Source organism: Roseateles sp. So40a, from assembly GCF_048081605.1.
In the GTDB taxonomy this organism is placed as follows: Bacteria; Pseudomonadota; Gammaproteobacteria; order Burkholderiales; family Burkholderiaceae_C; genus Roseateles.
Genome location: NZ_CP182288.1, coordinates 5,022,978 through 5,132,727 on the forward strand (window position 1 = coordinate 5,022,978; position 109,750 = coordinate 5,132,727).

A 109,750-nucleotide genomic window follows, 5' to 3' on the forward strand; every position below is an offset into this window, starting at 1 on the left:
CCTCCGCGACGAACTCCGCGAAGGCCTTGAAGTCGCGCTTGGCCATGGTGGCGGCGAAGGCGATTTCGGCCTCACGAACCGCGGACGCCGCGTCTGCGGGCACGGGTCTGGTGGCGGTCGATGCGGCCATTGAAGACCCCACCCACGCGCCAGCAGTCAGCGCGAGAGCGGATCGAAGCGTCGAGCGGCGGTTGGGCATGTGCTCCCCTTTTCAGATGGACCGGAGTCTATCCATGCGCGCTCTGCCGACACGGAGCCAGCTGGCGAGCGGACAGGTTGTTGTCGAAGAGCACTTTCACGCCGCGACCTTGCGCTCGAAATGCACGGCGGCCAGCACCTCTTGCGGGGTCGATCGCCACAACCTGGAAACGAAGTCGAGATCGCCCTTCTCGGCGACAAATGAGTCGTAGATGGTGTCGGTGGGAACGCCGGTCCGACGGATGATCGACTGCCCGAACTGCCGATTGGGGTCGACCACGATCAGCCGCTTCTTCGGCACCGGGAACCATCGCAACGAATCGCCATTCGCATCGAACTCGACATCGTCGAAGAGCGACGGCCGGATCACGCTGCCGAAGACGAACTGGCGGCCCCGCACATCCAGCAGCTTGCCGCGCTGGCCCGAGCCCTCGATCGCATCCATGAAGATGCGCTTCCCATCGCTGAGAAAGCGCTTCGACTGCAACGGATAGCGGCCGAGCGTCTCCGTCGCGATCGCGATCGCGATCGTCGCCCGCACCGTTTGCAATGGCACACCCTGCTTGATGAAGCGCGTCACCACGCGCAACTCCATCAGGTCCTTGAATCCCAGCACGTGGTCGTCACCGATCTCCTCATCGTCCCAGTACTGCAGCAGCCAGAGCGGCGCGGACGTCGTCGTTCCATTCCTGGTCTTGCGCGAATAGCCCTTCAGCCAGCGGCGCGCGCTGCGCAGGTCCGCGCCCACCAGTTGGGCGGCGCGACCAATGCTGTAAAGACCGGTACCGATGAGGGAATGACGTTGGCTCATGACGAAGCAGTTTAGGAACGCTTCGCCCGCTCGCCGAAGAGCCGCGGCGGGGATGTTGCCGCGACCACACGCCCCTTTCGGGCGCCCCCTTCAGCAGGAGATCAATCGTCCAGCGACTTCAGGAACTGCTTCAGTTCCGGCGTCCGCGGCGACCCGAACAGATCCGCCGGCGGGCCGATCTCGTGCACGCGTCCCTGATGCATGAAGATCACCCTGTCCGCCACCTTGCGCGCGAAGTTCATCTCGTGCGTGACCATCAGCAGCGTCATGCCCTCTTCCGCCAGCGACTCCACCACCCGCAGCACCTCACCCACCAGCTCGGGATCCAGCGCCGACGTGATCTCGTCGCACAACAGCACCTGCGGCTCCATCGCCAGCGCCCGCGCGATCGCCACGCGCTGCTGTTGACCGCCCGACAGCTGATCGGGCATCGCATCAAACTTCTCCGCCAGCCCAACGCGCGCCAGCAGCGCCCGCGCCTGCTCCGCGGCCTCCCGGTCCGAGCGCCGCTTCACCAGCGTCGGCGCCAGCATCACGTTGCGGCCCACGCTCAAGTGCGGGAACAGGTTGAAGCTCTGGAAGATCATGCCGACCTGCTGCCGAAGCGCGCGCATCGCCATCGCGCTGTCGTGCAGCAGTGGCTTGTCGGCCACGCGCAGCGATCCCTCCTGGAATCGCTCCAGCCCGTTGATGCATCGCAGCAGCGTGCTCTTGCCCGAGCCGCTCTTGCCGATCAGCGCGATCACCTCGCCGCGCATCACGTCCAGGTCGATGCCCTTGAGCACCTCGTTCGTCCCATAGGACTTGCGCAGCGCGGTGATGCGCACGATCGGCACACCGGGCGCGGCCACGGTGCGGGCCGTCGGTGCATCGACGGCGACAGGCTCAGGCAGCACGGCCATGCTGTTTCCTTTCCAGATGTTGGGCGGCCAGGCTCACGGGGAAGCACAGCGCGAAATAGAACAGGGCCACGCAGCCGAAGACCAGGAAAGGCTTGAAGCTCGCGTTGGCGATCATGCCGCCCGCCTTGGTCAGCTCCACGAAGCCGATCACCGAGGCCAGCGCGGTGCCCTTGATCACCTGGACCAGGAAACCCACCGTCGGCGCGATCGCCAGGCGCGCGGCCTGCGGCAGGATCACGTGCCGCAGCTGCTCGCCGAAACTCATCGCCAGGCTGCGCGCGGCCTCCCACTGCCCACGCGGCACCGCCTCGACGCAGCCCCGCCAGATCTCCACCAAATAGGCGCTCGTGTAGAGCGTCAGCGCCAGCGACGCCGCCGTCCAGGCCGACACCTCGATGCCCAGCAGCGCCAGGCCGAAGTACGCGAGGAAGAGCTGCATCAGCAGCGGCGTGCCCTGGAACAGCGCGATGTAGGCGCCGATCAGGCGCTGCGTCTTGCGGCCCAGCCCCAACCGCAGGCACAGCAGCAGGCCGCCGACCAACCCGCCGCCGACGAAGGCGATCAGCGACAGCGCGACCGTCCAGCGGGCCGCCAGCCCGAGATTGCGCACGATGTCCCAGAGGGTGAACTCAATCATGCGAGGCTCCCGCGCCGGCACCGGCACTGGTCATGCGGCGCCACAGCGGTGGACGCACCGGCAGGCTCGCGCCGCCGAAGAACCAGCGCGGGCCGGCCCACAGCAACGCGCGTCGCGCCAGCATCGACAGCGCGAGGTAGATCAGCGTCGCGATGATGAAGGCCTCGAAGGCGCGGAAGTTGCGGCTCTGGATCAGGTTGGCGGCGTAGCTGAGCTCCTCGGTGGAGATCTGCCCGCACACCGCCGAGCCCAGCATCACGATCACGATCTGGCTGGTCATCGCGGGCCACACGCGCTTGAAGGCCGGCGGCAGGATCACGCGGGTGAAGACCTGCGTCGGCCCGAGCGCCAGGCTCTGCGCCGCTTCCCACTGGCCCTTGGGCGCGGCCTGGATGCCGGCGCGCAGGATCTCGGTGCCGTAGGCGCCCAGGTTCAGCGTCATCGCGATCAGCGAGGCGGCCTCGGGCGACAGCTTCACGCCCAGCGACGGCAGGCCGAAGAACACGAAGAACAGCTGCACGATGAACGGCGTGTTGCGCAGCAGCTCGACGTACGCGCCGACCAGCCGGCGCAACCACGCCGGACCGCAGGCACGCGACCACGCCCCCAGCGTAGCGATGCCCAGCCCGATGGGCACGGCCACCAGCGTCAGGCCCACCGTCCAGGCCACACCGCGCAACAGCAGCGGCCATTCGGCGAGGACGGCTCCGAAGTCGAAGTCGATCATGGGCGGCTCCAGGAGCGCGGCAGGGTCGGCAAGGGCCGGGATGGCCGGGATGGCCGATGGACAGCGGTAACGGCGATCAGAGCGGCAGCTCGCCCGCGCCGCGTCCCAGCCACTTCTTCGACAGCGCCTCGAGCTCGCCCGCCTGCTTGGCCGCCGCGATGATCGCGTTGACCTTGGCCAGCAGCGCGTCCTCGCCCTTGGCCACACCGACGAAGCACGGGCTGTCCTTGAGCAGCAGCTTGTATTCGATGTTCAGGCCGGGCTGACGCTGCATCAGGTTGCCGGCGACGGCGGCGCTGGTGGCGAGCACCTGCGTCTGTCCGGCGGCGAACGCGGCGATGGTGGCGTTGTTGTCCTCGAAGCGCTTGAACTCCAGCGACGACGGCGCGACCTTCGCGAGCTCCTGGTCCTCCATCGCGCCGCGCGTCACGGCGACGGTCTTGCCGGCGAGGTCCGCGAAGCTCTTGATCGGCAGCGCCTTGGGTGCGAAGACGGCCTGATAGAACGGCGCGTAGGCCGAGCTGAACGCGATCACCTTCTCGCGTTCCGGGTTCTTGCCGAGCGTGGAGATGACGAGGTCCGCCTTCTTCGTCTGCAGGTAGGGGATGCGGTTGGCGCTGGTGACCGGCACCAGCTCGACCTTCACGCCGAGCTTGGCCGCGATGAGCTCGGCCATCGCGACGTCCAGGCCTTGGGGCTTCATGTCGGGACCGACGAAGCCGTAGGGCGGGTAGTCGGTCGGAATCGCGATCTTGATGGTCTTGGTCTTCGTGATCGTGTCCAGCGCGGTCTGCGCCTGGGCACCCAGCGCGAGCAGGCCCAGGCCGGCGGCCAGCAGCAGACGGCGCGGCAGCGCGCGGACGGAGGAACGGACGGCGTGGCTCATAACAAGGCTCCTAGGTAGGCGGGGGCGGGATCCGGGGTGTCCGACAGGGCCGCGGCGCGAGCGGTGCGCGCGCGCGTCGATTTCGGCGCGGTGGAAACGGAGGCCGCGGCGGTCGGCAGCGGGGTGAGCGCCTGCCGCAATTGATGCAGCGGGTCGTCGGTCGGGGTCTGGAGCTGCAGCCCGGCCTGCACGCTGGCGAGGTGCTCGGCCATCAGCGCCTCGGCGCGGGCGGCATCGCCGGCCTCGAGCGCGGCCACGATGGCGACGTGCTCCTGGCAGGACTGTGCTGCGTCGTGCGAGGACTGGTAGAGCATCGCGATCAAGGTGGTGCGGGCGGTGTAGTCGCGCAGCGTGTCGGCGAGCAGGCTGTTGCCGAGGCATTCAGCGAGGCAGACGTGGAAGTCGCCGAGCAGGAAGCTGCGCGCGCCGACGTCATCGCCGCGCAGCGCGGCCTTCTCCTGCGCGAGGTGTTTCCTGAGGCGCGTGAGCGCGGGTTTATCGAGCGGTCGACGGCCGCGGATGAGGCCGAGCTCGATGACGCGGCGGGCCTCGAAGGCCTCGCGGGCCTCGTCGCGGGAGGGCGCGATCAGGTACCAGCCGCGGCGCGCGCTGACGGTGACGATGCCGCGAGCGGCCAATCGGGTGAGGGCCTCGCGGACGATGGTCCTGCTGCAATCGAAGAGCAGCGCGAGCTGCTGCTCTCCCAGACGCGTGCCGGGTGCCAGCTTCTGCGCGAGCACGGCGTCGATGATGCGCTGGCTGATGTCGGTGGCGGTGGTGCCCATGCATGGGGCTTTGCAGCTTCCGTGCCAGCGCCCGTGTCGCCGGTGATCACAGGCTCATCTGTCTTGTATGCAAGTCTTGGCGACGATCGTGCACCGTCCTTGCGCACAAGCTTGGTGTGGCGGGCACTGGGGCGGTGCCCGCCGATCAGCGCATGTGGCTCAGCCGATGCTCTGCCGCATCCAGCATCATGTGGATGTATCGCGGCTGGACCGAGGTATGCCCCCCGTACTGCGAGCTTTCGTGTTCATAGGGCTCGAAGAGGTGGCTCAAGATGAAGCCCGTGACGCGCGCGTCCTCCCTGATGCGCCCTTTCAGGCGGAGGTGCTTGGCGCATTGCCAGATCATCGAGTGCTCCTGGTGGCCGGAGCAGGAATCGAATGGCGGAATCGCCACGATCACCAGTTGCGAGACCCCGTAGTCGCTGTCATACGGATTGGACCGCCTCAAGGCACGGAAGTCGACACAGACCTGCGACCACGTCGAAGATTCAGTCAGCCGCTGCGGAGGGGGCGAGAAGCAACTGGAGCCCTCGACAGTGATCCGCTCATCAGACTTGAATGGGCGGGCGTCGAAGTCCGGCCCGAAGAGCCAGAGGTTGCACCCGATGGCATCCAGGATTGCTGGCCGCTCGTGATCTTGTTCGTCAAGGAAGCGCTCCCTCAGATCCCTGACGAGTGCAAGCCGTCGACCAATGAAGTCGGTCGGAAATGAAGTCTCACTCGCTGACATTGCTGATTCCTTCGTTGAGAAGACATGCAGTGTCAGAAAGAAGTTCGGCGCCATAAATGGCGCCGATCAGTGTGGGAGGCTGGTTTTCCTACCGAGCTCAGTCGTCCACTCGCATGGAGTAATCAACCGCCTTGGCGTCCTTGGTCAGGCGGCCGACCGAGATGCGGTCGACGCCCGTCGCGGCGATCCAGCGCAGCTGGTCGATCGCCACCCCGCCCGACACCTCCAGCAGCGCTCGCCCTCCGGCAATCGCCACCGCCTCGCGCATCATCGGCTCGCTGAAGTTGTCCAGCAGCACGCTCACCGCGCCCGCCGCCAGCGCCTCGCGCAGTTGCTCGATCGTCTCCACCTCGACCTGGATCGTGACACCCGCATTCAAGGCCTGCGCCTGCTGCAAGGCCTGCGTCACACCACCGGCCGCGGCGATGTGGTTCTCCTTGATCAGGATCCCGTCGTACAGCGCCAGGCGCTGATTCGCGCCGCCGCCCACGCGCACCGCGTACTTCTGCGCCAGCCGCAATCCGGGCAGCGTCTTGCGCGTGTCCAGCACCGCGCAGCCGCGCGGGTTGGGGCTCGCGCCCTCGATCGCGCGCGCATGGGCCCGCGTCGTCGTCGCCGTGCCCGACAGCAGCTGCAGGAAGTTCAGCGCCGGACGCTCCGCCGACAGCAGCGAGCGCCCGTCCGCCTCGATCCGGCACACGATCGTGTCGGCGGCCATGTCGGCGCCCTCGTCGTACAGCCACTCGATCCGCGACGACCCGTCCAGCGCCAGGAACACGCCCTCGAACCAGTCCCGGCCGCACAGCACCGCCGCTTCGCGCACGCGCACATGCGCCTTCACGCGCCGGTCCGCCGGCACCAGCCGCGCGGTCCAGTCGCTGATGCCGATGTCCTCGAACAGCGCATCGCGGATGTTGCGCGCGCGGGCCTCGTCCAGGGTCTCGTTGTGGTCGAACATCGTCGCGGTCTTGCAGTTACTCGGCGTCGCCGATCGTGATCGACAACTCGCCGAAGCCCTCGATGACCCCGGTGATCACATCGCCCGGCTTGACCGGACCCACGCCCTCGGGCGTGCCCGTGTAGATCAGGTCGCCCGGCTCCAGGTGATAGAACTGCGACAGGTTGGCCACCAGCTCCGGAATGCTCCAGATCATGTCCGACAGGTCGCCGCGCTGCTTCTCGACACCGTTCACGGCCAGCGTGATCGCGCCCTGGCTCAGATCGCCCTGCTCCGAACGCGGCACCAACGGCGTGATGACGGCCGAATGCTCGAAGCCCTTGCCCAGGTCCCAAGGACGGCCGATGGCCTTGGCCTCGTTCTGCAGGTCGCGACGGGTCATGTCCAACCCGGCGCCGTAGCCCCAGACCGCGTCAGCAGCCTGCTCGGGCGTGGCCTTGAAGACCGGCTTGCCGATCGCCACGACCAGCTCCATCTCGTAATGCAGGTTCTTCGTGCCCGGCGCGTAGGGGATCGTGCCGCCCGAGGGCGCCAGCGCGCTGGCCGGCTTGGTGAAGTAGAACGGCGGCTCGCGGTCCGGATCGCTGCCCATCTCGCGGGCGTGGGCGGCGTAGTTGCGGCCCACGCAGAAGATGCGGCTGACGGCATACAGCGCGTCGGTGCCGCGCACGGCCACCGCGGCCTGGGGCGCTGGGGGGAAGAGGTAGGTGCTCATGACGGTGCGGACGTAACGATCGAAACGATCGTGAAAGGGAAGAAGCGATCGCGGAGCATAACCTTGGCAAATCGGCGCCGCATTGCTAGGGTTGCGCCCATGTTTGAAGCCCGCCCCGCCGGCCAGCGCCTGGCCGTCCTGACGTGTGCCCTGATCCTGGCCGCCTGTGCCAGCCGTGGTCCCACCCCCAGCCGCCCCTCGCCGGGCGGTCCCAAAGTGTCCTCCTGGCCCGACCGCGACGGCCCCGAGGCCGTCGTCCCGTCCGACCTGCAGAAGGTGCCCGACGCCGCCCCGAAGCTGGAATCCATCCGCAAGGGCGGTCCCAACAAGCCCTACGAGGTGCTGGGCGAGCGCTACGAGCCCATCGCCGACGACAAGCCGCTGGTGCAGAAGGGGCTGGCGTCCTGGTACGGCCGCAAGTTCCACGGCAAGCCGACCTCCAGCGGCGAGATCTACAACATGTACGCGATGACCGCGGCGCACGCGACCATCCCGATCCCGAGCTACGCCCGCGTGCGCAACCCGAAGAACGGCCGCGAGATCATCGTGCGCATCAACGACCGGGGTCCGTTCCACAAGGGCCGCATCATCGACCTGAGCTACACCGCCGCGCTCAAGCTGGACGTGCTCAACGGCGTGGCGCCGGTCGAGATCGAACGCATCACCTACGAGGACATCCGCACCGGTGCCTGGACGCGCGACCGCGACACGCTCTCGCCCGATCCCAAGGTCGCCCCCGACACCCCCGTCTTCGCGGCCGCCACGCCCAGCGGCGCCCCCGACCTGACGACCACCGCGCAGCTCCGTCCGCCGGTCACCCCGGTCGCGGCGCAGGTGCCGCTGCCCGCGCCGGTGAGCGTACCCGCGACGACCGCGACGACAGCGGCGGCGCGCATGACGCCCATCCCCATCACCGCCCTGCCCCCGGGGAGCGACCTGCCGCCACCCGGCCAGTCCAAGGCCGACGCGATGGCCACGGCCACGGCGGGCGCCATCGCCGCGGCGGACCCGCAGGCCCCGGTGCCCACCATCAAGCTCGCCGCCGCGCAGGGCTTCTGGCTGCAGTTCGGCGCGTTCTCGCGGCTGGAAGGCGCCGAGCAGCTGCGCGAGCAGTTCACACGCGGCATGGAGGAGCTCGCGCCCATGCTCACCATCTTCAAGGACAAGAACCTGCACCGGCTGCAGGCCGGTCCCTTCGCCTCGCGCGAGGACGCCCGCGCCGCGGCCGACCGCGTCCGCACAGCCATGTCGCTCACGCCGGTGCTGGTCGAGCGCCGCTGAGGCGCACCGCCGCCGCGCGCGTCGGACCAAGACCCGACCGGTCAATCTGACCGACCTCGACCCGCACGCCGATTGCCCCTGCCGGCCGGGGCGTCGGCCGGCGTCCTTTCCCCGATGAAAGGAAGCCGGGGCCGGTGACGGGGCGCGATTGTGTGCCCGTCATCGCCCTGCGATGATGACCCGCATGCCGCCGCTGGACGCCGCCACGCTGCTGATGGTGATCGCCGTGATCGATGTCGTCGCGTGCGTCGTCTGGCTCGCGCTGGGCGAGGGTCTGCGCATCGCGCCGCGCGCGGCCCGGCGCCTGTCGGCCTACCACGGCCTGTGCGCGCTGGCCTGGTGGCCCGCCCTGCCCGAATCGATGGAGCGCCTGGTCGCGCTGCCGCTGGACGTGATCTCCGCGGGACTGCTCACCGCCGGCGTGCGCGGCCTGACCCGCGTGCGCTACGAGGCCTGGGACATCGTCGCCATCGTCGCCTTCGGGCTCGTCGCGACGGCCTTCACCGCCGGCGACCCGGACCTGTCCACGGCGCGCGCCGTCTCCAACATCGCGGGAGGCGCGCTCGCGCTGATGGCGGCGTGGGACGTCGCCGTCGGCGCGGGTTTCCGCGGGCGGCTCACGACCGTGCTCGTGCTGCCCTACGGCGTGCTCGCCGCGGGCTGCTTCTGGCGCACCGCCGGGCTGCTGGGCTGGGTGCCACCGGGCTTCAACCTCGCGGGCCTGGGCGCGAACGCGCCGCTGGCCATGCTGCGGCTGATCGTGGACCTGGCGATCGCGACCGGACTGGTCGCGCTGGTGATGCAGCGGCTGATCGCCCGCGTGCGCCACCTCACCCGGCGCGACGCGCTCACCGGCCTGCTCAACCGCCGCGCGCTGGAGGAGCACCTCGCCCGGCTCCAGGCCAAGACCGAGCGCGGCCGGCCCAATGCCGTGCTGGTGCTGGACGTCGACCATTTCAAGCGCATCAACGACGAGCTCGGCCATGCGGGCGGCGATGCCGCGCTCCAGCACCTCTCGCGGGTCCTGGGCGAGACCCTGCGCGACACCGACTGCTTCGGGCGCCTGGGCGGCGAGGAATTCGCCGTGCTGTTGCCCGACACCGACCTCGATGGCGCGATGCTCGTGGCCGAGCGCCTGCGCGATCTGCTTCAGAAGCAACCGCTGGCCTGGGGCGACAAGCTCTGGCCGATCAGCGCGAGCTTCGGCGTGGCCACGATGCGCGCCGGCGACAGCAAGGGGCAGGACGCGCTGACCCGCGCCGACGCGGCCATGTACGCGGCCAAGGCGCGCGGCCGCAATCGCGTGCTGCGCGCCGCGGGCGAGGCGGAGTTCGCATGAACCTGCCGCCCACCGATCCCGTCACGCTGATCGCCTCCCTCGTGGTGTTGTTCAGCATCGCCGCGGTGGTCTGGCTCATGATCGCCGGCGGGCTGCGCGAGTCGCCGTGGGCGTGCGCGAGCCTGGCCGGCGCGAACGCGGCGCTGGGCGCCTCGTTCCTCGTGCATGAGGCGCTCGGGCTGGTGTCCTCGACGCACGCCTGGTGGTCAGACCTGTTGTCGCTGCTCGCGTTCGGCCTGGTGCGGCTGGCGGTGCCGCTGATCGGCGAGCGGCCCGCGCCGTGGCGCTCCGTGTTCGTGGCGGTCGTCGTCGTCGGGGTGGTGATCTCGACGCTGACCGGCGGGCCGGAGTCGCTGCCGCACAAGCTGCTGCTGTACGGCGGCATGGGCGCGTTGGCGCTGCTGTCGGCGCTCGACGCGTGGCGGCTGATGCGCGCGCGCGGGCTGAATGCGCGAGCGGCGCTGGTGCTGGCCTCGCCGCTGGTCATCGTGGGGCTGCTGCTGCTGGCGCGGCCGGCGGAGGCGCTGCTCGCGCCCGGACGCACCGACGACATCGACGCGGCCAACGCGTTCAACATCGCGTGGTTGTGGGCCTCGCTGGTGCTGGCGCTGCTGATCAACGGGTGGATCGCCTTCCTGCTGCTGATGAAGCTGGTGCTGGAGATCCGCCGGCTGACCGAGCGCGACCCGCTGACCGACGCGCTCAACCGGCGCGCGCTGTCCGAGGCGGTGGACCTGGAGCATTCACGGCAGATGCGCGGCCTGGGGTATGCGCTGGTGCTGCTGGACATGGACCGCTTCAAGCAGCTCAACGACACGCTCGGTCACGCGGCCGGCGACGCGGCGCTGAAGGCGCTGGTGGCCGTGGTGCGCCCGTGCCTGCGCGAGGTGGATCAGCTCGCGCGGCTGGGCGGGGAGGAGTTCTGCGTGCTGCTGCCCCACACCGGCATCGCCGGCGCGGCGCTGGTGGCCGAGCGCATGCGGGCGCTGCTCGCGGCGCATCCGTTCGCGTGGGAAGGCCAGGCCTGGGGCCTGACCGCGAGCTTCGGCATCGCCGAGTCGGCCTCGGTGGACGACTCGGCGGCCGAGGTGCTCAAACGCGCCGATCAGGCGCTGTACCGCGCCAAGGCGCAGGGACGCAACGTGGTGCAGGCGGTGGAGCTGGAGCCGGCGACGCGCCCGTGAGGCCTAGCGCCACACCGGCGCGTTCAAGGGCAGCAGCATCACCGACGCGGCGCCGACGGCGACCGCGGCGGCGGGCAGGCGCCGGGGCCACCAGGTCGCGAGGGCCACGACCGCGAAGCCGCCCGCTGTCAGCTGGAAGGTCCACATCGTCCAAGCGATGCCGTAGTCGACGCGCGGCAGCACCGTCCACCACGACGCCAGGAAGGCCAGCCCGGCCACCACGCGCAGGCGCCGCACGCGCCGCGCGCTGGGCGCATGCGCCAGCGCGTCCTCATGGTGGCGCTCCATTGCCAGGCACAAGGCCGCGAAGGCGGTGAACGAGCACAGCATCGGATGCAGCAGCTCCATCACGCGCCCTCCGTCCGCGCCACGCCCACGGGGCTCGGCGGTTTCTTCCTCAACGACAGCGGCGCCGCGCCCGGCTTGCAGCGCCACGCCAGCACGGCCTGCAGCGTGGCCACGACGACGAACCCGCCGTTGACCGCCTGCACCGTCGCGCCTGCCTGCCAGAACGGCCAGCCGCCGACGATGTCCATCACCGGCAGCGCCGCCCACGCGAGCGCGCCCGCGGTGAACAGATGCCGCCAGCGCGCACCGAGCGCCGCGGCCAGGAAGCCCAGCGCCAGCACACCGTAGAACACCTTGATCTCCGCGTCGGGCCGCTCCGCCATCTCCAGCGGCAGCCAGCGCGTCGCGTGGCAGAAGGCCGCCATCGCGATCGGCAGGCCGGCGATCGCGCCGATGTTCATCGCATCGACGAGCTTGTGTCCGACACCGATCGCGACCTTCTTGCGCTCCGCGTCCGCGCGTCGTTTCACGCTCCAGAGCACCAGCCCCGTGGCGATCATCGCGGTGCCCAGCAGGCCCAGGCCCACCATCACGAAGCGCAGCGGCAGATCAGCGAAACGCGCGACATGCAACCCGTAGAGCACGCCATAGGTCTTGGCCGCGGGCCGGTCGTTGTCGGCCTGGCGAATCAGCGCGAGCGTCGAGGCGTCGTAGAACAGCCGCGGGCCGCGGTACTGCAGGCGGTCGCCGTCGTTGGGCAGCACCTCGATCACGGTGCGCGCGCCCTCGCGCTGCAGGCCGATGCCTTCGATGCGGCCATCGGGCATGCGCTGGCGGACGTCGCGCAGCAGCGTGGCCCAACCGGCCTCGCCAATCGTCGGCAAGGGCGTCTGCGCCTCGCCGTCGCGCATGCGCGCCCGGGGCACGCCGTCGCCGCTGAGCTCGCCGAAGTACGCCGCGGCCTGCGCGCCGTACGCCGCCGCGATGCCCGCGGGCAGGTACTGGCTGTGCATCGTCATCAAGCCGCTGAAGGTGATGACCAGGTAGAAGGGCAACGCGAGCACGCCGCACACGTTGTGCGCGTCCAGCCACGAGCGCTGCGCCGCCTTGGCCTTGGGCCGGAAGGTGAAGAAGTCCTTGAAGATCCGCCGATGCGTGACGACCCCGGTCAGCAGCGCCACCAGCATCAGCAGCGTCGCCAGGCCCACGGCCCAGCGGCCCTCCAGGATCCACTTGCTCTGCTGCGCCGAGCGCAGTTCGAAGTGGAAGCGATAGAAGTACTCCCCGGCGCCGAAGGTCGTGCGGGTGCTGACCGCCTCACCAGTCGCGGGATCAAACCAGCGCTGCACGAAACGCGCGCGCTCGCCGGGCTTGGCCGGCGCCTCGCGATAGAACACCGAGGCCTGCGGGCGGCGCTCGTCCTGCGCGGTGATGCGCCAGCTCGTCGCCTTCGGCGCGATCGTCTGCATCGTGTGCTCGGCGCGCGCCAGCTGCGACGCGCTCAGCGGGCCGGCCGGCGGCAGCGCGTGCAGCTCGGGCCGGCTCCACAGGTTGAGCTCCTGCTTGAAGAACGCGAAGGTCCCCGCCAGGAAGATCGCGAACAGCAACCAGCCCAGCACCAGACCGGTCCAGGTGTGCAACCAGGCCATCGCCTGGCGGAAGCCCTCGCGTGCGCCGTCGGGTCTCATCGGTGTTCCTTTCCGGAAAACGTGTCGTGCGCGCCGCTCAGCCCAGCCAGCGCGGCACGAGCACGGTGGCGCCGAGCGCCAGCGCGGGTCCGAGCACCCCGGCCCAGGCACGCCAGGCGTTGCGCGTGGCGAAGGCGGTCATGAACGCGATCGCATAGGCGACGAAGCCCAGCATCACGCCGGCCACGGCGGCCTCGGAGCGGCTGTCGGAGAGCAGCGGCTGCAGGTGCGCGCCGACCGCGGCGGCAAGCGCCGAGGCCAGCAGATAGCCGCCCCCCAGCGCCGCGAGCGCGCGCGAGGCCACGGCCCAGCGATAACGCCAGGTGAGCGCGGCCATGCTCAGAAGCGGCCGCGCACGCTCAGCATCACGCTGCGCGGGTCGGCGTAGTTGGGGTAGTCCAGGTTGGCCCAGTAGGTCTTGTCCAGCGCGTTGCGCACCGACAGGCCCAGGCTGAAGCGCTCGTTGAGCTGGTAGTTGGCGTTCAGGTTCAGCAGCACGTAGGCACCCTGCGTCACGGTGACCGTGCCCAGCGTCGGATGCGGGATGCCGAATCCCGAGACCGAGCTCTGCGCGTTCAGGCCCGCGCCGACGGTGAGCCGCTCCCAGCCGCCGCGCAGCCGGTAGCTGGTGTTGATCTGCAGCGTGTGGCGCGGCAGGTTCGCGTAGATCAGGTCCAGCGCGTTGCGCGTGATGCGCGTGTTGGCGTAACCCGCGTTGATCGTCCAGCCGGGGGCGAGCTGCCCGCCGATGTCGACTTCAAAGCCCTTGGTCTTCGTGCCGTTCACACCGATGTAGGCGGAGCTGCCGTCGGGCAGCGTGCCCTCGCCCACCGACGAGTCGCGCACCGCGAAGTTGTCCTGCTTGGCCTCGAAGATCGCGGCCGACACGGCGAGCCGCTTGTCCAGGAACTCTCCCTTGATGCCGACCTCGGTGTTGCTGCCGCGGATCGGCGCGAGCAGCTGGTCGTTCTTGTCCTTGTAGTTCTGCGGCTTGAAGAGATCGGTGTAGCTCGCGTAGAGCGACACCGCGTCCGTCACGTCATAGACCACGCCCACATATGGCGAGACCTCGTCCGTGACCTTGAAGTTGCCGCTGCGGCCGGTGAAGGCGCCGGTCGTGTTGTACGCGTCGGTGCCGGTCTTCCATTGGCTCAGCCGCGCGCCGGTCACCAGCGCGAGCGGCTCCAGCAGCTTCCAGCGGCCCATCGCGAAGATCCCGCTCTGCTCGGTCTCGGCCACGCGCTTGGCGCCGGTGGCGGTGTAGGTCGGCGCGGGCGCGGAGCCATCCCAGGTGCGGATGTCGGGGATCGCGTAGCTCCAGTTGGCGACACCGGTCAGCGTCGGCGTGACGGTCGTGGTCTTCACGCCGTTGGCGCCGATCACGAGATCGTGCTTGCGGCCGAAGAGCTCGACCGTGCCCGAGGCGTAGAGATCGAGGCTGTCGCGGCGGTCCCAGCTCTTGCCCACCGCGGCCAGCAGGCGCAGGCCCGCGCCGGTCGTCGGACTCGCGTAGCCGCTGGCGTAGGTGGTCAGGCGGAAGGTGTTGCCCTCGCTGTGATTGGCGATGGCCTTGAGCGTCCAGTCGTCGCCGAGCTTCTGCTCGAGCTGCGCGTAGAACGTGCCGTTCTGGCGCGACCAGCGCGCCCACGCGGGCGAGAAGCTCGTCTCACGCGGCAGTCCGGCCAGCGAGCCGTCTGACGCGAAGCGCGGGATCGTGCCCCAGATCGCGCCCTTGGGCACGTTGTTCTGGTCCTGATAACCCAGCGTCAGCGTGGTGCTCGAGGTGAGGTCGGCCTCGACGGTGGCCATGAACGCGGTCTTGGTCTCGCTGTGGCGATCGCGGAAGCCGTCGCGTTCCTGGGCCGACGCGATGAAGCGCGCGCGCACGCGGCCGTCGCGCGTCAGCGGCGTGTTGACGTCGGTCTCCACGCGGTGGAAGGCGTCGCTGCCCATCACCAGGCCGCCGTAGGCGGAGAAGGTCTTCTCGGGGCGCTTGCGCACCATGTTCACCGTCGCCGACGGGATGCCCGCGCCGGTCGTCAGGCCGTTGGCGCCGCGCACGACGTCGATGCGCGAGTAGAAGACGGTGTCGTACTCCTGCTGCGTGCTGCTGCTGTAGGTCGGCACGCCGTCGATCTGGAAGTCGGTGATCTGGAAACCGCGCGCGAAGTACAGCGGGCGCTGCGTGTCGTAGAAGGACACGTTGACGCCGGTGATGGTCTGCATCACGTCATTGATGCTGATCAGCGTCTCGCTCTCGATCCGGCTCGCGTCGAGGCTGCTCATCGACTGCGGCGTCTCGCGCGCGGTCAGCGGCAGGCGCGTGCTCGCGCCCTCGAGCTTCTTGCGCGCGGCGCTGATGGTGACGCGGTCCAGCTCGGACACGGCGCGCGCATCGGACGGGGAATCGGATTGCGCGACGGCGACGGTGGACAACAGAAACGCGACAGCGGCCGCGACGGGGGAACGGACTGAACGGAACATGTGAAAGAGCAGCAACGCGCGGGCCGCCCGTGGGGACGGGCCCGCGTACCGGCGAGCGCAAGCGCACCGGCCCCGGTGGGGAGATGGATGGGAGGCTCGCGGGTCCGGGGGCTCCGGCATCGCGCGACGCGCGCAACAGGCGTTGCGGGGCGCGGAGGAGCGTGGGATCAGGCTGGCACGTGGGCGGCGGTCACGCGCGGATCTTCTGGATCGCGACGCGGCGCTGCCGGCGGAACGCTCATCGGCGGTGATTTACCCGCCAGATGAGAACTGTTCTCATTGTAGAAACAGACGGTGTGGGGTTTCAGGCAAAACCTGCCACCCCGTGCGGTCTTCGATGCGACCACGTCGCCGCGCTTCGGCGTTCAGGCCAGCGCGACGCGGTTGCGGCCCAGGTGTTTGGCGCGCTCGACGGCCGCGTTGGCCCGCGCGACCAGCAGGTCCGTCGCGTACGGCGGGGCGCTGGCCAGGCCCATGCTGAGCGTCACGTCCAGGCCCGGCGCCAGCTCGCTCCATGGATGCACGGAGACGCTGGCGCGGATGCGTTCGCAGACCTCGAAGCCGCGATCGGCGACGGTGTCGGGGAACACGACGAGGAACTCCTCGCCGCTCCAGCGCAGCAGCAGGTCCGAGCCGCGCGTGTTCTCGCGCAGCAGCTGGGCGAGCTCCTGCAGCACGCGATCCCCGATCTCATGGCCGTGGCGCTCGTTGATGTTGCGCAGACCGTCGGCGTCGATCAGCGCGACGGTCAGCGGTCGGCCTTCCTGCTCCGCCGCGCGGAGCATCGGCGGCAGCCGAGCTTCCATGCAGCGGCGATTGCCCAGGCCGGTCAGCGGGTCCTTGAACTCGGCCGCGTCGCGCGCGGCGGCCCCGGCGGGATCCGCGGCGAATTCGGCTTCCATGCGCGAGACGAAGTACTGCGACTGGGCCGTCAGCTGCGACACCGCGCGGCGGCGCTCCAGCGTGCGGGCCTGCTCCAGGTGGAACAGCGCCGGGCCGAGCAGGGCCAGCGCCTTGGCCGCGCGGTAGCTCGCGTGGTGCAGGCGCAGACGCAGGAACAGCGGCACCTCGTGCGGATGCGGCGCGTCGGCATCGGGCGCGGACGCGGCGCCCAGCGCGGTGGCGCGCTCGGTCTCCTCGCGCAGGTCCTGCAGCTGCTGCCAGGCCGCGGTCGACTGACCTCGCGCCAGATGCAGCTCCGCGAGCATGCAGCGCAGCCGCCAGTCCAGCAGCCGGAAACCGGCGCGCTCGCTTTCGGCGCGCGCCTCGAGCAGCAGCGGCTCGGCCTCGTCCAGGCGGCCCATCAGCAGCAAGGTCTCGCCGAAGTTGGACGCGGTCAGCGCGATGCCGTAGCGGTCGCCCAGTTGCAGCGAGAACGGCCGGGCCTCGCGCGCGAGCTCCAGCGCGCGCTCCAGCGTGCGGTTGGCTTCTTGCGGGGCGGCGCCGTCGCGTTGCAGGTGATGCGCGCCCAGCGCGACCGTGCACAGGTTGGTGAGCGTCACCACGCGCTCGTAGGGCGTGGGGTTGGCGCGCAGCAGCCCGGCGGCCTCGCTCATCAGGCGTTCGGCCTGCCAGGGGTCGCCCATGCGCTCGAAACACGCGCCCAGTCCGTTGAGCGCGACCGCGTGCAGCCGCGGGTCGTTGAGCTCTCCGGCCAGCTTGAGGGCCTCGTGCGCGCAGGCCAGGCCCTGCTCGTAGGCGCCGAGCTCGCAGGCGGCGAGGCTCATCCAGCGCAACAGCTCGCAGGTGGCGGGGCTGGTGCCCAGCGAGCGCATCAGGCGCAGCGCGCGTTCGCCCGCGTCGAGCATGCCGGGCAGGTCGCCCATGCGCAGCCGGAAGAAGCTGCGCAGCTTGCCGGCCTCGGCCTGCTCGTTGATGAAGCCCTCGGCATCGGCGCGATCCCAGACGGCATCGGCCAGCGCGAGCCCGTCCTCGAGCCGCGCCTGCTGTTGCGCGAGGCGGGCGCGATCCAGCAGCTCGCTCAACGGCACGCCGTCGAGCGCTGCGGGGGAGATCGGGTCGGAAGGGGCATCACCACTCGGAAACATCCGGCAAGCGTAGCCGATCGGGCGACCCGATCGCGCGCGCGCGATCACTGGCTCGTCGGCATCACGAACTCGGCGCCCTTGGCGATGCTGGCCGGCCAGCGCTGCATGACGCTCTTCTGCTTCGTATAGAAGCGCACGCCCTCCTCGCCGTAGGCATGCGTGTCGCCGAAGAGGCTCTTCTTCCAGCCGCCGAAGCCGTGCCACGCCATCGGCACCGGGATTGGCACGTTGATGCCCACCATCCCGACCTGCACACGACGCGCGAATTCCCGCGCGATGTTCCCGTCGCTGGTGAAGCAGGCCACGCCATTGCCGAATTCATGGCCGTTGACCAGATCCAGCGCCTCGCCGAAGTCCCTGGCGCGGACGCAGGCCAGCACCGGGCCGAAGATCTCTTCCTTGTAGAGCCGCATCGACGGCCGCACGTGATCGAACAGCGTGCCGCCGGTGAAGAAGCCGCCGGGCAGCCCCTCGACCTGATGCCCACGGCCATCGACGACCAGCGTCGCGCCTTCCTCGACGCCCTGCGCGATGCAGCCCTCGATGCGGTCGCGCGCCTCGCGCGTGACGATCGGGCCCATCTCGGCATCCAGCGCCATGCCGTTCTTGATCTTCAGCGCGCGGGCGCGCTCGGCGAGCTTGGGCACGATCTTGTCGGCCACGTCGCCGACCAGCACCGCCACCGAGATCGCCATGCAGCGCTCGCCCGCGGAGCCATAGGCCGCGCCGATCAACGCATCGACGGCCTGGTCGATGTCGGCGTCGGGCATGACGACCATGTGGTTCTTCGCGCCGCCCAGCGCCTGCACGCGCTTGCCGTGGCGGGCGCCGGTCTCGTAGATGTACTGCGCGATCGGCGTCGATCCGACGAAGCTCAGCGCGCGGACATCGGGGTGATGCAGCAAGGCATCCACGACCTGCTTGTCGCCCTGCACGACCTGGAAGATGCCGTCCGGCAGACCCGCCTGCTTGAACAGCTCGGCGATGAGCAGGCTGGGCGACGGATCGCGCTCGCTGGGCTTGAGGATGAAGGCGTTGCCCGTGGCCACGGCAATCGGCGCCATCCACATCGGGACCATGAAGGGGAAGTTGAACGGCGTGATGCCGGCTACCACGCCCAGCGGCTGGCGGGTGGTCCAGTTGTCGATGCCGGTGGAGACCTGCTCGGTGTAGTCGCCCTTGAGCAGCTGCGGCACGCCGCACGCGAACTCGACGATGTCGATGCCGCGGGTGACCTCGCCCTGCGCGTCGGTGAAGACCTTGCCGTGCTCGGCGGTGATCATCGCGGCGAGCCGGTCGCGGTTCTGGTTGAGCAGGTCGAGGAACTTGAACATCACGCGGGCGCGGCGCAGCGGCGGCGCATCCGCCCAGGCGGGGAACGCGGCCTGGGCGGCGGCCACGGCGGTCTGGACGTCCTCGGCGTTGCCCAGCTGCAGCTGGCGCGCGACCTGACCCGAGGCCGGGTTGTAGACCGCCTGGCTGCGCCCCGAGCTGGCCGGGCGACGTTCACCGGCGATGAAATGCGTGATGTCGGCGGTGTCGGTGAACGCGGCAGTCGCGTTGATGGGGGTGCTGGCCATGGCGGGTCTTTCTCGGGATGCGAGCCAGTCTAGGCATCCCCCATTGGACTGCCTAGCCCAGATGGGCGATCACATTGTTCGATAGACTGAACAATCATGGCCTCGCGAACCCCCGCCCCTTCACCTCACCTCCCCGATACGGCTGCCGCCGTTGGGGGGCTTGCCCCGCGCGCGGAAGCACGCGATGAGCTGCTCTGGTCGCAGCTGCAGGCGCTGATCGCCGTGGCGCGGCTGGGCAGCTTCACGACAGCGGCGCAGCGGCTGGGCTTGTCGAAAGCGGCGATCAGCCAGCGCGTGTCCGACCTGGAGCGTCATCTCGACCAGCAACTGGTGCAGCGCACGACGCGCTCGGTGCGGCTCAGCGACGCGGGGTCCCGGCTGGTCGAGCAGGCTGAACCCGGCCTGGCGCTGCTGAACCGCAGCCTGAGCGAGGCCCGCGAGGCGGCGGGCGCGCCGCGCGGCGTGCTGCGGGTGACGGCGCCGGTGGCACTGGGGCGTCAGCATGTCGCGCCGGCTCTGCCGGCCTTCTTCGAGCGGTATCCGGAACTGCGCATCGAGCTGGACCTGTCGGATCGGCTGGTGCCGCTGGCGCAGGAGGGCTTCGACCTGGCGATCCGGCACACGAGCGCGCCGCCCGAGACGCATGTGGCGTTCAAGCTCTGCGCCTCGCGCGCGCTGTTGACGGCAAGCCCGGCGTATCTCGCGCGCGCCGGAAAGCCGCAGCATCCGGCGGAACTGGCGGAGCATCGTTGCCTGCCCTACCTGCGGCCGGGCCCGGCGCAATGGTTCTTTGAACGCGTCGCGGACGCCCGTGATCGCCGTGAGCGCGGCCCCGAGCGCATCCGCGTGCCGGTGCAAGGGCACTTCCGGGCGAGCAACAGCGAGGTGCTGCGGGATGCGGCGTTGTCGGGCCTGGGCATCGCGCTGCTGCCGGACTTCAGCGCGCGGGACGCGCTGCGCGACGGGCGGCTGGTCGAGGTGCTGCCCGACTGGCGCGCGGTCGGTTTCTTCGGCGACGCGATCTACGCCATCCATCCCTGGAGCGGACACACCCCGCAGGGGGTGAGGCTGCTGGTGGAGCACCTCAAGGGGGTGATGGGCGGGGGATACTGATCCGATGCCTCGCGCCACCCGTTTCATGCCTGCCACGCGCTTCACGCGCGTCCGTCGTTTCACTCGTGCCGGCCTGCTGGCCGTGATGACCGTTTCCGCGGTCACCGCCTGGGGCCAGGCCTTGCCGGAGGACTGGGAAACCGCTTGTCCGGGCGCGGCCGCTTTCGAGGCCAGTCACCCGGAACGGCACTACCGCGCGATGCAGGCACGCGATGCGGGGCGGGCGTTGACGCGGCCCGAGCTGGTCACCGAGTTGCAGCGCCGCTTCGACGCGGACCAGAAGGCTCGGCGCGACTACCTGAACGGCCGGAATGCCCGGGATCTCGCGGTCGTTCAGCGCGTGGACGACGACAACTTCGGCTGGATGACGGACGAGGTTCGTCAGCACGGCTTCCCGACGGTGGCGTCGGTGGGCGAGTACGGCCTGCATCTGCTGTGGCTGCTGGTGCATCACGCCGACAGCCATCCGCGCGTGCAACGCGCGTTCCTGAGCGAGTTCGAAACCCGCTTCCAGGCGGGCGAGTTCTCACCGGAAGACCTGTCGCAGTTCACCGACCGCGTCCATGTGCGCGAGGGCAAGCCGCAGCTTTTCGGCACGCAGAACGACTGGGCCCGCGCCGACCTGAGCGGCCAGCGCATCGGCAACCTCGAGGAGATCGAGCGCAACCGGGCGACGCTGGGGTTGATGTCGCTCGCCGACTACGGCTGCAAGATGCACGCGGCGCGCAAGCGCCGGGATTGAACGGGTCAGCCCATCCGGCGCAGGTGGTGGTGCTCCACCGAGCCGCTCATGGCGTCGGCGCCTGCACCCGTCGGAGGGACACGATCACATCGCCCACATGGGTGATCGTCACCGGTTGCCCCTCCTTCAGGGTGACGAGTTTCCCCAGCGGGACGAGCGTCCCGCAGTCAGTGTCCAGGCCCATGGTGGCGGTGGTGAAGGTCTCGCCGCCCACGGAGAAGGTGAGCTTCGCCCTGCCGGGTTTGTAGAAGCGGTCCTCGATGACGACCGGGCCGGACACCGTCTTCAGCTCGGGCGAGGCGGCGAGATCGCGGCAGGCGTAGGTGTTGCGCGTGCCGTTGACCAGTGCGCCGAACGCGACGCCGAAGAAGAGCACGCCGAAGACCAGCTGCAGCGCCATCGCGAGCGTGCCGTTGAGCTGTCGGAGCAGCACCCTCTTGCGAGCGGTCGCCCACAGGACATAGGCGCCACCCAGCAGGTGCGGCAGCAGGAACAGCACGCCGGCCCAGGCGATCGGTGCTTCGGCGATCGCGTACAGCAAGCCGTCGTTCGCGCCGAGCGTCCCCACGCCGCCGAACGACACGGACTCAGCGGAACCAGGCATCGGCTTGAGTGATCGCGTCGGTGTCGGATTCGACGGCGGCGGGCGGTCCGCCCTTGCCCCACAGCGGGGCTTGCCACTGCATGGCCATGAACTCGGCGCACAGCCGGACCGTATCGATCATCGGCTGCGCCTTGGCGCGGTCGCCGCTGGTCGTGACCAGCCACAGGCGCCGGCCGGCCATGCGTGCCTTGAAGTCCAGGCCCGGCACGCGCATCCACGCGCTGTAGTGATCGAGGTAGAGCTTCAGATGGGCCGGCACCGTGTACCAGTAGACGGGCGCGACGAACACGAGGTCGGTGGCGGCCAGCGTCGCGTCGAGCAGCGTGCGCTCATGGCCCTCGGGCATCGGATAGGTGCCGCGGCCATGGCGATGGTCCTCGAACGGCGACATCGGCAGATCGGCCATGCGCAGCCACTGCTGCTCGACGCCGGTCGGCAGCGCCCGCGCGGCGCGCTTCGCCAGCCATTCGGTGTTGCCGATCACGCCCGGCAGGCGGGCGCTGGCGTTGAGGAATAGAAAGCGGCGCTCACCAGTGATGGCATTGAGCGGATCGAATGTGGCTTCTTCGGTCATCCCGGCATCGTAGAAGCAACGGCCGCTCTTGGCCCTGGCGGGGTCGATTGAAGCGTCAGAACGACATTCGGAAAGTCGAGCTGTGCTTCCTCGCGACGCGTTCGAAGCTCGCTGGCCAGGGGAGAACGCCAGAGCCAGATGGCGAGCACCACGCCGGCGAGCATCACCAGCAACGCGGCCAGCGGCGAAGGCCACGCGAGCATGGCGATCGCCAGACCCGCCGCCGTCAGGAGGGCGAAGCTGGGAGCGCGGCTGATCCAGCGCTCCGCCGCTGTGCGCTCCACCTTCATCGCCGCTCGCACCACCGCCTCGGGAAAGTCGGTGCGAAAAGCGCGGTAGTCGTAGCGACCCGCAGGGATCGTCGCATCGGATCGGACGTTCGGGTTCGACTCGAACGCCGCATGCGCCGACTCGAGTCCACCAAAGGCCACGTGACCGCGCACCGCCACGAACACACCGGCCTTGGCGTCACTGGTGGCGCAATAGCGCTGGATGTTGGCCGGGATCGTCTCGTCGACGTAGAGGTGCAGCAGGTAGCTCCCGTCAGACCCCGTGGGCAAGCTGATGAGCCGCTGCGCAGCCTCCAGTGCCTCGATCACCTCACGATCGACCGTTGTTGGCATCGGGAGATCGTCGGTGTCGAAGAAGGCCATCTCGGCCACATCGGTTCCGGCAGGCAAGACGTGCAGTGACATGGCCGGCGATCCTAAGGGTGCAGGCTCACCGCCAATCCAACCCCGCAAAAAAGGACGCCCGACCAGCGAGGCTGACCGGGCGTTGCAAGTCCTAGAAAGGACGTCGTTGGGATCGGTGCGCTCCTTCGGGGCCTGTCGGCCTCGCCGTCGGAGGGCGTGAGGTGGACTCTAGGGCGAACCCTGACCACGCGGCATCCCCTCAAGGTGGGAGAGGCCCGGAAAATGGTCAGCAGGTGTAAGCGCGACTCCGCATTACGGGAAAACACGACGGACGTCACGCTCCGCCCCATGACTTCCGTTCGCTACCGAACAGAGGACACGCGCCTCACCTCGTCGCCAGCCGACCCGGATAATCGCGCCCCATGACCGCGTCCAAGCCTCCTCAGAAGTCCGGGCCCCGCTCGCCCGCCGCCAAGTCCTCGGGCTCGCCCGCCCGGACGCCCGGCGCGCCCGCGCGCGGTCCGCGTCCTGCCGGCGGCGGCGCGCCTCAGCGTCCGCCCGTGCACGTGGCGCCGTCCGCGCCCCCCGAAGGCTGGAGCGACGACGACCTCGAGGAACTGCAATCGCTGCTCGACGAAGTCCCCGCGCCGCTGGAACCGCTGGATGTCTCGATGCTCGACGGCTTCCTCGCCGCGGTGATCCTGCAACCCAAGCCGGTGCCGATGTCGGACTGGTGGCGCTGGGTGCTCGACTCCGAGGAAGGCCGGCCCGCGCCCGCGCGCTATGACGCCCGCCCGTTGCTGCAGCTGGTCCAGCGCCGCGAGCACGAGCTGCGCCTCGCGATCAACGACCGCCAGTGGTTCGACCCCTGGGTCTTCGAGCTCGACGAGGAGGCCTCGCCGTCCGAGACCGTGCTGCCGTGGGTGGCCGGCTTCGCGCTCGCCGCCGACCTCTTCCCCGCGCTGATGAACCTGGACGAGACTGAGCTCACCGAGCCGCTCGCCCAGCTCTACATGCACCTGGACCCCGAGGACCTCGAGGACGCGGACGCGTTGCTCGAGGAGATCGAGAGCCTGGAACCGCCCGAGGAGCTCGACGAGGCCGTCGAATGTCTGGTGCGCGCCACGCTGCTGCTGGCCGATGTGTCGCGGCCGCGGCCCGCCGCCCGCCCGCCTCAGCGCGGGGGCCCGGGCGGCCACGGCGGACCGCGCCGCGGCGGTCCGCCGCAGCGTCGGCCGCGTTAGTTACCGGCGCCGGTCGTCGCGGGAATCGCCGCGCCGGGACCGGTCTGGCGCTTCATCCACTCGCTCATTTCCCACAGCGTGTGACCGATGGACTCGCGCGCCGAGTAGCCGTGCGACTCGAACGGCAGCGTGACGTAGCGCACCGAGCCGCCCGTGCCCGCCAGCGCCTGGTACAGCCGCGCGCTCTGGAGCGGGAAGGTGCCGGAGTTGTTGTCCGCCTCGCCGTGGATCAGCAGCAGCGGTTCCTTGAGCTTGTCGGCGTAGTTGAACGGCGACAGCTTCTGATACACGTCCTGCGCCTCCCAGTAGGTGCGGCGCTCGCTCTGGAAACCGAACGGGGTCAGGCTGCGGTTGTAGGCACCGCTGCGCGCGATGCCCGCCTTGAACAGGTGGGTGTGCGCGAGCAGATTGGCCGTCATGAACGCGCCGTAGCTGTGGCCGCCGACCACCATGTGCTCGCGATCGCTGACGCCCAGCTCCACGGCCTTGTCGATGATCGCCTGCGCGTTGGACGTGATCTGCGCGATGAAGCTGTCGTTCACCGTCTTGGGATCGCCCACCACCGGCATCGTCGCGTCCATCAGCACCACATAGCCGTCCAGCAGCAGCATCAACGGGCTCGAGGAGCCGAAGGTGTTGAAGCGGTTGCTGGAACCGCTGACCTGACCCGCCGTCGACGCGTCCGTGTACTCCAGCGGGTAGGCCCAGACGAAGGTCGGGCGGCGCTCGCCGGCCTTGTAGCCGGGCGGCTTGTACAGCCAGAACGACAGCTCCACGCCGTCCGCGCGCTTGAAGCGCACGAACTCGCGCTGGATGTCGCGCAGCTGCGGCGAGGGATCCTTCACGTCCGTCAGCGCCTGCATGGTGCCCAGTGCCGCGCCGCTGCGCTGCATCACGTTGCCGGGTTCGTTGAGGCTCTCGCGCACGGTCAGCACGCGCGTGCCCTCGCCATCGAGCACCGCCAGCGGGCGCTCGTAATGCGCCTTGTCGTCGATGACGCCGTTGGCGCCGGACTGGAACACCCGCGACTTCTTGTTGTCCGCCAGCACCAGGCGATCGATGAAGGGCTTGTCGCCCTCGGGGCTCGCGCCCGCGCCGAAGTACCAGATCGCGCCGCCATCCACGCGCACCACCGAGCGGCCCGTGGGCTGCATGCGCGGCAGCGCCTGGCCCGGATCGCGATAGCGGTCACGCAGCGAGCGCTCGATCAGGCGCTGTGCGGGCGTCGTGCCGTCCAGCGTGACCAGCTCGGTAGAGGTCCGCATCTTGGCGAGCTCGAAGTCCTGCACCAGCGCCTGCTTGCCGCCCTCGAGGAATTCCATCCGCGCCAGGCGCTGCGTCACGCGATGCACCTCGCGGGCCTCGCCGGTGTAGGGCGCGTCCAGGCGCATCACGCGGTCGCGATGCGTGGCCGGGGCGCGCGTGTCGCCGCCATCCAGCGCCTCGACCCAATACACCGCGGCGTCCGCGCCCGGCGACGCGAAGAAGTGGCGCGGGCCGGTGATCACGCCTTCGACGGGCACGCCTTCCTTGAGCTTGACGCGGCCCACGCTCACGGCCTTGCCGTCCAGGCTCCGCACCTCGGCCTGCGCCGCGAAATCGTCCCAGCCGACCTGGTAGCTGAACGGGGGCAGCAGCCGCATCGTCAGCACCTGACCCGACGTGCCCAGCGCTTCCAGGTGGCTGAACAGCCCCGGCTCGCCGACCGGGCGGACCGCGCCGGTCGTCAGGTCGATGCGCGCGAGCTGCGAGGTCGCGTGATGCGCGAAGACCGCTGCTTCCTGCGCGTTGGTCAGCAGGTCCTGCTGCGTGCGCTCCGGCGAGTTGCGGCCGATGGATTCCTGGATAGCCGGACCCGACGGCGCGCTGAAGGTCGGCGCCGCGCCGCGTTTGGCCGGCACCGTCAGCGTGAGCAGCTCATGGTCGTTGAGCCACACGACGTCGTTCTCGAGCATCGTGTGCAGCTTGAGCTTGGGCACCGCCTTGAGCTTGCCCGTCGCGACATCGCCGACCCACAGCTCCACCGCGGTGTCGGTGCGGCGGTTCAGCAGGAAGCGCTTCCCGTCGGGCGAGAAGCGCAGGTGATGGAAGGCGCCACCCGGCGGCAGCGCGACCGGACGCGCGGTGCCCTCGACGCCGCCGGTCAGCGGGCGCAGCGAGAGCGACTCGATCGCGACGATCAGCTGCGGGCTGTCGGTAGCGGGGTCGAAGCGGATGCCGGCTTGGCGCAGCACCGGGCGCGCGAGCTCTGCGATCTCCCGATGCTTGCGGTTCACCACGATGGCCAGCGTGCGCTGGTCCGGTGAGACCTGGTAGACCGGCAGCCCCGGGGCATCGAGCACCGCGCGCATCGCGGGCGAGGGCTGCTGGTAGATCTGCGCCAGCGTCGCCGGCGCGGACAGCGCCGTCGTGGACGCGCCGTCCTGCGTGGACTGGGCCGCCGGGTCCGCGCTCGCGGCGGAACCGCCGAACGCGGCGGACAGGGACAGGGCCAGCGGAATCAAGGACGAGGCGCGCGGCTTGGGCATGGATCGACACCGTTCAGAAAGCAAAGGCGGCAATCTAGCAGCGCCCTCTGTCGATGTCGTCCGTCAGCCCCCCGGGTGATCCCCAGGTTCGGGCCTCGCGGCCTCACGCGTGAATCACGCAGCGAACAGACGCGCCGCGTGCAGGCCCAGGCCGGTCGCCACCGAGGCGAAGCGATCGCCGCGCACCGGGCGCGCATCGGGATAGTCCGCGGCGATGCGGTCGGCCAGCACCGTCAGGCCGGTGGAGCCGCCGGTGAAGTACAGCGCGTCGATGTCCGACGGCTTCAGTCCGGCGCGCTCGACCGTCTCGCGGCCCGCCTGCGCGATGCGCTCGATGTCGCCGCGCAGCGCGTCGATCGCCGCCGTGTCCGACAGCGCCACCGACAGGCCCGATTCGATCAGCCCCAGGTCGATCGTGCAGCTGCCGCCGCCGGCGACCTCGATCTTGGCCTCCTCGGCGCGGTTCGCGAGCTCATGGCCCAGGCGTTCCTCCAGGACCGTCATGAGCCGCTGGTGATGACGCGCGTCGCCATAGAAGCTCTTCATGTTGCGCAGCTCCATCACGCGCTGCGGGCTGTAGCAGGTGTTGATCAGGTGCCAGGTCGCCAGGTCGAAGTAGACGCCGCTGGGCACCTCGCGCGGCGTCTGGCCCGGCTTGGCCGGCCCCAGCGCGCGATAGCCGAATTCACGCAGGATGCCGGTCAGCTCGATGTGGCGGTCGAAGTCCGTGCCGGCGATGTGCACGCCGTGGTTGGACAGGATGTCGTCGCGGCGGTCCAGCCGCTGCACGCGATCCGGGCCGACCCGCACGACCGAGAAGTCCGAAGTGCCGCCGCCGATGTCGGCCACCAGCACCAGCTGCTCGCGATCGGCGTGCTGCTCGAAGTCGAAGGCCGCGGCGATCGGCTCGAACTGGAATTGGACGTCGTCGAAACCGACCGCGCGCGCCGCCGCCGTCAGCGAGGCCTGGGCCGCGGCGTCGCGTTCGGGTTCGCCGTCGACGAAATACACCGGCCGGCCGAGCACCACCCGACGCGGCTCATGGCCCTGCTGCGCGGCCTGCTTGCGCAGGCGCTTCAGGTAGCCGGACAGCATGTCGATGTACTTCACGCCGCGGCCGCCGCCGACGTCCGTCACCTGGTCGATCAGGCTCGAGCCCAGGATGCTCTTCATCGAGCGCATCAGCCGGCCGTCGGCGCCTTCGACGTAGGCGGACATCGCCGCGCGGCCGAACGCTCTGGGCGGACCGTCGGCGTCGTGCCGGCCTTCGGCGAAATAGAACACCGCCGTGGGCATCGTGACCTTGTCGCCCTCCAGCGGCACCAGGCGCATCGCGCCCGGACGCGCCTCGTCAGGCACGGCCACGGCGGAGTTGGACGTGCCGAAGTCGATGGCGCAGAAGTCACGCGGCAGGTCGGTGGGCAAGGAAGACATGGCGCGTCGCTCGGAAATGCAAAAAGGGCGCGGATTCTAGCCGCGCCCTCGTTTTTGGGGCTTTGCCCCGTTGGTCAGCGCTGGTCAGGCCGGTTGCAGATTGCGGATCTGCTTGTCCGGAAGCGCGTCGCCATAGAAGGCGAAATCGAGATCCGGACGCTTGCCGCTCATCAGCTCGGCCAGCGCGCGGCCCGATCCCGCGCCATGCGTCCAGCCCAGCGTGCCGTGCCCGGCGTTGATCCACAGGTTGGACGCCTTCTGGCTGCGGCCGATGTAGGGCACGTTGGTCGGCGTGCTCGGGCGCAGGCCGGTCCAGTAGTTGGGCTCGGTCAGATCGGCCACGCCGGGGAAGAGCTCCTCGTAGCGGCGGATCAGCGACTCGCAGCGGACCTTGGACGTCGGCGTGTCCAGGCTGGTGTCCAGGCCCACGAGTTCCGCCGTGCCGGCGATGCGCACGAAATCGCCCAGGCGGGAGATCGCGATCTTGCGGGCGTCGTCCAGCAGGCTGACCGTGCTGGCCAGCTCGGGTTTCTTCAGGCGCAGCGTGGCCGAGTAGCCCTTGGCCGGATAGATGTTGAGGTGCTCGCCCAGCGGCTTGGTCAGGCCCGGCGCGTACGAGGCCAGCGCCACGACGTAGGCGTCGCCCTTGAGCCATTGCGTCTGGCCGGTCTCGCGCGACTGGACCTGCACGCCGGCGATCTGCTCGCCCTGCGGCTGCAGCGTCACGATGTCGTGGTTCCACAGGAACTGCGCGCCGCGCTTCTCGGCCAGCTTGGCCAGCGCCTGCGTGAACACGCGCGCGTCGCCCGATTCATCGCTGGGCGTGTAGGTGCCGCCGAACACCGCCTGCTGCGCGCTGCGCAGCGCGGGCTCAATGGCCAGCACTTCCTCGCGGCTCAGCACGCGGCGGTCGACGCCGTGGCGGCGCATGATTTCCGCGCCCTGTGCGCCGGCCTCGAAGTCGGCCTCGCTGCCGAAGAAGTGGAGGATGCCCTTCTGCAGGCGGTTGTACTGGATGCCGGTCTCCGCGACGAGCGACTGCAGCGACTCGTGGCTGTAGCGGCCCAGGCGCACGAGCTGCTCGACGTTGCGCTCGAAGGCCGCCGTCGTGCACTGGCCCAGGAAGGACAGGCCCCAGCGCCACTGCGCCGGGTCCAGACGGGGGCGGAACAGCAGCGGCGCGTCGTCCTTGAGCAGCCACTTGGCGACCTTGAACGGCGCCCCGGCGTTGGCCCAGGGTTCGCAGAAGCAGACCGAGATCTGCGCGCCGTTGGCGAAGCTGGTCTCCAGCGCCGCGTCGGGCTGGCGGTCGACGACGACGACATCGTGACCCTGGTCCAGCAGGTACCAGGCGGTGTGGATGCCGATGATGCCGGCGCCGAGAACGATGACCTTCATGGGGGAGCTCCAGGTGAACTTGTGGTTCCGCTTGCGTGCAGCGTGACGGGCTTCAGGCCAGCGGGCGCAGGATCAGCTGCAGTCCCAGGATGGCCATCACGAGGGCGATCAAGGCATCGATGCTGCGCCAGACCGCCGGGCGGCGCAACGGCACCGCCACCGCCGCGGCGCCGAAGCCCAGCAGCGAGAACCACATCCAGGACGCCACCGAGGCGCCCGCCGCGAACGGCAGCTGCAGGCCCGGGCTCTGCTGCGCGCCCACGGTGCCCAGCAGCACGACCGTGTCCAGATAGACGTGGGGATTCAGATAGGTCATCGCCAGCGTGCTGCCCAGCACCGCCGACAACGAGCCGCTGCCCGCCTGCGCCTGCAGGCCGGCCTTGGGCGAGATCGCCCGCAACGCCGCCTTGGCGCCATAGGCGAGCAGGAACGCGGCACCGCCCCAGCGGAAGACTTCCATCAGCAGCGGGCTCGCGTCGATCAGGCGGCCCAGCCCGAACACGCCCAGCCAGATCAGCAACATGTCCGACAACGCGCACACGAACACCACCGGCGCCACGTGCTGCCGCATCAGGCCCTGGCGCAGCACCAGCGCGTTCTGCGCGCCGATGGCGACGATCAGTCCGGCTCCGGTGAGCCAGCCTTGCAACAGGGCCGCGCTGGGGGACGACATCGGGGGGATGGACGAATGGGGGTCGAAAGGGCCGGATTGTGGGCAGACGCCGTCAATCCATGAAGCGGGATTAATATCTCAGCGAATACATTAGGTCTGCTAATAATTGAATGGGGCGCGGCAGCGCCGGGAGACAAGCGATGAAGGATCTGGACGCCGCCGGCCTGGACTGTCTGGCCGCGCTGGCCGACGAGCGCAGCTTCGAGCGCGCCGCCGAGACCCTGGCCATCACGCAGAGCGCGGTGTCGCAGCGCCTGCGCAGCCTGGAGGCGCAGGTCGGGCAGCTGCTGGTGGTGCGCTCGCGCCCGCTGCGGCTGACGGAGCCCGGCAAGCGGCTGCTCCGTTACGCCCGCCAGCTGGCGGCGCTGCGCGCGGACGTGGTGCGCGAGCTGGGCGTGCAGGCCGCGCAGACCGAACGGCTGCCGATCGCCGTCAATGCCGACAGCCTGGCGACCTGGGTCCTCCCGGCGCTGGATCCGCTGGTCCAGCGCGGGCTGCGGGAGGGGTTCGGGCTGGAACTGGTCGTCGACGACCAGGATTTCACCCATGACTGGCTGCGCCAGGGCGAGGTGCTCGGCTGCGTGACCACGGTGCCGCAGGCGCTGCGCGGTTGCATCGCGCAGCCGCTGGGCGTGATGCGCTACATCGCGGTGGCCAGCCCGGACTTCGTCGCGCGGATGCTCCCCGACGGGCTGGGGGCCGCGAACTTCGCGCAGGTGCCTTTTCTCGTCTTCAACCGCAAGGACGACGCCCAGCAGCAGTGGGTCCGTCAGGCGATGGGGCTGCGCTCGGCCCGGCTGAACGCGCGTTACGTGCCGTCGAGCGAGGGCTACGTCAACGCGGTCCGCATGGGCTGGGGCGTGGGCGTGGCACCGGAGCTGCAGGTCCGGCCGCTGCTGGCCAGCGGCGAACTGGTGGCGCTGAGGCCCGACGTTCAGGTCGAGGTCGCCCTGTACTGGCACCAGTGGAAGCTGGGCGGCGACGCCGCCGCGTCCGACACGCCGCGTCCGAAAACGGCAACGCCGGAGGGCGGAGCGCCTCCGGCGTTGCTGGATCAGATCGGGGAAGCGCTGGCCCGGGGTGCCCGGGCGGCGCTCGGCGCCAACTTCAGCGCTTGAGCGAGGCCACCTGCACCTTGGCTTGCGCGTGGACGGCTGCCGGAGCCGTCGCGGGGAGCTCAGGTGCGGACACCGCGGTCTGGGCCGCGAGACGCATCCTGAAACCACCGCGTTCGTGTTTGTCTTGAACCGAGCTGGCCAACCAGGCAGAAATCAGCACCACGCTGGCAACAATGGCCCAGGTCATCGACTTGTGGATCAACGGAGACATGAGGAAACAACCGAATCCGTGAATTAGGGAAGGTGCGGAGCATAGTCACCCCACGTTTCGGGGGGCATCACACCTAAGTGGGGTGCGTGGTTATTCCGCCAAAGATGTGGTGGGCATGCACCAGTCTGTGTGGATTTGTGAACACGATTCCGAGGCACCCGCGATCTGGGGATTCTCCCGAAGACGAAGACGCGCAAACTGTGGCTCAACGCGCGGTGCGGCATCGGCATCGCGCGGCGGACAACCCGTGCTTTCCGACGAGGTCCATCATGCGCATCGCTTCCGCCCTGAGCCTTTTCCGCCGCAACACTCCCAGCGCCCATGAGCCCGAACCGGCCGATATGGGGACCGCGTTCGGGATGGAAGCCAGCTTCGGCGACGAAAGCGAGTACGAGGACTTCCGGCGCAGCGATTACGGGCTGGAGTCCCAGGCCGAGCCCCGGCCCACGGTGGCCTCGCCGCTGTCCTGGATGGCCCGCCGCAGCTGATGTGACGAGGCGCCCCGCGGGGCGCCTTGCTGTTGGCGAAGCGCGGTCAGCGCATCAGCCCGATCAGCCCAATCCGCCGCATCAGCCGAATCAGGGATTCAGCGAATCAGCAGCACCGGCACATCGGTGTGGGCCATGACCTTCGTGGCGACCGATCCCAGCACCAGCTTGCCCAGCGCCGTGTGGCCGTGCGAGCCCATCATGATCAGGTCGAAACGGCCCTTCTCGGCCACGGCCGAGATCGCGTCCGACGCGTGGCCAGTCTTGACCACGTATTGCGCCTTGATGCCGCGCTTGTCCATGAAGGTGCGGATCGGCTTGAGCACCTTCTCGGCTTCTTCCTGGTAATACTCGGCCAGCACGGCCTTCTCGAGCACGGCGGCGGCGCGGGGCGGCACCGCCGCGACGACGTGCACGACCGTGTAGTCATGCGCGCCTCCGAGCCACTCGTCGTGGGCGGAGAGGTAGGCCAGCATGCGCTTGGAATACACGCTGCCGTCGACGGCGACCAGGATCTTCATCGTTCACTCCCTCAAGCAAGTGCGGCCGACGACCGGCCGCGGGCCAGTGTGTCACAAGGCGCCTTCCGGAAAGCCGCATCGGCGCCGCAGGCCGCGCCTGCCTTGACGTTGGACAATGCGCCCTTTCCCAGTCCCCGCGGTGCCTGTCGCGCCGTCACGCCGTGCGTCTGCAACTGATCTCTGATCTACACCTCGAACGCCAGACCGATTTCCAGACCGTCGCCGCGCCGGACGTCGACCTGCTGGTGCTGGCGGGCGACGTCGGCTCCTATCAGGCCGGTTCGCGGCTGGTGACGGACGATTTCGGGCTGGGCCGCTTCTCCCCGACGCGCGAAGGCGCTCCCTGGCGGCGCGTGCTGTACGTGCCGGGCAACCACGAGTACGACGGCATCGACTTCGCCACCGCGCAGGCGCGGCTGCGCCAGACCTGCGCCGAGCTCGGCATCGAGTGGCTGGACCGCGAGGAGATCGTCATCGGCGACGTGCGCTTCGTCGGCACGACGCTCTGGGCGGACTTCGACGCGCTGGCCGCGCGCGAGACGACCATGACCCAGCAGCTCGCCGCGCGCGAGAAGGCCTTCCGGGCGGCCAATTTCTACTTGCGGCGCTACTCGACGCTGGTCGACGGGCAGCACATGCTGGCCGATCAGCAGCGCGAGCTCGCCCTCGAGTGCCAGGCCTGGCTGCGCGAGGCGCTCGCCCGGCCCTTTGAAGGCAAGACGGTGGCGGTGACGCATTACGCGCCCAGCCTGCGCAGCGCCGATCCGCGTTATGGCGAGACGCCGGGCACGGCCGGCTTCTGCAACGCGCTGGACGAGCTGCTGCCCTACGCCGACCTGTGGCTGCACGGCCACCTGCACTGCGCCCACGATTACGTCGTCGAGACCCCCACCGGCCCGCGCGGCGAGTTCCCGCATCGTTGCCGCGTGGTCGCCAATCCGCTGGGCTACGCCAACAAGGGCGAGCAGGCCGATTACCGGCCCGATCTGGTCATCGAGGTCTGACCGGCGGAGGGCCGTCGTAGGTCCACAGGTACTCGCGCGGCATCGGCCCCTTGTTGCGGCCGCCCTGCTGCGTCTGCTCCCAGGCATGCGCCAGGATGCCCACCGAGCGCGAGAGGCAGAACAACCCGCGCGCCAGCGGCGCCGGGAAGCCCAGCTCCGCGTAGATCACCGCGGTCGCGCCATCGATGTTCATCGGGATGCGCCGCCCGTCCTTGCGCCGCTGCAGCTCGGCCTCCACCGCGCGGCCGATCCCGGCGAACCGGCCGGACACGACGCCCAGCCCGGCCGCCTCGTCGACCAGGTCCAGCAAACGCGGCGCGCGCGGATCCACCGGATGGAAGCGATGCCCGAAGCCCGACACGAACTTGCCCCGCTGCGCGATCGCCTCGTCCAGGCCCGCGCCCACCGCGTCGGCGAGCGCCGCGCCCGCGTCGATCCGCGTCGCGATCGCCTGCAGCATCTCCACGCACTGCTCGCCGGCGCCGCCGTGCACATCGCCCAGCACGTTCATCGCCGAGGCCATCGCGTTGTTCAGCCCCACGCCGCAGGTCGCGGCCATGCGCGCGATCGCGATGCTCGGGGCCTGTGGCCCGTGATCGACCGCCGCCATCAACGCGCAGTCCAGCAGCTTGGCCTGCTCCGCGCCGGGCAGCTCGCCCCGCGTCATCAGCCAGATCATTTGCGCGAAGCTCACCTGACCGATCAGGTCCTGGATCGCATGCCCGCGGTAGCGGATCACGCCCGGGGACATCTCGATGATGGACGTGCGCCACCAGTCCGACACGCGGGGATCGTGCCGGACGTCGCTCAGCAGGTCGTTGCTCAGCGGGTCGTCGCTCATACCGCCTTCTCCTCTTTCAGCGCGGCGCGTTCGTCAGCGCCATAACCCAGCTCGGCCAGGATCTCGTCGGTGTGCTGCCCCAGCCGTGGCGGCGGCGTCGCCACGCGCGGCGCCTGGCCGTCGAGCTTGAATCCGGTGCGCAGCACGCGGATATCGCGGCCCACGCCAGGCACGTCCTCGAAGCTGCCGATCAGGCCGCGCCCGGCGATCTGCGGCTGCGCGAGCGCCTCCTTCACCGACAGCACCGGCCCGGCGGGCACGCCCGCGTCGATGAAGCGCGGCCACCAGTCGACCGCCGGCCGCTCGCTCAGCGCCGCCTCCAGCAGGTGCGTCAGCGCGGCCCGGTGCTTCAGCCGCGCGTGCCGATCGGCGAAGCGGGCGTCGGTCGTCCACTCGGGATGACCCACGACTTCGCAGACGGCCTCGAACTGCTCCTGCTTGTTGGCGGCGATGTTGAGCAGGCCCTCGCCCGTGCGGAAGGTCCCCGACGGGCTGGCCGTCACGTTGTCATTGCCCAGGGGCTGGGGCTCGCGCCCGGCCACCAGCAGGTTGGACACGGCCCAGCCCATCGTCGCCATCGCCGCCTCGAGCATCGAGACATCGATGAAGGTCGCGTCCTGACGGTCGCGATCGGCCAGGGCCGCGGCGATCGCCATCGCGGCGGTGAGCCCGCCGATCGTGTCGGCCACCGGATACCCGACGCGCAAGGGCGCGGTGGCGGCGTCGCCGGTGAGGCTCATCATCCCGGACATGCCCTGGATGATCTGGTCGTACGCGGGCAGGTCGCGCAAGGGACCGTCCTGGCCGAAGCCCGAGATCGCGCAATAGACCAGCCGCGGATGCTCGCGGCGGAGCTCGTCGAAGCCCACGCCCAGGCGCTGCATCACGCCGGGCCGGAAGTTCTCGACGACCACGTCGGCGCTGGCCACCAGCCGGCGGAACACCGCCTTGCCCGCGTCGCGCTTGAGGTCCACCGTGATCGAGCGCTTGCCCGGGTTCTGCGCCAGGAAGGACGCGCCCATGTGCGCCTGGTTGAGCGCGGTGTCGGCGCCGAGCTGGCGGGCGAGGTCGCCGCTCTCGCGGGCCTCGACCTTGATGACGTCGGCGCCCAGGTGCGCGAGCTGATGGCAGGCGAAGGGGCCGGCCAGCACGTTGGTGAGATCTAGCACGCGGATGCCGCGCAGCGGAGCAAGATTCATTGTTCTATCTGGCGGAACGACGAGTTGTCTGATAGAACTATAGGCCGAGCCGGCCGCGCTGACCAGCTCTGGAGACCTGCCCATGCCCACTTCCGAACGCCCACCTGCCCAGGACGCTGCCAACGACACCGCCCGCCAAAGCGCCCAGGACGGCAGCCCCGAGTCCAGCGGCGTGGCGGTGCTGGACCGTGCATTCGCCCTGTTGGGGGCCTTCGGTCAGGATGACGACAGCCTGTCGTTGGCCGAGCTGTCGCGGCGCACCGATCTCTACAAGAGCACCGTGCTGCGGCTGCTCGGCGCGCTGGAGCATGGCGGCTTCGTGCGCCGGCTTCCGGACGGCCAGTACGCGATCGGACCGGCGCCGCTGCGGCTGGCGACGATCTATCAGCGCTCCTTCCAGGTGGGCCCGGTGGTGGAGCCGCTGCTCAAGCAGCTCAGCGCGGACACCAGCGAGACCGCCTCCTTCTACGTCCGCCATGGCGACGCGCGCGTCGCGCTCTATCGCTGGGAACCGGCGCGGTCGGTGCGCGCGGCGGTCGCCGTGGGCCAGCAGTACACGCTGCGGCAAGGCGCTTCGGGCAAGGTGCTGTGCGCGTTCTCGGACGACGGCCGCGAGGGCCTCGAGACGGTTCACGCGCGCGGCTGGGCCGCGTCGTACGGCGAGCGCGAGCCGGACACGGCCTCGGTCGCCGCGCCGGTCATCGGCGTGAACGGCCAGGTACATGGCGCGATCGCGGTGTCGGGGCCCCGGGTGAGGCTGTCGCCGCCGGAGACGATGGCCGCGGCCTGCCGCGCGGTGCTCGGCGCCGCGCGCGAGGCCAGCCGGTTGCTCGGCGGCGGTGCCGCGCAACTCGCCCGCTTCGATGAGGCGCTGCGCACGCTGTCGATCGACGATGTCACGCCCGAGGATTGAGCGCATGAGGGTCGAGCGCCGAAGGGTCGAGCGCCGCCCATGAAAAACGCCGGCTCGAGGCCGGCGTTCATCGCGAGGCGATGGCCTGGGATCAGGCCGCGCCGTGGCAGTTCTTGAACTTCTTGCCCGAGCCGCAGTGGCACGGGTCGTTGCGGCCCAGCTTGGGCACGTCGCGACGCACCTGCTCGACGTGATAACGCTGGGATTCGGTCGCTTCCTGCAGGTCGACGACGGTGAGGATCAGGTCCTCGATCGCCTCGTCGAGGTTCTTGAGCGGATGCTCGCGATCCATCAGCTCGACGATCTCCTTCTCCTCCGGCGTCTCGGCCGGCAGGTGGCGATACAGGCGGGCCAGCAGCGCGTTGACGTTGTCGTCGGCCTGCTCGTGCAGGTCGGGGAAGGTGACCGCGGCGTACTCGAAGCCACCCACCCACGGCAGCAGCGAGCGGGTGATCGGATCGGTCGGCAGGTCGGCGCCGTCCGCGCTCTCCACGCCTTCCGCGCTCTCAGCGGCCTCGGCAGGCGCATCGGCGGTGGCGGCCGTCTCGGCGTCAGCGCCCTGACCGGCCTCCGCGTTCTCGTCGCCTTCCGCCTCCTCGGCGTCCAGGTCCAGCACCACCGGGTAGAACCAGCCCTGCTCCAGCATGCTGTGGTTGAGCGAGGCGAAGCGGCGCTCGACCAGGCCGCGGATGCGGGCCAGCCAGGCGGGATCGATGTCGTCGGGCAGCGGGCGGCCTTCGTAATCGAAGACCGGGGGCAGCCATTCCTCGATCGGGATCAGGCGGGGCTGCACCAGCACGCCGGCCAGGTAGCCGTCCAGCATCGAGGCGTCCAGCGGCTCGAGCGGCGCCGGCGTGGCGGCGAGAAGGTCGTCGAGTTCGTCGAACTCGGCGTCGGAAAGGTCGTGGGCAATGCTCATGGGGCGCGATTGTCGCCGCTCGCGCCCGATTCGATCAGCCGCTCCCGCATCCAGCGCTGGGCGCTGCGGTCGTCGTTGCGCAGATGCCAGAGCACGTCCACGTGGACCGGCGACAGCTGCATCGGCAGCGGCCGGTAGATCAGCGACTCCTGATAACCGGTGGCGGTGATGAAGGATTGGGGGAGCACCGTCAGCAGGTCCGAATGCGCCACCACCCGTCCGGCGGTGAAGAACTGGTTGACCGTCAGCGCGATCCGGCGACTGCGCTTGAGCGCGGCCAGGGCCTCGTCGACGAACCCATAGGGCCGCCCCGAGAAGCTCACCAGCAGGTGATGCGCCTGACAGAAGGCATCGAGCGTCAGTTCCTGGTCAGCCAACGGGTGCCCCCGTCGCATCACGCAGACGTAATAGGAGTCGTAGAGCCGCTGCTGGCGGATGGACGCCATGTCGCCCTGCCCCTTCAGCGCGGCGACGGCCGTCGGGAAGTAGCCCAGCGCGAAGTCGGCCTCGCCCTGTTCCAGCAGCGAGCGCGGGTCGCGCGTGGTCAGCGGCAGCACATGGACGTTGGCCAACGCCCGCAGCCGCTCCAGCTGCTGCATCAGCGGCGGCAGGATCAGCGCCGCCGTCGCGTCCGCCATCGCCAGGCGGAAGGTGTATTCCTCGGACGCGGGCTGGTAGTCGCCGGGGTCCAGCGCCACGCGCAGCCGGGTCAGCGCGGCACGCACCTCGGGCCACAAGCCCTCGGCCCGCGAGGTCGGTTTCATGCCGAAGGCCTGGCGCACGAACAGGTCCTCGCCCAGCGCCTCGCGCAGCCGCTTGAGCGCATGGCTCACGGCGGGCTGCGTCATCGAGAGCCGCTCGGCCGCGCGGGTCATCGAGCGCTCCGCCATCACGGCGTCGAACACCTTCAGGAGGTTCAGATCCAGGTTGCGGAAGCTCATCGTCGGACGCTCAGGATTGGCACTTTTTCACGGAGATCACAGGGAAATGCGGCCCGGATTGGCGCGTTTGCTCGCGATCCGGGCCTCACAACGTGACGCGGATCACATCCGGTCGCGGTCCGCCCAATGATATGCACAGCATTCATACATTCAATGCCCACCTTTCATTGGCGTAATGCCTAGGGGAAACCCTATAGTTCGTTCCGTCGGTTCTACAGAGCCGCCAAAACAAGCCAATCAAAGGAAATCGCCATGAGCGTCGCTACCCAAACCTTCGGTCTGCCGCTGAGCCGCACGGTGCGTCGCGGCGGCACGTTTGCCACCATCGGTGCCCGCGTCTGGGCCCGCACGATCACGAACGTGAAGGCCCGCATCGAGTCGGCCAAGATGGCCCGCGCCGAGCGCGAGCTGCTGGCCCTGGCCGCCCAGTACGAAGAGAGCATGCCCTCCTTCGCCGCTGAACTGCGCGCCGCCAACGCCCGTCGCAACGGCTGACACGCCGACCCCCGCCGGGTGCTGTACAGGCCCGGCAGCAAGGACTGATCTCGTGCTGGAGGTGAGCGCAGGCTCTCCTTGAATCGCGCGTCAGGCCGAGCAAAACAAATGCCCGCTTCGAATTGCTTCGAGCGGGCGTTGTCTTTTGGACGACACGGATCGGGACCTCCCGGACCCGCCTCTCGCGAGGCGGCATCCAGGAGGATTCCGGGCGATCAGGCCTGGGCCAGGCGCTGTTCGATCTTGGCCTTGGTGGCCGGCAGCTCGGCCGGCAGGCCTTGGGCGAGTTGCACGAAGAGCTCGTCGTGCAGCTTCAGCTCGGTGGCCCAGTCGTCGTTGGAGATGTGCGTGACCGTCTTGAACTGCTCCGGCGTGAACGCCAGGCCTTGCCAGTTCAGGTCCTCATAACGCGGGCTGGTGCCGAAGGCGTGTTCCACGCCGTGACCCTGGCCGTCGACGCGTTCCAGCATCCACTTCAGCACGCGCATGTTCTCGCCGTAGCCGGGCCAGACGAACTTGCCGTCAGCGCCCTTGCGGAACCAGTTCACGCAGAAGATCGCCGGCAGCTTGGCGCCGGACTGGGCCAGCTTGGCGCCCAGCGACAGCCAGTGCTGGAAGTAGTCCGCCATGTTGTAGCCCATGAAAGGCAGCATCGCGAACGGGTCGCGGCGCACGACGCCCTGCTGGCCGGCGGCCGCGGCGGTGGTTTCCGACCCCATCGTGGCGGCCATGTAGACGCCTTCGGTCCAGTCGCGGGCCTCGGTCACCAGCGGCACGGTCGTCGAGCGTCGGCCACCGAAGATGAAGGCGTCGATCGCGACGCCGGCGGGGTTGTCCCACTCCGCGTCCAGGGCCGGGTTGTTGGTGGCGGCCACGGTGAAGCGCGCGTTCGGATGAGCGGCCTTGGCGCCGGTTTCCTTGGCGATCTCCGGGGTCCAGTCCTTGCCTTGCCAGTCGGTCAGGTGCGCCGGCGGCTTGTCGGTCATGCCTTCCCACCAGACGTCGCCATCGTCGGTGCGGGCGACGTTGGTGAAGATGACGTCCTTGTCCAGGCTGGCCATGCAGTTCGGATTGGTCTTCTCGTTCGTGCCGGGGGCGACGCCGAAGTAGCCCGCTTCCGGGTTGATCGCGTAGAGGCGGCCATCCTTGCCCGGCTTGATCCAGGCGATGTCGTCGCCGATGGTCGTGACCTTCCAGCCCTCGAAGCCGGTGGGCGGGATCAGCATCGCGAAGTTGGTCTTGCCGCAGGCGCTCGGGAAGGCGGCGGCGACGTGGTGCTTCTTGCCTTCGGGCGAGGTCACGCCCAGCACCAGCATGTGCTCGGCCAGCCAGCCCTGGTCGCGGCCCATCGTCGAGGCGATGCGCAGCGCGAAGCACTTCTTGCCCAGCAGCGCGTTGCCGCCGTAGCCCGATCCGTAGGACCAGATCTCGCGGGTGGCCGGGTAATGGACGATGTACTTGGTCTTGTTGCACGGCCACTTGACGTCGGCCTGGCCCGGCTCGAGCGGCGCGCCGACGGTGTGGACGCAGGGCACGAACTCGCCGTCCTGACCCAGCGTGTCCAGGACCGCGCGACCCATGCGGGTCATGATGCGCATGTTCACGGCCACGTAGGGGCTGTCGGACAGTTCAACGCCGATGTGGGCGATCGGGGAGCCGATCGGGCCCATGGAGAACGGCACGACGAACAGCGTGCGGCCGCGCATGGCGCCCTTGAACAGCGCCTGCTCGCCGGTCTGCAGCAGGGTGCGCATCTCGGCCGGGGCCATCCAGTTGTTGGTCGGGCCGGCGTCGGCCTTGTCGGCGGTGCAGATGAAGGTGCGGTCCTCGACGCGGGCGACGTCGCTCGGGTCGCTCCAGGCGAGGTAGCTGTTGGGGCGCTTGGCCGGGTTGAGTTTCTGGAAGGTGCCGGCGTCGACGAGCTGCTGGCACAGGCGGTCGTACTCGGCTTGGCTGCCGTCGCACCAGTAGACGTCCTTGGCCTCGGTGAGCGCGGCGATCTCCGCGACCCAGGCGATCAGGCGCTGGTGTTTGACGTAGGCCGGTACGTTCAGGCGCAAGCCTTCCATTACGGGTTGGTTCATGGCGGTTCCCAATTTGAGGATATGAAAAGCGGAATTGGGTCAGCTCCGTTCCGGTGGCTTCTCGCTGTGGCTACAGAGGAGAAGACCGCGGAGCTGACCCAATGCCGCACGCCATGGCGGGTGCCTCGCCGAACACTGGTTCCAATGTAATCACGCCGTAACTCGCGCGCTCGCCGGGGTTATGCGTTTCTGGAATGGTTTGATGCCGGGTCCGGCATGTGGGCGGGGGCGGCGGTAGGCAAACCGCATGCCCAAACCTGCATTGACTGTCGGTTTTCCTTACATCGCTTGTCCCATAAAAATGGGTCCTCAGAAAAAGCCGATTCAAATCAACGACTTATCGGGATGATGCGAACTGGCCTGGATTCTGCTTGCAGATCGCCCGCGCTCGAATCCGCCGGCGACGACGTCGGCCTCGAACAGCGCGTCCCGCCCGATCCAGGGGGTCACCCGGTCGGCGCGGAGAACAACTAGATCCATTCATCCCGAGGGAATCCATGAGCTTCATTTCCAAGGCCGCCCAGGCCTGCGGCGCCATTGCGCTGGCCGCTGCCCTGTCGTCCGCCCAAGCCGCGGTCGTCGACTTCACCCAGGCTGCTGAAGGCGGCGTGTATTCGAACCCGACAGGCTCGGGCAACGGCCCGTCGCTGTACGTGGCGCAAGGTTTCGAATTCCTGGCGGTCGGTCCGGACGGTCACTTCCATGAGAACCTGAGCGACAGCAGCTCGGTGTTCCTGCACTCCAACTACGGCAACGTCACGACCAACCGTTGGGTGCTGTCGATGACCGGCGGCGGCGCGTTCGACGTCAGCAACTTCACGCTGACGCAAGGCGCGCTGAACTGGCTGACGGACACCGGCGTGGTGGGCACGATCGGCACGGGCTCGAACGCCCTGAGCCTGACGAACATCCATTCGCTGACCTTCCTGCTGGTCTCGAACGGCGCTGCCGCCAACGTGACGCGCTTCACCGCCAACGCGAGCTCGGTGCCCGAGCCGACCGGCCTGGCGCTGGCGCTGGCCGCGCTGGGCGGCATGGGCCTGGTGCTGCGTCGCCGCAAGCAAGCCTGATCGCCTCCGCGACCAGAATGAGAAGCCCGGCCCTGCCGGGCTTCCTGCTTTTGGGGGCGACGTCTTGAAACCTCCTTGTCCCGGAGCGTCGTTAGCATCGCGGCACAAGAGTTCCGGATCAGGGAGGATCCATGTCTGTTTCGCTCGCGCGCGGTCTCCGCTTGACCGCGCTGCTCGTGGCCGCGCTTGCGGCATTTGCCCAGTCGCAATCGCAGCCCCAGCCGCAGCCTGGCGTCGACGCGGACACGGCCCGGGAGCCAGCTCCCGGGGCGGTCGTGTCCCACATGGGCAGCGCACCGCCCGAGGCGCTCACGGAAGCCGCCCTCAGCGACTTGCGCGAACGCGTCAATCGCGCCACCACGCAGGGCCGACACGTCGACATCCTGCGGTTGATCGACACCCCCACGCGCCTGCCCGACGGTTCTTCGCAGTCGAGATGGGCCGCCATCTACTACGGAGAGGCCCTGAGCCATGTCATCTATGGCGACGAGGCTTGGCGGGCGATGCAGCGGCAGCTGGAGCGCCTGGCGGAGCAGCAGCCCCACGCCTGGATTCTGGTGGCTCACGCGCACGTCGCGCAGGCCTGGCAGGCCCGCGGCGACGGCATGGCCGGATCGGTCACTCCAGCGCAGCAGGCGCGCTTCCAGGCGCTGCTGGGTCAGGCGGCCAAGACGCTGGACCAGCACAAGGCCGAACTTGCCGAGATGCCCGAGTGGTACGCCCTGCGCCTGCATCTCGCCACCGAGGCGGGCGAACCTGAATCGGCGCGGCGGCGCTGGTTCGTCGAAGGCGTCCTGCGCCATCCGGCCAATCAAGGCATCTATTTCGCGCGCATGCGGCAATTGACGCCCAAGTGGGGCGGCTCCGAGCCGGCCATGTTCGACCTGCTGGACGACATTGCCCGGTCCGACGACCCGGCGGTGCTTGCAGAGGGTCTCTATGCACGTGTGCTCTTCTTTGCCGAGCGGGAGGGCTATCCCCTGGTCCGCCATCCGCGCGTGAAGCTCGAGCGGATGAACGCCGACATTGACCGCATCGTGGCCAGCTATCCGGTGCAATGGAACGTGCAGCCCTTCCTGGTGGCCCGTTGCTCGCTGGCCGACAGGGCTCGCAGCGAGCAACTGGTCCCCGCGCTGCGGCGACCCGTCTCCGGCCGGGTGAGCGCCGAGGACGCCGAGCTGTACGCCAGTTGCCTGAGCTGGCTGCTGCAGGGCGAAGGCTTCGTGATGCGTTATCACCGCCGGGGCCAAGCCCCGGAGACGGTGGTGATCGAATGACCTGGGAGGACCTCATGACCCATCCGTTCGCCCGCGGCCTGACCGCGGTGCTGCTCGCCGTCTCGGCGCTGGCCGCCACGACAGCGGCCGTCTCGGCGGCTCCGGCCGTCAACAACGACCCCGCGCGCAACACGCTCAAGATCGAGCTCGACCAGCTCACCTTGGCCGGCCGCTACGGCGACATCGTCGCCCGGGCCGATGCCGATCTGGCCAAGGCGACGCGCCTGCCCGACGGCAGCTGGCGCGGCTACGAGACCTACATCCAGTTCGAGCGGGCGCTGATGGAAACCCGCGCCGGGGATGACGCGTTCTGGAACAAGCTGCTGACCACGTTGCGCCAGCGCGCCGAGAAGCGCCCGGCCGATGTCTTCCTGTATGTCCAGGCCCTGCACGCGCGGGCCTGGCTCGTGCGCGGCGGCGGCTACGCGAGTCACGTGCCCGCGTCGCAGCGCCATTCCTTCCGTCAGCTGATGGATCTCGCCCGCACCGCGCTGGACAAGCGCAGCGCCACGCTGGCCATTTCGCCGATCTGGTGGGCGCAGCGCACCACCGTAGCCAACGAGCTTGGCGAAGGTTCGGACAAGCTGTCCGCCCTGTTCGAGGAAGGCGTCCGTCGCTTCCCGGACTTCCACCCCCTCTACCTGACGCGCATGCGCGCCCTCACCCCGAAGTGGGGTGGCAGCGAGGACGCGATGCTGGACCTGCTCGACAGGATCGCGGCCATCGACGGCCCGGCGCGCGAGGAAGGCCTGTACGCCCGCGCGTTCTGGGTCGCCGAGAACGAGGGGGAGCTGGTCAACCTCGACCCGCGCTTCAAGAAGGACGCCTGGCGCGCCGCCGTCGACGTCATCGCGGCCCGCTGGGCGGACGTCGGCAATCGCCAGCGCTTCTTCATGAACGGCTGCGAGTTGTCGGACCGCACGCTGGCGAAGGCCCATGTCGACGCGATGGACGCGCCCATCGTCGACGAGCTGATGCAGCTCAATGGCGGGCTGATCGACAGCTGCCGGAAATGGGCAGCGAGCGGTGAGGTGTTCCTCATGGGCGTGCGTTATCGCGGCAAGGACCAGCACCTGCTCGTGCAGTGACCGGATGACTCCGGGGTGACCCCGGGTGACCTCGGGGTGGGCAACCCCCAGCGCTTCGGGGATCTGCCCCCCGTCGGAATGCCCCTATGCTGGGGACCTCCCCGCGAGGTCCCCATCGCCCCATGTCCGCTCCCACCGGTCTGAGCCTCCGCGCCCGCCTGTACCTGGTCCTGGCGTTGGCGCTCGCGCTGGTGGCGTCCTCCGCGCTGCTGGGCTGGTGGCAGTCCAAGCGGCTGGCCGCCATCGCGCAGTCCCTCTACGACGATCGCCTTCTCCCCGTCGACCTGCTGCGCGAGCTCGAACACACACTCGGCGCGCAGCAGCTCGGCGCGTTGCTCATCTCCCAGGCCCAGCAACCCGATGCCGAGAAGCTCGACACCGCCGGGCAGCGCCTGACCGACCAGACTCGCCAGCTCTGGTCCCGCTACCTGGCCACCCGCATGGTGCCGGCCGAGACCGCCCTGATCGCCCGTACCCAGCCGCTGCTGGACCAGCTCTGGGCTGCGCTCACGGCCAAGGCCCCGCCCTCGCCCGACACGCTGCGCGAGCTCAACCAGCGCCGGCTCGCGACGATGCGGATGCTCGACGAGCTGATCGCCTTCCAGCTGAGCCAGGCCCGCGTCGACGCCGAGCGCGCGCAGGAGACCGCCACCAGCGCCGCCCACCTCGGCCTGCTCCTGGTGCTGCTGACCGCCGGGCTGTGCAGCGTCGTCGTGTGCACCGTGTGGACCCGCTACGACGACGAACGCCGCGAGGGACAGGACTCGCGCCAGCGCCTGCAGCGGCTGTACGTCGCGCTGTCCCAAACGAACCAGCTCATCGTGCGCCGCGAGGCCGGCGCCTTCGATGACGCCGACGCGGAGCTCAAGCTCTTCCAGGAGCTGTGCCGCATCTGCGTCGACACCGGCCATGCGCGTTTCGCCGCGGTGGTGCTGGTGGAGGGGGACGAATTCGAGCGCGTCGCCGAGTCCGGCCCCGGCGACCGTCTGATGCCCGGCGCGCCCAAGGTCTGGCGGCGCGATGCGCCCTTCGCCCGCAGCTCGATGGCCTCGCGCGCGATCACGCAGGGCACGCACCAGGTCAGCAACCATGCGCTGCAGGACGAGAGCCTGGCCGCGCCCGGCGCGCCGATGATCCCGCCCGGCGTGGAGGCGATGGCCGCGTTCCCGCTGCGCCGCGGCGGCGAGGTCGTCGGCGCGCTCAGCCTGCTGGCGGGTGAACCCGGTTTCTTCGATCCGCAGGTGATGGGGCTGCTCGACGAGATGGCGGGCGACCTGTCCTTCGCGCTGGACCACCTGCTGCGCGAGCGCCATCAGGCGCGTGAACTGGAGAACCTGCGCGATGCGCTGCAGCGCTGCGAGGCCGGGTTGGCCGAGACCTCGCCCGCGGCCTTCCGGCCCACGAGCGCGGCCCGGCCTGCGGCAGAATCGCCCGATGCAACTGATCAGTCTGAACACGGCCCGCGCTGAGGCGATGCTCATCGATGGGCGCCCGGTGATGTCGGGCATCCGCAAGCGGCCGGTGAGCGACACGCTCGAGGTGCGACCACTGGGTCTGGACGGCGACGAGCAGGCCGACCCGAGCGTTCATGGCGGCCTGTCCAAGGCCGTGTACGCCTATCCCTCCGAGCATTACGAGTTCTGGCGCACCGTGCGCGCGCAGGCGCAGGCCGCCGGCTGGGACGACCCGCTGCCCTGGGGCGCGATGGGCGAGAACCTGACGATCTCCGGGCTTGTCGAGAACGACGCGTGGATCGGTGATGTGCTGGTGTTTCCGGACTGCGAGCTCGCCGTGAGCGAGCCGCGTTATCCGTGCTTCAAGTTCAACGCCGTGATGGGCTTCAACAAGGCCGCGAAGATGATGACGCAGAGCGGCTGGTGCGGCTTCTACCTCGCGGTCAGGCAGCCCGGCACGATCTCGGCGGGCCAATCCTTCACCGTCAGGCCCGGGCCCCGGGAAGTCAGCGTCGCCGAGATCTTCAAGTCCAAGGGACAGCGCTGAACGTTCTCAATCGGCGAGCGCGGGGTAGTCGGTGTAGCCCTCGGCGCCGCCGCCGTACATCGTGGCCGAGTGGGCCTTCTGCAGCGGGGCGTTGAGCTTCAGACGACGCACCAGGTCCGGATTCGAGATGAAGCTGCGGCCGAAGGCCACCGCGTCCGCATGGCCCTTGGCGACCGCGTCGATCGCCATCTCCCGCGTGTAGCCGTTGTTGGCGATGTACACGCCCTTGAAACGCTCGCGCAGCGCGTCGTAGTCGAACGGCGCCACGTCGCGCGGTCCACCGGTGTGGCCCTCGATCACATGCAGGAACGCCAGGTCCATCGGCGCGAGCTGCTCCACCACGTAGTTGAAGAGCGCCTGCGCGTCGCTGTCCTGACCCGCGTCGTTCACCGGCGTCACCGGCGACAGGCGCAGCCCCGTGCGATCCGCCCCGATCGCGTCGGCGATCGCGCGCATCACCTCGAGCAGCAGGCGGGCGCGGTTCTCGATCGAGCCGCCGTACGCGTCCTTGCGGTCATTGATGCTGTCGCGCAGGAACTGGTCCAGCAGATAGCCGTTGGCGCCATGCACCTCGACCGCATCGAAGCCCGCTTCCATCGCGGCCTTGGCCGCGTGGACATAGGACTCCACCACGCCGGGCAGTTCCTCGATCGTCAGCGCGCGCGGCGCGGCCACATCGACGAAACCGTCCTTCGTGAAGGTCTTGCTGTTGGCCGGGCGGTCCGTCGCCGACAGCGGCTTGCCGCCCTCGGGCTGGAAGTCCGTGTGGGAGATGCGACCCACGTGCCACAGCTGCACGGCGATCTTGCCGCCGGCCTCATGGACGGCGTCCGTCACCTGCTTCCACGCGGCGACCTGCTCGGGCGAATGGATCCCGGGGGTGTCCAGGTAGCCCTGGCCCTGCTGCGTGATCTGGGCGCCCTCGCTGATGATCAGGCCGGCGCTGGCGCGCTGGCGGTAGTACTCGATCGCCAGCGGGCCGGGCACCAGGCCCACGGAGCGGTTGCGCGTCAGCGGCGCCATGACGATGCGGTTGGCCAGCGAGACGGCGCCGACTTGCAAGGGGTCGAAGAGACTGGGCATGAGGATCCAGGAAACGTGAACGGGAACAACGACGCGGCACGAAGCCGCGTCAGGAATGGAGCGCAGCTTAGCGAGCCTCCTCCCGCGCCGCAGCGCCTTGGCGACAGTCCGGACGCGCGCTGGGGACTTGCCGCGCGGCCCGTCCGGCCCGGGCTCGCTTGGCTACACTCGCCCGGCCCCAGCTTGGGAGTTCCTCCATGACCACCGGTTCCGCGATCCCTCGCCGTTGGCTGCTCCAGTCCGGTGCCGCGCTGCTGCTCCCGGCCGGGCTGCCCAGCGCACGCGCGCAGGGCGTCGCCTCGGGCGCGGTGCTGCGCGTGGGCCCCGATCACCCGCTGAAGACGCTGGCCGCCGCGGCCGCGCAGGCCAAGGCGGGTCAGACGATCGAGGTCCAGGCCGGCGACTACGCCGCCGATGTCGCCCTCTGGAGCGCTGACGACCTGACGTTGCGCGCGGTCGGCGGCCGGGTGCGGATGCTGGCCAAGGGCGCGCACGCGCAGGGCAAGGGCATTTTCGTCACCACCGGCAAGCGCATGACGATCGAGGGTTTCGACTTCGTCGGCGCGCGCGTGCCCGATCGCAACGGCGCGGGCATCCGGCTGGAGCGCGGCTCGCTGACGCTGCGCGACTGCCGCTTCCAGGACAACGAGAACGGCCTGCTGGCCGCCAACGACGGCTCGATCGAGCTGCGCATCGAGGCCTGCGACTTCGGCACCATCGCGCCCGGCGAGGGCCGCACCCACAACTGCTACGTCGGCGGCATCGGCCGGCTCACGGTGATCGGCAGCTACTTCCATCACGGCGCCTCGGGCCATCTGCTCAAGACCCGCGCGGCGGTGAACCACATCTTCTACAACCGGCTGACCGACGAGACCGGCCGCGCGAGCTTCGAGCTGGAGTTCCCCAACGGCGGCGTCGCTCTGGTCATGGGCAACGTGATCCAGCAGAGCGCGACCACCGAGAACTTCCACCTGATCGCCTACGGCAGCGAGGGTCTGACGAATCGCCGCAACGAGCTGCACCTGATCAACAACACGCTGGTCGACCGGCGGCCGGCGGGCGGCGTCTACCTGCGCATGTCGCAGCAGGCGCAGAAGCTGCGGCTCATCAACAACCTGCTGTGCGGCAAGCACGAGCTGCCCGGCGGTCCCGACCGCGAGCAGCATCACAACTACTTCGTCGAGCTGGACAGCTTCGTCGACCCCGACCGCTACGACTTCCGCCTGCGCGCGGGTTCGCCGCTGATCGGGCGGGCGGTGGATCCGGGCGTGGTGGATGGGCAGTCGATGCGGCCGGCGATGCAGTACCAGCATCCGTGCGCGCTGAAGGAAGCGCCGGCCGGGACGGCGTACTCGCCAGGGGCGTTCCAGGTGTGAGGTCCGCGGCTTGAGGCCCATGGACAGCGGCCTGCCGACCGGCAACGGGTAAAGTCCCGCCCATGCTCGCTTACCGACACGCATTCCACGCCGGCAACCATGCCGACGTGCTCAAACACCTGGTGCTGGCCGAAGTGCTCCGCTACATGGGGGAGAAGGACAAGCCGTACACCGTGGTGGACACCCATGCGGGGGCCGGCGGCTACGCGCTGGACGGCCGCTACGCCCAGAAGAACGCCGAGCACGCCGGCGGCATCGCCGCCCTGTATGCCCGCAAGGACCTGCCCGAGCCGCTGCAGCAATACGTGCAGCTGGTGCATGACTTCAATCCTGGCAAGAAGCTGGAGCAGTACCCCGGCTCGCCGGCCATCGCGCGCATGTTGATGCGCTTCGATGACCGCCTGCGCTGCTACGAATTGCACGGCACCGACCACCGCATCCTGGCCAGCTACCTGGAGGACCGGGCGAACACGCAGGTGCTCCAGCAGGACGGCTTCGCGTCGTTGAAGGCTGAGCTGCCGCCGCCGTCGCGGCGCGGGGTGGTGCTGATCGATCCGCCGTACGAGATCAAGGCGGATTACGGCAAGGTCGTGGCGGCGCTGCGCGAGGGCCTGCAGCGTTTCGCGGACGGCACGATCGCGATCTGGTATCCGCAGCTGCAGACGGTGGAGTCGGCGCAGCTGGTGCAGCGCCTGAAGTCGGCGTCCGAGCCGGTGGCCAAGAAGGGATGGCTGCACGTGCGCCTGACGGTGGCGCAGGCGGACGAGCGGGGTTTCGGGATGATGGGCAGCGGCATGTTCATCGTGAATCCGCCGTTCGTGCTGCATGACCGTCTGGCCGAATGTTTGCCGACGCTGGTGGACACGCTGGGCCAGTACGACGAGGCCAACTACCTGCTGGAGCAGCAGTCGGCCTGACGCCCACGCCCCAACGCCAACGCGCCCCACGGGGCGCGTTTTTCATGGTGCTCGGTTGGAGCGGTGAAGACCGGTACCCCCTGGAGCGACCTGCCGAGCGTGCGGAGGCTCGGGAGCGGAGGGGGGTGCCGGTCTGATCCGCGATCAGTAGCCGACGGTGAAGCGGCGCCGGATGTGTTGCGGCCGTTCGAGTTCGTCAACGATGGCGACGGCGAGGTCGGCGGTGGAGACGTGGGCGGGTCCGTTGGCGTCCATGACGGGGGTATCGAGGCTGACGCGGTAGCTGCCGCGGCGCTCACCGGGTTCGAGATGGACGGCGGGGGACAGGAAGGTCCAGTCCAGCGAGGTTTCGAGCCGGATGAGGTTCAGCGCCTCACGCGCGGCGAGCGCGCCCTGTTTCCATTGCTCAGGAAACTCCGGGGTATCGACCAGCTGGACGCCGGGAGCGGCGAACAGGCTGCCGGCGCCGCCGACGACGAGGAGGCGTTTCAAGCCGGCGCGCTTGACGCCGTCGTAGATGGCGCGGGTGCCTTCGAGGAATTCGGTGTGGATATCGGCGACGCCCCAGCCGGGGTTGAAGGCGTTGACGACGGCGTCGGTGCCTTCGACGGCGGCGGCGACCTGGTCGGCGAGCTTGGCGTCGGCCTTGACGACGGTGAGGCCGGCGCGGGCTTCGAGCTTGGCCGGGTCGCGGGCCAGGGCGACGACCTGGTGACCGCGGTCCAGCAGTTCCTTGAGCACTTCCTTGCCGACGAAGCCGGTGGGTCCGATCAGGGCGACCTTCATGGGGAATCCTTTCGAGGGAGGGGTCCGAGAGATTCGGGGGATGCGACGGGATGTCGCGATGGATCGGACTGTAGAAACTTCACAATCTCCGCAGAAGTCCTCAGAATCCGCCTTCATTCTTTAGCTCAGCTTCACAATCGCTGCGATGTTGGATCAATTGCGCCGCATGGCCGTGCTGGCGACCGTCGTGGAACAGGGCAGCCTGGTCGCGGCGGCGCGGCAACTGCAGACGACGACCTCGGCGGTGAGCCAGCAGCTGCGCGCGCTGGAGCGCGACATGGGCGTCACGCTGCTGCACCGCTCGACGCGCCGGATCAGCCTGACGCCGGCCGGCGAGCGCTTCGTCCAGGGGTGCCAGGCGATGCTGTCCGCGGCGCGCGAGGCGCAGACGCAGCTTCATCACCTGCGCGATGCCCCCGAGGGGGAGCTGCGGATCTGCGCGCCGGTCGGGTCGGCGCGGCAGATCGGGCCGGCGCTCGCGCCACTGCTGTCCGCGCATCCCGCGCTGGAGCTGCATCTGGAGGTCGACGACGGCTTCACCGACCTGGTGGCCAAGCGCATCGACCTCGCGGTGCGATTCGGCCGCCTGCCCGACAGCAGCTGGGTGGCGCAGCGCATCGGGCAGAAGACGGTCGGCTTGTACGCGGCGCCCGCCTACCTGGCGCGGCGCGGCGTGCCGACCTCGGTCTCGGACCTCACGCGGCATGACTGGTTGTTCCTGCGCTCGGAGAGCGGCGCGCTGAAGAGCCTGTCGCTGGTCGGGCCCGAGGGGCGCGAGGAGATGCTGCGGGTCAGCCCGCGCGCCAGCAGCAACAACCAGCTCAGCCTGCAGCAGTTCTGCGAGGCGGGCATGGGGCTGGCGATGCTCAGCGCGGAGGATGTCGACGAAGCGCAGGCACAGGGCCGGGTGTTGCCACTGCTGCCGGGCTGGACCCTGCCCGCGTTGCCGGTGTACGTGATGACGCCGCAGCGCGACGCGCAGCCGGCCAAGGTGCGCCACGCCATCGAGGCGCTGCGCCACGCGTTCGCGGGTTTCCGCAGCGAGCCTCAGGCTTAGCCCGCAGGGCGGCGTCACGCGCGGCCGGTACATTCGCCGGATGCCATTGAGTCAAGCCGCCTGGGCCCGCATCGTCCCCTTCGCCCTGTTCATGCTGTTGCTGGCGCTGCGGGGCGTCGTGCCGGCGGACAACGCGTGGGGGCTGGACCCGCGCTGGATCTATGGACTGAACCTGGCGGTGGTCGGCGGAGCGCTCGCGTGGTTCTGGCGCGAGTACGGCGAGTTCAACCGGCAGAACCGCCCCTCGGCGAAGCAGGCCGGCCTGAGCGTGGCGGTCGGGCTCATCGTCTTCGGTCTGTGGATCACGCTGGACGCGCCATGGATGCAGCTGGGCGATCCCACCGCGCCCTTCGTCCCGAGGACGCCCGACGGCGGACTGGACTGGCCGTTGATCGCCGTGCGGTGGGTCGGCGCAGCGCTGCTCGTGCCGGTGATGGAGGAGCTCTTCTGGCGCAGCTTCCTGATGCGCTGGATCGCCAATCCGAAGTTCGAGTCGGTCGATCCGCGCGCGGCCGGCTTGCGGGCGCTGGTGCTGTCGACCTTCGTCTTCATGCTCGCGCACACCTTGTGGCTGGCGGCCATCGTGGCCGGTTCGGCCTATGCGTGGCTTTACAAGCGCACGGGCAAGCTCTGGTGCGCCGTGATCGCGCACGCGGTCACCAACGGCGTGCTCGGGATCTGGGTCGTCGCCAGCGGGCGGTGGGAGTTCTGGTGACGCGCCGGCCGTGAGTGCACAACGGCTTCAGCGCTCAGCGCTGCATCGCCCGGATGACCTCGGGCGGGCGCTGCAGGTGCTTGAAGCGCTCGAACAGCCACGAGCGCATGCCCATCACCAGCGTGTACTGGCGCTTCTCGTCCTCGGGGAGCTTCTGATCGACGAGGTGCTGCCGGGCGAAGTCCTCGGCGACCCGCTGCAAGCGGTCGCGCAGCTCGCGCGCCATGCCAGGGCTGAGCCTGCCGTGGACCAGCAGCATCAGCTCGCCGTCGTTGTCGAAGCCGCCGGCGAAGAAGTCCTGCATGACGTGCTCGCGGAAGAAGCTCATCACCGGCCCCTGCGGCCGCCAGCGGAAGGTCTTGGCGACCTGCAGCCGATAGCGGTTGAGCGGGCGCAGCTCGATGATGCCCAGCCGGTCCAGCTGCGCGAGCATCAGCGTCACGTCCGCCTCGCTCATGCGGTAGGTGGTGACGATCTGCTCGAAGCTCCATTGGCTGAGGCAGCAGATGGCGGTGAGCAGCAGGCGCTCATCGGCGACGACCTCGCGTTCCTGCTGCAGCGTGAGCTCGCGGCGCAGCGGCTGGGTCTGCGCCAGGCGCTGGGAGAGCTCGGCGAAATCGGTCTTGACCACGCGGCAGATCTCGTCGATGCGCGACAGCGGCATCTCGCCGCCGACGGCGAACATGCGCTTGACGCTGGACTCGGACAGATCCAGCGCCGTTGCCAGCTGCGCGTAGCTGATGCCGGCGCTCTTGAGCTCGGCCTTGATGAGGTCGATGAGGGTCTGGGTGCTCGCCATGGGGGCGGACGTTAGCGCAAGTCGGCGCCCGCGCCTCCTCGCGCGGACCTCAGCGGATCTCTGCGCACCTCAGCGGAATCCGGTGATCGGCTCCTGATCCGGGAACACGACGCGGAACTGCATGTGCCCGCCGATGCCGGGATGACGCCTCGACAAGTGGTCGATCGTCTTCTTGCCGGCCAGGAGGATGGCCTCGATCAACGGCACCCGCTGGCCCGCCTGCTCGCCCAGACGCCGGACCTCGACCACCAGCCGCTTCAGGAAGTAGGCCTGCGCGTTGCTGTCCTCGCCGCCCCACACCACGAACTGCTCGCCCTCGAGCACGCTGACCTGCCGGTTCAGCGCGATCGGCTCGGCCATGCGGTTGCTGTGCGCGCCGCCGACGATGAAGGCCCCCTCGGCATCGAAGCCGGCCACGAGCAGCGCGACGTCGACGCTGGTCTGGGCGATGGCCTCGGGCGTCAGCTGGTTCATCACGTGCTGCACGGCCAGACGGGTCACGAGCTTCAGGTGGCGTTCGATGCCCGATGCTGAATCGGGCAGGCCGTTGCGAAGGATGCCCGCGGCGTAGTCGGTGCCGGCCTGCGCGCCGCCGACAGCGAGCGTCACCTGCGCGTTCAGGGGCAACACCTTCTCGGCGACATCGGTGCGGACCGCGACGGACATCGCGCGGCGGCCGTCGGCCATCATCACGACGCAGTCGGAGAGGGCCGCGGCAAACAGGATCGTCATGAATTCTCCGGATGGAGCGGCAGCGGGGCTCCATTGTGAGCGGTAGCGGCGCGCGAGCCGGGTGGGTTCACCCCGTGGCACCGCGGCATCCCGATCGCCTGCGCCGTGACGCGGCTCGCGAGGATCACGCCGTCTCCACTGCTCCGGGCGCCGACCATGCTCCGACGACGTCATCTCCTGTGCTGCGGCGCCGCTGCCGCGGCGGGTCTCTTCAGCGCGCTCGCCTCCGAGGCCGGTCCGCTGCGCAATCCCTGCGGGCATCCGCAGGCGCCCATCCCCGGCGTGGATCCCGACTGGCTCGCGCGGATCTGGGACGGCCTCGACCCGGCGCAGCTGTGGGACGTCCACGCCCATCTGATCGGCACCGGCGACTCGGGCTCCGGATGCTGGATCTCGCCGACGCTGTCGCAGTGGTGGCATCCGGTGGAGCTCACCCGCAAGCACGCGATCCTCAACGGCGCCTGCGTCGATGACCGAGCCATCGCCGCCGCCGACATCGACCGCGCCTACGTCCGCCGCCTCACGGCGCTGGCGGATGCCTTTCCCGCCGGGGCGCGCTGGCTGCTCTTCGCCTTCGACGAGGCGGTCGACGACACCGGCCGCCGCCGCCCGGACTGGACCACCTTCCACGTCCCCGACGCCTACGCTCGCGCCGTGGCCGCCGAGCGGCCTGACCGCTTCGGCTGGGTCGCGAGCATCCATCCTCAGCGCGAGGACGCGCTCGAGCGGCTGGATCGGGCGATCGCCGGCGGCGCGCTGGCGCTCAAGTGGCTGCCCAGCAGCATGGCGATCGACCTGCGCGACCGCCGCCTGCGGCCCTTCTACGACCGCCTGGCCGCCGCGCGCCTGCCGCTGATCGTGCATTGCGGCGAGGAGCACGCCGTCCCCGGCGCCGGACGCCAGGACCTCGGCAACCCGCTGCTGCTGCGCGAGCCCTTGCGCCACGGCGTACGTGTGATCGCGGCGCACTGCGCGTCGCTGGGCCACGCGATGGACCTGGACCTCCCCCGCCCGCGTCCCGCGCCCGCCTTCGACCTGTTCGCCCGCTTGATGGACGAGCCCGCCTGGCGTGACCTGCTGTTGGGCGACGTCTCGGCGATGTTCCAGTTCAATCGCCGCCCCGAGGTCTGGCGCACCGTGTTGCGCCGGCGGGACTGGCACCCTCGCCTGCTGCACGGCTCGGACTACCCGCTGCCGGGGGTGCTGCCCCTCGTGCGGCTGCCCCAGCTGGTCCGGGCAGGCGTCCTGGACCCCGCCCATGTCGCCCCTCTGGGGGCGTTGCGCGACCACCATCCGCTGATGTTTGATCTCGCCCTCAAGCGACTGGCCCGCTGGCAGGGCGACGCGCTGGACCCGGCCGTCTATGCCACGGCCCGGCATTTCACCGTGAGCAACGCGTGAAGGCGCCGGGCTGCCAGCGCAGCGAACCGGCACGGGCCCAGCGGTAGCACCGATCGATACCACCCCAGGCAGCGGGCGATACTCGCCGCAAAACAGCCCGGGGGAACGAAGCGGTCGCCACGACAGTCGCGCCATCGCCACCCAGGCAACCCGCCGGCCACAGGCCGGCCCACAGGAGGAAACCGATCATGACCACCCCGCACATCCGCATCCAGCGCGACACCCGTGCCTGGCGCTATCAGGTGTGGATCTCCTTCGGCGTCAGCGTCGCGCTCTGCGCCATCGGGCTGGCCTGGCTGCCCGGCGCCGACCTGGACCGCGCCTTCATGGTCATGGGTTATGTCTTCTGCCTGTCCACCGCCTTCGCGCTGTCCAAATACATCCGCGACAACCAGGCCGGCCGCAGCGACACCCCGATGTGGGGCGTCGTCGTGTGGAGCGGCTTCGCGCTGGCCATGGGCCTGACCGGCTGGGGCCTGTACCGCATGGAGATCCAGCCCGTCTGGCAGGCCTACCTGCTGGTGTGCTGGCTGTACCTGATCTCCAACGTGTTCACGCTGGCCAAGATGCTGCGCGACGCGCACGAGGCCGATCTGGCCGACGCCCGCCTCCAGGGCCGCCGCGAGGCGCAACGGGATGCCCAGCGCGACACCCCGCGCGAGTCCTTCCCGACGACCACGGCCTGAATCTCGGCCGTTCGACGCCCCGCCCCTTCTCGATGACCGCCCGTTCCCTGACCCTCAGGAGTTCCGTCATGCAAGCCCGCTCTTTGAAGACTGCCCGTTTCCCCAAGAAGTCCGCGCTGATCGCCGCCGCCCTGGCCGCGGCCCTCGCCTGCGGCACCGCCCCCGCCTCGGCCCACGGCGGTCCGAGCGACGCGAGCATCGCGCTGTCCACCGTGCCGGTCGCGATCTCCGTGGTCGCGCCGTCGGCGGTGCTGACCCTGGGCGCGAGCTTCGTCATCGTCGCGATCGAGACCACCGCCCGCGGCACTGTCTGGGTGCTGGAGCGCGCCTCGGACGGCGTGCGCATCAGCGTGGAGTTCTCCGGCAAGGTCGTCACCGGCGCCTCGACCGCCGTCGGCACCGCCGTCGTGGTCACCGCGATCAGCACCGGCTACGTGCTCTCGGCCGCCGGCGAGGCCATCGCCTTCATCCCCAACGAGATCGGCGCCTCGCTGCTGCACAACGAGCGCGTGACCAACAAGGACCGCGTGACGCGATGAGGGGCGCGATCGCCGCCGCGGCGCTGGGCACCGCGGGTCTGTTCCTCGCGGCCGGGCCGGCCCTGGCCGGCCGCCCTTGCGAGGACAAGCAACCCACCGTCGACCAGATCCGCCGCGGCATGGACCTCGCCCAGGCCACCGCCGCGGCGCTGGACCGCAGCGGCGCGGACGTCGTGCTGCTGGCGCGCGCCGGACAGAACCTGTCCGAGTACGGCCTGCGCTGGTCGCATGTGGGTTTCGTCTACCGCGACACCGTGGGCAGCGGTGCCGACGCCAAACCGGTCTGGCGCGTGATGCACAAGCTCAACCAGTGCGGCATCGCGCAGGCGGATCTCTACCGCCAGGGGCTGGGCGAGTTCTTCATGGACAACCCGTTCCGCTACGAGGCGGCGTTCTCGGTGCTCAAGCCCGAGCTGCAGCAGGCGCTGCTGCCGATGCTGCGCGAGAACGCGCGGGCGGCGCAGCTGCACACGCCGGACTACAACATGGTGGCCTATCCCTGGTCTGTCCAGTACCAGCAGAGCAACCAATGGGCGCTGGAAACGCTGGCCTCGGCCGCCGCGCCGCGCGAGGTCTTCAACCGCCCGCAGGCGCAGGACTGGCTCAAGCGCCAGGGCTATCAGCCGTCGGACCTGCGCCTGTCCACCGCCAAGCGGCTGGGGGCGCGCATCGGCATGGCCAACGTCGCGTTCGACGACCATCCGAGCGCCCGTCGTTTCTCCGGACACATCGAGACGACGACCGCCGATACGATCTTCAGCTGGCTGGCGCGCACCGGATACGGCCAGGCGCCTCAAGCGGTGAGCCAGCCGGTGAGCCGGGCGCCGACGCCCTGACCCGGCGCTGACTACCCCCCTCCTTCGCCGGCTTTCGCCCTCCCCGACCACCACCACGAGCCCCTCCCATGAGCGACTCCTCCCACACCAGCCAGTTCGCGCTGCTCAGCCAGCGTCGATTCGCGCCCTTCTTCTGGACGCAGTTCCTCGGCGCGGGCAACGACAACCTGTTCAAGTTCGCGTTCACCGTGCTGGTGACCTACCAGCTGAGCGTCAGCTGGCTGCCGCCGGAGCAGGCCGGGCTGGCGATCGGGGCGCTGTTCATCCTGCCGTTCGTGCTGTTCTCGGCCACCAGCGGGCAGCTCGCCGACAAGTACGACAAGGCGCGGCTGATGCAGCTGGTGAAGTCGCTGGAGATCGTGATCATGGCGCTGGCCGCCTACGGTTTCTACGCGGTCCACGTGCCGGTGCTGCTGGCCTGCGTGTTCCTGATGGGGCTGCATTCGACGCTGTTCGGGCCGGTGAAGTACGCCTATCTGCCGCAGCACCTGGACGAGCATGAGCTGACCGGCGGCAACGGCATGGTGGAGATGGGCACCTTCGTGTCCATCCTGCTGGGCAACCTGGCGGGCGGCCTGCTGGTGGCCACGCCGATCGTCGGACCGCAGCATGTGGCCATTGCCTGCCTGGTGGTGGCGGTGCTGGGACGCGCGACGGCGCAGGCGATTCCCGCCAGCCCGTCGACCGATCCGAAGCTGGCCATCAACTGGAACCCGATCACCGAGACCTGGCGCAACCTGCGGCTGGCGCACGGTCAGCTGGCGGTGTTCCGCTCGCTGCTGGGCATCTCGTGGATGTGGTTCTTCGGCGCGGTGTTCCTCGCCAATTTCCCGTCCTTCGCCAAGCAGGTGCTGCATGGCAACGAGCAGGTCGCGTCGCTGCTGCTGATGGTGTTCTCGGTGGGGATCGGCGTGGGCTCGCTGCTGTGCGAGGTGCTGTCGCGCCGTCAGGTCGAGATCGGCCTGGTCCCGCTGGGCGCGATCGGCATGAGCGTGTTCGCGATCGATCTTTATTTCGCGTCGCGCGGCCTGCCGCCGTCGGACGCGATGGGCGTGGGGACGTTCCTGGCGCAGCATGCGCACTGGCGGGTGCTGGCCGACCTGGGCCTGCTGGCGCTGTTCGCGGGTCTGTACAGCGTGCCGATGTACGCGCTGATCCAGATGCGCGCGCAGCCGTCGCACCGGGCGCGGATCATCGCGGCCAACAACATCCTGAACGCGCTGTTCATGATCGCGAGCTCGATCCTGGCGGGTGCGTTGCTGAAGGCGGGGTTGTCGATCCCGGAGCTGTTCCTGGTGGTGGGCATCGCCAACGCGGTGGTGGCGTTCTACATCTTCCTGGTGGTGCCGGAATACCTGCTGCGCTTCTTCGCGTTCGTGCTGTCGCGGCTGATTTATCGCTTCAAGGTGAGCGGTGATCAGCACATTCCGTCGCAGGGCGCGGCGGTGCTGGTGTGCAACCACGTGAGCTTCGTCGACGCGGTGCTGCTGATGGCGGCGAGCCCGCGTCCGATCCGTTTCCTGATGGACCACCGGATCTTCCGCGTCCCGGTGCTGGGCTGGATGTTCAAGCTGGCCAAGGCGATCCCGATCGCGCCGCAGAAGGAGGACGCCGCGACCTACGAGGCCGCGTTCGCCGCGGCGCAGGCGGTCCTGGACGATGGCGAGCTGGTGGGCATCTTCCCGGAGGGCGGCCTGACGAAGGACGGTTCGCTGCAGCCCTTCAAGGGCGGCGTGATGAAGCTGGTGGAGGGGCGGCCGGAGATGCCGGTGGTGCCGATGGCGCTGCAGAACCTGTGGGGCTCGTTCTTCTCGCGCGTGGAGAAGGGTGAGGCGATGGTGCGCCCGTTCCGCAGAGGCCTGTTCAGCCGCGTGGGCCTGGTGGCCGAAGCCCCGATCCCGGCGCGCGACGTGACGCCCGAGCTGCTGCGCGAGCGCGTGGCGGGATTGCTCGGTACGGAAGGCGTGATGGGGGCGGAAGCGGTGAAGGTGTGATCAACGGCAGCTCGCCGACGCCAGCTTGAAGTCGCTGTTCTTTGAACGCTTGTAGACGACCTCGCAGCTCGAATAGCCGTCGAGCGAGCGCGCCAACTCGACGCGCGTGCGGAAGTAGCTGCAGATGGCGACACGCCCTTCGGAGAACCCCTTGAGGTTCCATCGCAGTGTCTGCGTGACGCCACCCTGGTCGTCCTTGCGTTCATCGACCGAGTCGTAGATCTCGCCGTCGGGCGAGCCGACCGGGCCGCCGTTGACGGCGAATCCGGTCAGCTGATGTTGCGTGCGCTCCGATCCGGCGGTGGTGGCGTCCCAGCCGTCCGGGACCGCGGCGAGCGATTGATCCGTCAGCGGGATCTGGGTCGGGCAGTTGAAGGGCTCGGGCGCAGCCAGCGCGGAGCACATCAACACGCACAAGGTCGCAGCGATGGCGATGCGGTGCGCCGACATGACATGGTGACCGGGTCTCATCGACGCAGTCTAGAAAAGCTCGGGCGGGCGGCCCAGACCCCAAAGTCACTTCGGCTAGTCCGTGCCTCACGCGCTCCGCGTGCGCCTCAACACCCGCCGCACCCGCAACTTGATCGCCCGAGCCGTGCGCCAGGCCGCGCTCGCGCGGATCCAGGCGAGCAGGCCCTGCTTCCACACGGTCCAGCGCGCATACAGCCGCGCGAACCACGGCAGGGTCATCAGCGCGGGATGCGTCAGCGCGAAGATCCGCGCCACCACCGCCGTGCCCAGCACCTTCGCCAGCACGATCACCGCCAATCCCAGCCCCGGCCGGCCGATCCCCATCAGCCACAACGCCAGCAGCTTGATCGGCAGCAGCAACAGCCCCGGCAGGAAGAACACCACCAGCGCCGCATACGGCGGCAGCCGTCTCACGACGGCCTCCAGCTGCCGCAGCACGGGCAGGCGCCCCACCGCGGCCATCGCGCGCTGCAGCGGCTCCCAGCCCCATTCCTCGAAGAGGATGACGACGGCCAGGACGACCCGGAACAGCCATCGCAACGGCGTGAAGAGCAGCTTCAGCATCGGGCGATCTTTGCACGCCCCGCCTTAGAACCCTCTGAAGGCCGCGGCCCCCGCGGTCCGTCAGACCCCTCGCGCCCGATCCGACAGGAAGCGCTGGCGGAAGCCTTCGAAGTCGCCGGCATCCAGCGACTCGCGCACTTCCTTCATCAGGTTCAGGTAGTAATGCAGGTTGTGCACGCTCGTCAGCATCGGGCCCAGCATCTCGCCGCAACGGTCCAGGTGATGCAGGTACGCGCGGCTGAAGTTCTGGCAGCAGTAGCAGCTGCAGGTCTCGTCCACCGGCTTCTCATCGGCCTTGTAGCGCGCGTTGCGCAGCCGCAGGTCGCCGAAGCGCGTGAACATGTGGCCGTTGCGCGCATTGCGCGTGGGCATGACGCAGTCGAACATGTCCACGCCCTGGCGCACGCCCTCCACCAGATCCTCCGGCGTGCCCACGCCCATCAGGTAGCGCGGCTTGTCCGCCGGCAGCTGATGCGCGATGTGGTCCAGCACCCGCAGCATGTCCGCCTTGGGCTCGCCCACCGACAGGCCACCGATCGCATACCCCGGCAGGTCCAGCTCCTTGAGCCCCGCCAGCGACACGTCGCGCAGGTTCTCGAACATGCCGCCCTGCACGATGCCGAACAGCGCGTTGGGGTTCTGCAGCTTGGTGAACTCGTCCTGGCAGCGCTTGGCCCAGCGCAGGCTCATCTCCATCGACAGACGCGCCTCACGCTCCGTCGTCAGCTGGCCCTTGGACTCGTAGGGCGTGCATTCGTCGAATTGCATGACGATGTCGCTGTTGAGCACCGTCTGGATCTGCATCGAGATCTCCGGCGTCAGGAACAGCTTGTCGCCGTTGACCGGCGAGGCGAACTTGACGCCCTCCTCGGTGATCTTGCGCATCTCCCCCAGCGACCAGACCTGGAAGCCGCCCGAGTCCGTCAGGATCGGCTTGTTCCAGCTCTCGAAGCGGTGCAGGCCGCCGAACTGCTTCATGATGTCCAGGCCCGGACGCATCCACAGGTGGAAGGTGTTGCCCAGGATGATCTGCGCGCCCATCTCCTCGAGCGATCGCGGCATCACCCCCTTGACGGTGCCGTAGGTGCCCACCGGCATGAAGATGGGCGTCTGCACGACGCCGTGGTTGAGCGTCATGACGCCGCGACGCGCGCGGCCCTCGGTCTTGAGCAGTTCGAACTTCAGCATGATGGGCGCGATTATCGGGCCCCCGGTTCGAATGGGGCGCCGGGACCCGGCGGCAGGCGCGGACGTAGACTCCCGTCCCATGGGGAGCGCAGACTCCCGGGAGAAGCATCTTGAGGTCCTGGATCGCCGCCCTGGTCGCGTCGGCCGCCTGCATCGGCGCGCCCGCCTGGGCCTGCGGGCCGTACACGGTCGGCCTGTACGAGTACAGCGCGCTGTACTACCGCGACGCGCAGGGCCGCTGGGCCGGCATCGACAAGGACGTCGTCGACGAGCTTGCCCGGCGCACCGGTTGCAAGCTGCTGCCCCGCACCGAATCCCGGGTGCGCATCTGGGCGCAGATCGGCACCGGACACATGGACATGACCGTCTCCGCGCTGATGACACGCGAGCGCGAGCTCATCGTCGAGTTCATCCCCTACATCGAGTCGCGCCAGTTCGTCGTGATGCGCCCCGCGCTGGCAGCGAAGCTCACCACGCCCGCGGCCTTCCTGGCCGACAGCAAGCGGCGCGTGGTGGTCGTGCGCGGCTACGCCTTCACGCCGACGCTGGAAGCCTGGATCACCACGATGCGGGTGCAGGGCCGGGTGGACGACGCGCCCGACCAGCCCACCGCCGTGCGCATCTTCAAGGCGGGCCGGGGCGACGCGGTGGTGCTGGGCGCCCACAGCCTGGCCAGCGCGCGGCGCGCCGATCCGGCCTTCGCCGGGATGGCGGCGCTGTCGTACGCGCCTCATGAACGCAGCGTTGGCGCGCTGGCGCTGTCGCGCGAACGGGTCTCGCAGGAGGACCGTGACCGCATGCGCCACGCGATCGACGAGATGCTCAAGGACGGCACGATCGACACCTACAAGCGCCGTCATCTGGGGGATCTGTCGGAGACGCCGTGACGCTGGGGCGCGCGCTCCCGCGACAATCGCGCCCATGCCCCACAGCCTGAGCGCGCCGGTCCACGCCGAACTGATCATCAAGAAGAGCCGTTTCATCGGCTGCGTCGAGGCGGTGCCGGACCGCGCCGCGGCGCTGGCTCGCGTGGAACAGCTGCGCGCCGCGCACCCCGGCGCCGCGCATGTGTGCTGGGCGCTGATGGCGGGCGGTCAGTCGGCGGCCAACGACGACGGCGAGCCCGGCGGCACGGCGGGCCGGCCGATGCTGGAGGTGCTCCGTCACCAGGACCTGGACGGCGTGCTGGCGACGGTGGTGCGTTACTTCGGCGGCGTGAAGCTCGGCGCGGGCGGGCTGGTGCGTGCGTACACGGACGCGGTCGCCCAGGCGCTGCTGCAGGCCGAGAAGATCCCCGTCGTGCGGCTGCGCACCTTGCGCTGCACCCTGCCCTACGCGCAGGAAGGACTGCTGCGACGCGAGTCGGAGAAGGCCGGCGCGGAGCTGGTGGAGGTGCGCCATGGCGCGCTCGTCGAGGCCACGCTGCGCCTGCCCGAGACCGCCGCCGACGCGCTCATGACGCGGCTCAACGAGGCGGGGCAAGGGCGGATCGGGTGGTTGGATTGACCCCTCCATCGCCCATCCGCGAAGCCTTGGAGCTGCTGGCAGCCTAGAATCGCGGGCTGTTTTCCCCCACTTCCGCGCGAGACTGCCCGTGGCCGCAACCATCCTCCAAAAGATTCCCGCCGGCGAGCGCGTCGGCATCGCCTTCTCGGGCGGCCTGGACACCAGCGCCGCGGTGCACTGGATGCGCGGCAAGGGCGCCGTCCCCTGCGCCTATACCGCCAACCTCGGCCAGCCCGACGAGAGCGACTACGACGAGATCCCCCGCAAGGCCAAGGCCTACGGCGCCGAGATCGCCCGCCTCGTCGACTGCCGCGCGCAGCTCGTCGCCGAAGGCATTGCCGCCCTCCAGTGCGGCGCGTTCCACATCAAGAGCGGCGGCGCCACCTACTTCAACACCACCCCGCTTGGCCGCGCCGTCACCGGCACCGCCCTCGTGGTCGCCATGCGCGACGACGGCGTCAACATCTGGGGCGACGGCTCGACCTTCAAGGGCAACGACATCGAGCGCTTCTACCGCTACGGCCTGCTGGCCAACCCGGCGCTCAAGATCTACAAGCCCTGGCTGGACCAGACCTTCATCGACGAACTCGGCGGCCGCAAGGAGATGAGCGAATACCTCATCGCCAACGGCTTCGACTACAAGATGAGCGTCGAGAAGGCCTACTCCACCGACTCCAACATGCTGGGCGCCACCCACGAGGCCAAGGACCTGGAGTTCCTCAACAAGGGCATGCACATCGTCAATCCGATCATGGGCGTGGCCTTCTGGAAGGACGACGTCGCGATCAAGGCCGAGACGGTCACTGTCCGCTTCGAGGAAGGCGTCCCCGTCGCCCTCAACGGCCAGACCTTCGCCAGCCCGGTCGAGCTGTTCATGGAAGCCAACCGCATCGGCGGCCGCCACGGCCTGGGCATGTGCGACCAGATCGAGAACCGCATCATCGAGGCCAAGTCCCGCGGCATCTATGAAGCCCCGGGCATGGCGCTGCTCCACATCGCCTACGAGCGCCTGGTCACCGGCATCCACAACGAGGACACGATCGAGCAGTACCGCATGAACGGCATGAAGCTCGGCCGCCTGCTGTACCAGGGCCGCTGGTTCGACCCGCAATGCCTGATGCTGCGCGAGACCGCCCAGCGCTGGGTCGCCCGCGCCATCACCGGCGAGGTCACGCTGGAGCTGCGCCGCGGCAACGACTACACGATCCTCGACACCGTCAGCCCCAACCTGACCTACGCGCCGGAACGCCTGTCGATGGAGAAGGTCGAGGACGCCGCCTTCACACCGGCGGACCGCATCGGCCAGCTGACGATGCGCAACCTGGACATCGCCGACACCCGCGACAAGCTCGGCGTCTACAGCCGCAGCGGCCTGCTGGGCAAGAACTCGGAAGGCTCGATCCCGCTGCTGACCGGCGGCGACGAGTAAGCGCTCCGGTTCCTCGTGAGAGCCGCCCCCCGGGGCGGCTTTTTTCATTGGCACATCGGTGTGCAGTCGCATGCACCGGCAGCGACAGGGATGCACTCGACGGTTTCAACTTCCCAGGAGAAACCGACATGCGCCTTGTTCGTTCCCCCCGCCTGCGCGCCTGCCACCTCCGACGCGGTCTGTTCCGCGCGTGCGCCCTGGGCCTGTGCCTGATCGCGGCGCCGGCCGTCCATGCCAGTTTCTGGATCGACGACGAGGAGGTCGGGCCCCCGCCGACGCTCGAGCAGCGACGCGCCGCCGAGCCCGCCGAGGCACCCGTGGCCAAGGCCGGCGGGTGGCTCCAATGGCACGACGCGCGCTACCGCCTCTCGTCGTCCGGCGATCTCGTCTGCCAGTCAGACAACGGCGTCGATTGCGGGGACTTCTCCACCGCCGGACGCGTCGCGGCATGGTCGCTGCGCGTCTGGCCCGTCACCGCGTTCAGCGCCCTGCGTCAAGTCGAGCCCGTGCTGACCTGCGGCGCCCCGCACGCGCGCATCTGGCGTGGCAACGACGGCTACCAGCAGCCCGATCACTGGTGCAACACGGTCTATGCCACGCTCTTCGCCGACTGGGTGGACTTCACGCCCCACGGCGTCGGCTACCTGCTGGCCACCACGCCGAACGGCACGCCGATGTGCCACTCCACGGACGGCCGCACCTGCAGCAAGGCCAAGGATGTGGACCTGACCCGGCGCGAGAAGCGACGTGTCTATCCGCTGATCTGCGGTGAGCCCCATCGGGCGGTGAATGGCATCACCGGTTTTGAGCGCGCGGATCACTGGTGCACGCTGGGCCGTGACATCGGCGTGTTGCAGTCGCCGTTCTTGCGCGCATTGCGCGATGCCCAAAGAAAAAGCCCCTGACAGGCAGGGGCTTCCATGAGGCTTCGACCCCGGGCGCGGTCAGCGACCCGGGCCGCGACGGCGGATCAGCCGCGGCGGCGACGGGCGATGAAGCCCAGGGCGCCCAGGCCGGCGAGCATCAGGGCGTAGGTCTGCGGCTCCGGCACGGCCGGTGCGATCGACGGGTTGACGTTGGAGCTCAGGAACTCCGCGCGCACGCCCGTGAAGTTGCCGCCGGCGGTGGCCGTGTTGTTGACCACGAACTCCAGCGTGTTCACGCCGGCCACGAAGCCGGTGGTCGCGCTGAAGGAGGTCCAGTCCAGGAAGCCCTTGTCGGCACCCAGCGTCGAGATGACGTTGCCGTTGAGCAGCACCGTGCCGTTGTTGTCCGCCGCCCAGCGGCCGGTGAACGCCGCGGTGCTGGCGTCGAAGCCGGTCAGGTTGAAGGTCAGCGTCCACTTGAACACGCCCGAGGTGGAGCCGGTGTCATAGACATCGCTCTGCGTGGCCGTGGGGATGAGCCACGACGAGCTGCCCGTGTTGCTGATCCAGTTCGGGAACGGCGCGTCGTTGCCGTTGGTCACGTGGCCGTTGCCGCTCAGGCCGGTGGACTCGCCCGCGATCACGCTGAACGAGTAATGGCTGTCGGCAGCGCCGGCGCCCAGGCCCGCGCCGGTGTTGACCAGCCCGTCGATGGCGGCGGCGGAAGCGAGGCCGCTGCACAGCGCGGCGGCGGTGGCGATCAGGGAGCGTGCGAACAGCGTCATGGTTTTCCCGAGCAGAAAGGATTTGGTCTTGTGGTCCCGATTGTCCCTAAAGATAGGGATTCACAACCCCCCGCGCCCGTGGGGGGACACCACATCCGACGGGCTCGGTTCGATATGCAAGAGATGGGCCAGCTTGTCCGGGTTGCGCTGCACGTAGATCGCGCTGATGCGGCCGGGTTCGGCGGCGGGCCGCAGCGCCACGGTCTGGATCGGCGCGCCGCTGGCGCCATAGACGACGAATCCCGGCAGGCCGTTGACCCGGGCCGGACGGATGCGCCAGTCGCGGCTGGACGGCATCTTCACGAAGCCGACGAAGGTGCGCGCCACCAGCGCCCCGCCCTCCAGCGTCCGCACCGCCGAGACCTTGCCGCCGCCGTCGGCCAGCAAAACGACGTCCTCGGTCAGCACTTGCGCCAATCCTTCGACATCGAAGGACTGCAGCGCGCCCATGAACGCCTGGAACAGGCGTTGGCGCGCCTCGTCCTCGACCTCGTGGCGCGCGTAGTCTGCCTTGACGTGCTGCCGCGCGCGGCTGGCCAGCTGGCGGCAGGCCGCGGCGCTGCGGTCCAGCCGCCGGGCGATCTCGTCGAAGTCCAGCTCGAACACCTCGTGCAGCAGGAAGGCGGCCCGCTCCAGCGGCGACAGGCGCTCCAGCGCCAGCATGAAGGCGACCGACACGTCCTGCGCGTACTCGGCCTGCGTCTCGGGACTGGGCGACCAGTCGCCTGACTCGTCGATCAGCGGTTCCGGCAACCAGGTGCCGACGTACTGCTCGCGGCGCATCGCCGCCGATTGCAGCCGGTCCAGGCACAGGTTGGTCACCAGCCGCGACAGGAAGGCGCCGTCATGCCGCACGGTGGATTCGTCCACCTCGGCCCAGCGCAGCCAGGCGTCCTGGACGATGTCCTCGGCCTCCGCGCGCGAACCCAGCATCCGATAGGCCAGCGCGCGCAACGAGCGCGCGTGCTCCCGATCGAAGCGCAGCGCGCGGGCATCGTCAGCCATGTCCCCGCTCCAGCAGCATCGCGTCGCCGTAGCTGAAGAAGCGGTAGCGCTCGGCGATCGCGTGACGGTACAGCGCCATGATGGGCTCGTAGCCAGCGAAGGCCGACACCAGCATCATCAGCGTGCTCTTGGGCAGGTGGAAGTTGGTCACCAGCCGGTCCACGACCTGGAAGTCGAACCCGGGCGTGATGAAGATGTCGGTCTCGCGCGCGCCGGCCTTCAGGCCGCCGCCCAGCGCCGCGGACTCCAGCGCGCGCAGCGTCGTCGTGCCCACGGCGGTGACCTTGCCGCCCGAGGCGCGGCAGCGCGCGATCGCATCGACGGTCTCGGGCGTGACCTGGAACCACTCGCTGTGCATCTTGTGCTCGGCCAGGGACTCGACACGCACCGGCTGGAAGGTGCCCGCGCCCACGTGCAGCGTCACATGCGCGGTGCCCACGCCGCGCTCGGCCAGGCGCGCCAGCAGCGCCTCGTCGAAATGCAGCGCGGCCGTCGGTGCCGCGACGGCGCCGGGCTCGCGCGCGAAGACGGTCTGATAGCGGCGCACGTCGTCGGCGGAGTCGCCGTGCTCGATGTAGGGAGGCAGCGGCACGTGGCCGTGCTGCTCGAGCAGCTCGAACGGGTCGCCCGACAGGCGCAGATGGAACAGGCCGTCGTCCGGTCCGCAGCGGCCGAGGACCTCGGCGTCGAACGCATCGGCGAAGCGCACCACCGCGCCCGGCTTCGGGCTCTTGCTGGCGCGCATGTGGGCCCAGACCTCGCGCGTGCCGGGCAGCACGCGCTCCACGAGCGCCTCGACCGCGCCGCCGCTGGCCTTGGCCCCGTACAAGCGCGCCTTGATGACCTTGGTGTCGTTGAACACGAGCAGGTCGCCGGGGTTGAGCAGGTCGGGCAGCTCGCGGAAGACGCGATCCACCGGCGGCGCGGCGCGGCCGTCGAGCAGGCGCGAGGCGCTGCGCTCGGCGGCGGGGTGTTGGGCGATGAGGTCGGGGGGCAGAGCGAAGTCGAAATCGCTCACCGTGTAATGACGGGACATGCGCGTTGAGGGCCGGACGGACCCGTGCCAATCGAAGGAAGGGAAGGTCGCGATTGTCCCATGACGGTCCTCGCGACGCCGCCCGCGGACGGCGCGCTCACTGCCAGCGCGCCCCCTGCTGCAGCAGCAGCGCCAGCTTGCCGCTGCCCTGCAGCTCGCCCATGCCGCGCGTCAGCGCGGTGCTGAGGCGCTCGCCCTCGGGCCGGGTCCGCGAGAACACCGTGTACAGCGGCACTTCCGACACGGCCGGCTCCAGCCAGGCGAGCTTGCCCGCGCCCTCGCGCAGCTGGGTCTCCAGCAGGTGCGCGCCGACGCCCTTGTCGATCAGCGCCAGCTCCACGCGGCCGGCCAGCAGCTTGCGCAGGTTGGCCAGGTCATCGACGGCGGTCTCGACGCTGAGCTGCGCGGCCTCGAAGGCCGGCGGGTTGGCGTAACCGTGGACCACGCCGATGCGCAGGCCGCGCAGCGCGGCGAGGTCGTCCACGCGGCGCTTGCGGTCCATGCGCCCCATGAAGCCGACCTGGTTGAGGATGCCCAGCGGCTGCGGGAAGCGCATCGTGCGTTCGCGTTCTGCCGACCGCCACGCGCCGATGACACCGTCGTGATCGCCGCGATGGAATTCCAGCAGCGCCCGCGCCCAGGGGCGGAAGCTCAGTTCCATCGACAGGCCCGCCTGGCGCAGCGCGGCGCGCGTGATCTCGCAGGCGATGCCGCCGCCGGGCAGCGTGCTGCCGGTGTAGGGCGGGAACTCGGTGGCGACCAGCCGGACCGGCGCGTCGGCCCCTCGCGCGGGCAGCACCAATCCCGCCGGCAGGGCGGCGGCGGCAAGCCAGGCAAGGCTGTGACGGCGAGAGGTCATGGCGGGCGGCGAACGGAAGTCCGTGACCAGACTAGCAGCCGAAGGGCGCCGCCGTCTGCCCTGTCAGACCCCACCCCGGCGCGATGCCGCCGTCGTCGGGCGGCAATCGATCACGGCCGCCCGGGATTCCTGCGCGCCCGATGCCCCGAGGCAAAATCGCCGCCATGTCCGAGGCCCGTTCCGTCCCGTCGTCCCCCTCGCCGCCCTCGCCCACCGCCGGCGGCGCCGGCAAAGCCGACCGCGCGGGCGAGGCCGCCGCGAAGTCCGCGCCGCAGAAGGCGATGGAGAAGATGGGCCTGGCGCGCGACATCGACCTCGCGCTGCACCTGCCGCTGCGTTACGAGGACGAGACCACCCTCACGCCGCTGGGTCAGGCCCAGGACGGCGACACGCTGCAGACCGAGGGCGAGGTCATCGAGAGCCGCATCGAGATGCGCGGCCGACGCCAGCTCCTTGTGAAGCTCCGCGACGACGAGGGCGCGCTGCTCTCGCTGAGATTCCTGCACTTCTATCCCTCGCATCAGAAGACGCTGGCGGTGGGCACCCGCGTGCGCGTGCGCGGCGAGATCCGCGTCGGGTTCTTCGGCCGCGAGATGGTCCACCCCAACTTCCGCAAGGTCGACGCGGACACGCCGCTGGCGACCTCGCTGACGCCGGTCTATCCGACCAGCGCGCAACTGCCGCAGGCCTATCTGCGCAAGGCGGTCGCCTCGGCCCTGCGCCGCGCGCCGCTGGACGAGGTGCTGCCACTGGCGCTCGTTCCAAAGGGCCTGCCCGCGCTGCGCGACGCGCTGAACTTCCTGCATCACCCGCCGCCGTCGGCCGGCCTGGCCACGCTGGAGGACCACACCCATCCCGCCTGGCAGCGGTTGAAGTTCGAGGAGCTGCTCGCGCAGCAGCTCAGCCAGCAGCGCGCGCAGCGCGAGCGCGCCCATCTGCGCGCGCCGGCGTTGCGCGGCGCGGCCGGCGGACTGCATGAACGCCTGCTCGCCGCCCTGCCCTTCGCGCTGACCGGCGCCCAGCAGCGCGTCTGCGAGGAGGTCGCCGCCGACCTCGCCCGCCCGCAGCCGATGCACCGGCTACTGCAGGGCGACGTGGGCTCGGGCAAGACGGTGGTCGCGGCGATCGCGGCCGCGGTGGCCATCGACGCGGGCTGGCAGTGCGCGCTGATGGCGCCCACCGAGATCCTGGCCGAGCAGCATTTCCGCAAGCTCATCGGCTGGCTGGAGCCGCTGGGCATTCGCGTCGCGTGGATCACCGGCAGCGTCAAGGGCAAGGCCCGCCAGAAGATGCTGGACGCCGCCGCCTCGGGCGAGGCCACGCTGATCGTCGGCACGCATGCGGTGATCGAGGACAAGGTGCGCTTCCACCGGCTGGGGCTGGCGATCATCGACGAGCAGCATCGCTTCGGCGTCGCGCAGCGTCTGGCGCTGCGCAAGAAGCTCGCCGAGGGCACCGGCGCGGGGAGCGCCGAGGCCGACGGCGCGCCGGGTGTCCCGCCCGGTTCAGGCCCGCTCGAGCCCCATCTGCTGATGATGAGCGCCACGCCGATCCCGCGCACGCTCGCGATGACCTACTTCGCCGATCTGGACGTGTCCACGATCGATGAGCTGCCGCCCGGGCGCAGCCCCATCGTCACGCGGGTCTTCGCCGACGGCAGACGCGACGACGTCATCGAGAAGATCGCCGCCGCGGTCGAGGATGGACGCCAGGCCTACTGGGTCTGCCCGCTGATCGAGGAGTCCGAGGCGTTGGACCTCAAGAACGCCACCGAGACCCATGCCGAGCTCAGCGCGGCGCTGCCCGGCAAGATGGTCGGGCTGCTGCACGGCCGCATGCCGCCGGCGGAAAAGGCGGCGGTGATGTCGCTGTTCAGCGGCGGGCAGATGCAGGTGCTGGTCGCCACGACCGTCATCGAGGTCGGCGTCGACGTGCCCAATGCCAGCGTGATGGTCATCGAGCATGCGGAGCGATTCGGGTTGTCGCAGCTGCACCAGCTGCGCGGACGCGTGGGACGGGGTTCGGTCGCCAGCGTGTGCGTGCTGATCTACACGGGGCCCTTGTCGGACACCGGCAAGTCGCGATTGCGCGCGATGGCCGAGACCACCGACGGCTTCGAGATCGCGCGTCGCGACCTCGACATCCGCGGCCCGGGCGAGTTCATGGGCGCGCGTCAGAGCGGCGCGCAACTGCTGCGCTTCGCCGATCTGCAGGAGGATGCGCCGCTGCTGAGCGCGGCTCGCGCGCTCGCACCCAAGCTGCTCGACGAGCAACCGCGCGCGGCGCGGCTGCAGGTCGAGCGATGGCTCGGTCACAAGACCGAGTACCTCAAGGCGTGAGGGTTCTACCCCCTCTCCCGCTTCGCGGGAGAGGGCGATCCACTGGCGCGTGACGCCCGAAGTGGATCACTTCAGCTGGATCGCCCAGTACACCAGGACCTCGGTGGCGGTGTACTCGGACACCGGGGTCAGCATCGGCTCGGCGTTGATCTTGTCGATCGTGGCCTGACCCGAGATCACGCGGCCGAAGGCGGCGTAGCCGGGCTCCGCGGCGCTCTTGTAGTCGAGCTTGGCGCTGTTGTCGGCGCTGTTGAAGTAGAACTGGCTGGTGGCCGAATCGGGCTGGGCGGTACGGGCCATGCCGATCGTGTACTTCACGTTGGACACGCCGACGTTGGTCTCCAGCTTGATCGTGCCGCCGATGGTCGTGTTCTTGGGCAGGTAGCCGGGGCTGTAGGCGCCGCCTTGCGCGACGAAGCCCGGGACCACGCGATGGAAGATCGTGTTGTCGTAGTACTTGCCGGTGACGTACTTCAGGAAGTTGGCCGTGGTGACCGGCGTGCGCGCGTCCAGCGCGATGACGACTTCGCCATCGCTGGTCAGCATGCACACGACGTTGCCGGTGATGCCGTTGGCCGCGGCCACGCCGGCGGTGCTGCAGGCCAGCGTCGGCGGGTTGGGCACCGGGTTGGACTTGGGCGCAGCGACGGGGGTACCGCTGTCATCGCCACCGCCGCCGCAAGCGGCCAGGATCAGGGCGCCACCCAGGGCGGCGGTCAGGGCCGCCAGCTTGGGAAAATTCTTGGTGGAGGTCGTCTTCATGGAGGCTCGCAGTACTCGCTATGGGAGCTTGTGGCTCCCGCTTCTGGCAAAGAAGCGCGAAGTATCGTGTCGTGTCCGACATGGCGCATGCGCGATGGGCGCGCGCCGCACGCCAAGAGGCGGGGCTTTCCCTAACGCCGTCTTCACTCGGTGAAGCACATCACCGAGCACCCTCGAAAGTGCTCAGGATCGCGAACCCAAAGACACGTTTGCTTGCAGGGCGCTCAGAACTCGAGGTTGTCGATCAGCCGCGTCTGCCCGATGCGGGCGGCCGCGAGCGCGACCAGCGGTTCGCCCTCGCGCGCCGCGCCGAGGTCATGTCGGCGGCGCAGCGTCACGTAGTCGGGCGCCCAGCCCGCGTCGCGCAGCACCTGCAGCGCGTCGGCCTCGATGCGGTCCACATCGCGCTCGCCGCCGTTCCAGCGCGCGATCGCGGTCTTGAGCGTGCCCGACAGCAGCAGCGCGTCCTGCTTCTGCTGATCGCTCAGATACCCGTTGCGCGAGGACAGCGCCAGACCCTCGGCATTGCGTTCGGTCTCGCCGGCGAGGATGCGGATCGGCATCGCCAGCTGGTCCACCATGCGGCGGATGACCATCAGCTGCTGGTAGTCCTTCTTGCCGAAGACGGCCACGTCCGGCTGCACGATCTGGAACAGCTTGGCCACCACCGTGCAGACGCCGACGAAGAACCCGGGCCGGAAGTGCCCTTCCAGGATGTCCGCCAGCTCGGTCGGCGGATGCACCTTGTAGCCTTGCGGCTCGGGGTACATCTCGCGCTCGTCGGGCGCGAAGACGAGGTCGCAGGTCGCGCCCTCCAGCAGCTCCGCGTCACGCGCCAGCGTGCGCGGATAGCGGTCGAAGTCCTCATGCGGCGCGAACTGCAGCCGGTTGACGAAGATGCTGGCGACGACGAGCCCGTCCGGTCCCACCGCAGCGCGGGCCTGGCGCACAAGCGCCAGGTGGCCGTCGTGCAGGTTGCCCATCGTGGGCACGAAGGCGACCGTTCGGCCCGCCAGCGCGGCGCGCAGGCCGGCGATGTCGTGATGGATCTTCATGATCAGTAGGTGTGCTGGGCCGCGGGGAAAGCGCCCGACTTGACGTCGGCCACGTAGCGGGCGAAGGCCTCGCCGACCGAGGCCGACCCCTGCATGAAGTCGCGGACGAAACGCGGCTTGCGGCCGCCGCCCACGCCGAGCATGTCGTGCATCACCAGCACCTGGCCGGAGCACTCCGCACCGGCACCGATGCCGATCACCGGCACGCCCAGCGCGCGCGTCAGCTCGCCGGCCAGCGCGGCGGGCACCATCTCCAGCAGCAGCATCTGCGCGCCGGCATCGACCAGCTCGCGCGCATGCGCCTTGATCCGCGCGGCGCTCTCGGCGTCCTTGCCCTGGACCTTGAAGCCGCTCAGCGCGGTCACGGTCTGCGGCGTCAGGCCCAGATGCGCGCACACGGGGATGCCGCGCTCGGTCAGGAAGCGCACCGTCTCGGTGGTCCAGCCGCCGCCTTCGAGCTTGATCATGTGCGCGCCGGCCTGGGCCAGCCGCATCGCGTTGCGCCACGCCACCTGCGGGGACTCGTGGTACGTGCCGTAGGGCAGGTCCGCGATGATCCACGCCAGGCGGCGCGCGCGGGCGACGCATTCGGTGTGATAGACCATCGCGTCCAGCGTGACCGGCACCGTGGTCTGCAGGCCCTGAACGACGTTGCCCAGCGAGTCGCCGATCAGGATCGCATCCACGCCGGCGGCTTCCATCGCGTGGGCGAAGGTGGCGTCGTAGGCGGTGAGCATGGCGATCTTCTCGCCGGCGGCATGCATGTCCAGCAGGCGCTGCAGCGTGACGGGCTTGCGATCGGGGGCGGTGCCGGCGCCTGGGGCGGCCGAGGCGGGCGCATCGGGCGCATCGGGCTTCGGCGCGGCGTAGGGAGAGGTCGGTTCGGTCATGCGTGTCCCCTGGAGGCAGGTCCGGGGAGGTCCCTGGGGTGGGGCGGCAGTGTACCGGGACGGTGCCAGGATGCCGCTTTCTGAGGACAATGCCGGCCCATGACCCTGACCGAATTGCGCTACATCGTCGCCGTCGCCCGCGAGCGCCACTTTGGCCGCGCGGCGGAAGCCTGCTTCGTGTCGCAGCCGACGCTGTCGGTGGCGATCAAGAAGCTCGAGGAGGAACTCGACGTCAAGATCTTCGAGCGCGGCGCCAACGAGGTCACGATGACCCCGCTGGGCGAGGACATCGTGCGCCAGGCCCAGTCGGTGATCGAGCAGGCCAGCGCGATCAAGGACATCGCCAAGCGCGGCAAGGACCCGCTGGACGGTCCTCTGCGGCTGGGGATCATCTACACCATCGGGCCCTACCTGCTGCCCGAGCTGGTCAAGCACTGCATCGACCTCTACCCGCGCATGCCGCTGATGCTGCAGGAGAACTTCACGCAGAAGCTGCTGGACATGCTGCGCACCGGCGAGCTGGACTGCGCCATCATGGCCGAGCCCTTCCCCGATGCCGGCCTGGCGGTGGCGCCGCTGTACGACGAGTCCTTCGTCGTGGCCGTGCCCGCGGTGCATCCGCTGGCGAAGAAGGAACGCATCAGCGCCGAGGAGCTCAAGGCCGAGACCATGCTGCTGCTGGGCAACGGCCACTGCTTCCGCGATCACGTGCTGGAGGTCTGCCCGGAGTTCGCGCGTTTCTCCACCGATGCCGAGGGCATCCGCAAGAGCTTCGAGGGCAGCTCGCTGGAGACGATCAAGCACATGGTGGCGTCCGGGATGGGCGTCACCGTGGTGCCTGCGCTGAGCGTCCCCGACCACGTGCCGCCGCACCTGCGCTACGTGCCCTTCGAGGACCCCGCGCCCACGCGCCGCGTGGTGCTGGCCTGGCGCCGCACGTTCACCCGCTACGAGGCGGTGGCGGCGCTGCGCAACGCGGTCTACGCCTGCGAGCTGCGCGGCGTGACGCTGTTGTCCTGAGCGTCGATCCGGCGGGTCCGCAAGACCTGCCCCCCTGAAACGAGGGTCGTCAGGGTTAGCGTGAATATGTCACGCCTGACACATTGTTAGCCTCGCTGGCATTGACGTGGCCTTAACGGCCATCGAGGTGGCGCGCCGAACACGACCCGAGCGACGCGACCCGCCGATCCATCGTTTCAAGGGAGGACTCCACGTGACCATTCGTCTGACATTCCTGGCTGCCGCGCTGCTGGCCGCCGGTGTGGCGCACGCCGCGCCCACGACCGTCTCCGGCTCCGCCAACGGGCTGAGCTGGACCGCCCAGAGCACCATCGTGGGCGTCACCCCGACGTCGACCGCCGCGGCCGGCGGCGATCCGCGCTACTTCGCGCCCCGCTCGCAGTACAGCGGCGTGGCCACGCTGATCATGGATTACGGCTCGGGCGGCCAGTTCATCTGCTCGGGCACCCTGCTGCCCAACCAGCGCTCCATCCTGACCGCCGCGCACTGCGTCAGCGACGGCACCAGCGCGCGTCCGCTGAGCACGTCGGTGTACTTCTATACCGGCAGCGATCCGGACAACGTGACCTGGAACCAGCCCACGTTCTCCTACACGGTCAGCAACTACGCGGTGCACTCGGCCTACACCGGCCAGGTCATCGACCAGAACGACATCGCCGTGCTGACGCTGGACAGCCTGGTGGACTGGTCCGTGAAGTCGCATGAGCTGTACGGCGGGGACGACCTGACCGGCAAGGAATTCAACATCGCGGGTTACGGCGGCCGCTCGGACACCGGCGGCAACGTCGGCGCCAACCTGGGCACCGGCCGTCTGCGTCAAGGCGACAACCGCTATGAATTCCGCCTCGGCGACGAGGAATTCGGCGGCGTGTGGTCGGACATCCTGGGCGAGCCCGCCGAGCAGATCGAGTACACCTACCTGTCGGACTTCGACAACGGTCTGCCGGCCAACGACCTGGCCTGCAACATCGCCGTCGACGGCCTGGGCCTGCCGGCCAGCGCCAAGTACTGCAACACCGGCCTGGGCGCGGACGAGGTGTCCTCGGCCGGCGGCGACTCGGGTGGCCCGCAGTTCATCAACGGCATGGTGTCGTCGGTGACCTCGTTCGGCCTGAGCTTCGGCACGGCCTGGGGGGATATCCGCACCGGCCTGAACAGCAGCTTCGGCGAGTTCAACGGCTTCGTGCCGGTGAGCATCCACCGCGACTTCATCAACGCCAACGCGGTGCCGGAACCGGCGTCCTTCGCGCTGGCCGGCCTGGGCCTGCTGGCCCTGGGCTGGAACCGCCGCCGCCGCGCCAACTGATCCGGCCTCGTCCCGGATCCCTTCAAGGCCGCCTTCGGGCGGCCTTTTGCTTTGGCGCTCCCTTTAGGCTGCGCCGTTGTTTTTCACTATGGTCGCGTTTAGGCTATTCAAATATCGCAATCGATAGCGAATCCCTAAAGTCCCTCTTCATGCAGGCCCGCCCCCTCCCCTCCGGGAGACGACACCCGAACGGCGGGCCCCTACAAATACCTGTTTCCCTGCATGAGGAGTTGCATGAGCGCCAAAGCCCCCCACCCCGCCCAGTGCCCGGTCATGACGACGTCGGCCGGCGCGCCGATCGCCGACAACCAGAACTCGCTGACCGCCGGCGCGCGGGGTCCGGTCCTGCTGCAGGACTACCAGCTGATCGAGAAGCTGGCGCATCAGAACCGGGAGCGCATCCCCGAGCGCGTCGTGCATGCCAAGGGCTGGGGCGCCTTCGGCACGCTGACCGTCACCCAGGACATCAGCCGCTTCACCCGGGCGCGCCTCTTCGGCGAGGTCGGCAAGACGACGCCGATGCTGGCGCGCTTCTCCACCGTCGCGGGCGAGCTCGGCGCGGCGGACGCGGAACGTGACGTCCGCGGCTTCGCGCTGAAGTTCTACACGGACGAAGGCAATTGGGACCTCGTGGGCAACAACACGCCGGTCTTCTTCATCCGTGATCCGCTGAAATTCCCCGACTTCATCCGCACGCAGAAGCGCCATCCGGTGTCCAACCTGCGCTCTGCAACGGCGGCCTGGGACTTCTGGAGCCTGTCGCCCGAAAGCCTGCATCAGGTCACCATCCTGATGAGCGACCGCGGCATCCCCGTCAGCCCGCGCTTCATGAACGGCTACGGTTCCCACACCTACAGCTTCTGGAATGCCGACGGCGAGCGCTTCTGGGTGAAGTTCCACTTCAAGACCCGGCAAGGCCATCGCACGATGACCAACGCGGAATCCACCGCAGTCATCGGCCAGTCGCGCGAGAGCTACCAGGAAGACCTCTTCGGCGCGATCGGCCGCGGCGACTTCCCGCAGTGGACGATGTACGTGCAGGTGATGCCCGAGCTGGACGCGCAGCGCACCGCCTACAACCCCTTTGACCTGACCAAGGTCTGGCCGCACGGCGAGTACCCGCTGATCGAGGTCGGTGTGCTGGAGCTCAACCGCAATCCCGAGAACTACTTCGAGGAGATCGAGCAGGCCGCGTTCTCGCCGAGCAACATCGTGCCGGGCATCGGTTTCAGCCCGGACCGCGTGCTGCAGGCGCGCGTGTTCAGCTACGCCGACGCGCACCGCTATCGCCTGGGCACGCATTACGAGGCGCTGCCGGTGAACGCGCCCAAGTGCCCCGTCCATCATTACCACAAGGACGGCGCGATGAAGTTCTTCCGTACACCGACCGGCAACGCCGACGCGTACTACGAGCCCAACAGCTTCGGCGGCGCGACGCAGGATCCATCGGTGGCCGAGCCCCCACTGCGCCTGCAAGGTGACGCCGCGCGCTTCGACCACCGCGAGGGCAACGATGACTACGCGCAGCCCGGCGCGCTGTTCCGCCTGCTGGGCGAGGCGCAGCAGCAGCGGCTGGGGCGCAACATCGCCGAGTCGATGCGCGGTGTGCCGGCGTTCATCGTCGATCGCCAGCTGGGCCATTTCGACAAGGCCGATCCGGCCTACGGCCAGGTGGTGCGGGCGGCGCTCAGCGCGCTCGACATCGAATTCACCGTCTGACGACGTCGGCGACCGCCCGCATCCCGCTGCAAGGAGCAAGACATGACCCCTCGAACCGCAAAACGCACGCTGGGCTGGCTGCTGACCGCGGCCGGTGTCGCGCTGAACGCGCAGGCACTGGTCGACTGGATGCAACACAGCGTCGCCTGAAGTCCGTCACGCCGGCGCGGCCTGGATCGGTTAGGCTGCGCGGCGTCTTTTGTCTTCCCATCCTGAAGGAGTGCCTCGATGGCCAAGAAGAGCCCCTCTCCCGTGAAGTCCACCGCCAAGCCGTCCGTCAAGCCGACGGGCAAGGGCGCCCCCGGCATCCAGATCGGCATCAGCGACAAGGACCGCGCCGCGATCGCGCAAGGCCTGTCCAAGCTGCTGGCCGACACCTACACGCTGTACCTGACCACGCACAACTTCCACTGGAACGTGACGGGGCCGATGTTCAACTCGCTGCATGCGATGTTCATGGCCCAGTACACCGAGCTGTGGAACGCGGTGGACCCAGTGGCGGAACGCATCCGCTCGCTGGGCCACAAGGCGCCGGGCTCCTACGCGCAGTTCGCGCAGTTGAGCTCGCTGCCGGACGCGCCGGCCACGCCGCCCAAGGCGCTGGACATGGTGCGCATCCTGGTGGATGGCCATGAGGGCGTGGCCCGCACCGCGCGCGCGCTGTTCGACCTGGTCGACCAGGCCAGCGACGAACCGACGGCCGACCTGCTCACGCAACGCCTGACGGTGCACGAGCAGACTGCGTGGATGCTGCGCTCGCTGCTGGAAGAGTGATCGCCGAGGCGCGCCTGGGCGTGCCTTCGATGCGATGCGATCTGATGAGGACGGGGACCGAGAGGTCCCCGTCGCCGTTTCTAGCCGACCGCCTTGATCCGCCCCGCCCGGCGCGCTTCCGCGAGCATCGACGCGAGCGCGCACGATGCCAGGCGCGCGGTGCGTGAATCGGCGCGGCTGGTCAGCACGATGGGCACCTTGGCGCCGAGCACCACGCCCGCCGCGTAGGCCTGGGCCAGGAAGCTCAGGCTCTTGGCCAGCATGTTGCCGGCGTCCAGGTCCGGCACGATCAGCACATTGGCCTTGCCCGCCACCGGCGACACGATCCCCTTGATCCGCGCCGCCTCCGGATCGATCGCGTTGTCCATCGCCAGCGGACCGTCCAGCACCGCCCCGGTGATCTGGCCGCGATCGGCCATCTTGCACAGCGCCGCCGCGTCCATCGTCGAGGGCACCTTCGGATTCACCGTCTCCATCGACGACAGCAGCGCCACCCGCACCTCGGGCAACCGCAGCGCATGCGCGAGGTCGATCGCGTTCTGCACGATGTCGACCTTGTCCTCCAGCGTCGGCACGATGTTGATCGCCGCGTCCGAGATGATCAGCGGCTGCGGATGGCCCGGCACGTCCATCACGAAGCAGTGGCTGATCCGCCGCGCGGTCCGCAGCCCGCCTTCGCGCCGCACCACCGCGCCCATCAGCTCATCGGTGTGCAGGCTGCCCTTCATCACCGCGTCCACGCTGCCCTTGAGCGCCATCGCCACGGCCATCTCGGCTGCCGCATGGCTGTGCGGGACATCGAACAGCGTGAACCGCGCCAGGTCCACGCCCGCCGCCGCAGCCGCCTCCGACACCTTGCCCGCCGGACCGATCAGCACCGGCTCGATCAGGCCCAGCGACGCCGCCTCCGTCGCCGCGAGCAGCGACACATCGCTGCACGGATGCACGACCGCCATGCGCAGCGGCGGCAGGTGACGGACAGCCTCGATCAGCCGGTCGTAATGCGGATGGGCGCTCGGGGGATGCGGGCCGGTCGCCGGCACGGAAACCGGCGCGGACGCCGATGAATTGGCGGCCGGCACTCCGGCGGAACGCAATGACGTGATCACGGAGAACTCCCTGTGCTGCAGGACGACGCAGTGTCCCTCCCACCGCGCGGCCGACGATGTTTTCCGACGTCCTTGATGTTCGTCATGCTCTTGACCCTGTTTCTTCCTCGGGCTTTCACGACGAGTCGCGATCGATGATGCATGCTGCGCTGCAACAAATCAAGCCGCGTGAAGCGTTTTCACGCGGTCCTCGCAAGGAGCGCGCATGCCCGGAACGTCCGACTGGATCCACGACTGGCAGACCTATGCGACCGACGCCTGGCAGCGCGGCGTGCTGACGCTGGACACGCTGCGCGAGCGCGGCAATGTCTTCATCGACCACCTGCACGCCGGCAAGCCCGCGCTGCTCAAGTTCGAGCATGAACTGCTCCTGGACGGCCGCGATCTCGCGCAGCCCTGCAATTACGCGCTGCTGCGCATCCTGCCGCCGGACGGCGAGGTGGTCGATCCGAAGCGCCGCCCCATCGTCGTCATCGATCCCCGTGCCGGACACGGTCCGGGCATCGGCGGCTTCAAGCCGGACTCCGAGATCGGCGTGGCGCTGCGCGCCGGCCACCCGGTCTACTTCATCACCTTCGAACCGGAACCGGTCGAGGGTCAGACCTTGCTCGACGTCGCCCGGGCCGAAGCGCAATTCATCGAGGAGGTCGCGCGCCGTCATCCGAAAGCGCCCGGTCTGCCCGCGGTCATCGGCAACTGCCAGGCCGGCTGGGCCGTCGCGGCGCTGGCCGCGGTGCGCAACGACCTGATGGGCCCGATCGTGCTCAACGGCGCGCCCTTGTCGTACTGGGCCGGCTCGCCCGAGCAGAACCCGATGCGCTATGCGGGCGGCGCGCTCGGCGGCGCGTGGTTGTCGGCGTTCTCCGCCGACCTGAGCGGCGACCGCTTCGACGGCGCGCACCTGGTCTCCAACTTCGAGAACCTCAACCTTGCCAACACCTGGTGGGACAAGTACTACCACCTCTACGCCAACGTCGACGGCGAACGCGAGCGCTTCCTGGACTTCGAGCGCTGGTGGGGCGGCTACTTCCGCATGACCGGCGAGGAGATCGAAGCGATCGTCGAGAACCTGTTCATCGGCAACCGCCTGGCGCGCGGCGAGATCGAGATGGAGGGCTACCGGCTGGACCTGCGCCAGATCTCGGCGCCGATGGTGATCTTCGCGTCCTGGGGCGACAACATCACCCCGCCGCAGCAGGCGCTGGACTGGATCATCGACGTCTGGGGCAGCGAGAAGGCGCTCGTGAAGGCGGGCCGCACCATCGTCTACATGCTGCATCCGCGGATCGGGCACCTGGGCATCTTCGTGGGCGGCGCCGTGGCCCGGCGCGAACACGAACAGATCTTCGACACGCTCGAGCAGATCGTCGCGCTGCCGCCAGGCCTCTACGAGATGAAGATCGACGCGCGCGATCCCGACGCGGCGCTGGCGGCGCTGGAATCGGGCGATTACTCGGTCAGCTTCGAGACCCGCACCGTCGACGACCTGCGCGCGCTCAATCCCGAATGCCGTCGCGACGAGGCGCTCTTCAGCACGATCGCGCAGGTGTCGGAAGCCAACATGCGGCGCTATCGGCAGTGGCTGCAGCCGGCCGTGCGCGCGATCGGCAACAAGCCGCTGGGCGAATGGCTGCGCTGGATGCATCCGCTGCGCCAGCAGCACCTGGCGCTGTCCGACCTGCATCCGTGGGCGCCCTGGATCAAGCACGCCGCCGATGGCGTCCGCGCACGGCGTCAACTGGCGGAGCCCGACAACCCGTGGCTGAAGTGGGAGCAGCTGGGATCGCGGGTGATCAGCGAATCACTGGACCGCGTCGGCCATCAACGCGACACGACGCTGGTCCACTGGGTCGAGGCCGTTTATGGCCCGGCCGGCCTCGGGGCGTGGCTGCCGCCGCGCGAGGACGACCGCGCCTCCGGTCAGGCCCATGCGCTGGCCGATGAACGCGAGGGACGCCGTGTCGCGCTCGAGCAGGTGCACCAAGGCGGTTTCGCCGACGCGGTCTGCCGGATCCTGCTCGCCGGTCTGGCGCACCGTGGCGTGTTGCAGCGCCGCGGTCTGATCCTCGGACAGCTGTTGGCCGATGCTCACCGGCGCATGGCCGCGGAGGCCGAGGACGCGGTGGCCGCCGCGCCCGCCGAGGACTGGGCCACGCTGCTGCACCGGCAGGCGCTGATCGTGACCTTCGCGCCCGACGAGGCGATGGCCGCGCTGCCCGATCTGCTGCCCACGCTGGAGGATCGCGAACAGGCGCTCGCGCTGGCCAGCGCCGTGCTGATGGCCGAGTCGGAACTGGCCGATCCGAACTCACCGGCGGCGCGATATGTCCACGAGCTGCTTCATGTGGACCCGGTCCGGGTGGCCGACATGGCGCTCGCGCTGTCGGCCCCGGCGGCGGCGGCGGCGACGGTCTCGATCGCGGCGCCCCGGCGCCGCAAGGCGGTCGCATGAACGCGTCCGGCGCCGTGCAGTTCGGCCGGCTCCTCGCCGGCCGCAAGGTGCTGATCACCGGCATCGCCAACGACCAGTCCATCGCCTACGGCTGCGCCCGCGCGTTCCGGGCGATGGGCGCGGATCTCGCGCTGACCTACCTCAACGAGAAGGCGCTGCCGCACGTGCGCCCGCTCGCGGAAGAGCTCGACGCCGAGCTGCTGCTGCCGCTGGACCTGCGTGAGCCCGAGGCGCTGGAGTCGGTCTTCGCCGCGATCTCCGAGCGCTGGGGCGTGCTGCATGCGGCGCTGCATTCGATCGCGTTCGCGCCGAAGGAGGACCTGCATGGCCGGCTGGTCGACAGCAGCGCCGCCGGTTTCTCGATGGCGATGGACATCTCGTGCCACAGCTTCATCCGCATGGCGCGGCTCGCCGAGCCGCTGATGCGCGCCAGCGGCGGATCGCTCTTCACGATGAGCTTCCAGGGCGCCAGCAAGGTCGTCGAGCACTACAACCTGATGGGGCCGGTCAAGGCGGCGCTGGAGGCCTCGGTGCGCTATCTGGCGCATGAGCTCGGACCTTCCGGCATCCGCGTGCATGCGATCTCGCCGGGGCCGATCGCCACGCGCGCGGCTTCCGGCCTGGACGAATTCGATCAGCTGCTGGCCGATGCGGCCGCGCGCGCCCCGGCGCATGCGCTGGCGACGATCGATGACGTCGGTTACGCGACCGCGATGCTCGCGGCCGATCATGCGCGACTGATCACCGGCACGACGCTCTACGTCGACGGCGGTTATCACATCATGGGGTGAAGGCGATGGATCCACGACTCGAAGGCGAATTCATCGCGGTGGTCAACGCGGGCTCGTCCAGCATCAAGCTGTCGATGTTCTCGCTGCATGACGACCGCGTGCTCGGTCCGCTGCGGCTGGAGCTGCGCGCACAGGTCGAGGGCCTGGGCACCAGTGCCCCGCACTTCGAGGCCACGCATGCGGACGGCAGCCGGGCCGGCGCGCGCGACTGGCTGGTCGGCGCGAGCCTGGACCACGACGGCGCGCTCGATCACCTGATCGAGTTCGTCACCCATGAGTTCCCCGACATCGCGATGCTCGGCATCGGCCACCGCGTCGTGCACGGCGGCACCGGTTTCGACCGCCCGGTGGTGGTCACGCCCGCGGTGCTGAAGGAGCTGGAGACGCTGGTGCCGCTCGCGCCGCTGCACCAGCCCCACAACCTCGCGCCGATCCGCCGCGGCATCGACATCCTGCCCGGCGTGCCGCAGGTCGCCTGTTTCGACACCGCCTTCCATCGCGGCCAGTCCGACGTGGCCGACGCGTTCGCCCTGCCCTATGAACTCTTCGAGGCCGGCGTGCGCCGCTACGGCTTCCACGGTCTCAGCTACGAGTACATCGCCTCGCGGCTGCCGGTGCTCTCGCCGCGGCTGGCGGATGGGCGCACGGTCGTGCTGCACCTGGGCAACGGCGCCAGCGCCTGCGCGCTGCACCGCGGCCGCAGCATCGCCAGCAGCATGGGCTTCACGGCGGTGGACGGCCTGCCGATGGGCACGCGCTGCGGCGCGGTCGACCCCGGCGTGATGCTCTACCTGATGGATGAACGCAAGCTCGACGCGCGCGCGCTGGAGACGCTGATCTACAAGCAGTCGGGGCTGCTGGGGCTGTCGGGCGTGTCCAGCGACATGCGCCAGCTGCTGGCCAGCGACGCGCCGCGGGCGCGATTCGCCATCGATGTCTTCGTGCACCGCGTCGCGCGTGAGATCGGCGCGCTGGCCGCGGAGATGGGCGGCCTGGATGGTCTGGTGTTCACGGCCGGCATCGGCGAGCATGCGGCCGAGATCCGGCGCCGCGTGCTGTCGCGCTGCCTATGGCTGGGCGTGTCGGTGCAGGACGGCGCCAATCGCGACGGGCCGTCAGAGCGCCGGATCAGCACCGTCGACAGTCGGTCCGAGGCCTGGGTCATCCCCACCGACGAGGAGCTCATGATGGCCCGCCACACGTTCCGGCTGCTGGCCGGGGAGGAGTGAATCGCCATGAGGACACCCAAGCAGCGCTACAGCGCCGAGGAATGGGAGAAGCGGGTCGAGGACGTCGACCTGGAGATCGCGCAGCTGGCGATCATGTGCCACATCCGGCTGCTGGACCCGGGGGTGATCGAACGCGTGCTGGACAACGACCTGCGCGTGTGCACCTCGGGTCATGAGGGCGGTTTCGAGAAGCTGCGCGGCATGCTCTACCTGCATTACGAGGTGCAGACCCAGTTGGCCGAGGAACTCGGGCCAACGGATGCGGCGCAGATCGTTGATCGGGTCCGGCATCACTTGCTGGCGCGCATCGGGACGCAGCTCGGGACGCTGGGCACCGCGACCGGATCAAGCGGATCGACCGGCCCGGTGCAATAACCCCACCGGCTTGGGCCTGGCGGGCGGCGGCGCTACAGTGGGGCGCATCGCCTTGCGGGACCGTCCATGCGCATTGCCATTCTTTCCTTCGACGGCTTCAACGAGATCGACAGCTTCCTTCCGCTGGGGTTGCTGAACCGGCTCAAGCCGCTGGGCTGGTCCGCGGAGCTGTGCGGTCCGGGGCCGACGGTCACGTCGATGAATGGCGTGACGGTGCAGCTCAAGCACCCGTTGGAATGGGCCAACGAGGCCGACGCGGTGTGGTTCGGCTCGGGCATCTACACGCGGGCGATCGCGGAGAACTCCGCGCTGCTGGATCGCTTGCAGATCGATCCGACGCGTCAGCTGATTGCGTCGCAGTGTTCGGGTGCGTTGCTCGTGGCGAGGCTGGGTTTGCTGGGCGATGCGCCGGCGTGCACGGATGCGTCGACGCGGCCGTGGCTGGTCGAAGCCGGGGTGCGCGTGCTCGACGAGCCCTTCCATGCGAGGGGTCCGGTGGCGACGTCGGGAGGATGCCTGTCGTCGCAGTACCTGGCGGCGTGGTTGATGTGGAGCAAGGCTGGCGAGGAGGCGACGCGAGAGGCGTTGACCTATGCGGCGCCGGTGGGTGAGAAGGACGAGTACGTCGAGCGTTTGCTGGCGAGGGTGGGCCCGTTCATGACGCCGACGTGATCGTTGCGGACAGCGAGATCGGAGTCACCCGCAGGGGGCCCGGGGGAAGGGACCTGCGAGCATCGGGCACTTCCCCCGGGCCCCCTGCGGGTGACGTAGCACCCTGCGGGAGACGGAGCGCCCCGCCCGACGGCGCCACTGCGATAATCGCCGGTTCGCCGTCCGAGAGCCGTCATGTCCACCGATCAGCCTAGCCGTATTCAGTCTGAAGTGCGCCGCCGCCGCACCTTCGCGATTATTTCCCACCCTGACGCGGGCAAGACCACGCTGACGGAGAAGCTGCTGCTGTTCTCCGGTGCGATTCAGATTGCGGGTTCGGTGAAGGCGCGCAAGGCGTCGCGGCATGCGACGTCGGACTGGATGGAGATTGAGAAGCAGCGGGGCATCTCGGTGGCGTCGTCGGTGATGCAGATGGAGTATCGCGACTGCGTGATCAATCTGTTGGACACCCCGGGTCACCAGGATTTTTCTGAGGATACGTACCGCGTGTTGACGGCCGTGGATGCGGCGCTGATGGTGATTGACGCGGCCAATGGTGTGGAGCCGCAGACGCGGCGGCTGTTGCAGGTGTGCCGTGCGCGGAACACGCCGATTCTCACGTTCGTCAACAAGATGGACCGTGAGGTGCAGGAGCCCTTGGCGCTGATGGATGAGATCGAGCGTGAGCTGGGCATGACGGTGGTGCCGTTCACGTGGCCGGTGGGGATGGGCAAGCATTTCCATGGCGTGATGGATTTGCGCCAGCAGCGCATGCGGGTGTTCTCGCCGGGCGAGGATCGCGTGGCGGGCACCGAGGAGGTGCTGGAGGGGCTGGACAACCCGGCGTATGTCGAGCGATTCGGCATGCAGTACGAGAACGCGCAGGGCGAGATCGAGCTGGTGAACGAGGCGGCGCCGACGTTCAATCTCGACGATTTCCTGACGGGCAAGCAGACGCCGATGTTCTTCGGCTCCGCGGTGAACAACTTCGGTGTGCAGGAGGTGCTGGACGCGCTGGTGGAGCTGGCGCCCGCGCCGGCGGAGCGTGCCTCGATGCAGCGCGTGGTGCAGCCCGAGGAGCCGAAGTTCACCGGCGTGGTCTTCAAGATCCAGGCCAACATGGACCCCGCGCACCGCGACCGGATCGCGTTCCTGCGCGTGGCGTCGGGCCATTTCGAGCGCGGCATGCGGCTGAAGGTCGTGCGCTCGGGCAAGGAGCTGCGGCCCAACACCGTGGTGAGTTTCCTGTCGCAGCGCCGCGAGCTGCTGGACGAGGCCTTCGCCGGCGACATCATCGGCATTCCCAACCATGGGGTGCTGCAGCTCGGCGACACGATCACCGAGGGCGAGGCGCTGCAGTACACGGGCCTGCCCTTCTTCGCGCCGGAGATGTTCCGCTCGGTGGAAGTGGCGGATCCGCTCAAGACCAAGCAGTTGCGCGAGGGGCTTCGCCAGCTCGGCGAGGAAGGCGCGATCCAGGTGTTCCGTCCCGAGGCTGGCAGCGTGCTGCTGCTGGGTGCGGTGGGTCAGCTGCAGTTCGAGGTCGTCGCGCACCGCCTGGAGCACGAGTACAAGGTCAAGGCCCGGGTCATGCCCGCGCGCTACAACGTGGCGCGCTGGGTGACCTGCGATGAGGCCGATGGCGGCGAGAAGGAACTGCGTCGTTTCATCGACCACAACGCGCACCGTGTCGCCTGGGACGCGGTGAACGCGCCCACCGTGCTGCTGGAATATGCAGGCGAGCTCCGCGCGATGCAGGAGAACTGGCCCAAGATCAAGTTCCACGCGCTGCGTGAGCACGCGGGTCTGGTCTTCCAGAAGCAGATGGACGCGTGAGTCCGCCGCGGGCGCCTGGTCTCAGGCGCCTTGGCGGAGGCGTCAGAACGCCAGCTGCCAGCTGACCAGCCACAGCCCGCTGTTGATGCCCGAGTAACGCTCGTAGCCCGCGGTCAGCGCCAGGTGCGGGCCGAACTCGATCGCCGCGCCGACGCCGGCGGTCACGCTGGTCTTGTCGGCCGGGTTGCTGCCGTCGTCCCGGGACATCTTGGTGCGGCCCAGGCCCACGCGCCCCGTCAGGCTGAGCAACTGCGCCACCGGGTAGCGGCCGACGGCGGCGATGCCGACGTGGTGATCGGGATAGGCGTAGCTGCCGTTGGAACCCAGCGGCTTGAAGGACAGGCTGCGGGCGTAGACCTCGGCGCCGTAGTTCGACGTGAAGCGATAGCCCAGCGAGTACCCGATCGACAGCTGCGAGCCATCGCGTCGGTAGGACTCCTGGCTGCCGTCCACGCCGCCCACGCCGATCGAGGCATAGATGAGCCGCTCATCGGCGGCGGGTGCGGCGAGGGCCGAGCCGGACAGAGCGGTCAGACTGACCAGAGCGGTCGCCAGGCTGGCGGCCAACAACTTCTTCATGTGGTGTTCTCCCTGTGATGCGAGGTGCGTGGCGCGGCGCTCCGCGCACACGGCGGGGCGCAGGATAGCGGCGCCTATCGCCCGGGGGACAGACCTGACCCCTCGCCCCCTCTTCGGTGGGAAGGGCTTCCCCGGACTCGAAGCCGTGACCTTGTTGGCGTTTCGCGTCCGACATCGTTGTCGGTCTGTCATCGCGGCTTCCTACACTGCGCCGATGCCCACCGAGATCGAGCCCCAGCCGGAGCGCCGTCAGTGCTGCCGCCTGCTGGGCGCCAGTCTGCTGGGGGGCGCCTTGCCGTCGATCCTGACGCCGGCGATGGCGGCCTCGGGCGCCGCCGGCACGGCACAGGCCGCCGCGCCTCGGGTCGCGGTCGCGAGCCCGACGGACCTCGTCGCGTACACCGAGAACCTCCCCCCGCTGAACTACGCCGAGGACGGCAAGCCGCGCGGCTTCAGCAGCGAGCTGCTGCAATTGATGGCGGCGGAGGCCGGCCTGCGGCTGCGCGTCGAGGTGCTGCCCTGGCAGCGGTCGGTGCAGGAGGCGGCGCGACGCGCGGACAGCGTGCTGTTCTCGCTGACCCGCACGCCCGAACGCGAGACCCAATACCGCTGGGTCGGTCCGATCAGCCCGCGCCGCATCCTCGTGTATCGGCTGAGCCACCGCACCGACGTGCAGCCCGCGAGCCTCAAGCACCTGGGCGGCTGGCGCCTGGGCGTGTCGCGGGACTCGGCGGCGGCCCGGCATCTGCAGGCTGAGGGCGTGCGGGCGGAGGAGCTCGAGCTCGGCCTCGACGACGCCACCAACCTGCGCAAGCTGCTCGCCGGCCGCATGGACCTGATCGTGCTGCTGGACTGGGCTGCGGCGTGGCATTTGCGCGCGCTCAAGCTGCCCTACGCGACGCTGACGCCGGTGCTGTCTCTGGATGTGGACAAGTCCTACTGGTACGGCCTGCCACTGGACAGCGACCCGGCGGTCGCCCGGAAGCTGCAGATGGCGCTGGACCGCCTCAGGCGGGATGGCCGTTACGAGCGGCTGCGGCAGCACTACTTCGATTGACGCGCCCGGCGGCCGAGGCATCGACCGCCGCCGCGGGCAGGCAACCCAGCGATTCCAGCGTGCGCTCCACCGCGAGGTCCAGCGACGTGTGCGGCACGCCGCCGTCGCGGGCGAGCTCGGCGGCCAGGCGCGCCTGGTCCATGCGCAGCGGCTCGCGCCACAGGTAGCGCATCTCGGCCAGCTCGCGGAACAGCGGCACCACGGGCTGGGCCAGGCGCACCGCCCACCACGGGAACCGCGTCAGGCGCGGCACCGCCCCGGTCCGACGCCGGACCACGCGCAGGATGGCCTCGGCCATCTGGCGGCCGTCCGCGTCCCAATGGCCCTCGAAGTGGAATCGGGCGAATTGGGGCAGGCGCTCGCGACGTTCGATCAACGCGGTCATCGCCGCGGCCACGTCAGGCAGGTAGGCCCACTGGTGGCCGACCCCGTCGGCGCCCGGCTGCTGGATGCGCGTCACCGGCCGGTCCGGCGTCACCAATCCCTGCGAGAACCAGTTGTTGGCCGCCCCCGGTCCGAAGAAGTCGCCTGCGCGCAGCACGATGGCCTGGAATCGGCCCTGCTCGGCGCCCTCGCGCAGGCGGCGCTCCATCTCCACCCGGATGGCGCCCTTGCGGGTCAGCGGGCGCTGGGGGGCATCCTCGCCCGGCCGGGGGAAGGCGTCAGGTCCGAAGTTGTAGACCGTGCCCGGCAAGACGACGGTCGCGCCCCGCGCGGCGGCCGCGGCCAGCGTGTTGTCGAGCATCGGCAGCACCTGCTCCGCCCAGCCGCGATATCCCGGCGGGTTCACCGCGTGGACGATCACGCTGCAGCCCTGCGCGGCGCGCTGCACGTCCAGCGCCTCGAGCGCGTCCCCACGCAGCCAATGGAGCCCGTCGCGGTGCTCGGCCTCCGAGGCCAGGCCGCGCTTGAGCGCGCGCACGGTCCATCCGGCATCGCGCAGCGCGCGGGCCACCGCGCCGCCGATGCCGCCGCTGGCGCCCAGCACCAGCGCCGTGCGCCGCGTCACGGCCGTCATCGCCGCCAGTTGGCCGCTCGCATCCATCGAGGTCATCGCATCCATCGTCCGCTCCTGAGGGGGAACCGCATCGGTTCCGGGGGGTCGAACCATCGGGGGTTCGGGGGGAAGGTGCCCGCCGTGGCGGGGGGCATGGGACGGATTCTGGAAAAGCGCGGCTTTCCTGAAAATTACCGAGCATCGACCATCGGCTATACATTTCTGTATGACTTCGACGATTGCTTGGGAGTGGTATCGCTCCTTCCTCGGGGTGCTGCGCGAGGGCTCCCTGTCCGGCGCGGCGCGGGCGCTGGATCTGACGCAGCCGACGGTGGGCCGGCACGTGTCGGCGCTGGAGGCGCAGATCGGGCAGGCGCTGTTCGTGCGTACGCCCGCCGGGCTGCTGCCCACCGACGCGGCGCTGGCGCTGCGTCCCTACGCCGAGGTCATGGACAGCACGGCCGCAGCGCTGGAGCGCACCGCGCGCAGTCACGGCGACGGCGTGCGCGGCGTGGTGCGGGTGAGCGCCAGCGAGGTGGTCGGCGTCGAGATCCTGCCGCCCGTCGTCGCGGCGCTGCGCGAGCGGCATCCTCACCTGGTCGTTGAGCTCGTCCTGACCAACAAGGTCCAGGACCTGTTGCGGCGCGAGGCCGATCTGGCCATCCGCATGACCCCGCCGAAGCAGGAGCAGCTGATCGCGCGCCGGGTCGGAGTCATCGAGATCGGGCTTCACGCGCATGCGCGCTACCTGGACGCTCGCGGGGAGCCGGCATCGATGCAGTCGCTGGTCGACGACGGCCATGCGTTGATCGGATACGACGATCAGCCGCCGTACGTGCGCGCGTCGGCCCAGCGCTATCCGCAGCTGGAGCGGGAGCGCCTGGCGATCCGTGCCGACAGCGATCTGGCGCAGCTCGCACTGATCCGCGCGGGCGCGGGCGTGGGCACGTGTCAGGTGGGGCTGGCGCGGCGCGACCCGGCGATCCGCCGGGTGCTGGCGCAGGCCTTCAGCATCCCGCTGGAGACCTGGATCACGATGCACGAGGACCTGCGGGACAGTCCGCGGTGCCGGGTCGTGTTCGAGGCGCTGGTGGCCGGCCTGGCCGCCGAGGTGGCGGCGCAGACCGGGGCCGATCAGGCCGATCAGGCCGAGCCCGTCGACCCAGCGATCAAGGCTTGATGCTGTAGTTCGCCGGCACCCAGCGGTAGCCCTTGCCGTCGGCGGCCACGTGGCCGATGCCCGGGAAGGACACGTGCGCCACCGCGACCCAGTAGCCCTGCTTGGCCGCGTCCGCGTAGGCCTTGCGACGCTGCGGCATCGCTTCCTTCGAATCGCTGTCGAAGTTGATGGTCACCGTCGGGTCGGCGAACTGCACCGCCGCGACGTGCATCAGGTCGCCCCACACCGCCAGCTTCTGGCCCTGGCTCTCGACCATGTAGACCGTGTGGCCCGGCGTGTGGCCGTAGGCCGCGTGCGTGCGGATGCCCGGCACCAGCTCGGTCTCGCCATTGAACGGCTTCAGACGGCCCGCGTCCTTGTAGGGCTTGAGCGCCGCGATCGCCGCGGCGAAGAAGTCCTTGTGACCCGCCGCGGCCTTCGCCGCGTTGTCCGCGTTGAGCCAGTAATCGGCGTCATGCTGGTCCATCCGGACCACCGCGTTCGGGAACACCGCCTGGCCATCCTTCGTGATCCCGGCCACATGGTCCGGATGCAGGTGTGTGATGTAGACCTCGTCGACCTGCTCCGGCTGATAACCCGCGGCCTTCAGGTTGGCCAGCAGCTTGCCGGTGGTCGGACCGAACGCGCCGTTGGCGCCCGTGTCGATCAGCACCAGCTTGGTGCCGGTGTTGATCAGGTAGCCGTTGATCGAGGTCTCGACCGGCGGCTTCAGATAGCTCTTCGCCAGCGCCGCCTTCACGGTGCCCGGCTTGGCCTTGTCCATCAGCTGGTCCACCGGCAGGTCGACGGTGCCGTCGCTGAGCGCGGTGATCTCGAAGTCGCCGAGCATCAGCCTGTAGTAGCCCGGCGCCTGCGTCTTCACCTGTGGCGCGGCGGCCGACACGCCGGCGGCGGACAGCGCGAGCGCGAGGCCGAGAACGGCGAACTTGGCGGAACGGATCATGGAGAACCTCCTGGGAATGTCATGGTGGTGTCGAGTGGCGCGCAGCATAGCCACGGTGTTCGCAGGACACCCATCCCGATCGGAAGAAGCACTGTTCTCCCACAGGAGATTCGAGGGGGTCATTTGCATTCGCTCAACTCCGAGGGTTAGCCCTTGCGCAATGCTGCGTAAAGGGTTTTACGCTGTCGCGGGCACCAGCCGGAGCCCTAAATTCCTGGCTCCACTACCGAGGCTCCGGACAACGGCGCCCACCCTTGCGCCGATGAGCAACCTCATCCTGGAGACACGCAAACTGACCAAGGAGTTCAAGGGCTTCACCGCCGTGGACTCTGTCGACCTGCAAGTGCAGCGTGGCCACATCCACGCGTTGATCGGCCCCAATGGCGCCGGCAAGACAACCTGCTTCAACCTGCTGACGAAGTTCCTGACCCCGACCCGCGGTCAGATCCTCTTCAACGGGACCGACATCACCGGCGAGAAGCCCGCGCAGATCGCGCGGCGCGGCGTGATCCGCTCCTTCCAGATCAGCGCGGTCTTCCCGCACCTGACCGTGCTGGAGAACGTGCGCATCGGCCTGCAGCGCTTCACCGGCACCAGCTATCACTTCTGGAAGGGCCTGGGCGGCCTGTCCAAGCTGGATGGCCGCGCGCTGGAGCTGCTGGAGCTCGTGGACCTGCGCGACATGGCCGCGCTGCGCGCCGCCGACCTGCCCTACGGCCGCAAGCGCGCGCTGGAGATCGCCACGACGATGGCGATGGAGCCCGAGCTGATGCTGCTGGACGAGCCCACGCAGGGCATGGGCCATGAGGACGTCGACCGCGTCACCGCGCTGATCAAGCGCGTCGCCGAGGGCCGCACCGTGCTGATGGTGGAACACAACATGAAGGTCATCAGCAGCATCGCCGACCGCATCACCGTGCTGGCGCGCGGCGCGGTGCTCGCCGAGGGCGACTACGCCACGGTGTCGCGTCATCCGAAGGTGCTCGAGGCCTACATGGGCTCCGAGGCCGCCGAGCTGCAGGGAGCGCATTGAGATGACCTACGCGCTCGAGATCAAGAACCTGCAGACCTGGTACGGCGAGAGCCACATCCTGCACGGCATCGACCTGGCCGTGCCGCAGGGTCAGGTGTTGACGCTGCTGGGCCGCAACGGCGCCGGCCGCACGACCACGCTGCGCGCGATCATGGGCCTGACCGACCGCCGCACCGGCTCGATCAAGGTCCACGGCCAGGAGACCGTGCACCTGCCCACGCACCGCATCGCGCGGCTTGGCCTGGGTTACTGCCCGGAGGAGCGGGGCATCTTCGCCTCGCTCAGCACCGAGGAGAACCTGCGGCTGCCGCCCGCGCTCAAGGGCGGGCGCGGCAAGGTCATGTCCGAGGACGAGATCTACGCGATGTTCCCCAACCTGTCCGAGCGCCGGCACAGCCAGGGCACGCGGCTGTCCGGCGGCGAGCAGCAGATGCTGGCCGTGGCCCGCATCCTGCGCACCGGCGCCGACATCCTGCTGCTGGACGAGATCTCCGAGGGCCTCGCGCCGGTGATCGTCCAGGCGCTGGCCCGCATGATCACCGCGCTCAAGGCGCAGGGTTTCACCATCGTGATGGTGGAACAGAACTTCCGATTCGCCGCGCCGCTGGCGGACCACTTCGTCGTGATGGAACACGGCCAGGTGGTCGAGTCCTTCGCCGCCGCGCAGCTCGAGAGCAAGCGCACGCTGCTCGACGAGCTGCTCAGCGTCTGAGCGTGGCCCGCACGAGCGGATCGATCCAGAAATTTCCAGAGCTTCGAGTCTGAAACCCGCGTGGCCCGACGAGGCCGTTAGAAAAGGAGACAAGCGATGAAGACCTCTCTCAAGACCCTTGCCCTGGCCTCGGTGCTGGCCTGCGGCAGCTTCGGCGCGCAGGCGCAGATCTCCGGAGACGTCGTCAAGATCGGCATCATCACGGACATGTCCAGCGTCTACGCGGACATCGACGGCGCCGGCGGCGTCGAGGCGATCCGCCTGGCCATCGCCGATGCCAAGGGCATGGCCGCGGGCAAGAAGATCGAGCTCGTGTTCGCCGACCACCAGAACAAGGCCGACGTGGCCGCGTCCAAGGCGCGCGAGTGGTTCGACACCCAAGGCCTGGACCTGCTGATCGGCGGCACCAACTCCGGCACCAGCCTGGCGATGGCCAAGATCGCGGCCGAGAAGAAGAAGCCCTTCATCTCGATCGGCGCGGGCACCTCGCGCCTGACCAACGAGGAATGCACGCCCTACACCATCCACTACGCCTACGACACGGTGGCGCTGGCCAACGGCACGGGCGCGGCGGTGACCAAGGCGGGCGGCAAGACGTGGTTCTTCCTGACGGCGGACTACGCGTTCGGGACCTCGCTGCAGTCCGACACCTCGGCGGTGGTGACCAAGTCCGGCGGCCAGGTGCTGGGCGCGGTGAAGCATCCGCTCAACGCGAGCGACTTCTCCTCGTTCCTGCTGCAGGCGCAGAGCTCCAAGGCGCAGATCCTGGGTCTGGCCAACGCGGGCGGCGACACCATCAACGCGGTGAAGGCGGCCAACGAGTTCGGCATCACCAAGACGATGAAGCTGGCCGGCCTGCTGATGTTCATCAACGACGTGCATTCGCTGGGCCTCAAGACCACCGAGGGCATGTACCTGACCGACAGCTGGTACTGGAACCAGAGCCCCGAGGCCCGCGCCTGGTCGCGCCGTTTCTTCGAGAAGATGAAGCGCATGCCGTCGTCGCTGCAGGCGGCGGACTACTCGGCGGTGTCGCATTACCTGAAGGCGGTCGAGGCGATCAAGACCGATGACGGCGAGAAGATCGTCGCGCAGATGAAGGCCACGCCGGTCAACGACTTCTACACGAAGGCCACGATCCGCAAGGAAGACGGCCGTGCGGTGCACGACATGTTCCTGCTGCAGGTGAAGTCGCCCAAGGAGTCCACCGAGCCGTGGGACTACTTCAAGGTCGTGACCCGCATCCCGGGCGACGACGCGTTCACGAAGCTGGCCGATTCGAAGTGCCCGCTGGTCAAGAAGTGATCTGAACCCCACCGCGCGGCGCGGTCCCGGCGAGGGACGGCCCGCGCGGCGTCCGATGTGCGGCATGAGCCGCAGGAAGAGCGTCTCCTATGTCTGAGGTCTTCGGAGTTCCATTGCCGGCATTGCTGGGCCAGCTGCTGCTGGGCCTGGTGAACGGCTCGTTCTACGCGATGCTGTCGCTGGGACTGGCGGTGATCTTCGGCATGCTGAACATCATCAACTTCGCCCATGGCGCGCTGTACATGATGGGCGCTTTCCTCGCCTGGATGGGCCTGGAGTACCTGGGCATCAACTACTGGGCGATGCTGCTGCTGGCGCCGCTGATCGTGGGCGTGTTCGGGCTCGTCATCGAGCGGCTGCTGCTGCAGTGGCTCTACAAGCTGGACCACCTCTACGGGCTGCTGCTGACCTTCGGGCTGACGCTGGTGATCGAGGGCGTGTTCCGCTCGTTCTTCGGCGTGGGCGGGCAGCCGTACTCGGCGCCCGAGGCGCTGCAGGGCGCCACCAACCTCGGCTTCATGATCCTGCCCAACTACCGGGCGTGGGTGGTGGTGGCGTCGCTGGTGGTGTGCCTGGGCGTGTGGGTGCTGATCGAGAAGACCTCGCTGGGCGCGACGCTGCGCGCCGGCACCGAGAACCCGAAGCTGGTGCAGGCCTTCGGCGTGAACGTGCCGCGGCTGGTCACGCTGACCTACGCGGGCGGCGTGGCGCTGGCGGGCTTCGCGGGCGTGCTCGCGGCGCCGATCCTGCAGGTGAATTCGCTGATGGGGTCCAACCTGATCATCGTCGTCTTCGCGGTGGTGGTGATCGGGGGCATGGGCTCCATCCTGGGCTCGATCCTGACCGGCCTCGGGCTGGGCGTGATCGAGGGCCTGACCAAGGTCTTCTATCCCGAGGCCTCCAACACCGTGGTGTTCGTCATCATGGCCCTGGTGCTGCTGGTGCGTCCCGCCGGCCTGTTCGGCAAAGAGAAATGAACAAGAAACCGCTGGGCTACGTCGCCCTGTTCATCGGCATCGCGCTGCTGCCCTTGCTGGGCGTCTATCCGATCTTCGCGATGAAGGTGATGTGCTACGCGCTGTTCGCGTGTGCCTTCAACCTGCTGATCGGCTTCACCGGGCTGCTGAGCTTCGGTCACGCGGCCTTCCTCGGCGCGGCGGCCTACGCCGCGGGCCATGCGCTGAAGGTGTGGGGATTCCCGCCGCTGCTGGGCATCGCGTTCGGCACGCTGATGGCCGCGCTGGCGGGGCTGGTGTTCGGACTGCTGGCGATCAAGCGATCGGGGATCTATTTCTCGATGATCACGCTGGCGCTGGCGCAGATGCTGTTCTTCTACTTCCTGCAGGTGCCGTTCACCGGCGGCGAGGACGGTTTGCAGTCGGTGCCGCGCGGCAGCCTGCTGGGCATCAACCTCGAGAACGACACGGCGCTGTTCTACCTGGTGCTGGCGATCTTCATCTTCGGTTTCTGGCTGATCTACCGCACGGTGCATTCGCCGTTCGGGCAGGTGCTGACGTCGATCCGCGAGAACGAGGCGCGGGCGACCTCGCTGGGCTACGACGCGGCGCGGTTCAAGCTGATGGCGTTCGTGCTGTCGGCAGGACTGGCCGGACTGGCGGGCGCGACCAAGACGCTGGTGCTCGGCTTCGCGACGCTGACGGATGCGATCTGGACGACGTCGGGTCTGGTGATCCTGATGACGCTGGTGGGCGGCATGGGCACGATGGTGGGCCCGATCGTGGGGGCGCTGGTGATCATCGCCCTGGAGAACAAGATCGGCGACCTGGGCCAATGGCTGGCGGGCGTGACGGGGATCCAGTGGTTCACGGGCCTGGGCGAGTCGGTGAGCCTGGTGACCGGGCTGATCTTCATCCTGTGCGTGCTGGCCTTCCGCCGCGGTCTAGTCGGTGAGGCGGGGGCGTTGTGGGAGCGGTTCAGGAAGGCTTCCTGACTTCCGGGCCAAACACCTTGGCGAACGCCTTGTGTTTGGCCGCCCTCCAGGTGGCCGGAAGGTCGCCATTGCACTCGAGCGCTTCGTAGATCTCTCCCACGAGTGCGTTATCGATCATCTTCGCGGTGCGCAGTTTGGCCAGCAGCTCGTGGCCATGCAGCACGTCGAGCAACAGCAGCATCGGCGCGTTTCACCTCAACAACGCGGCGTGCAACGACATGGCGTCCGCGAGTGGCAGATCGAGGATCTGCTGAACATACGCCGGCCCCGTGTCATGCGCCAGCAACATGCGCTGCAACGACGGGAAGAACTCGCTCCGGAACACGTTGTTCGCAACACCGATGTAGGTGGCCGGTTCGGGAGGAGCGCTGCCGAACAGGTCTTGCGCAACCGTGCTGCCGCGTATCGCATGCCGGACAGCGTGAATGTCGGAACGTTCGTCCAACGACAACGGTTCCAACCCAAGGGCGCCAGCGAATGCCTGGACTTGCCGATAAACCGTGAACAGGGAAATCTGATGATCGGCCGCATGGCGGGCCAGCGTCGCGACGATCTCCCCTTTCCGCTTGCAACGACTGCACTCCCACCACGCCTTATCAGCCAGTGCTTGCGGGAAGAGCAGCGCTCCCGCAAAGGCGTCGGCGAAGTCTTCACCTTGCTCCGTCCCCGACAGGGTCGGCGTGTAGACGTGCGCCAACTCGTGCGCCATCCAGAACTTGAAGTCTTCGATTCGGACGTCGAGATTCAAGTAGATGAACGTCACCCGGGTGGCCGGCAACAGGATGTGCAGCGCGTTCTCATGTCGACTCTTGTCGCCCCACAGAACCGGCACGATGAAGGCATCGTTCGCCGCGAATTCGCTGATCAGCGCGCTGTAGGAGAGCCGGGCATCCTCGCCAAGGCCCAGCTTGGCTCGTGTCTGGCCCACCGCGCGCTGAAGATCCGCATAGGCCAGGCTCGGGTTTGGCAACTCTGTGCGCAGCGCCTTGAGTTCGGGCAATGATGGGACCAACGCCCGCAGCAGTTTGCCCCGCGTCACCGCGTCGTCCACGTGTCGCTGGGTCGTTTTCGTCGCCGCGCGTTTGCGGAATGCAATCACCGGACGATCCGGATCATCCGCCTTGATCAACTGCGCCAGCGACAACTGCAAGGCGGTCGACAGCTTGAGAAGTTTGTCGGGCCGAGGGAGCCCCTCGCCCTTGAGCCACAGCGTCACAGCCTGAGCGGAAACCTCGAGCGCGTCCGCCAATTGCTTCTGCGTCCAACCCTTTTTGGCAAGGGCCTCCTTGATGTTCTCGCTGTGGACAACCTTGTGCATAGACGGTGGATTATCGGGCCGCGGGAACTCCTGAATCAAGTTCCTTCAAGTTTCCGCCTTGCCCTTGGTCATGCAGATGCTCGTTAAATCGAGCCGTATCGCGATAAGGCTCGATTTATCGAGCATGGCGGCAGACGGATCGGCCGAGGTGCGGTGACAGCGGACCGGGCCCGGGCGGCGCGACAATCCCCGCCATGACTCCCGCCGCCCCCTCCTCCGCCGCGCCGTCGCGTCTGTCGCTGTACCTGAACCTGATCCGCTGGGATCGGCCGGCGGGCACCTACCTGCTCCTGTGGCCGACGCTCGCCGCCCTCTGGATGGCCGCCGACGGCTGGCCGGGCTGGCACCTGCTGCTGGTCTTTACCCTCGGCACCTTCCTCATGCGCAGCGCCGGCTGTGCCGTCAACGACGTCGCCGATCGCGACTTCGACAAGCACGTCAAGCGCACCGCCCAGCGCCCCGTCACCGCCGGCCTCATCTCCGTCAAGCAGGCGCTGACGCTCGGCGCCGTGCTGTCGCTGATCGCCTTCGCGCTGGTGCTGACGACCAACCCGCCCACCATCCTGCTGTCCTTCGCGGCGCTCGCCGTGACCATCCTCTACCCGTTCACCAAGCGCTGGGTCTCGATGCCGCAGGCGGTGCTGGGCGTCGCTTTCTCGTTCGGCATTCCGATGGCGTTCTCCGCCGCGCTGGGCGGCCGGGAATGGAGCCTCGCCGCGATCGCCGCGTCCGTGCCGGTCGCCGCCTGGGGCCTGCTCGTGGCCAACCTGTTCTGGGTGCTGGCCTACGACACCGAATACGCGATGGTCGACCGCGACGACGACATCCGCATCGGCATCAAGACCTCGGCGCTGACGCTGGGCCGCTTCGACGTCATCGGCGTGATGGCCTTCTACGTCGTGTTCCTCGCGCTGTGGGCGGGGCTGGGATTGCGCCTGGGCATGGGCCATTGGTTCCTGGCCGGCCTCGCCGTCGCGGCGGCGCAGGTGGTCTGGCACTACACGCTCATCAAGGACCGAACCCGCGAAGGCTGCTTCAAGGCCTTCCGCGAGAACCACTGGGTCGGTTTCGCGGTCTTCGCCGGCACGGTGGCCGACCTCGCGCTGCGCTGAACCCGGGCCCGGCGCTCGCAGCGCTCACAGCATGCGGTGCTGCTTCAGGTAGGCGCCGACCTCGCGATAACTCGCGTCCTCGCCGGCGTACTTGACGACGTTGCGCACCGTGCGCAGCCATTCCAGCGTGGTCGGCTGCAGCGTGCCGAGCGCCTCCTCGAAGTCGCTCATGCGCAGCCCGCGCTCGGTGCCCGACAGCCCGTCCAGCACGGCCGATTCCTTGGCCAGCTCGATCAGCCCGTCCATGTCCGCGCCCGAGCAATGCGGCGTGCGCGCCGCCAGCTTGCCCAGGTCGAGCGACTCGGCCGGCACGCCCGTCAGCTTGATGCGCAGCATCTCCTCGCGCGCGGCCGCATCCGGCGGCGGCACGAAGATCTGCCGCGAGAACCGGCCCGGGCGCTTCATCGCGTCGTCCACGTCCCACGGCATGTTGGTCGCGGCGAGCACCAGCACGCCCTGGTTGTCACGGCCCATGCCGTCGAGCTGCGACAGGAACTCGTTGACCACCATGCGCGTGCCGGCGCTGCTGGACTTGGAACGCGCGTAGGCCAGCGCGTCGAGCTCATCGAAGAACAGCACGCAGGGCGTCTGGCTGCGCGCGCGGTCGAACATCGCGGCCAGGTTGCGCTCGCTCTCGCCCTGCCACATCGTCAGCACGTCCGAGACGCCCACCGAGATGAACTCGGCGTTGCACTCGTTGGCCACGGCGCGGGCCAGCATGGTCTTGCCGCAGCCCGGCGGGCCGTACAGCAGGATGCCGCCACCGCTGTTCATCTTGAAGCGCTGGAACAGGCCGGGCTTGAGGAAGGGCTCGATGATCTTCAGCCGGATGGTCTTCTTCAGCGCGTCCATGCCGACGATGCTGGAGAACCGCACCTTCTCCTCGGCCACCTGCTGGATCGCGGCGACCTTGGCGCTCGCGCCACCATTGACCAGCTGCAGCCGCGGCGTCTCGGCGGCGGTCGGCTCGGCGTGCACCGGTTGCGCGCGCGCCGCCAGATCCTCGAGTGCCGGTTCGGTCTCGAAGCCAGGCGCCTGACGCGCGCGGCGATAGAGGTCCAGCGCCTCGGCCGGCGCGTCGGTGAGCCGGCACAGCGCCTGGATCACCAGCGTCGATGCATCGCCGGGACGCTGCTGCGCGAGCAGCCCCGCCTGCACGGCGGCCTCGTCGACACGGTCCGCCTCGATGAGCGCGCGCGCGTAGCGGGCCCGCAGTTCGAGATCGAAAGGCGCCTTCAGCAGCGCTTGTTCAAGGTCCTGCATGAATCCGTTCCAGGGTCAGCGGTCAGGGGCGCTCAACGCGCCGTGAAGTGGCGCACCAGCGGCGGCGCGATCCAGCTGTAGGCCGCGTAGGCCAGCCACGCGAGCCAGAACGTGTCCGACCATTCCGGCGCGCGGACGTCCACGAGGCGGCCGATGGCGATGGCACCGGCCCAGCAGCCCACCGCGCCGGGCCATCCCCAGCGCTGGAGCGGCCACAAGGGGATCAGCGCCCAATGGCTTTCCCGCGCGAGCAGCTTCACGCGCTGCAACGCGTCCGGATCGTCGGGCGAGGCCCGCAGCACGTCCTTCGACAGCCGATAGGCCTCGCGGACCTGGCCCTGCTGCAGCATGCTGCCGATCACCAGCGACAGCGTGGTGTGGCTGTCGGGATGCTCCTTGAGCAATCGCTGCAAGGCGCTGTTGCCGCTGCCCGGGCCTTCGACGATGTCGGACAGCGCCGCAGCGTGGATGGCCGAGCGGTTGTCGGGATCGCGGCGCAGCGCCTCGGCGACCAGGGCCCGGGCCTTGTCCACCTGCAACGTGCGCAGCATCAGCCGCGCGTACGTGGCCAGGAAGGTGGCGCTGCCGGGATAGTCGCGCAGCAGCTGCAGGATCACCGCCTCCGCCTCCGGGAACTGCTCCAGCGCGCTCAAGGTCATGCTCAGCAGATGGCGCGCCTCGAGGTGCGACGGCTCCTGCGCGAGCACGCCGCGCAGCAGATGGAGCGCCTCGGTGTAGGCGTCCTGCAGATAGCGCACCCGGGCCAGCTCGGTCATCAGGTCGGGATGCCGGGGCTCGAGCGCCAGGCCCTCGCCCAGCAGCCGCTCGGCCTCGGCCCAGCGAGAGCGCTCGATCATCACCGAGGCGCGGTCGAGCAGGGTCTCCACGTCGGGCGGCTGGGCGCCGCCATGAGCGGACGTCGGGTCTTGCGGATCGAAAGGGCCCATCAGACGGCTCCCATGTAGACGTCGAAGGCGTGAGTCAGGCCGTAGCCCGCCAGGATGAGGATCACGCCGAGCACGAGGGAGGATTCGCTCTTCACGCCCATCAGGTCGGCGGCGCGGCGTTCACGCGCATGGCGGTGCATGGCCATGAGGGACGCCAGCGACGCGACCAGCGTGACCCAGAGGTGCAGGCTGCGTGGCCCGAGCAGCGCGAGCCACGCGTCGCGGACCGGCGCGCCGAGATTCGTCCAGGGCAGCAGGGCCACGGTGATCAGCACGACGGTCATGCCGGCGAGGAAGGCGGCGTCCTGACGCCAGCGGCGCAGGCGATGGATGCTGATCGCCAGGCAGAAGAGCAGGCTGAGCGGACCACCGAGGAAGGCGGTGAGGAACTGGGTGGTCGAGGAGAGCGGCGGACGCACGCGGACGGATTCAGCGTCCAGGCTGGGCCGGAGCAAGGGCTCGAGCTGAGGATCGGGCATGGGCGGGCAGGTGGTGGAGATCGCGCGGCGATTGTGCCCGCGCCCGCCCAGGCGCGCTGTCGGCGCGGACCCTCAGGACAACAGCTGCACCACCATGTCCGGATGCAGCGGCCAGCCGCCCAGCCCTGCCAGACCCATCACCACGCCGAACGCCGTCGGCACCAGCGCCGCCGCGTACAGCCACCACAGCTGCGTCAGCGCCGTCACCGCCAGCATCGCGATCGCGATCGCCAGCAGCGCGTCGGACAGATCGAACTGGTCATCCCGGTAGTTCAGCGCGTCGTAGCGCTTCCCGTCGGCCTCGGCCTGCTGGCGCAGCTCGTCCTTCTTGCGCGATTGCTCCGCCGCCAGCGTCTCGTAACGCGTGATCGCGTCACGGTAGCCCTCGGCCGCCGATTCCGGCGCGCCTAGCGCCTGCAGCTTGAGCTGCGTCAGCGTGGCCTTGGCCACCTCCTCGCGCGCGTTGCGCGCCTGGTAGAAGGCCCAGTGATCGATCTTGTCGGCCTGCGCCTGCTGCATGGCCTGGTTGATGTTGTCGTCCTTGATCTTGCAGATCCCCATGAACGTCGCCAGCAGCGCCACGGTCAGCGCCACCGACACGTTCAGCCGCGACTGCGGCGGGGAAGACGCCTCCGGGCGCTCGATGGCTTGACGGGCGTTCTCGATGAGTTCTTCGGGGTCGAGGTCCATCGGTTCAGCATACCGAGCGAACCTGAGCGGGACCTGTACGCCGGCCCACCCGCGGCTTACAGCCGGTCCATGCGCGCCAGCGCGGCCACCAGGTCCGACTGCGTCAGGATGCCCACCAGCCGGGCCTCGTCGCCGACGATCGGGATGTGGTGGTGCCCGGTGTCCGCGAACATCGGCACCAGCTCCGCCAGCGGCCGGTCCGCGCTGGCCACGCGCACCTGCCGGCTCATGATCTGGCCGACCACCTCCGGCTTGTCGCTGTGCGTCGTGGGCGTCGGCCGGATCAGGCGGCGCAGCCGCGACGCCCAGTCCTCGTGCAGGTCCAGCGGCGCGCTCCGCATGAAGTCCGCCAGGGTCACGATGCCCACCACGCGACGCGCCCGGTCCACCACCGGCAAGGCCTTGATGTGATGCTCGCGCAGCAGCGACCAGGCCTCCTGCAGCGGCGTGCCCCACGCCACCGTCTTCACATCGAGCGACATCACGTCCCCACAGCGCAGCGTCGTCATCCGCCGCCGCGCGGCCAGCAGCGCGGCCTCGTCGACGATCGCCTGCAGGTCGTCGCGCGGCACGTCCAGCACCTGGTTGTAGCGGGCCAGCACCGCGTCCAGGTCGCTGCCCTGGAAGGCTGTCCCTCCCGCCCCAGCGGCCGCGGGCGTCGAGGGTCTCGTGGGCGTCGACAGGGTCACCTGCGGATGCGGGTAACGACGTCCGGTGACCCCGTTGTAGGCCATGCCCGTCAGCACCATCAGCGCCGAGTTCAGCAGCACCGGGTCCAGCGCGAAGCGCCAGTCCTGCACGCCGCTGAGCACCATCAGCAGCGCCGCGGCGCCGCCGGGCGGATGCAGGCAGCGCAGCAGGAACATCAGCCCGATCGCCCCGCCCACGGCGATCGCCGCGGCGAGCTCCGGCACGCCGCCGAAGAGATGCGCGCAGGCGATGCCCACCAGCGCCGAGGCCGTGTTGCCCATCACCACGGCCCAGGGTTGCGCCAGCGGACTCGCCGGCACGCCGAACACCAGCACCGCGCTTGCACCCAGCGGCGCGATCAGCCACGGCACGCCGGGCGCATGTCGCGACAGCAGTTCTGTGAGCAGCGCCGTGGCCAGCAGGCCGGCGATCGCGCCGGCCACCACGCGCAGCCGCTCGCCCGCGTCGACCCGCATCGGCGCGGGCCGCAGGGCCTGCAGCCAGGCGTGCATCGCGTCCCGCCAGCGCGCGTTGCTCATCGCCTGGACCTCGTCTTGCGACGCAGCGGACCGGGGTCGCGCGAGGCGACCTCGGGCACGAACATCTCCATCACCCGCAGCTGCTGGCCATGCCGGGTGAAGACGGAGTTGCGCGACCACTGCATCAGCGCTGGCGCCTCGGTGCCGGTCGCCTCTCGCCATTGCCGCTGCATCTGGCGGTGCGTTGCGCCGTGGCGCGTCACGCGCCGGGGTTGCAGCTCGCTGCGATGGATGCGGGGGTCGTCGTAGAGCAGATGCCCCAGCGGCCGGCTGCCCAGGCCCTTGAGCGCCTTCCAGGGCCCGGCCAGCGCGTGCCCGTGCACCGCGGAGCGCGCCCACACCAGCGGCGCGCCATCGACATACAGCATCACCTCGCGCACCACGGTCAGCCCGCGCGCCGGCAGGCCCAGCGCCGCGCGCTCCTGCGGACGCAGCGGCGCGACGGTCTGGCGCAGCACGCGCACCTCATAACGGCGGCCGGTGGCGGCCAGGCGCTTGCTCAGCGAGCCCGGCGCGCGCAACCACGCGCGCAGGCCCCATCGGTCGGCAATCCCCATCGGTCGAATCAGGCGCGGCCGAATTCATCGCCCAGCTCGCCGGCACGGCGATGCGCGGCCTTGACCGCGCGCTCGATCGCGTCGCCGACACCGTCGGCCTGCAAGCTCTCGATCGCGGCGTGGGTGGTGCCGCCCTTGGAGGTCACCTTCTCGCGCAAGGCGGTCGGGGACTCGCCCGAGTGCAGCGCCAGCGCCGCGGCACCGCCGCAGGTGGCCAGGGCCAGCTCGCGCGCCTTGGGCTCGTCCAGGCCCAGCGCCTGCGCGGCGGCGACCATGTGCTCGACGAGGAAGAAGAAATACGCCGGGCCCGAGCCCGACAGCGCGGTGACGGCGTCGAGGTCGCTTTCGCGGTCGACCCAGACGGTGCGGCCCGTGGGCTGGAGGAGTTGATCGACAAGCGCGCGGTCATCCGCGGTCACGGCGGCGCTCGCATGCAGTCCGGTGATGCCCTGACCGATCAGCGCTGGCGTGTTGGGCATGCCGCGCACGACGCGCGACGCACCGGTCGCCTGAGCGATCGCATCGGCGCGCAGCCCGGCCATCACCGACAGCTGCAGCGCGTTGCTCACGTGCGGTGCCACGGGCTTCGCGGCTTCCTGGAAGAGCTGCGGCTTGACGGCCCACACGACGGCGCGGGCGCGGGCCAGCGAGGCATCGGCCGCGGGCAGCGCGTGCACGCCGTGATCGGCGGCCAGGCGCTCGCGCTGGGCCTCGAAGGGCTCGACCACCAGCAGGTCCTCGGCCGGATAACCGGCCCGGCGCAGGCCGCCGACGATGGCGCTCGCCATGTTGCCGCCACCGATGAATGCGATGCAGGAACTCATGCAGGCAGTTTACTTTGACCGCCTCTGGCCCTCACCCCCGCCCTCTCCCGCAAGCGGGAGAGGGAGTCTGAACAGCGCCAACCGATCGCCCTCGCCCGCGAAGCGGGAGAGGGAGGGGTGAGGGCTCGTGATCGACAGCGAGCCCTGCCCCGAGCCCTCACCCCCCGCCCTCTCCCGCTTCGCGGGCGAGGGGGCCCAATGCGCACCGATTGGCAACGTTGCTCTCCCGCAAGCGGGCGAGGGAGTCAGCGCACTCGCAACATCGACGCGCACAGCTCGCCCAGCGTCGCGATCGCGCGGCGCTGCGCGTCGTCCATCGGGTTGCCGGCGTTGATGCGGATGAAGTGATCGAAGCGGTCCGAGTTCGAGTACATCAGCCCCGGTCCCAGCCGCACGCCCTTGTCCAGCGCCGCGTGGAACACCGCGAGCGACGACAACCCCTCCGGCAGTTCCACCCACAGGCTCGGCCCGCCCGGAGGCAGGCTCAACCGCGTGCCCGCAGGAAGCTCGTCGGAGAGCGCCGCCGCCATCTGCTCGCGCTGCGTCGCGAGCTTGGCGCGCAGCGTGCGCAGATGGCGTTCGATCTGCCCGCCAGCGAGGAACTCCGCCAGGATCGCCTGCCCGAGCATCTCGTTGGGCCGGCTCTGCGCGTACTTGAGGATCTCCACCCGCGGCTGCCAGCGCCCCGCCGCGATCCAGCCCACGCGCATGCCCGGCGCCAGCGTCTTGTGCAGCGACGAGCAGAAGATCACCCGCCCCGTCGTGTCCCAGGACTTGATCGCGCGCTGCGGCGCGTCGCACAGCAGCGCGTAGGTGTCGTCCTCGATGAGCGCCAGATCGCGCGCCTCGCACACCGCCAGCAGCGCCTGCTTGGCCGCATCGGGCATCACCGCGCCCAGCGGGTTCTGCAGGTTGGGCACGACCACCACCGCCTTGAGCCGGGGCTCGCGCGCCGCGGCCGCCTCGAAGGCCTCCACCGACATCCCCGTGTGCGGACTCGTGGGGATTTCGAGCGCCCGCAGCCCGAAGCTCTCCAGCAGCTGCAGCAGGCCGTAATACGTCGGCGACTCCACCGCCACCGCGTCCCCCGGCGAGGTCACCGCGCGAAGCGCGATGCCCAGCGCCTCGGTGCAGCCATGCGTGATGACGAGCTGCGACGGATCGAGCTGGATCTGCGCGTTCAGCGCCAACCGCGACAAGCCCTGGCGCAACGCGAGCAGCCCCTGCGGATCGGGCTGCACGCCGAGGATCTCGGGCCGCCGGCGCAGCAGCCGCTGGCCGTGCAGCGCCAGCGCGCGGGTCGGATACAGCGACGGATGCGCGCATGCGCCCGACAGGTTGACCTCGGCCTTCGCGGCGATGCCCCGGGTCAGGATCTCCGAGATGCGCTCATGCACCCCGACGAATCGCGCCGGATCGGCCTGCGTCTGGCGCGGCTCGGCCGCGCGCGCCAGCCGGGTCGCCCGGGGCGGCCGCACGAAGTAGCCGGCGCGCTGCCGCGCCTGCAGCAGGCCCTGGCTCTCCAGCAGCCGGCAGGCCTGCAGCGCGGTGCTCAGGCTCACCCGGTGCAGCCCCATCAGCGTGCGCACCGAGGGCATCCGGCTGCCCGGCGGCATCGTGCCGGCGGTGATGGCCTGGCGGTAATGCGCCGCGACCTGCGCGTAAAGAGGGTCCGAAGCATCCATGGCGGCGATTCTGCGCCCGCGTGCGCGCGAGGCACCGGAACAGCGGGCGCTCAGCCGATACGGAACAGCACGCGCGAACCCGCTGTTCCGCAGAACAAAAGGCGCCGCTGTGCCTGTCGCCCGCAGGCGCGGCTCGGAACACTGGAGGCCAGTCGTATCGAGGCGCCCTCCCGGGCGACACCGTCATGTTCCTTTCCGCTGTCCTGAGCGCCCTGCCCGTCCCCTGGCCCTGGCAGGCCGCGAAGTCGCCGGCTTCTGCCGGTTCTGCCGGGCGCCGCCCACGGGGCCGCGCCACCGAATCCGGCGCGCCCGCTGAACACACCCTGCCCGTCGGGCAGTCGCTGATGCTCAGGCTCCCGCGCGGCACCGTGGTCCATGTCCACGCGGGCGTGATCGACGTCGAGGACACGCCCTCGCTGTGGGCCGACCACTGCTGGCCACAGCCGCGGCGTTTCCGCGCCGGCCAGGTCTGGGTCGTGCCGCGCACCACCTGGTGGCGGCTCGACAGCCGCGTCTCGCGCGATCCGGCCAGCCGGATCAGCTGCCGCGGCTGAGGCCCTCGTCGACGCTCAATGCACGCCGGCCAGCAGCGCGGCGTTGCCGCCCGCGGCGGCGGTGTTGATCGTCAGCGTCTGCTCCGCGACCAGGCGATAGAGCTGGCGCGCATCGGCCAGTTCCACCATCGGCACGACCGGCAGGATCGCGCCGTCACGGCTGGCCAGCTCGCGCTGGACCGGCAGTTGCAGCGCCGCCGGAGCGATCACGCCGGCCAGCTTCGTCGCGCGCAGCACCGCGCCCAGCTGATCCGCCGGCAGCGTCTGCATCGCCGCCGCCGTCACGCCGCCGCGCATCAGCGCGGTGCGCAGCTCCTGCGCGGTGTCGCCGCCGCCAACGATCGCCACCGCGTTGCCCGCCACCAGCGCCGCGCCCAGCGCGCGCGCCAGTTCCTCGGCCGACGCGCCCTGCGCCAGCACCGCGATCACGCCGCGTCCGTGCAGGCGCAGCTCGTTGCTCTCGCCGGTCGGGCCGGGCAGCGTGATGTTCACCAGCGCGCGACGCGCGGCCGTGCCCAGCGTGCGCCAGGCGCCGGCCACTGCCGGCGACTGGCCCGCGGCGGAGCGCTCCAGCGCGGTGGCGCGCTCGTCGACCGGGCGCTCGGCCCAGGCCTCATGCGCGGTGAACAGCGGCGACAGGTCCGCGCCCGCGCCGGTCGTGGCCAGCGCCGGTTCCGTCATCGGCACCTCGACCTTGGGCTGCGCGACGAAGCGCAGCAGGTAGTGCGGACCGCCCGCCTTCGGGCCGGTGCCCGACATGCCCTCACCGCCGAACGGCTGCACGCCGACGACCGCGCCGATGATGTTGCGGTTGACGTAGACGTTGCCGATGCGGGCTTCCGAGGCCAGGCGCAGCGCGCGGCTGTCGATGCGGGTCTGGATGCCCAGCGTCAGGCCGTAGCCCAGCGCGTTGATCTCCCGCACGACACCGTCCACGTCGCCGTTCCAGCGCACGACGTGCAGCACCGGGCCGAAGATCTCCTTCTTCAGCGACGCGATCGTCGGCAGCTCCACCGCCACCGGGGGCAGCAGACGCGGGCAGCCGTCGGCCGACACCGCCTCGGCGATCAGCGTGGCCTCGCGCTTGAGACGCTGCACCTCGGCCGACACGCCCTGGAAGGCCTCGTCGTCGATCAGCGGGCCGACGTCGGTCGCCAGGTCGGAGGTGTCGCCCACGCGCAGTTCCTTGACCGCGCCGCGCAGCATCTCGATGACGCCATCGGCCACCGCCTCATGCACCGCCAGCAGGCGCAGCGCCGAGCAACGCTGGCCCGCGCTGCGGAAGGCCGATTGCACGACGGCGTCGATGACCTGCTCGGGCAGCGCGGTCGAGTCCACGATCATCGCGTTCAGCCCGCCGGTCTCGGCGATCAGCGGCAGCGCGGCGGCGCCGGGCTTGGCCGCGAGCTGGCGGTTGATGATCTGCGCGACCTGCGTCGAGCCGGTGAAGCACACGCCCGCGGTCTGCGGCGCGGCCACCAGGCGCGCGCCGACGGTTTCGCCGCGGCCATGCACCAGTTGCACCGCATCGCGCGGCACGCCCGCCGCGTGCAGCAGCGCGACGCACTCGGCCGCGACCGCCGGGGTCTGCTCGGCGGGCTTGGCGGCGACCGCGTTGCCCGCGGCCAGCGCGGCCACCACCTGGCCGGCGAAGATCGCCAGCGGGAAGTTCCACGGCGAGATGCACACGAACACGCCGCGCCCGTTCAGCGCGACGCCGTCCGCGGCCAGGCGCTCGGCCTCGTCGGCGTAGTAGCGCAGGAAGTCGATGGCCTCGCGGACCTCGCTGATCGCGTCGCCGAGGCTCTTGTAGGCCTCCTTGACGAGCAGCGCGCAGTAGCGCGGCAGCTGTTCCTGCATCGCGTCGGCGGCGCGGCGCAGCACGGCGGCGCGCTCGGCCACCGGCGTCGCGTTCCAGGCGGCGAAACCGCCCTGGAGGCTCGCCATCGAGGCGTCGACCGCCTCCGGCGAGGCTTCATTCATGACCGGCACGGTGCAGGCGGCCAGCGCGTCCAGCAGCGGCTGGCGCTGTTCGGGCACC

General features: G+C 69.5%; 108 protein-coding genes (2 of these 108 only partly in view). 49 read left to right on the plus strand and 59 right to left on the minus strand.

Annotated elements, in window-relative coordinates:
- The 10 genes from ACNI65_RS22885 to ACNI65_RS22930 all read right to left on the minus strand — a co-directional run.
- On the minus strand, positions 1-199 hold the start of the coding sequence (locus ACNI65_RS22885; RefSeq protein ID WP_416759642.1) for a YybH family protein. Its footprint begins 281 nt before the window's first position; 199 of the gene's 480 nt are visible here — the first part of the coding sequence; the start codon lies at positions 197-199; its stop codon lies off the left edge, out of view.
- Between the two features lie 96 nt (positions 200-295).
- Positions 296-1,009, minus strand: a complete 714-nt coding sequence (locus tag ACNI65_RS22890; protein ID WP_416759644.1) for a DUF433 domain-containing protein — start codon at positions 1,007-1,009, stop codon at positions 296-298.
- Positions 1,010-1,110: 101 nt separating this feature from the next.
- Positions 1,111-1,911, minus strand: a complete 801-nt coding sequence (locus ACNI65_RS22895; RefSeq protein ID WP_416759646.1) for an amino acid ABC transporter ATP-binding protein — start codon at positions 1,909-1,911, stop codon at positions 1,111-1,113.
- Positions 1,895-2,548, minus strand: a complete 654-nt coding sequence (locus ACNI65_RS22900; protein ID WP_416759648.1) for an amino acid ABC transporter permease — start codon at positions 2,546-2,548, stop codon at positions 1,895-1,897. Before ACNI65_RS22900 ends, ACNI65_RS22895 begins: the two co-directional genes overlap by 17 nt.
- Positions 2,541-3,275 carry an amino acid ABC transporter permease gene (locus tag ACNI65_RS22905; RefSeq protein WP_416759650.1) on the minus strand — a complete coding sequence of 245 codons (735 nt, stop codon included), beginning with the start codon at positions 3,273-3,275 and terminating at the stop codon, positions 2,541-2,543. Before ACNI65_RS22905 ends, ACNI65_RS22900 begins: the two co-directional genes overlap by 8 nt.
- Positions 3,276-3,351: 76 nt before the next feature.
- A complete protein-coding gene (locus ACNI65_RS22910; RefSeq protein WP_416759651.1) occupies positions 3,352-4,161 on the minus strand; it encodes a transporter substrate-binding domain-containing protein in 810 nt (269 codons plus the stop codon).
- Positions 4,158-4,946, minus strand: a complete 789-nt coding sequence (locus tag ACNI65_RS22915; RefSeq protein WP_416759652.1) for a GntR family transcriptional regulator — start codon at positions 4,944-4,946, stop codon at positions 4,158-4,160. The genes ACNI65_RS22910 and ACNI65_RS22915 overlap by 4 nt, the downstream gene beginning before the upstream one ends.
- Positions 4,947-5,091: 145 nt before the next feature.
- Complete coding sequence (locus ACNI65_RS22920) at positions 5,092-5,730, minus strand: hypothetical protein (protein WP_416759653.1); 639 nt, start codon at positions 5,728-5,730, stop codon at positions 5,092-5,094.
- A gap of 43 nt (positions 5,731-5,773) precedes the next feature.
- Positions 5,774-6,634: a carboxylating nicotinate-nucleotide diphosphorylase gene (nadC, locus tag ACNI65_RS22925; RefSeq protein ID WP_416759655.1), complete on the minus strand. Its 861-nt coding sequence runs from the start codon at positions 6,632-6,634 to the stop codon at positions 5,774-5,776.
- A 16-nt stretch (positions 6,635-6,650) separates the two neighbouring features.
- On the minus strand, positions 6,651-7,349 hold the full coding sequence (locus ACNI65_RS22930) for a fumarylacetoacetate hydrolase family protein (RefSeq protein WP_416759657.1): 699 nt from the start codon (positions 7,347-7,349) through the stop codon (positions 6,651-6,653).
- A gap of 99 nt (positions 7,350-7,448) precedes the next feature.
- Here ACNI65_RS22930 and ACNI65_RS22935 point away from each other — a divergent pair, with 99 nt between their 5' ends.
- From ACNI65_RS22935 to ACNI65_RS22945, 3 genes are all read left to right on the plus strand, one after another.
- The gene (locus ACNI65_RS22935) at positions 7,449-8,630 is read left to right on the plus strand and encodes a septal ring lytic transglycosylase RlpA family protein (RefSeq protein WP_416759659.1); all 1,182 of its coding nucleotides are present in this window, start codon (positions 7,449-7,451) and stop codon (positions 8,628-8,630) included.
- Between the two features lie 184 nt (positions 8,631-8,814).
- Entirely contained in the window at positions 8,815-9,969 is a 1,155-nt protein-coding gene (locus ACNI65_RS22940; RefSeq protein ID WP_416759661.1) for a diguanylate cyclase, read from the plus strand.
- A complete protein-coding gene (locus ACNI65_RS22945; protein ID WP_416759663.1) occupies positions 9,966-11,153 on the plus strand; it encodes a GGDEF domain-containing protein in 1,188 nt (395 codons plus the stop codon). The genes ACNI65_RS22940 and ACNI65_RS22945 overlap by 4 nt, the downstream gene beginning before the upstream one ends.
- Positions 11,154-11,156: 3 nt before the next feature.
- On the opposite strand, the gene ACNI65_RS22950 is transcribed toward ACNI65_RS22945, so the two are convergent.
- From ACNI65_RS22950 to ACNI65_RS22975, 6 genes are all read right to left on the minus strand, one after another.
- Positions 11,157-11,501, minus strand: coding sequence for a DUF3325 domain-containing protein (locus ACNI65_RS22950; RefSeq protein WP_416759665.1), 345 nt, complete (start codon positions 11,499-11,501; stop codon positions 11,157-11,159).
- Positions 11,501-13,129, minus strand: coding sequence for a PepSY-associated TM helix domain-containing protein (locus tag ACNI65_RS22955; protein ID WP_416759666.1), 1,629 nt, complete (start codon positions 13,127-13,129; stop codon positions 11,501-11,503). Before ACNI65_RS22955 ends, ACNI65_RS22950 begins: the two co-directional genes overlap by 1 nt.
- Before the next feature lie 37 nt (positions 13,130-13,166).
- Positions 13,167-13,466: a DUF3649 domain-containing protein gene (locus ACNI65_RS22960; RefSeq protein WP_416759668.1), complete on the minus strand. Its 300-nt coding sequence runs from the start codon at positions 13,464-13,466 to the stop codon at positions 13,167-13,169.
- 2 nt (positions 13,467-13,468) lie between these two features.
- Positions 13,469-15,565, minus strand: a complete 2,097-nt coding sequence (locus tag ACNI65_RS22965; RefSeq protein WP_416759670.1) for a TonB-dependent siderophore receptor — start codon at positions 15,563-15,565, stop codon at positions 13,469-13,471.
- 413 nt (positions 15,566-15,978) lie between these two features.
- Positions 15,979-17,661 carry a diguanylate cyclase domain-containing protein gene (locus ACNI65_RS22970; RefSeq protein WP_416759672.1) on the minus strand — a complete coding sequence of 561 codons (1,683 nt, stop codon included), beginning with the start codon at positions 17,659-17,661 and terminating at the stop codon, positions 15,979-15,981.
- A gap of 44 nt (positions 17,662-17,705) precedes the next feature.
- Positions 17,706-19,241, minus strand: a complete 1,536-nt coding sequence (locus ACNI65_RS22975) for a CoA-acylating methylmalonate-semialdehyde dehydrogenase (protein WP_416759673.1) — start codon at positions 19,239-19,241, stop codon at positions 17,706-17,708.
- A gap of 96 nt (positions 19,242-19,337) precedes the next feature.
- Here ACNI65_RS22975 and ACNI65_RS22980 point away from each other — a divergent pair, with 96 nt between their 5' ends.
- Both ACNI65_RS22980 and ACNI65_RS22985 read left to right on the plus strand, forming a co-directional pair.
- On the plus strand, positions 19,338-20,354 hold the full coding sequence (locus tag ACNI65_RS22980) for a LysR family transcriptional regulator (RefSeq protein WP_416759675.1): 1,017 nt from the start codon (positions 19,338-19,340) through the stop codon (positions 20,352-20,354).
- Positions 20,355-20,358: 4 nt separating this feature from the next.
- Positions 20,359-21,096 carry a DUF6624 domain-containing protein gene (locus tag ACNI65_RS22985; protein ID WP_416759677.1) on the plus strand — a complete coding sequence of 246 codons (738 nt, stop codon included), beginning with the start codon at positions 20,359-20,361 and terminating at the stop codon, positions 21,094-21,096.
- A 46-nt stretch (positions 21,097-21,142) separates the two neighbouring features.
- Here the strand turns inward: ACNI65_RS22985 and ACNI65_RS22990 are convergent, their stop codons facing one another.
- Genes ACNI65_RS22990 through ACNI65_RS23000 form a run of 3 tightly spaced genes read right to left on the minus strand, consistent with a single transcriptional unit; the run spans position 21,143 to position 22,969 of the window.
- Complete coding sequence (locus ACNI65_RS22990) at positions 21,143-21,700, minus strand: hypothetical protein (RefSeq protein ID WP_416759678.1); 558 nt, start codon at positions 21,698-21,700, stop codon at positions 21,143-21,145.
- Positions 21,684-22,274 (minus strand): flavodoxin family protein, encoded by a 591-nt coding sequence (locus tag ACNI65_RS22995; protein ID WP_416759679.1) that lies wholly within the window; start codon positions 22,272-22,274, stop codon positions 21,684-21,686. The genes ACNI65_RS22990 and ACNI65_RS22995 overlap by 17 nt, the downstream gene beginning before the upstream one ends.
- Complete coding sequence (locus tag ACNI65_RS23000; RefSeq protein WP_416759681.1) at positions 22,271-22,969, minus strand: hypothetical protein; 699 nt, start codon at positions 22,967-22,969, stop codon at positions 22,271-22,273. Before ACNI65_RS23000 ends, ACNI65_RS22995 begins: the two co-directional genes overlap by 4 nt.
- Before the next feature lie 362 nt (positions 22,970-23,331).
- Between ACNI65_RS23000 and ACNI65_RS23005 the strand changes: the two genes are divergently transcribed.
- Positions 23,332-24,153: a UPF0149 family protein gene (locus ACNI65_RS23005; protein ID WP_416759683.1), complete on the plus strand. Its 822-nt coding sequence runs from the start codon at positions 23,332-23,334 to the stop codon at positions 24,151-24,153.
- On the opposite strand, the gene ACNI65_RS23010 is transcribed toward ACNI65_RS23005, so the two are convergent.
- From ACNI65_RS23010 to ACNI65_RS23025, 4 genes are all read right to left on the minus strand, one after another.
- On the minus strand, positions 24,150-26,681 hold the full coding sequence (locus tag ACNI65_RS23010) for a prolyl oligopeptidase family serine peptidase (protein WP_416759685.1): 2,532 nt from the start codon (positions 26,679-26,681) through the stop codon (positions 24,150-24,152). The genes ACNI65_RS23005 and ACNI65_RS23010 overlap by 4 nt on opposite strands.
- Before the next feature lie 114 nt (positions 26,682-26,795).
- Positions 26,796-28,115, minus strand: coding sequence for an Hsp70 family protein (locus tag ACNI65_RS23015; RefSeq protein WP_416759687.1), 1,320 nt, complete (start codon positions 28,113-28,115; stop codon positions 26,796-26,798).
- Positions 28,116-28,199: 84 nt separating this feature from the next.
- Entirely contained in the window at positions 28,200-29,513 is a 1,314-nt protein-coding gene (locus ACNI65_RS23020) for a D-amino acid dehydrogenase (RefSeq protein ID WP_416759688.1), read from the minus strand.
- A 52-nt stretch (positions 29,514-29,565) separates the two neighbouring features.
- A complete protein-coding gene (locus tag ACNI65_RS23025; RefSeq protein WP_416759690.1) occupies positions 29,566-30,186 on the minus strand; it encodes a LysE/ArgO family amino acid transporter in 621 nt (206 codons plus the stop codon).
- A gap of 140 nt (positions 30,187-30,326) precedes the next feature.
- On the opposite strand from ACNI65_RS23025, the gene ACNI65_RS23030 reads away from it, so the two are divergent.
- Positions 30,327-31,304: a LysR family transcriptional regulator ArgP gene (locus ACNI65_RS23030; RefSeq protein ID WP_416759691.1), complete on the plus strand. Its 978-nt coding sequence runs from the start codon at positions 30,327-30,329 to the stop codon at positions 31,302-31,304.
- On the opposite strand, the gene ACNI65_RS23035 is transcribed toward ACNI65_RS23030, so the two are convergent.
- Entirely contained in the window at positions 31,294-31,506 is a 213-nt protein-coding gene (locus ACNI65_RS23035; protein WP_416759693.1) for a hypothetical protein, read from the minus strand. The two genes, ACNI65_RS23030 and ACNI65_RS23035, sit on opposite strands and share 11 nt — an antisense overlap.
- 278 nt (positions 31,507-31,784) lie before the next feature.
- Here ACNI65_RS23035 and ACNI65_RS23040 point away from each other — a divergent pair, with 278 nt between their 5' ends.
- The gene (locus tag ACNI65_RS23040; protein WP_416759694.1) at positions 31,785-32,003 is read left to right on the plus strand and encodes a hypothetical protein; all 219 of its coding nucleotides are present in this window, start codon (positions 31,785-31,787) and stop codon (positions 32,001-32,003) included.
- Positions 32,004-32,101: 98 nt separating this feature from the next.
- On the opposite strand, the gene ACNI65_RS23045 is transcribed toward ACNI65_RS23040, so the two are convergent.
- Complete coding sequence (locus tag ACNI65_RS23045; protein WP_416759695.1) at positions 32,102-32,524, minus strand: universal stress protein; 423 nt, start codon at positions 32,522-32,524, stop codon at positions 32,102-32,104.
- 161 nt (positions 32,525-32,685) lie between these two features.
- On the opposite strand from ACNI65_RS23045, the gene ACNI65_RS23050 reads away from it, so the two are divergent.
- Complete coding sequence (locus ACNI65_RS23050) at positions 32,686-33,528, plus strand: metallophosphoesterase (protein WP_416759696.1); 843 nt, start codon at positions 32,686-32,688, stop codon at positions 33,526-33,528.
- Here the strand turns inward: ACNI65_RS23050 and ACNI65_RS23055 are convergent.
- Positions 33,515-34,369, minus strand: coding sequence for a citryl-CoA lyase (locus ACNI65_RS23055; protein ID WP_416759698.1), 855 nt, complete (start codon positions 34,367-34,369; stop codon positions 33,515-33,517). The genes ACNI65_RS23050 and ACNI65_RS23055 overlap by 14 nt on opposite strands.
- Positions 34,366-35,568, minus strand: a complete 1,203-nt coding sequence (locus tag ACNI65_RS23060) for a CaiB/BaiF CoA transferase family protein (protein WP_416759700.1) — start codon at positions 35,566-35,568, stop codon at positions 34,366-34,368. Before ACNI65_RS23060 ends, ACNI65_RS23055 begins: the two co-directional genes overlap by 4 nt.
- Positions 35,569-35,650: 82 nt before the next feature.
- Here ACNI65_RS23060 and ACNI65_RS23065 point away from each other — a divergent pair, with 82 nt between their 5' ends.
- Entirely contained in the window at positions 35,651-36,481 is an 831-nt protein-coding gene (locus tag ACNI65_RS23065; protein WP_416759701.1) for an IclR family transcriptional regulator, read from the plus strand.
- A gap of 91 nt (positions 36,482-36,572) precedes the next feature.
- Here the strand turns inward: ACNI65_RS23065 and ACNI65_RS23070 are convergent, their stop codons facing one another.
- Entirely contained in the window at positions 36,573-37,400 is an 828-nt protein-coding gene (locus ACNI65_RS23070; RefSeq protein WP_416759702.1) for a UPF0149 family protein, read from the minus strand.
- Complete coding sequence (locus ACNI65_RS23075) at positions 37,397-38,341, minus strand: LysR family transcriptional regulator (RefSeq protein ID WP_416759703.1); 945 nt, start codon at positions 38,339-38,341, stop codon at positions 37,397-37,399. The genes ACNI65_RS23070 and ACNI65_RS23075 overlap by 4 nt, the downstream gene beginning before the upstream one ends.
- Before the next feature lie 252 nt (positions 38,342-38,593).
- Here ACNI65_RS23075 and ACNI65_RS23080 point away from each other — a divergent pair, with 252 nt between their 5' ends.
- On the plus strand, positions 38,594-38,836 hold the full coding sequence (locus ACNI65_RS23080) for a hypothetical protein (RefSeq protein ID WP_091729319.1): 243 nt from the start codon (positions 38,594-38,596) through the stop codon (positions 38,834-38,836).
- A gap of 215 nt (positions 38,837-39,051) precedes the next feature.
- Here the strand turns inward: ACNI65_RS23080 and ACNI65_RS23085 are convergent, their stop codons facing one another.
- Complete coding sequence (locus tag ACNI65_RS23085) at positions 39,052-40,920, minus strand: phosphoenolpyruvate carboxykinase (GTP) (protein WP_416759704.1); 1,869 nt, start codon at positions 40,918-40,920, stop codon at positions 39,052-39,054.
- Positions 40,921-41,417: 497 nt separating this feature from the next.
- Between ACNI65_RS23085 and ACNI65_RS23090 the strand changes: the two genes are divergently transcribed.
- The 5 genes from ACNI65_RS23090 (at position 41,418) to ACNI65_RS23110 (ending at position 46,356) form a co-directional block, all read left to right on the plus strand.
- Positions 41,418-41,990: a PEP-CTERM sorting domain-containing protein gene (locus ACNI65_RS23090; RefSeq protein WP_416759706.1), complete on the plus strand. Its 573-nt coding sequence runs from the start codon at positions 41,418-41,420 to the stop codon at positions 41,988-41,990.
- Positions 41,991-42,121: 131 nt separating this feature from the next.
- Positions 42,122-43,267, plus strand: coding sequence for a hypothetical protein (locus ACNI65_RS23095; RefSeq protein WP_416759707.1), 1,146 nt, complete (start codon positions 42,122-42,124; stop codon positions 43,265-43,267).
- 14 nt (positions 43,268-43,281) lie between these two features.
- Positions 43,282-44,355 carry a hypothetical protein gene (locus ACNI65_RS23100; protein WP_416759708.1) on the plus strand — a complete coding sequence of 358 codons (1,074 nt, stop codon included), beginning with the start codon at positions 43,282-43,284 and terminating at the stop codon, positions 44,353-44,355.
- Between the two features lie 122 nt (positions 44,356-44,477).
- On the plus strand, positions 44,478-45,824 hold the full coding sequence (locus tag ACNI65_RS23105; RefSeq protein WP_416759710.1) for a GAF domain-containing protein: 1,347 nt from the start codon (positions 44,478-44,480) through the stop codon (positions 45,822-45,824).
- A complete protein-coding gene (locus tag ACNI65_RS23110; RefSeq protein ID WP_416759712.1) occupies positions 45,790-46,356 on the plus strand; it encodes an MOSC domain-containing protein in 567 nt (188 codons plus the stop codon). Before ACNI65_RS23105 ends, ACNI65_RS23110 begins: the two co-directional genes overlap by 35 nt.
- 6 nt (positions 46,357-46,362) lie before the next feature.
- On the opposite strand, the gene ACNI65_RS23115 is transcribed toward ACNI65_RS23110, so the two are convergent.
- Positions 46,363-47,439, minus strand: coding sequence for an alkene reductase (locus ACNI65_RS23115; RefSeq protein WP_416759713.1), 1,077 nt, complete (start codon positions 47,437-47,439; stop codon positions 46,363-46,365).
- Positions 47,440-47,636: 197 nt separating this feature from the next.
- On the opposite strand from ACNI65_RS23115, the gene ACNI65_RS23120 reads away from it, so the two are divergent.
- On the plus strand, positions 47,637-48,815 hold the full coding sequence (locus ACNI65_RS23120) for a hypothetical protein (protein ID WP_416759715.1): 1,179 nt from the start codon (positions 47,637-47,639) through the stop codon (positions 48,813-48,815).
- A gap of 62 nt (positions 48,816-48,877) precedes the next feature.
- A complete protein-coding gene (locus ACNI65_RS23125; RefSeq protein ID WP_416759716.1) occupies positions 48,878-49,732 on the plus strand; it encodes a 23S rRNA (adenine(2030)-N(6))-methyltransferase RlmJ in 855 nt (284 codons plus the stop codon).
- 144 nt (positions 49,733-49,876) lie between these two features.
- On the opposite strand, the gene ACNI65_RS23130 is transcribed toward ACNI65_RS23125, so the two are convergent.
- Positions 49,877-50,518, minus strand: a complete 642-nt coding sequence (locus ACNI65_RS23130; RefSeq protein ID WP_416759718.1) for an NAD(P)-dependent oxidoreductase — start codon at positions 50,516-50,518, stop codon at positions 49,877-49,879.
- A gap of 145 nt (positions 50,519-50,663) precedes the next feature.
- Between ACNI65_RS23130 and ACNI65_RS23135 the strand changes: the two genes are divergently transcribed.
- Both ACNI65_RS23135 and ACNI65_RS23140 read left to right on the plus strand, forming a co-directional pair.
- Positions 50,664-51,575: a LysR family transcriptional regulator gene (locus ACNI65_RS23135; RefSeq protein WP_416759720.1), complete on the plus strand. Its 912-nt coding sequence runs from the start codon at positions 50,664-50,666 to the stop codon at positions 51,573-51,575.
- Positions 51,576-51,615: 40 nt separating this feature from the next.
- Positions 51,616-52,290: a CAAX prenyl protease-related protein gene (locus ACNI65_RS23140; protein ID WP_416759722.1), complete on the plus strand. Its 675-nt coding sequence runs from the start codon at positions 51,616-51,618 to the stop codon at positions 52,288-52,290.
- A 34-nt stretch (positions 52,291-52,324) separates the two neighbouring features.
- Here the strand turns inward: ACNI65_RS23140 and ACNI65_RS23145 are convergent, their stop codons facing one another.
- On the minus strand, positions 52,325-53,089 hold the full coding sequence (locus ACNI65_RS23145) for a helix-turn-helix domain-containing protein (RefSeq protein ID WP_416759723.1): 765 nt from the start codon (positions 53,087-53,089) through the stop codon (positions 52,325-52,327).
- Between the two features lie 69 nt (positions 53,090-53,158).
- Positions 53,159-53,821, minus strand: a complete 663-nt coding sequence (locus tag ACNI65_RS23150; protein ID WP_416759725.1) for a hypothetical protein — start codon at positions 53,819-53,821, stop codon at positions 53,159-53,161.
- Positions 53,822-53,977: 156 nt separating this feature from the next.
- Here ACNI65_RS23150 and ACNI65_RS23155 point away from each other — a divergent pair, with 156 nt between their 5' ends.
- The 5 genes from ACNI65_RS23155 to ACNI65_RS23175 all read left to right on the plus strand — a co-directional run bounded on the left by ACNI65_RS23155 (position 53,978) and on the right by ACNI65_RS23175 (position 59,277).
- Positions 53,978-55,222, plus strand: coding sequence for an amidohydrolase family protein (locus ACNI65_RS23155; RefSeq protein WP_416759726.1), 1,245 nt, complete (start codon positions 53,978-53,980; stop codon positions 55,220-55,222).
- 188 nt (positions 55,223-55,410) lie between these two features.
- Positions 55,411-55,908 (plus strand): YiaA/YiaB family inner membrane protein, encoded by a 498-nt coding sequence (locus ACNI65_RS23160; protein ID WP_416759729.1) that lies wholly within the window; start codon positions 55,411-55,413, stop codon positions 55,906-55,908.
- A 68-nt stretch (positions 55,909-55,976) separates the two neighbouring features.
- Complete coding sequence (locus ACNI65_RS23165; RefSeq protein ID WP_416759731.1) at positions 55,977-56,447, plus strand: hypothetical protein; 471 nt, start codon at positions 55,977-55,979, stop codon at positions 56,445-56,447.
- A complete protein-coding gene (locus ACNI65_RS23170) occupies positions 56,444-57,283 on the plus strand; it encodes a DUF2145 domain-containing protein (protein WP_416759732.1) in 840 nt (279 codons plus the stop codon). Before ACNI65_RS23165 ends, ACNI65_RS23170 begins: the two co-directional genes overlap by 4 nt.
- Before the next feature lie 68 nt (positions 57,284-57,351).
- Positions 57,352-59,277, plus strand: coding sequence for an MFS transporter (locus tag ACNI65_RS23175; RefSeq protein ID WP_416759733.1), 1,926 nt, complete (start codon positions 57,352-57,354; stop codon positions 59,275-59,277).
- Here the strand turns inward: ACNI65_RS23175 and ACNI65_RS23180 are convergent, their stop codons facing one another.
- The 3 genes from ACNI65_RS23180 to tgt all read right to left on the minus strand — a co-directional run bounded on the left by ACNI65_RS23180 (position 59,278) and on the right by tgt (position 61,500).
- The gene (locus tag ACNI65_RS23180; protein ID WP_416759735.1) at positions 59,278-59,748 is read right to left on the minus strand and encodes an STY0301 family protein; all 471 of its coding nucleotides are present in this window, start codon (positions 59,746-59,748) and stop codon (positions 59,278-59,280) included.
- Between the two features lie 66 nt (positions 59,749-59,814).
- Positions 59,815-60,312 carry a hypothetical protein gene (locus ACNI65_RS23185; protein WP_416759736.1) on the minus strand — a complete coding sequence of 166 codons (498 nt, stop codon included), beginning with the start codon at positions 60,310-60,312 and terminating at the stop codon, positions 59,815-59,817.
- 60 nt (positions 60,313-60,372) lie between these two features.
- A complete protein-coding gene (gene tgt / locus ACNI65_RS23190) occupies positions 60,373-61,500 on the minus strand; it encodes a tRNA guanosine(34) transglycosylase Tgt (RefSeq protein WP_416759737.1) in 1,128 nt (375 codons plus the stop codon).
- 110 nt (positions 61,501-61,610) lie between these two features.
- Here tgt and ACNI65_RS23195 point away from each other — a divergent pair, with 110 nt between their 5' ends.
- From ACNI65_RS23195 to ACNI65_RS23210, 4 genes are all read left to right on the plus strand, one after another.
- Positions 61,611-62,387 carry a substrate-binding periplasmic protein gene (locus ACNI65_RS23195; protein WP_416759738.1) on the plus strand — a complete coding sequence of 259 codons (777 nt, stop codon included), beginning with the start codon at positions 61,611-61,613 and terminating at the stop codon, positions 62,385-62,387.
- A gap of 34 nt (positions 62,388-62,421) precedes the next feature.
- Entirely contained in the window at positions 62,422-63,006 is a 585-nt protein-coding gene (locus tag ACNI65_RS23200; protein ID WP_416759740.1) for an IMPACT family protein, read from the plus strand.
- 88 nt (positions 63,007-63,094) lie between these two features.
- Positions 63,095-64,435 carry an argininosuccinate synthase gene (gene argG / locus ACNI65_RS23205; RefSeq protein ID WP_416759742.1) on the plus strand — a complete coding sequence of 447 codons (1,341 nt, stop codon included), beginning with the start codon at positions 63,095-63,097 and terminating at the stop codon, positions 64,433-64,435.
- A 128-nt stretch (positions 64,436-64,563) separates the two neighbouring features.
- Entirely contained in the window at positions 64,564-65,340 is a 777-nt protein-coding gene (locus ACNI65_RS23210; RefSeq protein ID WP_416759743.1) for a hypothetical protein, read from the plus strand.
- Positions 65,341-65,405: 65 nt separating this feature from the next.
- Here the strand turns inward: ACNI65_RS23210 and ACNI65_RS23215 are convergent, their stop codons facing one another.
- From ACNI65_RS23215 to ACNI65_RS23230, 4 genes are all read right to left on the minus strand, one after another.
- Entirely contained in the window at positions 65,406-66,086 is a 681-nt protein-coding gene (locus ACNI65_RS23215) for a PEP-CTERM sorting domain-containing protein (protein ID WP_416759745.1), read from the minus strand.
- A 60-nt stretch (positions 66,087-66,146) separates the two neighbouring features.
- Positions 66,147-67,091 carry an RNA polymerase sigma factor SigJ gene (gene sigJ, locus ACNI65_RS23220; RefSeq protein ID WP_416759746.1) on the minus strand — a complete coding sequence of 315 codons (945 nt, stop codon included), beginning with the start codon at positions 67,089-67,091 and terminating at the stop codon, positions 66,147-66,149.
- Complete coding sequence (queA, locus tag ACNI65_RS23225; RefSeq protein WP_416759747.1) at positions 67,084-68,127, minus strand: tRNA preQ1(34) S-adenosylmethionine ribosyltransferase-isomerase QueA; 1,044 nt, start codon at positions 68,125-68,127, stop codon at positions 67,084-67,086. The genes sigJ and queA overlap by 8 nt, the downstream gene beginning before the upstream one ends.
- Positions 68,128-68,224: 97 nt before the next feature.
- A complete protein-coding gene (locus ACNI65_RS23230) occupies positions 68,225-68,986 on the minus strand; it encodes a substrate-binding periplasmic protein (protein ID WP_416759748.1) in 762 nt (253 codons plus the stop codon).
- 164 nt (positions 68,987-69,150) lie between these two features.
- Between ACNI65_RS23230 and recG the strand changes: the two genes are divergently transcribed.
- Positions 69,151-71,325 (plus strand): ATP-dependent DNA helicase RecG, encoded by a 2,175-nt coding sequence (recG, locus tag ACNI65_RS23235; protein ID WP_416759749.1) that lies wholly within the window; start codon positions 69,151-69,153, stop codon positions 71,323-71,325.
- Between the two features lie 66 nt (positions 71,326-71,391).
- Here the strand turns inward: recG and ACNI65_RS23240 are convergent, their stop codons facing one another.
- The 3 genes from ACNI65_RS23240 to panB all read right to left on the minus strand — a co-directional run bounded on the left by ACNI65_RS23240 (position 71,392) and on the right by panB (position 74,032).
- Positions 71,392-72,087 carry a peptidylprolyl isomerase gene (locus ACNI65_RS23240; protein WP_416759750.1) on the minus strand — a complete coding sequence of 232 codons (696 nt, stop codon included), beginning with the start codon at positions 72,085-72,087 and terminating at the stop codon, positions 71,392-71,394.
- A 224-nt stretch (positions 72,088-72,311) separates the two neighbouring features.
- Positions 72,312-73,142, minus strand: coding sequence for a pantoate--beta-alanine ligase (gene panC / locus ACNI65_RS23245; protein WP_416759751.1), 831 nt, complete (start codon positions 73,140-73,142; stop codon positions 72,312-72,314).
- A 2-nt stretch (positions 73,143-73,144) separates the two neighbouring features.
- Positions 73,145-74,032: a 3-methyl-2-oxobutanoate hydroxymethyltransferase gene (panB, locus tag ACNI65_RS23250; RefSeq protein WP_416759753.1), complete on the minus strand. Its 888-nt coding sequence runs from the start codon at positions 74,030-74,032 to the stop codon at positions 73,145-73,147.
- Between the two features lie 99 nt (positions 74,033-74,131).
- Here panB and ACNI65_RS23255 point away from each other — a divergent pair, with 99 nt between their 5' ends.
- The 4 genes from ACNI65_RS23255 (at position 74,132) to ACNI65_RS23270 (ending at position 78,851) form a co-directional block, all read left to right on the plus strand.
- Complete coding sequence (locus tag ACNI65_RS23255) at positions 74,132-75,052, plus strand: hydrogen peroxide-inducible genes activator (RefSeq protein WP_416759755.1); 921 nt, start codon at positions 74,132-74,134, stop codon at positions 75,050-75,052.
- 193 nt (positions 75,053-75,245) lie between these two features.
- Positions 75,246-76,358: a trypsin-like serine protease gene (locus ACNI65_RS23260; protein ID WP_416759756.1), complete on the plus strand. Its 1,113-nt coding sequence runs from the start codon at positions 75,246-75,248 to the stop codon at positions 76,356-76,358.
- A gap of 234 nt (positions 76,359-76,592) precedes the next feature.
- A complete protein-coding gene (locus ACNI65_RS23265) occupies positions 76,593-78,077 on the plus strand; it encodes a catalase (RefSeq protein ID WP_416759757.1) in 1,485 nt (494 codons plus the stop codon).
- Positions 78,078-78,305: 228 nt separating this feature from the next.
- On the plus strand, positions 78,306-78,851 hold the full coding sequence (locus ACNI65_RS23270; protein ID WP_416759758.1) for a Dps family protein: 546 nt from the start codon (positions 78,306-78,308) through the stop codon (positions 78,849-78,851).
- 80 nt (positions 78,852-78,931) lie between these two features.
- Here the strand turns inward: ACNI65_RS23270 and ACNI65_RS23275 are convergent, their stop codons facing one another.
- Positions 78,932-79,981 (minus strand): phosphate acetyltransferase, encoded by a 1,050-nt coding sequence (locus tag ACNI65_RS23275; RefSeq protein ID WP_416763687.1) that lies wholly within the window; start codon positions 79,979-79,981, stop codon positions 78,932-78,934.
- A gap of 184 nt (positions 79,982-80,165) precedes the next feature.
- On the opposite strand from ACNI65_RS23275, the gene ACNI65_RS23280 reads away from it, so the two are divergent.
- From ACNI65_RS23280 to ACNI65_RS23305, 6 genes are all read left to right on the plus strand, one after another.
- Positions 80,166-82,412 (plus strand): DUF3141 domain-containing protein, encoded by a 2,247-nt coding sequence (locus ACNI65_RS23280; protein ID WP_416759759.1) that lies wholly within the window; start codon positions 80,166-80,168, stop codon positions 82,410-82,412.
- A complete protein-coding gene (fabI, locus tag ACNI65_RS23285) occupies positions 82,409-83,203 on the plus strand; it encodes an enoyl-ACP reductase FabI (RefSeq protein ID WP_416759760.1) in 795 nt (264 codons plus the stop codon). Before ACNI65_RS23280 ends, fabI begins: the two co-directional genes overlap by 4 nt.
- Before the next feature lie 5 nt (positions 83,204-83,208).
- A complete protein-coding gene (locus ACNI65_RS23290; RefSeq protein WP_416759761.1) occupies positions 83,209-84,432 on the plus strand; it encodes an acetate/propionate family kinase in 1,224 nt (407 codons plus the stop codon).
- Between the two features lie 6 nt (positions 84,433-84,438).
- The gene (locus ACNI65_RS23295; protein ID WP_416759763.1) at positions 84,439-84,807 is read left to right on the plus strand and encodes a hypothetical protein; all 369 of its coding nucleotides are present in this window, start codon (positions 84,439-84,441) and stop codon (positions 84,805-84,807) included.
- A 66-nt stretch (positions 84,808-84,873) separates the two neighbouring features.
- Positions 84,874-85,479 (plus strand): DJ-1/PfpI family protein, encoded by a 606-nt coding sequence (locus ACNI65_RS23300; protein WP_416759764.1) that lies wholly within the window; start codon positions 84,874-84,876, stop codon positions 85,477-85,479.
- 174 nt (positions 85,480-85,653) lie between these two features.
- A complete protein-coding gene (locus tag ACNI65_RS23305) occupies positions 85,654-87,294 on the plus strand; it encodes a peptide chain release factor 3 (RefSeq protein WP_416759765.1) in 1,641 nt (546 codons plus the stop codon).
- Between the two features lie 42 nt (positions 87,295-87,336).
- Here ACNI65_RS23305 and ACNI65_RS23310 read toward each other — a convergent pair whose 3' ends face one another.
- The gene (locus ACNI65_RS23310; protein ID WP_416759767.1) at positions 87,337-87,873 is read right to left on the minus strand and encodes an outer membrane beta-barrel protein; all 537 of its coding nucleotides are present in this window, start codon (positions 87,871-87,873) and stop codon (positions 87,337-87,339) included.
- A gap of 214 nt (positions 87,874-88,087) precedes the next feature.
- Between ACNI65_RS23310 and ACNI65_RS23315 the strand changes: the two genes are divergently transcribed.
- Positions 88,088-88,930 carry a substrate-binding periplasmic protein gene (locus ACNI65_RS23315; protein WP_416759768.1) on the plus strand — a complete coding sequence of 281 codons (843 nt, stop codon included), beginning with the start codon at positions 88,088-88,090 and terminating at the stop codon, positions 88,928-88,930.
- Here ACNI65_RS23315 and ACNI65_RS23320 read toward each other — a convergent pair.
- Complete coding sequence (locus ACNI65_RS23320; RefSeq protein ID WP_416763688.1) at positions 88,881-89,984, minus strand: NAD-dependent epimerase/dehydratase family protein; 1,104 nt, start codon at positions 89,982-89,984, stop codon at positions 88,881-88,883. The two genes, ACNI65_RS23315 and ACNI65_RS23320, sit on opposite strands and share 50 nt — an antisense overlap.
- Positions 89,985-90,153: 169 nt before the next feature.
- Between ACNI65_RS23320 and ACNI65_RS23325 the strand changes: the two genes are divergently transcribed.
- Positions 90,154-91,107, plus strand: coding sequence for a LysR family transcriptional regulator (locus tag ACNI65_RS23325; RefSeq protein ID WP_416759770.1), 954 nt, complete (start codon positions 90,154-90,156; stop codon positions 91,105-91,107).
- Here the strand turns inward: ACNI65_RS23325 and ACNI65_RS23330 are convergent.
- A complete protein-coding gene (locus ACNI65_RS23330) occupies positions 91,097-92,050 on the minus strand; it encodes an MBL fold metallo-hydrolase (RefSeq protein ID WP_416759772.1) in 954 nt (317 codons plus the stop codon). The genes ACNI65_RS23325 and ACNI65_RS23330 overlap by 11 nt on opposite strands.
- A 262-nt stretch (positions 92,051-92,312) precedes the next feature.
- Here ACNI65_RS23330 and ACNI65_RS23335 point away from each other — a divergent pair, with 262 nt between their 5' ends.
- The 5 genes from ACNI65_RS23335 to ACNI65_RS23355 all read left to right on the plus strand — a co-directional run bounded on the left by ACNI65_RS23335 (position 92,313) and on the right by ACNI65_RS23355 (position 97,051).
- Complete coding sequence (locus ACNI65_RS23335) at positions 92,313-93,083, plus strand: ABC transporter ATP-binding protein (RefSeq protein WP_416759773.1); 771 nt, start codon at positions 92,313-92,315, stop codon at positions 93,081-93,083.
- Position 93,084: 1 nt separating this feature from the next.
- Positions 93,085-93,795 (plus strand): ABC transporter ATP-binding protein, encoded by a 711-nt coding sequence (locus ACNI65_RS23340; RefSeq protein WP_416759774.1) that lies wholly within the window; start codon positions 93,085-93,087, stop codon positions 93,793-93,795.
- 96 nt (positions 93,796-93,891) lie between these two features.
- Complete coding sequence (locus tag ACNI65_RS23345; protein WP_416759775.1) at positions 93,892-95,100, plus strand: ABC transporter substrate-binding protein; 1,209 nt, start codon at positions 93,892-93,894, stop codon at positions 95,098-95,100.
- 89 nt (positions 95,101-95,189) lie between these two features.
- Positions 95,190-96,077, plus strand: a complete 888-nt coding sequence (locus tag ACNI65_RS23350) for a branched-chain amino acid ABC transporter permease (protein WP_416759776.1) — start codon at positions 95,190-95,192, stop codon at positions 96,075-96,077.
- A complete protein-coding gene (locus ACNI65_RS23355; RefSeq protein WP_416759777.1) occupies positions 96,074-97,051 on the plus strand; it encodes a branched-chain amino acid ABC transporter permease in 978 nt (325 codons plus the stop codon). The genes ACNI65_RS23350 and ACNI65_RS23355 overlap by 4 nt, the downstream gene beginning before the upstream one ends.
- On the opposite strand, the gene ACNI65_RS23360 is transcribed toward ACNI65_RS23355, so the two are convergent.
- Both ACNI65_RS23360 and ACNI65_RS23365 read right to left on the minus strand, forming a co-directional pair.
- Positions 97,035-97,232 carry a hypothetical protein gene (locus ACNI65_RS23360; RefSeq protein ID WP_416759779.1) on the minus strand — a complete coding sequence of 66 codons (198 nt, stop codon included), beginning with the start codon at positions 97,230-97,232 and terminating at the stop codon, positions 97,035-97,037. The two genes, ACNI65_RS23355 and ACNI65_RS23360, sit on opposite strands and share 17 nt — an antisense overlap.
- A 9-nt stretch (positions 97,233-97,241) precedes the next feature.
- On the minus strand, positions 97,242-98,369 hold the full coding sequence (locus tag ACNI65_RS23365) for a helix-turn-helix domain-containing protein (protein WP_416759780.1): 1,128 nt from the start codon (positions 98,367-98,369) through the stop codon (positions 97,242-97,244).
- Positions 98,370-98,563: 194 nt separating this feature from the next.
- On the opposite strand from ACNI65_RS23365, the gene ubiA reads away from it, so the two are divergent.
- Complete coding sequence (gene ubiA / locus ACNI65_RS23370) at positions 98,564-99,481, plus strand: 4-hydroxybenzoate octaprenyltransferase (protein ID WP_416759782.1); 918 nt, start codon at positions 98,564-98,566, stop codon at positions 99,479-99,481.
- Between the two features lie 24 nt (positions 99,482-99,505).
- Here the strand turns inward: ubiA and ACNI65_RS23375 are convergent, their stop codons facing one another.
- From ACNI65_RS23375 to ACNI65_RS23410, 8 genes are all read right to left on the minus strand, one after another.
- Complete coding sequence (locus tag ACNI65_RS23375) at positions 99,506-100,744, minus strand: AAA family ATPase (protein WP_416759783.1); 1,239 nt, start codon at positions 100,742-100,744, stop codon at positions 99,506-99,508.
- Positions 100,745-100,776: 32 nt separating this feature from the next.
- Positions 100,777-101,691: a tetratricopeptide repeat protein gene (locus ACNI65_RS23380; RefSeq protein ID WP_416759784.1), complete on the minus strand. Its 915-nt coding sequence runs from the start codon at positions 101,689-101,691 to the stop codon at positions 100,777-100,779.
- Entirely contained in the window at positions 101,691-102,170 is a 480-nt protein-coding gene (locus ACNI65_RS23385) for a hypothetical protein (protein ID WP_416759785.1), read from the minus strand. The genes ACNI65_RS23380 and ACNI65_RS23385 overlap by 1 nt, the downstream gene beginning before the upstream one ends.
- 72 nt (positions 102,171-102,242) lie before the next feature.
- Complete coding sequence (locus ACNI65_RS23390; RefSeq protein WP_416759787.1) at positions 102,243-102,860, minus strand: DUF4337 domain-containing protein; 618 nt, start codon at positions 102,858-102,860, stop codon at positions 102,243-102,245.
- A 56-nt stretch (positions 102,861-102,916) separates the two neighbouring features.
- Positions 102,917-104,089 (minus strand): HPP family protein, encoded by a 1,173-nt coding sequence (locus ACNI65_RS23395; RefSeq protein ID WP_416759788.1) that lies wholly within the window; start codon positions 104,087-104,089, stop codon positions 102,917-102,919.
- Entirely contained in the window at positions 104,086-104,646 is a 561-nt protein-coding gene (locus tag ACNI65_RS23400) for a chorismate--pyruvate lyase family protein (RefSeq protein ID WP_416759789.1), read from the minus strand. The genes ACNI65_RS23395 and ACNI65_RS23400 overlap by 4 nt, the downstream gene beginning before the upstream one ends.
- 8 nt (positions 104,647-104,654) lie before the next feature.
- The gene (gene proC / locus ACNI65_RS23405; RefSeq protein WP_416759790.1) at positions 104,655-105,470 is read right to left on the minus strand and encodes a pyrroline-5-carboxylate reductase; all 816 of its coding nucleotides are present in this window, start codon (positions 105,468-105,470) and stop codon (positions 104,655-104,657) included.
- Positions 105,471-105,715: 245 nt separating this feature from the next.
- Positions 105,716-107,155 carry a PLP-dependent aminotransferase family protein gene (locus ACNI65_RS23410; RefSeq protein ID WP_416759791.1) on the minus strand — a complete coding sequence of 480 codons (1,440 nt, stop codon included), beginning with the start codon at positions 107,153-107,155 and terminating at the stop codon, positions 105,716-105,718.
- 185 nt (positions 107,156-107,340) lie between these two features.
- Here ACNI65_RS23410 and ACNI65_RS23415 point away from each other — a divergent pair, with 185 nt between their 5' ends.
- Positions 107,341-107,709 (plus strand): hypothetical protein, encoded by a 369-nt coding sequence (locus ACNI65_RS23415; RefSeq protein WP_416759792.1) that lies wholly within the window; start codon positions 107,341-107,343, stop codon positions 107,707-107,709.
- Between the two features lie 15 nt (positions 107,710-107,724).
- On the opposite strand, the gene ACNI65_RS23420 is transcribed toward ACNI65_RS23415, so the two are convergent.
- Positions 107,725-109,750, minus strand: the 3' portion of a protein-coding gene (locus ACNI65_RS23420) for an L-glutamate gamma-semialdehyde dehydrogenase (RefSeq protein ID WP_416759793.1). 1,562 nt of this gene lie beyond the right edge of the window; 2,026 of the gene's 3,588 nt are visible here — the last part of the coding sequence; its start codon lies off the right edge, out of view; it ends in the stop codon at positions 107,725-107,727.

Excerpts from the sequence above, each read along its gene's own strand:
- ACNI65_RS23175 (WP_416759733.1), top strand. The coding sequence starts at position 57,352 with ATGAGCGACTCCTCCCACACCAGCCAGTTCGCGCTGCTCAGCCAGCGT.
- ACNI65_RS23130 (WP_416759718.1), bottom strand. The coding sequence starts at position 50,518 with ATGAAGGTCGCCCTGATCGGACCCACCGGCTTCGTCGGCAAGGAAGTG.
- ACNI65_RS23060 (WP_416759700.1), bottom strand. The coding sequence starts at position 35,568 with ATGAATCTTGCTCCGCTGCGCGGCATCCGCGTGCTAGATCTCACCAAC.
- ACNI65_RS23385 (WP_416759785.1), bottom strand. The coding sequence starts at position 102,170 with ATGCCCGATCCTCAGCTCGAGCCCTTGCTCCGGCCCAGCCTGGACGCT.
- ACNI65_RS23395 (WP_416759788.1), bottom strand. The coding sequence starts at position 104,089 with ATGAGCAACGCGCGCTGGCGGGACGCGATGCACGCCTGGCTGCAGGCC.
- ACNI65_RS23055 (WP_416759698.1), bottom strand. The coding sequence starts at position 34,369 with ATGAGCGACGACCCGCTGAGCAACGACCTGCTGAGCGACGTCCGGCAC.
- ACNI65_RS23110 (WP_416759712.1), top strand. The coding sequence starts at position 45,790 with ATGCAACTGATCAGTCTGAACACGGCCCGCGCTGAGGCGATGCTCATC.
- ACNI65_RS23290 (WP_416759761.1), top strand. The coding sequence starts at position 83,209 with ATGGATCCACGACTCGAAGGCGAATTCATCGCGGTGGTCAACGCGGGC.
- recG (WP_416759749.1), top strand. The coding sequence starts at position 69,151 with ATGTCCGAGGCCCGTTCCGTCCCGTCGTCCCCCTCGCCGCCCTCGCCC.
- ACNI65_RS23170 (WP_416759732.1), top strand. The coding sequence starts at position 56,444 with ATGAGGGGCGCGATCGCCGCCGCGGCGCTGGGCACCGCGGGTCTGTTC.
- ACNI65_RS22980 (WP_416759675.1), top strand. The coding sequence starts at position 19,338 with ATGGCCTCGCGAACCCCCGCCCCTTCACCTCACCTCCCCGATACGGCT.
- ACNI65_RS22910 (WP_416759651.1), bottom strand. The coding sequence starts at position 4,161 with ATGAGCCACGCCGTCCGTTCCTCCGTCCGCGCGCTGCCGCGCCGTCTG.
- ACNI65_RS23185 (WP_416759736.1), bottom strand. The coding sequence starts at position 60,312 with ATGCTGAAGCTGCTCTTCACGCCGTTGCGATGGCTGTTCCGGGTCGTC.
- ACNI65_RS23390 (WP_416759787.1), bottom strand. The coding sequence starts at position 102,860 with ATGGACCTCGACCCCGAAGAACTCATCGAGAACGCCCGTCAAGCCATC.
- fabI (WP_416759760.1), top strand. The coding sequence starts at position 82,409 with ATGAACGCGTCCGGCGCCGTGCAGTTCGGCCGGCTCCTCGCCGGCCGC.
- ACNI65_RS23305 (WP_416759765.1), top strand. The coding sequence starts at position 85,654 with ATGTCCACCGATCAGCCTAGCCGTATTCAGTCTGAAGTGCGCCGCCGC.
- ACNI65_RS23005 (WP_416759683.1), top strand. The coding sequence starts at position 23,332 with ATGACCGCGTCCAAGCCTCCTCAGAAGTCCGGGCCCCGCTCGCCCGCC.
- ACNI65_RS22930 (WP_416759657.1), bottom strand. The coding sequence starts at position 7,349 with ATGAGCACCTACCTCTTCCCCCCAGCGCCCCAGGCCGCGGTGGCCGTG.
- ACNI65_RS23360 (WP_416759779.1), bottom strand. The coding sequence starts at position 97,232 with ATGCTGCTGTTGCTCGACGTGCTGCATGGCCACGAGCTGCTGGCCAAA.
- ACNI65_RS23415 (WP_416759792.1), top strand. The coding sequence starts at position 107,341 with ATGTTCCTTTCCGCTGTCCTGAGCGCCCTGCCCGTCCCCTGGCCCTGG.
- ACNI65_RS23070 (WP_416759702.1), bottom strand. The coding sequence starts at position 37,400 with ATGAGCATTGCCCACGACCTTTCCGACGCCGAGTTCGACGAACTCGAC.
- ACNI65_RS23145 (WP_416759723.1), bottom strand. The coding sequence starts at position 53,089 with ATGGCGAGCACCCAGACCCTCATCGACCTCATCAAGGCCGAGCTCAAG.
- ACNI65_RS23105 (WP_416759710.1), top strand. The coding sequence starts at position 44,478 with ATGTCCGCTCCCACCGGTCTGAGCCTCCGCGCCCGCCTGTACCTGGTC.
- ACNI65_RS23140 (WP_416759722.1), top strand. The coding sequence starts at position 51,616 with ATGCCATTGAGTCAAGCCGCCTGGGCCCGCATCGTCCCCTTCGCCCTG.
- ACNI65_RS23330 (WP_416759772.1), bottom strand. The coding sequence starts at position 92,050 with ATGATCCGTTCCGCCAAGTTCGCCGTTCTCGGCCTCGCGCTCGCGCTG.
- ACNI65_RS23320 (WP_416763688.1), bottom strand. The coding sequence starts at position 89,984 with ATGACCTCGATGGATGCGAGCGGCCAACTGGCGGCGATGACGGCCGTG.
- ACNI65_RS22955 (WP_416759666.1), bottom strand. The coding sequence starts at position 13,129 with ATGAGACCCGACGGCGCACGCGAGGGCTTCCGCCAGGCGATGGCCTGG.
- ACNI65_RS22985 (WP_416759677.1), top strand. The coding sequence starts at position 20,359 with ATGCCTCGCGCCACCCGTTTCATGCCTGCCACGCGCTTCACGCGCGTC.
- ACNI65_RS23380 (WP_416759784.1), bottom strand. The coding sequence starts at position 101,691 with ATGGGCCCTTTCGATCCGCAAGACCCGACGTCCGCTCATGGCGGCGCC.
- ACNI65_RS23090 (WP_416759706.1), top strand. The coding sequence starts at position 41,418 with ATGAGCTTCATTTCCAAGGCCGCCCAGGCCTGCGGCGCCATTGCGCTG.
- ACNI65_RS23165 (WP_416759731.1), top strand. The coding sequence starts at position 55,977 with ATGCAAGCCCGCTCTTTGAAGACTGCCCGTTTCCCCAAGAAGTCCGCG.
- ACNI65_RS23085 (WP_416759704.1), bottom strand. The coding sequence starts at position 40,920 with ATGAACCAACCCGTAATGGAAGGCTTGCGCCTGAACGTACCGGCCTAC.
- ACNI65_RS23075 (WP_416759703.1), bottom strand. The coding sequence starts at position 38,341 with ATGAGCTTCCGCAACCTGGATCTGAACCTCCTGAAGGTGTTCGACGCC.
- ACNI65_RS23335 (WP_416759773.1), top strand. The coding sequence starts at position 92,313 with ATGAGCAACCTCATCCTGGAGACACGCAAACTGACCAAGGAGTTCAAG.
- ACNI65_RS23180 (WP_416759735.1), bottom strand. The coding sequence starts at position 59,748 with ATGAGACCCGGTCACCATGTCATGTCGGCGCACCGCATCGCCATCGCT.
- ACNI65_RS23310 (WP_416759767.1), bottom strand. The coding sequence starts at position 87,873 with ATGAAGAAGTTGTTGGCCGCCAGCCTGGCGACCGCTCTGGTCAGTCTG.
- ACNI65_RS23100 (WP_416759708.1), top strand. The coding sequence starts at position 43,282 with ATGACCCATCCGTTCGCCCGCGGCCTGACCGCGGTGCTGCTCGCCGTC.
- ACNI65_RS22890 (WP_416759644.1), bottom strand. The coding sequence starts at position 1,009 with ATGAGCCAACGTCATTCCCTCATCGGTACCGGTCTTTACAGCATTGGT.
- ACNI65_RS23230 (WP_416759748.1), bottom strand. The coding sequence starts at position 68,986 with ATGACCTCTCGCCGTCACAGCCTTGCCTGGCTTGCCGCCGCCGCCCTG.
- ACNI65_RS22915 (WP_416759652.1), bottom strand. The coding sequence starts at position 4,946 with ATGGGCACCACCGCCACCGACATCAGCCAGCGCATCATCGACGCCGTG.
- ACNI65_RS23030 (WP_416759691.1), top strand. The coding sequence starts at position 30,327 with ATGAAGGATCTGGACGCCGCCGGCCTGGACTGTCTGGCCGCGCTGGCC.
- ACNI65_RS23215 (WP_416759745.1), bottom strand. The coding sequence starts at position 66,086 with ATGACGCTGTTCGCACGCTCCCTGATCGCCACCGCCGCCGCGCTGTGC.
- ubiA (WP_416759782.1), top strand. The coding sequence starts at position 98,564 with ATGACTCCCGCCGCCCCCTCCTCCGCCGCGCCGTCGCGTCTGTCGCTG.
- panB (WP_416759753.1), bottom strand. The coding sequence starts at position 74,032 with ATGACCGAACCGACCTCTCCCTACGCCGCGCCGAAGCCCGATGCGCCC.
- ACNI65_RS23240 (WP_416759750.1), bottom strand. The coding sequence starts at position 72,087 with ATGAAGACGACCTCCACCAAGAATTTTCCCAAGCTGGCGGCCCTGACC.
- ACNI65_RS22940 (WP_416759661.1), top strand. The coding sequence starts at position 8,815 with ATGCCGCCGCTGGACGCCGCCACGCTGCTGATGGTGATCGCCGTGATC.
- ACNI65_RS23300 (WP_416759764.1), top strand. The coding sequence starts at position 84,874 with ATGCGCATTGCCATTCTTTCCTTCGACGGCTTCAACGAGATCGACAGC.
- ACNI65_RS23155 (WP_416759726.1), top strand. The coding sequence starts at position 53,978 with ATGCTCCGACGACGTCATCTCCTGTGCTGCGGCGCCGCTGCCGCGGCG.
- ACNI65_RS23350 (WP_416759776.1), top strand. The coding sequence starts at position 95,190 with ATGTCTGAGGTCTTCGGAGTTCCATTGCCGGCATTGCTGGGCCAGCTG.
- ACNI65_RS22975 (WP_416759673.1), bottom strand. The coding sequence starts at position 19,241 with ATGGCCAGCACCCCCATCAACGCGACTGCCGCGTTCACCGACACCGCC.
- ACNI65_RS22920 (WP_416759653.1), bottom strand. The coding sequence starts at position 5,730 with ATGGCGCCGAACTTCTTTCTGACACTGCATGTCTTCTCAACGAAGGAA.
- ACNI65_RS22995 (WP_416759679.1), bottom strand. The coding sequence starts at position 22,274 with ATGACCGAAGAAGCCACATTCGATCCGCTCAATGCCATCACTGGTGAG.
- ACNI65_RS23340 (WP_416759774.1), top strand. The coding sequence starts at position 93,085 with ATGACCTACGCGCTCGAGATCAAGAACCTGCAGACCTGGTACGGCGAG.
- ACNI65_RS22900 (WP_416759648.1), bottom strand. The coding sequence starts at position 2,548 with ATGATTGAGTTCACCCTCTGGGACATCGTGCGCAATCTCGGGCTGGCG.
- panC (WP_416759751.1), bottom strand. The coding sequence starts at position 73,142 with ATGAAGATCCATCACGACATCGCCGGCCTGCGCGCCGCGCTGGCGGGC.
- ACNI65_RS23410 (WP_416759791.1), bottom strand. The coding sequence starts at position 107,155 with ATGGATGCTTCGGACCCTCTTTACGCGCAGGTCGCGGCGCATTACCGC.
- ACNI65_RS22990 (WP_416759678.1), bottom strand. The coding sequence starts at position 21,700 with ATGCCTGGTTCCGCTGAGTCCGTGTCGTTCGGCGGCGTGGGGACGCTC.
- ACNI65_RS23345 (WP_416759775.1), top strand. The coding sequence starts at position 93,892 with ATGAAGACCTCTCTCAAGACCCTTGCCCTGGCCTCGGTGCTGGCCTGC.
- ACNI65_RS23355 (WP_416759777.1), top strand. The coding sequence starts at position 96,074 with ATGAACAAGAAACCGCTGGGCTACGTCGCCCTGTTCATCGGCATCGCG.
- ACNI65_RS23010 (WP_416759685.1), bottom strand. The coding sequence starts at position 26,681 with ATGCCCAAGCCGCGCGCCTCGTCCTTGATTCCGCTGGCCCTGTCCCTG.
- ACNI65_RS23115 (WP_416759713.1), bottom strand. The coding sequence starts at position 47,439 with ATGCCCAGTCTCTTCGACCCCTTGCAAGTCGGCGCCGTCTCGCTGGCC.
- ACNI65_RS22970 (WP_416759672.1), bottom strand. The coding sequence starts at position 17,661 with ATGTTTCCGAGTGGTGATGCCCCTTCCGACCCGATCTCCCCCGCAGCG.
- ACNI65_RS23025 (WP_416759690.1), bottom strand. The coding sequence starts at position 30,186 with ATGTCGTCCCCCAGCGCGGCCCTGTTGCAAGGCTGGCTCACCGGAGCC.
- nadC (WP_416759655.1), bottom strand. The coding sequence starts at position 6,634 with ATGTTCGACCACAACGAGACCCTGGACGAGGCCCGCGCGCGCAACATC.
- ACNI65_RS22950 (WP_416759665.1), bottom strand. The coding sequence starts at position 11,501 with ATGGAGCTGCTGCATCCGATGCTGTGCTCGTTCACCGCCTTCGCGGCC.
- ACNI65_RS23295 (WP_416759763.1), top strand. The coding sequence starts at position 84,439 with ATGAGGACACCCAAGCAGCGCTACAGCGCCGAGGAATGGGAGAAGCGG.
- ACNI65_RS23015 (WP_416759687.1), bottom strand. The coding sequence starts at position 28,115 with ATGTCTTCCTTGCCCACCGACCTGCCGCGTGACTTCTGCGCCATCGAC.
- ACNI65_RS23020 (WP_416759688.1), bottom strand. The coding sequence starts at position 29,513 with ATGAAGGTCATCGTTCTCGGCGCCGGCATCATCGGCATCCACACCGCC.
- ACNI65_RS23080 (WP_091729319.1), top strand. The coding sequence starts at position 38,594 with ATGAGCGTCGCTACCCAAACCTTCGGTCTGCCGCTGAGCCGCACGGTG.
- ACNI65_RS23200 (WP_416759740.1), top strand. The coding sequence starts at position 62,422 with ATGCCCCACAGCCTGAGCGCGCCGGTCCACGCCGAACTGATCATCAAG.
- ACNI65_RS23150 (WP_416759725.1), bottom strand. The coding sequence starts at position 53,821 with ATGACGATCCTGTTTGCCGCGGCCCTCTCCGACTGCGTCGTGATGATG.
- ACNI65_RS23365 (WP_416759780.1), bottom strand. The coding sequence starts at position 98,369 with ATGCACAAGGTTGTCCACAGCGAGAACATCAAGGAGGCCCTTGCCAAA.
- ACNI65_RS23375 (WP_416759783.1), bottom strand. The coding sequence starts at position 100,744 with ATGCAGGACCTTGAACAAGCGCTGCTGAAGGCGCCTTTCGATCTCGAA.
- ACNI65_RS23095 (WP_416759707.1), top strand. The coding sequence starts at position 42,122 with ATGTCTGTTTCGCTCGCGCGCGGTCTCCGCTTGACCGCGCTGCTCGTG.
- ACNI65_RS23210 (WP_416759743.1), top strand. The coding sequence starts at position 64,564 with ATGCGCCTTGTTCGTTCCCCCCGCCTGCGCGCCTGCCACCTCCGACGC.
- queA (WP_416759747.1), bottom strand. The coding sequence starts at position 68,127 with ATGTCCCGTCATTACACGGTGAGCGATTTCGACTTCGCTCTGCCCCCC.
- ACNI65_RS23040 (WP_416759694.1), top strand. The coding sequence starts at position 31,785 with ATGCGCATCGCTTCCGCCCTGAGCCTTTTCCGCCGCAACACTCCCAGC.
- ACNI65_RS22935 (WP_416759659.1), top strand. The coding sequence starts at position 7,449 with ATGTTTGAAGCCCGCCCCGCCGGCCAGCGCCTGGCCGTCCTGACGTGT.
- ACNI65_RS23125 (WP_416759716.1), top strand. The coding sequence starts at position 48,878 with ATGCTCGCTTACCGACACGCATTCCACGCCGGCAACCATGCCGACGTG.
- ACNI65_RS23000 (WP_416759681.1), bottom strand. The coding sequence starts at position 22,969 with ATGTCACTGCACGTCTTGCCTGCCGGAACCGATGTGGCCGAGATGGCC.
- ACNI65_RS23400 (WP_416759789.1), bottom strand. The coding sequence starts at position 104,646 with ATGGGGATTGCCGACCGATGGGGCCTGCGCGCGTGGTTGCGCGCGCCG.
- ACNI65_RS23325 (WP_416759770.1), top strand. The coding sequence starts at position 90,154 with ATGACTTCGACGATTGCTTGGGAGTGGTATCGCTCCTTCCTCGGGGTG.
- tgt (WP_416759737.1), bottom strand. The coding sequence starts at position 61,500 with ATGCTGAAGTTCGAACTGCTCAAGACCGAGGGCCGCGCGCGTCGCGGC.
- ACNI65_RS23315 (WP_416759768.1), top strand. The coding sequence starts at position 88,088 with ATGCCCACCGAGATCGAGCCCCAGCCGGAGCGCCGTCAGTGCTGCCGC.
- ACNI65_RS23120 (WP_416759715.1), top strand. The coding sequence starts at position 47,637 with ATGACCACCGGTTCCGCGATCCCTCGCCGTTGGCTGCTCCAGTCCGGT.
- ACNI65_RS22945 (WP_416759663.1), top strand. The coding sequence starts at position 9,966 with ATGAACCTGCCGCCCACCGATCCCGTCACGCTGATCGCCTCCCTCGTG.
- ACNI65_RS23255 (WP_416759755.1), top strand. The coding sequence starts at position 74,132 with ATGACCCTGACCGAATTGCGCTACATCGTCGCCGTCGCCCGCGAGCGC.
- ACNI65_RS22895 (WP_416759646.1), bottom strand. The coding sequence starts at position 1,911 with ATGGCCGTGCTGCCTGAGCCTGTCGCCGTCGATGCACCGACGGCCCGC.
- ACNI65_RS23160 (WP_416759729.1), top strand. The coding sequence starts at position 55,411 with ATGACCACCCCGCACATCCGCATCCAGCGCGACACCCGTGCCTGGCGC.
- ACNI65_RS23065 (WP_416759701.1), top strand. The coding sequence starts at position 35,651 with ATGCCCACTTCCGAACGCCCACCTGCCCAGGACGCTGCCAACGACACC.
- ACNI65_RS22905 (WP_416759650.1), bottom strand. The coding sequence starts at position 3,275 with ATGATCGACTTCGACTTCGGAGCCGTCCTCGCCGAATGGCCGCTGCTG.
- ACNI65_RS22960 (WP_416759668.1), bottom strand. The coding sequence starts at position 13,466 with ATGGCCGCGCTCACCTGGCGTTATCGCTGGGCCGTGGCCTCGCGCGCG.
- ACNI65_RS23270 (WP_416759758.1), top strand. The coding sequence starts at position 78,306 with ATGGCCAAGAAGAGCCCCTCTCCCGTGAAGTCCACCGCCAAGCCGTCC.
- proC (WP_416759790.1), bottom strand. The coding sequence starts at position 105,470 with ATGAGTTCCTGCATCGCATTCATCGGTGGCGGCAACATGGCGAGCGCC.
- ACNI65_RS23265 (WP_416759757.1), top strand. The coding sequence starts at position 76,593 with ATGAGCGCCAAAGCCCCCCACCCCGCCCAGTGCCCGGTCATGACGACG.
- ACNI65_RS23045 (WP_416759695.1), bottom strand. The coding sequence starts at position 32,524 with ATGAAGATCCTGGTCGCCGTCGACGGCAGCGTGTATTCCAAGCGCATG.
- ACNI65_RS23280 (WP_416759759.1), top strand. The coding sequence starts at position 80,166 with ATGCCCGGAACGTCCGACTGGATCCACGACTGGCAGACCTATGCGACC.
- ACNI65_RS23135 (WP_416759720.1), top strand. The coding sequence starts at position 50,664 with ATGTTGGATCAATTGCGCCGCATGGCCGTGCTGGCGACCGTCGTGGAA.
- sigJ (WP_416759746.1), bottom strand. The coding sequence starts at position 67,091 with ATGGCTGACGATGCCCGCGCGCTGCGCTTCGATCGGGAGCACGCGCGC.